Annotated in this window: 82 protein-coding genes, 1 tRNA gene and 1 pseudogene; 36 read left to right on the forward strand and 48 right to left on the reverse strand. The window is 45.2% G+C overall.

The window, feature by feature from the left end:
* Nucleotides 1-510: 510 nt before the first annotated feature.
* Nucleotides 511-1,926 carry a diguanylate cyclase gene (locus QUB37_RS14050; RefSeq protein WP_333162893.1) on the reverse strand — a complete coding sequence of 472 codons (1,416 nt, stop codon included), beginning with the start codon at nucleotides 1,924-1,926 and terminating at the stop codon, nucleotides 511-513.
* Between the two features lie 232 nt (nucleotides 1,927-2,158).
* On the opposite strand from QUB37_RS14050, the gene QUB37_RS14055 reads away from it, so the two are divergent.
* Together QUB37_RS14055 and QUB37_RS14060 are read left to right on the forward strand one after the other, a co-directional pair.
* Nucleotides 2,159-2,314, forward strand: a complete 156-nt coding sequence (locus tag QUB37_RS14055; protein WP_333162895.1) for a hypothetical protein — start codon at nucleotides 2,159-2,161, stop codon at nucleotides 2,312-2,314.
* A gap of 34 nt (nucleotides 2,315-2,348) precedes the next feature.
* Nucleotides 2,349-5,375, forward strand: a complete 3,027-nt coding sequence (locus QUB37_RS14060; protein ID WP_333162897.1) for a PAS domain S-box protein — start codon at nucleotides 2,349-2,351, stop codon at nucleotides 5,373-5,375.
* Nucleotides 5,376-5,421: 46 nt separating this feature from the next.
* Here QUB37_RS14060 and QUB37_RS14065 read toward each other — a convergent pair whose 3' ends face one another.
* The 6 genes from QUB37_RS14065 to cobA all read right to left on the reverse strand — a co-directional run bounded on the left by QUB37_RS14065 (nucleotide 5,422) and on the right by cobA (nucleotide 9,974).
* On the reverse strand, nucleotides 5,422-5,655 hold the full coding sequence (locus QUB37_RS14065) for a hypothetical protein (RefSeq protein WP_333162898.1): 234 nt from the start codon (nucleotides 5,653-5,655) through the stop codon (nucleotides 5,422-5,424).
* 63 nt (nucleotides 5,656-5,718) lie between these two features.
* Nucleotides 5,719-6,297: a Uma2 family endonuclease gene (locus QUB37_RS14070; protein WP_333162900.1), complete on the reverse strand. Its 579-nt coding sequence runs from the start codon at nucleotides 6,295-6,297 to the stop codon at nucleotides 5,719-5,721.
* A gap of 90 nt (nucleotides 6,298-6,387) precedes the next feature.
* Nucleotides 6,388-7,578, reverse strand: coding sequence for a tetratricopeptide repeat-containing serine protease family protein (locus tag QUB37_RS14075; RefSeq protein ID WP_333162901.1), 1,191 nt, complete (start codon nucleotides 7,576-7,578; stop codon nucleotides 6,388-6,390).
* A gap of 227 nt (nucleotides 7,579-7,805) precedes the next feature.
* Entirely contained in the window at nucleotides 7,806-8,168 is a 363-nt protein-coding gene (locus QUB37_RS14080; protein WP_333162903.1) for a type II toxin-antitoxin system death-on-curing family toxin, read from the reverse strand.
* Nucleotides 8,169-8,184: 16 nt separating this feature from the next.
* Entirely contained in the window at nucleotides 8,185-8,376 is a 192-nt protein-coding gene (locus tag QUB37_RS14085; protein WP_015177921.1) for a hypothetical protein, read from the reverse strand.
* A gap of 32 nt (nucleotides 8,377-8,408) precedes the next feature.
* The gene (cobA, locus tag QUB37_RS14090; RefSeq protein ID WP_333162905.1) at nucleotides 8,409-9,974 is read right to left on the reverse strand and encodes a uroporphyrinogen-III C-methyltransferase; all 1,566 of its coding nucleotides are present in this window, start codon (nucleotides 9,972-9,974) and stop codon (nucleotides 8,409-8,411) included.
* Nucleotides 9,975-10,115: 141 nt separating this feature from the next.
* Between cobA and QUB37_RS14095 the strand changes: the two genes are divergently transcribed.
* Nucleotides 10,116-13,331 (forward strand): glycosyltransferase, encoded by a 3,216-nt coding sequence (locus QUB37_RS14095; protein ID WP_333162907.1) that lies wholly within the window; start codon nucleotides 10,116-10,118, stop codon nucleotides 13,329-13,331.
* Between the two features lie 82 nt (nucleotides 13,332-13,413).
* Here the strand turns inward: QUB37_RS14095 and QUB37_RS14100 are convergent, their stop codons facing one another.
* The 3 genes from QUB37_RS14100 to QUB37_RS14110 form a co-directional block, all read right to left on the reverse strand.
* A complete protein-coding gene (locus QUB37_RS14100; RefSeq protein WP_333162909.1) occupies nucleotides 13,414-23,445 on the reverse strand; it encodes a tetratricopeptide repeat protein in 10,032 nt (3,343 codons plus the stop codon).
* 92 nt (nucleotides 23,446-23,537) lie between these two features.
* The gene (locus tag QUB37_RS14105) at nucleotides 23,538-24,596 is read right to left on the reverse strand and encodes a homogentisate phytyltransferase (protein WP_333162911.1); all 1,059 of its coding nucleotides are present in this window, start codon (nucleotides 24,594-24,596) and stop codon (nucleotides 23,538-23,540) included.
* A gap of 36 nt (nucleotides 24,597-24,632) precedes the next feature.
* Nucleotides 24,633-25,586, reverse strand: a complete 954-nt coding sequence (locus QUB37_RS14110) for a methyltransferase domain-containing protein (RefSeq protein WP_333162913.1) — start codon at nucleotides 25,584-25,586, stop codon at nucleotides 24,633-24,635.
* 228 nt (nucleotides 25,587-25,814) lie between these two features.
* Between QUB37_RS14110 and QUB37_RS14115 the strand changes: the two genes are divergently transcribed.
* Both QUB37_RS14115 and QUB37_RS14120 read left to right on the forward strand, forming a co-directional pair.
* The gene (locus tag QUB37_RS14115) at nucleotides 25,815-27,149 is read left to right on the forward strand and encodes a TrkH family potassium uptake protein (protein WP_333162915.1); all 1,335 of its coding nucleotides are present in this window, start codon (nucleotides 25,815-25,817) and stop codon (nucleotides 27,147-27,149) included.
* Nucleotides 27,150-27,288: 139 nt separating this feature from the next.
* Nucleotides 27,289-27,984, forward strand: coding sequence for a TrkA family potassium uptake protein (locus QUB37_RS14120; protein ID WP_333162917.1), 696 nt, complete (start codon nucleotides 27,289-27,291; stop codon nucleotides 27,982-27,984).
* A 340-nt stretch (nucleotides 27,985-28,324) separates the two neighbouring features.
* Here the strand turns inward: QUB37_RS14120 and QUB37_RS14125 are convergent, their stop codons facing one another.
* Nucleotides 28,325-28,558 carry a hypothetical protein gene (locus tag QUB37_RS14125; protein WP_333162919.1) on the reverse strand — a complete coding sequence of 78 codons (234 nt, stop codon included), beginning with the start codon at nucleotides 28,556-28,558 and terminating at the stop codon, nucleotides 28,325-28,327.
* Nucleotides 28,559-28,868: 310 nt separating this feature from the next.
* Between QUB37_RS14125 and QUB37_RS14130 the strand changes: the two genes are divergently transcribed.
* Entirely contained in the window at nucleotides 28,869-29,468 is a 600-nt protein-coding gene (locus QUB37_RS14130; protein WP_333162920.1) for a sulfite oxidase-like oxidoreductase, read from the forward strand.
* A 625-nt stretch (nucleotides 29,469-30,093) separates the two neighbouring features.
* Entirely contained in the window at nucleotides 30,094-30,786 is a 693-nt protein-coding gene (locus QUB37_RS14135) for a PEP-CTERM sorting domain-containing protein (RefSeq protein ID WP_333162922.1), read from the forward strand.
* Nucleotides 30,787-31,253: 467 nt separating this feature from the next.
* Here the strand turns inward: QUB37_RS14135 and QUB37_RS14140 are convergent, their stop codons facing one another.
* Both QUB37_RS14140 and QUB37_RS14145 read right to left on the reverse strand, forming a co-directional pair.
* Nucleotides 31,254-31,475: a hypothetical protein gene (locus tag QUB37_RS14140; protein WP_333162924.1), complete on the reverse strand. Its 222-nt coding sequence runs from the start codon at nucleotides 31,473-31,475 to the stop codon at nucleotides 31,254-31,256.
* Nucleotides 31,476-31,502: 27 nt separating this feature from the next.
* Nucleotides 31,503-31,754, reverse strand: coding sequence for a mechanosensitive ion channel domain-containing protein (locus tag QUB37_RS14145; protein ID WP_333162926.1), 252 nt, complete (start codon nucleotides 31,752-31,754; stop codon nucleotides 31,503-31,505).
* A 397-nt stretch (nucleotides 31,755-32,151) separates the two neighbouring features.
* On the opposite strand from QUB37_RS14145, the gene ahcY reads away from it, so the two are divergent.
* The 3 genes from ahcY (at nucleotide 32,152) to QUB37_RS14160 (ending at nucleotide 35,804) form a co-directional block, all read left to right on the forward strand.
* Complete coding sequence (gene ahcY, locus QUB37_RS14150; RefSeq protein WP_333035008.1) at nucleotides 32,152-33,429, forward strand: adenosylhomocysteinase; 1,278 nt, start codon at nucleotides 32,152-32,154, stop codon at nucleotides 33,427-33,429.
* Between the two features lie 181 nt (nucleotides 33,430-33,610).
* Nucleotides 33,611-34,213 (forward strand): DedA family protein, encoded by a 603-nt coding sequence (locus QUB37_RS14155; RefSeq protein ID WP_333162929.1) that lies wholly within the window; start codon nucleotides 33,611-33,613, stop codon nucleotides 34,211-34,213.
* Nucleotides 34,214-34,379: 166 nt separating this feature from the next.
* On the forward strand, nucleotides 34,380-35,804 hold the full coding sequence (locus tag QUB37_RS14160) for an NADP-dependent isocitrate dehydrogenase (protein WP_333162931.1): 1,425 nt from the start codon (nucleotides 34,380-34,382) through the stop codon (nucleotides 35,802-35,804).
* Between the two features lie 103 nt (nucleotides 35,805-35,907).
* Here QUB37_RS14160 and QUB37_RS14165 read toward each other — a convergent pair whose 3' ends face one another.
* Nucleotides 35,908-36,516, reverse strand: coding sequence for a glutathione S-transferase N-terminal domain-containing protein (locus tag QUB37_RS14165; RefSeq protein WP_333162932.1), 609 nt, complete (start codon nucleotides 36,514-36,516; stop codon nucleotides 35,908-35,910).
* A 137-nt stretch (nucleotides 36,517-36,653) separates the two neighbouring features.
* Between QUB37_RS14165 and QUB37_RS14170 the strand changes: the two genes are divergently transcribed.
* Together QUB37_RS14170 and QUB37_RS14175 are read left to right on the forward strand one after the other, a co-directional pair.
* Nucleotides 36,654-37,046 (forward strand): DUF2358 domain-containing protein, encoded by a 393-nt coding sequence (locus QUB37_RS14170; protein WP_333162934.1) that lies wholly within the window; start codon nucleotides 36,654-36,656, stop codon nucleotides 37,044-37,046.
* Between the two features lie 300 nt (nucleotides 37,047-37,346).
* Nucleotides 37,347-38,519: a TRC40/GET3/ArsA family transport-energizing ATPase gene (locus QUB37_RS14175; RefSeq protein ID WP_172188640.1), complete on the forward strand. Its 1,173-nt coding sequence runs from the start codon at nucleotides 37,347-37,349 to the stop codon at nucleotides 38,517-38,519.
* Nucleotides 38,520-38,858: 339 nt separating this feature from the next.
* Here QUB37_RS14175 and QUB37_RS14180 read toward each other — a convergent pair whose 3' ends face one another.
* The 5 genes from QUB37_RS14180 to QUB37_RS14200 all read right to left on the reverse strand — a co-directional run bounded on the left by QUB37_RS14180 (nucleotide 38,859) and on the right by QUB37_RS14200 (nucleotide 40,673).
* Entirely contained in the window at nucleotides 38,859-39,152 is a 294-nt protein-coding gene (locus tag QUB37_RS14180; protein ID WP_333123183.1) for a hypothetical protein, read from the reverse strand.
* Nucleotides 39,142-39,438 carry a BrnT family toxin gene (locus tag QUB37_RS14185; protein WP_333162936.1) on the reverse strand — a complete coding sequence of 99 codons (297 nt, stop codon included), beginning with the start codon at nucleotides 39,436-39,438 and terminating at the stop codon, nucleotides 39,142-39,144. Before QUB37_RS14185 ends, QUB37_RS14180 begins: the two co-directional genes overlap by 11 nt.
* Nucleotides 39,439-39,542: 104 nt before the next feature.
* Nucleotides 39,543-40,127, reverse strand: coding sequence for an SMI1/KNR4 family protein (locus QUB37_RS14190; RefSeq protein ID WP_333162938.1), 585 nt, complete (start codon nucleotides 40,125-40,127; stop codon nucleotides 39,543-39,545).
* Between the two features lie 154 nt (nucleotides 40,128-40,281).
* Nucleotides 40,282-40,506, reverse strand: a complete 225-nt coding sequence (locus QUB37_RS14195) for a hypothetical protein (RefSeq protein WP_333162940.1) — start codon at nucleotides 40,504-40,506, stop codon at nucleotides 40,282-40,284.
* Nucleotides 40,503-40,673 carry a hypothetical protein gene (locus tag QUB37_RS14200; RefSeq protein WP_333162942.1) on the reverse strand — a complete coding sequence of 57 codons (171 nt, stop codon included), beginning with the start codon at nucleotides 40,671-40,673 and terminating at the stop codon, nucleotides 40,503-40,505. Before QUB37_RS14200 ends, QUB37_RS14195 begins: the two co-directional genes overlap by 4 nt.
* A 150-nt stretch (nucleotides 40,674-40,823) precedes the next feature.
* On the opposite strand from QUB37_RS14200, the pseudogene QUB37_RS14205 reads away from it, so the two are divergent.
* A pseudogene (locus QUB37_RS14205) lies at nucleotides 40,824-41,117 on the forward strand (ArsA family ATPase); the annotation flags it as partial.
* A gap of 670 nt (nucleotides 41,118-41,787) precedes the next feature.
* Here the strand turns inward: QUB37_RS14205 and QUB37_RS14210 are convergent.
* The 4 genes from QUB37_RS14210 to QUB37_RS14225 form a co-directional block, all read right to left on the reverse strand.
* Nucleotides 41,788-44,151: a transglutaminaseTgpA domain-containing protein gene (locus QUB37_RS14210; protein WP_333162944.1), complete on the reverse strand. Its 2,364-nt coding sequence runs from the start codon at nucleotides 44,149-44,151 to the stop codon at nucleotides 41,788-41,790.
* A gap of 418 nt (nucleotides 44,152-44,569) precedes the next feature.
* On the reverse strand, nucleotides 44,570-45,640 hold the full coding sequence (locus QUB37_RS14215; RefSeq protein ID WP_333162946.1) for a hypothetical protein: 1,071 nt from the start codon (nucleotides 45,638-45,640) through the stop codon (nucleotides 44,570-44,572).
* Nucleotides 45,633-46,814 carry a heterocyst differentiation protein HetZ gene (hetZ, locus tag QUB37_RS14220; protein WP_333162949.1) on the reverse strand — a complete coding sequence of 394 codons (1,182 nt, stop codon included), beginning with the start codon at nucleotides 46,812-46,814 and terminating at the stop codon, nucleotides 45,633-45,635. Before hetZ ends, QUB37_RS14215 begins: the two co-directional genes overlap by 8 nt.
* A 626-nt stretch (nucleotides 46,815-47,440) precedes the next feature.
* Complete coding sequence (locus tag QUB37_RS14225; RefSeq protein ID WP_333162951.1) at nucleotides 47,441-47,767, reverse strand: hypothetical protein; 327 nt, start codon at nucleotides 47,765-47,767, stop codon at nucleotides 47,441-47,443.
* On the opposite strand from QUB37_RS14225, the gene QUB37_RS14230 reads away from it, so the two are divergent.
* On the forward strand, nucleotides 47,767-48,306 hold the full coding sequence (locus QUB37_RS14230; RefSeq protein ID WP_333162953.1) for a Dps family protein: 540 nt from the start codon (nucleotides 47,767-47,769) through the stop codon (nucleotides 48,304-48,306). The genes QUB37_RS14225 and QUB37_RS14230 overlap by 1 nt on opposite strands.
* 214 nt (nucleotides 48,307-48,520) lie before the next feature.
* On the opposite strand, the gene QUB37_RS14235 is transcribed toward QUB37_RS14230, so the two are convergent.
* The gene (locus tag QUB37_RS14235; RefSeq protein ID WP_333162955.1) at nucleotides 48,521-49,621 is read right to left on the reverse strand and encodes a glycosyltransferase family 2 protein; all 1,101 of its coding nucleotides are present in this window, start codon (nucleotides 49,619-49,621) and stop codon (nucleotides 48,521-48,523) included.
* 618 nt (nucleotides 49,622-50,239) lie between these two features.
* Here QUB37_RS14235 and QUB37_RS14240 point away from each other — a divergent pair.
* From QUB37_RS14240 to QUB37_RS14265, 6 genes are all read left to right on the forward strand, one after another.
* Complete coding sequence (locus tag QUB37_RS14240) at nucleotides 50,240-51,271, forward strand: glycosyltransferase family 2 protein (RefSeq protein ID WP_333162957.1); 1,032 nt, start codon at nucleotides 50,240-50,242, stop codon at nucleotides 51,269-51,271.
* Nucleotides 51,272-51,399: 128 nt separating this feature from the next.
* Entirely contained in the window at nucleotides 51,400-52,851 is a 1,452-nt protein-coding gene (locus QUB37_RS14245) for an NAD(P)/FAD-dependent oxidoreductase (RefSeq protein ID WP_333162959.1), read from the forward strand.
* Between the two features lie 21 nt (nucleotides 52,852-52,872).
* Nucleotides 52,873-53,544 (forward strand): nicotinamide riboside transporter PnuC, encoded by a 672-nt coding sequence (gene pnuC, locus QUB37_RS14250; RefSeq protein ID WP_333162961.1) that lies wholly within the window; start codon nucleotides 52,873-52,875, stop codon nucleotides 53,542-53,544.
* Entirely contained in the window at nucleotides 53,541-54,527 is a 987-nt protein-coding gene (locus tag QUB37_RS14255; RefSeq protein ID WP_333162963.1) for an AAA family ATPase, read from the forward strand. Before pnuC ends, QUB37_RS14255 begins: the two co-directional genes overlap by 4 nt.
* A gap of 351 nt (nucleotides 54,528-54,878) precedes the next feature.
* Entirely contained in the window at nucleotides 54,879-56,240 is a 1,362-nt protein-coding gene (locus QUB37_RS14260) for a branched-chain amino acid ABC transporter substrate-binding protein (RefSeq protein WP_333162965.1), read from the forward strand.
* Nucleotides 56,241-56,376: 136 nt separating this feature from the next.
* The gene (locus QUB37_RS14265; RefSeq protein WP_333162967.1) at nucleotides 56,377-57,543 is read left to right on the forward strand and encodes a branched-chain amino acid ABC transporter permease; all 1,167 of its coding nucleotides are present in this window, start codon (nucleotides 56,377-56,379) and stop codon (nucleotides 57,541-57,543) included.
* A 172-nt stretch (nucleotides 57,544-57,715) separates the two neighbouring features.
* On the opposite strand, the gene QUB37_RS14270 is transcribed toward QUB37_RS14265, so the two are convergent.
* Nucleotides 57,716-58,288: a Uma2 family endonuclease gene (locus QUB37_RS14270; RefSeq protein ID WP_333162969.1), complete on the reverse strand. Its 573-nt coding sequence runs from the start codon at nucleotides 58,286-58,288 to the stop codon at nucleotides 57,716-57,718.
* Between the two features lie 122 nt (nucleotides 58,289-58,410).
* On the opposite strand from QUB37_RS14270, the gene QUB37_RS14275 reads away from it, so the two are divergent.
* From QUB37_RS14275 to QUB37_RS14295, 5 genes are all read left to right on the forward strand, one after another.
* Nucleotides 58,411-59,976 carry an ABC transporter permease subunit gene (locus tag QUB37_RS14275; protein WP_333162971.1) on the forward strand — a complete coding sequence of 522 codons (1,566 nt, stop codon included), beginning with the start codon at nucleotides 58,411-58,413 and terminating at the stop codon, nucleotides 59,974-59,976.
* A gap of 98 nt (nucleotides 59,977-60,074) precedes the next feature.
* Nucleotides 60,075-60,956 (forward strand): class I SAM-dependent methyltransferase, encoded by an 882-nt coding sequence (locus QUB37_RS14280; protein WP_333162973.1) that lies wholly within the window; start codon nucleotides 60,075-60,077, stop codon nucleotides 60,954-60,956.
* Nucleotides 60,957-61,306: 350 nt separating this feature from the next.
* Nucleotides 61,307-62,074 (forward strand): hypothetical protein, encoded by a 768-nt coding sequence (locus QUB37_RS14285; RefSeq protein ID WP_333162976.1) that lies wholly within the window; start codon nucleotides 61,307-61,309, stop codon nucleotides 62,072-62,074.
* Nucleotides 62,075-62,085: 11 nt separating this feature from the next.
* Complete coding sequence (locus tag QUB37_RS14290) at nucleotides 62,086-62,646, forward strand: hypothetical protein (RefSeq protein ID WP_333162978.1); 561 nt, start codon at nucleotides 62,086-62,088, stop codon at nucleotides 62,644-62,646.
* Between the two features lie 96 nt (nucleotides 62,647-62,742).
* On the forward strand, nucleotides 62,743-63,522 hold the full coding sequence (locus QUB37_RS14295) for an ABC transporter ATP-binding protein (RefSeq protein WP_333162980.1): 780 nt from the start codon (nucleotides 62,743-62,745) through the stop codon (nucleotides 63,520-63,522).
* 239 nt (nucleotides 63,523-63,761) lie between these two features.
* Here QUB37_RS14295 and QUB37_RS14300 read toward each other — a convergent pair whose 3' ends face one another.
* The gene (locus QUB37_RS14300) at nucleotides 63,762-64,604 is read right to left on the reverse strand and encodes a PEP-CTERM sorting domain-containing protein (RefSeq protein ID WP_333162982.1); all 843 of its coding nucleotides are present in this window, start codon (nucleotides 64,602-64,604) and stop codon (nucleotides 63,762-63,764) included.
* A 315-nt stretch (nucleotides 64,605-64,919) separates the two neighbouring features.
* On the opposite strand from QUB37_RS14300, the gene QUB37_RS14305 reads away from it, so the two are divergent.
* Nucleotides 64,920-65,627: an ABC transporter ATP-binding protein gene (locus tag QUB37_RS14305; RefSeq protein WP_333162984.1), complete on the forward strand. Its 708-nt coding sequence runs from the start codon at nucleotides 64,920-64,922 to the stop codon at nucleotides 65,625-65,627.
* A 114-nt stretch (nucleotides 65,628-65,741) separates the two neighbouring features.
* Here the strand turns inward: QUB37_RS14305 and QUB37_RS14310 are convergent, their stop codons facing one another.
* From QUB37_RS14310 to QUB37_RS14330, 5 genes are all read right to left on the reverse strand, one after another.
* Nucleotides 65,742-71,237 (reverse strand): response regulator, encoded by a 5,496-nt coding sequence (locus QUB37_RS14310; protein ID WP_333162986.1) that lies wholly within the window; start codon nucleotides 71,235-71,237, stop codon nucleotides 65,742-65,744.
* Between the two features lie 549 nt (nucleotides 71,238-71,786).
* Nucleotides 71,787-72,890: a hypothetical protein gene (locus QUB37_RS14315; RefSeq protein WP_333162988.1), complete on the reverse strand. Its 1,104-nt coding sequence runs from the start codon at nucleotides 72,888-72,890 to the stop codon at nucleotides 71,787-71,789.
* Between the two features lie 93 nt (nucleotides 72,891-72,983).
* Complete coding sequence (locus QUB37_RS14320) at nucleotides 72,984-73,226, reverse strand: hypothetical protein (RefSeq protein ID WP_333162990.1); 243 nt, start codon at nucleotides 73,224-73,226, stop codon at nucleotides 72,984-72,986.
* Between the two features lie 38 nt (nucleotides 73,227-73,264).
* Nucleotides 73,265-74,491: an acyltransferase family protein gene (locus tag QUB37_RS14325; protein ID WP_333162991.1), complete on the reverse strand. Its 1,227-nt coding sequence runs from the start codon at nucleotides 74,489-74,491 to the stop codon at nucleotides 73,265-73,267.
* 339 nt (nucleotides 74,492-74,830) lie between these two features.
* Nucleotides 74,831-74,989 (reverse strand): hypothetical protein, encoded by a 159-nt coding sequence (locus tag QUB37_RS14330; protein ID WP_333162993.1) that lies wholly within the window; start codon nucleotides 74,987-74,989, stop codon nucleotides 74,831-74,833.
* Nucleotides 74,990-75,358: 369 nt separating this feature from the next.
* On the opposite strand from QUB37_RS14330, the gene QUB37_RS14335 reads away from it, so the two are divergent.
* Nucleotides 75,359-75,589 carry a hypothetical protein gene (locus QUB37_RS14335; RefSeq protein WP_445300028.1) on the forward strand — a complete coding sequence of 77 codons (231 nt, stop codon included), beginning with the start codon at nucleotides 75,359-75,361 and terminating at the stop codon, nucleotides 75,587-75,589.
* 71 nt (nucleotides 75,590-75,660) lie between these two features.
* Here QUB37_RS14335 and QUB37_RS14340 read toward each other — a convergent pair whose 3' ends face one another.
* The gene (locus tag QUB37_RS14340; protein ID WP_333162995.1) at nucleotides 75,661-76,533 is read right to left on the reverse strand and encodes an alpha/beta hydrolase; all 873 of its coding nucleotides are present in this window, start codon (nucleotides 76,531-76,533) and stop codon (nucleotides 75,661-75,663) included.
* A 14-nt stretch (nucleotides 76,534-76,547) separates the two neighbouring features.
* On the reverse strand, nucleotides 76,548-76,772 hold the full coding sequence (locus QUB37_RS14345) for a hypothetical protein (protein ID WP_333162997.1): 225 nt from the start codon (nucleotides 76,770-76,772) through the stop codon (nucleotides 76,548-76,550).
* A gap of 139 nt (nucleotides 76,773-76,911) precedes the next feature.
* Between QUB37_RS14345 and QUB37_RS14350 the strand changes: the two genes are divergently transcribed.
* A complete protein-coding gene (locus QUB37_RS14350) occupies nucleotides 76,912-77,406 on the forward strand; it encodes a GAF domain-containing protein (RefSeq protein WP_333162999.1) in 495 nt (164 codons plus the stop codon).
* Between the two features lie 92 nt (nucleotides 77,407-77,498).
* On the opposite strand, the gene QUB37_RS14355 is transcribed toward QUB37_RS14350, so the two are convergent.
* From QUB37_RS14355 to QUB37_RS14365, 3 genes are read right to left on the reverse strand one after another with little or no spacing between them, the layout of a single operon-like run.
* The gene (locus QUB37_RS14355) at nucleotides 77,499-77,630 is read right to left on the reverse strand and encodes a hypothetical protein (protein ID WP_333163001.1); all 132 of its coding nucleotides are present in this window, start codon (nucleotides 77,628-77,630) and stop codon (nucleotides 77,499-77,501) included.
* A complete protein-coding gene (locus tag QUB37_RS14360) occupies nucleotides 77,611-77,931 on the reverse strand; it encodes a XisI protein (RefSeq protein ID WP_333163003.1) in 321 nt (106 codons plus the stop codon). Before QUB37_RS14360 ends, QUB37_RS14355 begins: the two co-directional genes overlap by 20 nt.
* A complete protein-coding gene (locus tag QUB37_RS14365; protein ID WP_333163005.1) occupies nucleotides 77,919-78,335 on the reverse strand; it encodes a XisH family protein in 417 nt (138 codons plus the stop codon). The genes QUB37_RS14360 and QUB37_RS14365 overlap by 13 nt, the downstream gene beginning before the upstream one ends.
* On the opposite strand from QUB37_RS14365, the gene QUB37_RS14370 reads away from it, so the two are divergent.
* Entirely contained in the window at nucleotides 78,329-78,496 is a 168-nt protein-coding gene (locus QUB37_RS14370; protein ID WP_333163007.1) for a hypothetical protein, read from the forward strand. The genes QUB37_RS14365 and QUB37_RS14370 overlap by 7 nt on opposite strands.
* Before the next feature lie 953 nt (nucleotides 78,497-79,449).
* Here the strand turns inward: QUB37_RS14370 and uvrA are convergent.
* From uvrA to QUB37_RS14390, 4 genes are all read right to left on the reverse strand, one after another.
* A complete protein-coding gene (uvrA, locus tag QUB37_RS14375) occupies nucleotides 79,450-82,410 on the reverse strand; it encodes an excinuclease ABC subunit UvrA (protein WP_333163008.1) in 2,961 nt (986 codons plus the stop codon).
* 73 nt (nucleotides 82,411-82,483) lie between these two features.
* Nucleotides 82,484-82,927, reverse strand: coding sequence for a retroviral-like aspartic protease family protein (locus QUB37_RS14380; protein WP_333163010.1), 444 nt, complete (start codon nucleotides 82,925-82,927; stop codon nucleotides 82,484-82,486).
* A 121-nt stretch (nucleotides 82,928-83,048) separates the two neighbouring features.
* A complete protein-coding gene (locus tag QUB37_RS14385; RefSeq protein ID WP_333163012.1) occupies nucleotides 83,049-83,675 on the reverse strand; it encodes a 7-carboxy-7-deazaguanine synthase QueE in 627 nt (208 codons plus the stop codon).
* A gap of 223 nt (nucleotides 83,676-83,898) precedes the next feature.
* A complete protein-coding gene (locus QUB37_RS14390) occupies nucleotides 83,899-84,597 on the reverse strand; it encodes a class I SAM-dependent methyltransferase (protein WP_333163014.1) in 699 nt (232 codons plus the stop codon).
* A 957-nt stretch (nucleotides 84,598-85,554) separates the two neighbouring features.
* On the opposite strand from QUB37_RS14390, the gene QUB37_RS14395 reads away from it, so the two are divergent.
* On the forward strand, nucleotides 85,555-86,325 hold the full coding sequence (locus QUB37_RS14395; RefSeq protein ID WP_333163016.1) for a hypothetical protein: 771 nt from the start codon (nucleotides 85,555-85,557) through the stop codon (nucleotides 86,323-86,325).
* Between the two features lie 325 nt (nucleotides 86,326-86,650).
* Complete coding sequence (locus QUB37_RS14400) at nucleotides 86,651-87,097, forward strand: hypothetical protein (protein WP_333163018.1); 447 nt, start codon at nucleotides 86,651-86,653, stop codon at nucleotides 87,095-87,097.
* A 225-nt stretch (nucleotides 87,098-87,322) separates the two neighbouring features.
* Here the strand turns inward: QUB37_RS14400 and QUB37_RS14405 are convergent, their stop codons facing one another.
* Entirely contained in the window at nucleotides 87,323-87,877 is a 555-nt protein-coding gene (locus tag QUB37_RS14405) for a cyclic nucleotide-binding domain-containing protein (protein ID WP_333163021.1), read from the reverse strand.
* A gap of 330 nt (nucleotides 87,878-88,207) precedes the next feature.
* Nucleotides 88,208-89,191 carry a DUF1517 domain-containing protein gene (locus QUB37_RS14410; RefSeq protein ID WP_333163023.1) on the reverse strand — a complete coding sequence of 328 codons (984 nt, stop codon included), beginning with the start codon at nucleotides 89,189-89,191 and terminating at the stop codon, nucleotides 88,208-88,210.
* Between the two features lie 440 nt (nucleotides 89,192-89,631).
* On the opposite strand from QUB37_RS14410, the gene hemB reads away from it, so the two are divergent.
* Nucleotides 89,632-90,615, forward strand: coding sequence for a porphobilinogen synthase (hemB, locus tag QUB37_RS14415; protein ID WP_333163025.1), 984 nt, complete (start codon nucleotides 89,632-89,634; stop codon nucleotides 90,613-90,615).
* Between the two features lie 510 nt (nucleotides 90,616-91,125).
* Nucleotides 91,126-91,614, forward strand: coding sequence for a GNAT family N-acetyltransferase (locus tag QUB37_RS14420; RefSeq protein ID WP_333163027.1), 489 nt, complete (start codon nucleotides 91,126-91,128; stop codon nucleotides 91,612-91,614).
* Nucleotides 91,615-91,888: 274 nt separating this feature from the next.
* Here the strand turns inward: QUB37_RS14420 and QUB37_RS14425 are convergent, their stop codons facing one another.
* The 6 genes from QUB37_RS14425 to QUB37_RS14450 all read right to left on the reverse strand — a co-directional run bounded on the left by QUB37_RS14425 (nucleotide 91,889) and on the right by QUB37_RS14450 (nucleotide 96,465).
* On the reverse strand, nucleotides 91,889-92,827 hold the full coding sequence (locus QUB37_RS14425) for a sensor histidine kinase (protein ID WP_333163029.1): 939 nt from the start codon (nucleotides 92,825-92,827) through the stop codon (nucleotides 91,889-91,891).
* 25 nt (nucleotides 92,828-92,852) lie between these two features.
* The gene (locus QUB37_RS14430) at nucleotides 92,853-93,446 is read right to left on the reverse strand and encodes an L-threonylcarbamoyladenylate synthase (protein ID WP_333163031.1); all 594 of its coding nucleotides are present in this window, start codon (nucleotides 93,444-93,446) and stop codon (nucleotides 92,853-92,855) included.
* Nucleotides 93,447-93,499: 53 nt separating this feature from the next.
* A complete protein-coding gene (gene prmC, locus QUB37_RS14435; RefSeq protein WP_333163033.1) occupies nucleotides 93,500-94,387 on the reverse strand; it encodes a peptide chain release factor N(5)-glutamine methyltransferase in 888 nt (295 codons plus the stop codon).
* 140 nt (nucleotides 94,388-94,527) lie between these two features.
* Nucleotides 94,528-95,361, reverse strand: a complete 834-nt coding sequence (locus tag QUB37_RS14440; protein ID WP_333163035.1) for a Tic22 family protein — start codon at nucleotides 95,359-95,361, stop codon at nucleotides 94,528-94,530.
* 152 nt (nucleotides 95,362-95,513) lie between these two features.
* A tRNA-Pro gene (locus tag QUB37_RS14445) sits at nucleotides 95,514-95,587 on the reverse strand.
* 326 nt (nucleotides 95,588-95,913) lie between these two features.
* Nucleotides 95,914-96,465 carry a GNAT family N-acetyltransferase gene (locus tag QUB37_RS14450; protein ID WP_172187348.1) on the reverse strand — a complete coding sequence of 184 codons (552 nt, stop codon included), beginning with the start codon at nucleotides 96,463-96,465 and terminating at the stop codon, nucleotides 95,914-95,916.
* 246 nt (nucleotides 96,466-96,711) lie between these two features.
* On the opposite strand from QUB37_RS14450, the gene QUB37_RS14455 reads away from it, so the two are divergent.
* The 3 genes from QUB37_RS14455 to QUB37_RS14465 all read left to right on the forward strand — a co-directional run bounded on the left by QUB37_RS14455 (nucleotide 96,712) and on the right by QUB37_RS14465 (nucleotide 98,392).
* Nucleotides 96,712-96,888, forward strand: coding sequence for a hypothetical protein (locus tag QUB37_RS14455; protein WP_333163038.1), 177 nt, complete (start codon nucleotides 96,712-96,714; stop codon nucleotides 96,886-96,888).
* An 84-nt stretch (nucleotides 96,889-96,972) separates the two neighbouring features.
* Complete coding sequence (locus tag QUB37_RS14460) at nucleotides 96,973-97,698, forward strand: hypothetical protein (protein WP_006631881.1); 726 nt, start codon at nucleotides 96,973-96,975, stop codon at nucleotides 97,696-97,698.
* Nucleotides 97,699-98,239: 541 nt separating this feature from the next.
* Nucleotides 98,240-98,392 (forward strand): hypothetical protein, encoded by a 153-nt coding sequence (locus QUB37_RS14465; protein ID WP_333163040.1) that lies wholly within the window; start codon nucleotides 98,240-98,242, stop codon nucleotides 98,390-98,392.
* The last annotated feature ends 112 nt before the right edge of the window (nucleotides 98,393-98,504 follow it).

A 98,504-nucleotide genomic window follows, 5' to 3' on the forward strand; every position in this document is an offset into this window, starting at 1 on the left:
GAGCGAAAATTCCGCCAAACAAGCCGCATTCCTGGTTGTCATTACTGCATCCATCAGCTCGAATGTTGCATCTTTCGCCAGCACTAATAACTCGTATGCTGCTTGACGAAAGTCTTTTAATCGTTCACTGTTCATTAAGGGAGTGGATATGTTTTCTTTTCACCCTTATTCTCTCCCAGCGCGGTGGCTCTAGTTCTTCTGAAGCCACCTTTCTCATCTTTATTTAGTCTAAACTACAGTTATGATAATTTAATCCAAAAGTTTCGATTACCCAAAAACAATCGCTCTTGGTTATCAAGCCATAACGCTCTGCGGTGAGAATAAACTCAGTGGAAGCCACGCTTTCTCGGTTTTCGTTTAGCATTTTTAACAATATTTCATAATACTCTAATGAGGGGTTAGAGGTAATAGATCCACTCTTTTGGGAGTAGAGACAAAAACGATTGGTTTTTAACGTACGGCGGATGTTGGAAATCAACTGCCTCTCACCACGTTGTCTAATTATATTAGTTAGCCATCATCTAGAGGATAAACATGAACACAGTTGCGACCTTTGCCTTTGGCAGCATAACAAGCTACATCAGCGGTCCTCATAACCTCCATCAAATCTTGGCTGTCTTGGTTAATGGCAACAACTCCAATACTGACCCCGATGATAAAGGTTTTGCTATCCCAAATAAACCGAAACTGATGCACTAAATCTTTGAGGTTTTCCGCAATCTGAGCTGCTTTAGAGAGGGGACATTTAGTAAGCAAAAGACCAAATTCATCACCTCCCAAGCGAGCCAGTATGTCATTAGCCCGGACTCCCTTTTGTACAAGTGTAGTGATTTGGCGCAGTAGCTCATCGCCAGCACAATGACCGGCGGTATCGTTAACGACTTTGAACTTATCTAAATCTAAATAACAGAGAGCGTGCTGCTGATTGCTATCTTGAACAGAGGCGATCGCCTCCATTAGTCGCTGCTCAAATCCTCGACGGTTGATTAAACCTGTCAGAGCATCGTGACTGGCTTCCCAAGAGAGTTGACGAGCAAGATTGCGCGATTCGGTAACATCATGAAAGACGATAACGGCCCCGATAATTTGACCTTGGCGGTCTCGAATCGGTGCTGCTGAGTCCTCAATGGCATACTCAGTCCCATCGCGGGCAATGAGAATAGTATGGTTAGCTAAGCCCACAATGCGCTTCTCCAACATAGCCTTGCCGATCGGATTCTCTACTGGCTTTCGCGTTACTTCATTGACAATTTCAAAGACTGTAGACAGGGGGAGTCCCTTAGCCTCATGAGCCTTCCAGCCTGTCAGTTGCTCAGCGATAGGATTGAAAAATCGCACATTACCTTGAGCATTGGTAGTAATAACTGCATCACCAATCGATTGGAGAGTCACTTGAGCTAGTTCTTTTTCGGCAAAGAGGGAGGCTTCTAGACGTTGGCGTTCTTCCATTTCTCTCAAGAGACGTAAATTCTGCTCTTGGAGGCTTTGTTGCAACCGTCGGATGGTTAAGTGAGTTTCGACACGAGCTAATACTTCTTCGGCTTGAAACGGCTTAGCAATATAATCTACCCCACCAACAGCAAGCCCCTCAACCTTATTGAAAGTTTCATTGAGAGCACTCAAAAAAATTATCGGAATGCCTGTGGTTTGCTCGTCAGATTTTAATTGTTTACAAACTTCATAGCCATCAATATCAGGCAATTTAATGTCAAGTAAGATTAGTTCCGTCGATGGCGATTTGGCGGCTCGGAGCGCCATTGCGCCTGTTGTGACACTGCGAACTTTATAACCATGTCTCTTCAAAGTACGGCTGAGAAGATGCAGGTTATCAGGGAGATCGTCAACAATTAAAATATTGCCTCGGTAGTTGGTAGCTGGATCGCTAACTCTATTGCTAGTTGTATCGACAATCCTACTGATTTCCATAGTTTCTTGCCAGAGGACTATAAACCTATGAATAAGAGTATAGTTGAATTATTAGGTTATCCACTCACTTGACGCACAAAGAAGTCCTGCGATCGCAGAGTTCTCGGACTGGCACACTGGCACAGCCCCTACAAAATCTGACTTGTTGAGGTAGGGATAATCCGCCCGTGGTTGCCCTTCTTCGTTTTGGGTAACATTAGGAGAACATTTTTTCAACCCAAGCAGCCGATTTATGAACAAGCACATTTCTGAAAGGGCAAGTCTACTCGTCATTGCGATCGGATGTCTCGTGCTGCTAGGTTGGCAATTTGACATCTCCCTACTCAAAAGTGGTTTTCCCGGTAAGACTTCGACCCTGAAGCGGGCAATGGCAGAACTCAATCGCTAAGCACTTCAGCACTCATGAATAATGCAGGTTATGTATGATTACACATTTTTTTGAGACAGGAGGATTCATTCCTCATGGTCACTGCTATCTCTGGCAAACAAACTTAGTAGGATTACATATTTTATCCGATGGTTTAATCGCTTTAGCTTACTACTCCATCCCAATCATGCTAATCTACTTTGTGCGACAGCGCCAAGATACTCCATTTCAGAAAGTATTTTTTCTGTTTGGCGCCTTCATAATTGCCTGTGGTACAACTCATATTATGGAAATTTGGACGCTTTGGTTTCCTACTTATTGGCTTTCTGGAGGAATTAAAGCTATTACTGCTCTGATTTCTATATATACTGCATCTGAGCTAGTCTTGTTAATTCCATCAGCTTTAGCTTTACCTAGTTCAGCTCAACTTATGGCGGCAAATCAAGCCTTAGAGAAGGAGATCAAGGATCGCAAGCGGGCTGAAAACGAACGCAAACAAATTGAGGTGGCTTTACGAAACAGTGAAGAGCAGTTTCGCAATGCGTTTGAAAATGCGTCTATTGGAATGGCGATCGTTTCACTTGATGGGCACTGGCTTAAAGTCAATCCTGCCTTATGTCAGATTCTTGGCTACTCCTCAGAAGAGTTGTTAGCGTTAACTTTCCAAGACATTACCCATCCTGATGATTTAGACGGGGATCTTAGTTATGTGCATCAACTATTAGCAGGAACAATTTCAACTTACCAAATAGAAAAACGTTATTTCCATAAACAAGGACATATAATTTGGATTCTTCTTGATGGCTCGGTAGTACAAGATGAACAGGAAAACCCACTGCATTTTATTGGTCAAATCCAAGACATTACCGCTCGAAAAGAAGCTCAAAAGACGCTAGAGCTTCAGAGTGTTATTATGAATAACATGGCAGGTGGAGTGTGTTTAATTAAAGCCTCAGATCTCAGAATCGTCTACACCAATCCCAAATTTGACGCTATGTTTGGCTACACAGATGGCGAACTCGCAGGTCAATCGGTTGTTGTCTTGAATTATATCGATACACAGGTTACACCAGACGCAAGCGTTGTAGATCTTGTCACTCAACTTGAGCAGAAAGGAGAAGCCCAATATGAAATCTACAATAAGAAAAAAGATGGAAGACTTTTTTGGTGCAGGGTTCATACATCTAGGTTTGAGCATCCTGAATATGGAACCGTATATGTTGCCGTTCAGGAGGATGTGACAGAACTGAAACAAGCTGAGCAAGCTTTGCAGGCTACCACAAATCGCCTCAACTTTCTCCTGAACTACAGCCCCGTCGTTATTTTTAGCTGTCAACCTGATGGCAATTATGGAGCAACGTTCATCAGCGAAAATGTCAAAGATGTATTGGGCTATGAAAGCATTGCTTTTTTAGAAGATTCTGAATTTTGGGTGCATAACTTACACCCAGATGATCTAGAACGAGTAGTTAATGGCTTAGCCAATCTATTCGTCAATGATTTTTATTTCCATGAATACCGTCTTCGTCGCTCTGATGGGGTTTATCGCTGGATACTCGGTCAACTCAGACTAATTCGAGATCGGGCAGGTAGACCAGTGGAAATGTTGGGATATTTAATTGACATTAGCGATCGCAAACAAGCCGAGTTGGAACTTGAGCAAGCTAAAGAAGCAGCAGAAACAGCAAACAAAGCCAAAAGTATGTTTCTATCCAATATGAGCCACGAACTCCGTACTCCTCTCAATGCTATTTTGGGATTTACGCAATTGATGAGTTACGATCCTGTTCTGACTCCCGAACTCCAACAAGATCTGGCGATCGTCAATCGTAGCGGCACACATTTATTGGAATTGATTAACGACATTTTAGATTTATCCAAAATTGAGAGCGGACAGATGACACTCTATCTTTCTGACTTTGACCTAAAAAATTTGCTGATGTCTCTTGAAGAAATGTTGCAAATTAAAGCCCAATCGAAAGGATTGAAACTAATTGTTGAGCGAGACACCAATCTTCCCCAATTTGTGCATATCGATGAGAAAAAACTGTATCAAGTATTAGTCAATCTGCTCGGTAATGCGATTAAGTTTACTAATCAAGGAAGCGTCACCTTACGAGTAAGATCAGAACAGAGCGACCAAACGTCCTGTCGCCTATGTTTTGAAATTGAGGATACTGGAGTGGGAATTGCTCCAACAGAAGTTGAGAGCTTATTTAAGGCGTTCGTGCAAGCTGAAGCTGGGAATAAATTGAATCAAGGTACTGGTCTAGGTCTAGCTATCAGCCAAAGATTTGTCCAACTCATGGGTAGTCAGATTCAGGTTCAAAGCACATTGAATCAGGGCAGCATTTTTTACTTTGAAGTTGGGGTAAAGTTACCTCAAGCAGTCTGCCTTGCCTCAGAATTGCTTAAACAAAGAGTGATTGGTATAGCTCCAGGACAACCAACTTACCGCATCCTTGTGGTTGAAGATGTAGAGGAAAATCGTCGCTTATTGGTCAAACTCCTTACCTCAGTCGGTTTTGAGGTGCGCGAAGCAACACAGGGAGTTGAAGCACTATCCCTGTGGGAAAGTTGGTTCCCCCACTTGATTTGGATGGATCTACGAATGCCGATCATGGATGGCTACACAGCTACTAAACGCATTAGAGAACACCATCAGGGACAAGAAACTGTCATTATTGCTTTAACTGCCAGTGCTTTTGAAGAAGAGCGAGAGAAAGCTCTTATGGCTGGTTGTGACGACTTTATGAGCAAGCCATTTCAGGAAAGGCTCGTCTTTGACAAACTCGCTCAACACTTGGGAGTAGAGTACATCTGTACAGTTGTAGGAAAAGATTGTCAAAAACTATTTGTTGATTCTTTATCTCCAGAAGATCTAGCCGTGATGTCCTCTCAGTGGTTAGAACAAATGTATCAAGCTGCCTACTATGTTGATCCTGAAGTTATGAACGAGCTAATCAAACAAATTCCCGCATCTCAATCAACCCTTTCCAGTGCGCTAATTGATTGTGTCAATAACTTTAAGTATGACCAAATTGTGGAGTTAATTCGACCTCTGCTACCGAATCAAGTTTAGTTATCGAGTTTAAGGACAAATTTGATTCTATTACCATCAGCCACAACTAATCTTTTAACACTAAAGTGTCGATGCTGTCTTTGATGATAACGCCTTCATCTTCTTCGGAAATTTCGAGGAATTTTTTGGGTTTAATGTAGAAATGATGCAGATAAAACTCGCCCGCAAATAACAGCGGAGAGACGATCGATAAACTGATAATTTTTTCCAGCATGGGCGGAGAGTATCGCAAGTTGAAGTAACCCGCTTTAATCTGAATCCAACTCGCTCGGAGTTGCATTCCTCACTACGAACTGGTAACGTTTATTTTACCGAAGATAATATAATTGATAATTGAATTCTGCTAATTCCAAATTTTTTGCAAATTGAGAACAAATCCCGGCAAAACATTTTCCCCAGAAAGAGTGAGAGGAGATTGTAAAACTTCCACATCTTGACCGGGGCGATAAATTTCAACTTCGCGTTTTTTGCGGTTAATCAGCCAACCCAAACGGCAGCCATTTTCTATATATTCTTGCATTTTTTCCTGAGTCTTTTTTAGGCTGTCGCTGGGCGAGACTAATTCAATGACAAAATCGGGACAAAGCGGGATAAATTTTTCTCTTTGTTCGGGCGTCAAAGCTGACCAGCGGGATTTTTCTACCCAAGAAGCATCGGGAGAGCGATCGGCTTTATTGGGAAGGGTAAATCCTGTGGAGGAATCAAACACTTCGCCGAGTTCGGTTTGTTCGTTCCACACATCCAATTGTGTAGTCAATTTGACATTGCGTTTCCCTGTTTCTCCTCCGGTTGGCGGCATGACAATTAATTCTCCGTTGGCGTTGCGTTCGAGTTTCAAGTCTGGGTTTTCTTCGCACAGTTGATAAAACTGTTCTGAAGTTAGTTTGATAAGGGAGTTGAGGTTTAAGGTGATAGCAGTCATGGTTATTTACCTGCTGTTTTTATGAACTACATAATTAAGAATTAAAAATGGGATTACTCATTTTTAATTCTTAATTATTAACTTCTAATTCTACTGCAATTGCTTGATTCTGTTGAGTGCGTCTTGATAGGCGCTGGTTCTTCCGCCTTGCTTGTAAAGTTCTGCTGCTTTTTGAAAGTCAGCAATTGCTTTCGGTTGGTTTTCGTTTTCAAGGTAAGCTAAAGCTCGGTTGTAGTAGGCGTCGGCAAAACCGGGATTGGCTTCGATCGCCCGCGTGTATGCTTGAATAGCAGTGGAACCGCGTGTGGGTCCGAGTTGGGGCAAGCCGGCGGTGATGAAAGTGCGGGCATTACCGATATTAAAATACAATTCAGGGGTATATTTGGGCTTGAAAGCGAGTGCTCTGTTGAAATCGGCGATCGCCTCCCAAGCATCTCCTTGATCTAACAGCGAAAGCCCTCGAAAATAATAAGCTTGGGCATCTTGCGGATTGGCGGTGGATACCGGGCCGATCGTTGCGGGAGTATTGTCTACTTTCAACTCGGATTTGTTTATTCCCGCCGCCACCAGCTTCGCGATAAATGTATTGATGGGAACTGCTGCGTTAAATCCGGTTTTAATCGGGGCGACTTCGCCGGAACTGGTTTGGGCGAAACCGAATTCGCCTTGTCCGTGTAAACCGATGACTCGGGCTTCGGAGTCAAAAACTGGGCCGCCACTCATGCCACTCCAAGTTACGGCTTGATACCGCAAAGTGTAACCTTCCGGGCGGTTGCGTGGGCGGCTGGTAACGAGTCCGGGAGAGAGTTCTGGTTCTCGTTCGGCGCCGAAAAGTCCGCCCGTAGCGGGATAGCCGTAAACGAAGATTTGAGTGCCGATGACGGCTTGATCGGAATCGGCGATCGTCGCGACTGGATATTCTTCGGGGCTTTCAAATTTGACTACGGCTAAATCCGGGTCAGTTTCGGCGGTTTGCAAGCGGGTGACTGCAGTTGCTTGATAGTTTTTGCCTTTAGAGGTGCGAACGGTGTATTTCACGTCTGCTTTTTCTACGACGTGGTTGACTGTTAAAACTGTGTAAGTTTTACCTGTTTTGGCAATTATTACGCCTGAACCGTCTCCGAGAGAACTGTTAATTTGTACTGTCAGCGGCCCGGCAATGCTGGCGACTTCTTGGGGCGTTTTGGCGATCGCGGGCTGACTGATGACTATGGTTAAGGCTGCGGTTGTTCCTGCTAGCAAGGTGGTTAGGGTGTCGTAACGAGAAAAGTTTATATTCATGGCTGTTGGTAATTTGTAGCTGGGTAGCGGGATTGGACGGAGAAAGGGCGATCGGCGGTTTGTGCTTTTTTCTGTTTAGTTTTATTACTGATTTGACGCAAAAAATCTCGGCTTTGTTCTTTAGTGATAATTTTACTCGCTTTTTTGTTCCGCGATTCGCTATTTCAATGTCGCGTGAGTACGCTGCACATTACTTAATCTCAATGAAGGCTGCCCAACTTATCTTATCAAAACTCAATAATACATGACTCAAACTCGGTGCTTAATTCTTCCTTAGTTATGGTTCCCCGTGCGACTCGCATGACTAAATCATATACTCCATCGTCCGTTAAATTCAGAGCGCAACCATTCAAACGCAAAAAGGTATCTTTCACTGCAAAAGCCGTTCGTTTATTGCCGTCAATAAACGGATGATTAATCGCTATGTGATAGAGATAGGCGGCAGCTTGTTCGCTAATTGTGGAATGCAAAAATTGACAGCAAAAAGTTGCTTGCGGTTGAGCCAAAGCCGACTCTAACAAGCCTTCGTCTCTGACGCCGGGAGTGCCGCCAAATATCTCTATCTGTCTGGCGTGGATACTTAAAACCATACTTTTGCTGACAAAATTAGGAGTTGGCAAGGCGACGGTAAACCTCCTTTCTTTCGCGTTCTGAATCTAGATATGCCTGCCATGCTTTGGCTTCTAGTTTTTGTTGTTCTTCTTCAGTCTTTAAGGAACGAACAAATTCAAGCACTTTCAGCAGCAAGGGTTCTGGTACTTGGTCGAGTTCTTGAAGAAGTTGGTCTTTTGCGGTCATGTTTCTTTCCTCCTAATGATCGTACAACTATTTTACAACCTCGCTTGTGCCCATTCAACGATCGCCTCAGTCAGCCCATCCAAGGTATATTCCTTAGCTTCCACATCTAACTTACCCAATAAATTTTGGCAGCTTTTGGAAGTTTCCGGGCCGATGGATGCAATGCAAACGTTTTCCAACCAATCCTTAGACAAGGACAATTTTGGGCTTTGTTGTATGAGACTGCAAAAGTTATGCACGGTTTTTGAACTGGCAAAAGTTATGATATTTACCGCTTGATTTTGGAGTGCGGATAGGGCGATCGGCTCGATAGTTTCGGGACAGCAAGATTGGTAAGCTGGCACTTCTATTACTTGCGATCCTTTGGCGGTAAATTCTTTTACTAAAACTTCTCTGCCGCCGCTTTCTACTCTCGGAAATAGGATTTTGCAGTTTTGCAAGTTATCGGGGAAGTTTTCGACTAGGGAATCGGCGATAAAGTTGGGGGGAATAAAGTCTGGTTGTAGAGAGTGCGATCGCAAACTTTCTGCTGTTTTTTTCCCGACAACTGCTATTTTAATACCAAACAAGCTGCGCGCGTCTTTGCCTTTTGCTTGTAATCGTTGAAAAAAGCAGTCTACAGCGTTGTGGGAAGTGAGAATTAACCAGTGAAAGCTTGACAATTGTGCGATCGCACTGTCTAATGGTTCCCAAGTGGACGGCGGTCGAATTACCAAGGCGGGCATTTCGATAACGCGGGCTCCTTGTTGCTGGAGTCGATCGCTAAATTCAGCAGACTGAGAAACCGATCGCGTGACTAAAATGGTTTTTCCTGCTAGCGGCAATTGGCTGTTATTAATGGTGACAGGTGTATCGATCATATTTGTGCTTTCTGGCTGGATTAAATATTCGCGCAATCTAACTACTTCCCCAATTACGGTCACGCAAGGCGATAGAGATTGACCTGCTGTTTGCTGTACAATGTTGGAGAGAGTGCCGAGCCAAATTTGCTGTTCGGGGCGGCCACAATCTCGGATAATGGCGATCGGAGTTTCGGGCGATCGTCCGTGCTTTTGCAATTGCCAGATGATCTCGCTTAAATTGCGCCCTCCCATCAATATTACCAAAGTTTCTATCTGCACTAATGCTTCCCATTCTAGAGCATCCGGTTCATGGGCGCTCATCACTGCGAAACAGCGGCTCATCACCGGATCTGTGAGGGGAATTCCTGCTAGTAAAGGTGCGGCTAATGCGGAGGATATTCCGGGTATTACTTCAAACTCGCAGCCCGCTGTGATTAATGCTTGAATTTCGGAACTAGAACGACCAAAAATAAACGGATCGCCGCTTTTTAGCCGCACCACTTGTTGGCCTAACTTGCAATGTTCTACCAGCAAACGGTTAATTTCTTGCTGCTGGGTGGAAGGTTTGCCGCCACGTTTGCCGACTTCTATTTTCCGACAAGTTGCTGGGATTAATTCGAGTTGTGGGATGTCGATTAGAGCGTCATAGATTAAGACTTCGGCTTCGGATAGCAGTTTGTGCGATCGCACTGTCATCAAGTGACAATCTCCGGGCCCCGCACCGACTAGATAAACTTTCCCTTTTTGGTGTTTCACAATTCCTCCTCGATAGTATAGTTTTATGAATATTGCTAGCCTATAGTAAGACGGGCCGAGGCGCACCCTACACTATAGTAAGACCCGCCGAGGCGCACCCTACGGTATACTCAGCAGTTTATTGTATAAGAAAAGCTATTTATGCAGATTATCATCATCACAGCCGCCGATGCAAATTACTTTGAATTGGTGCGAGGCACTATTTTATCGGTGCGGGAAAAACCCGAGGGCGAAAATGTGGCGATCGGCTTTTTCGATCTCGGCTGCACTCCCGAACAATTGCAGTGGTTAAAAACACAAGTTAATATCATTCAAAAGCCCGATTGGGACTTTGACTTTCCTGGCAGAAATGAATCTCCCGAACATTTAAAAGGGCTATTAGTTAGACCTTGTTTGCGAAAATACTTTCCCAATTTTGATATATACCTCTGGATTGATGCGGATGCTTGGGTTCAAGACTGGAGAGCAATTAATTTGTTGGTTGAAGGAGCATCGCGCCGGGGACTGGCAATTGTTCCCGAAGTTCACAGGGCGAGCTTGCAGCAGTACGGACAACTTCCTCAATTTTGGCAGTGGGTTTATCAACAATATGAAGCTAACTTTGGTGAAGAAATTGCTCGAAAATTCTACAGCTATCCGATATTAAATGCCGGAGTTTTCGCACTCAGAAAAAATGCTTTGCACTGGGAAATATGGGCGGAAAAACTCAATCAAGGATTGCAAAAGTCCGGCTGTGTCATGACAGATCAATTTGCCCTCAACCTCGCTGTTTACAGTGGCGAATTGTTCAATCTCACTGAAATGCTCCCAGCTTGGTGCAATTGGATATTTAACGGTTTTCCGGTTTGGGACAAGCAGCGAGGCTGTTTTGTGGAGCCGTACTTGCCGCAGGAGGCGATCGGCATTTTGCATTTAGCTGGCCGCCAGCAGTTTGACCGAGTACAATTGATGGCAACTGACGGCGATATACTGGAAATCAGCGTCCGTTACCAACCTAAAAAACACGAAGCAGTACAAATATTTCAAGAACCAAAAATGACTTATCAACAACCTGAAATTAGCAAAAATAATTTATTGCATCCAGGGGATTATGTCTCGCCAGGATTCCAAATAATTATACCTGACTCCTATTTCCCCAATATGATTGTTGCCGACCCAAATACGAGTAACTGGCCTTATTTGCGCCGGGAAGTTCCGCATAATTGGTATGCAGACAAGCGCTATCCATTCATCGGGTTTTTGAATCGCGACGAAGCACACATCCTTTACAATACAGCTCTGCAATTCAAAGGTAAAAAAGCCTTAGAAATAGGCTGCTGGCTAGGGTGGTCGGCCTGTCACTTAGCCCTCGCAGGAGTTGAGTTAGATGTCGTAGATCCGCTGTTAGAAAGAGAGGACATCAGACAAAGCGTAATCGATTCAATTCAAGGTGCTCTAAATGCGTCTGGCGTTCAAACCTCAGTCGAGCTAATACCCGGCTATAGCCCCCAAAGAGTAGAAGAATTTTCCGCTCAATTCAACCGCAAATGGTCGTTAATTTTTATTGACGGAGAACACGGAGGTGATGGGCCGTTAAATGATGCCATTGCGTGTGAAAAATTGGCGGAGGAAGATGCAATAATTTTATTTCACGATTTAACCGCTCCAGATGTTGGTAAAGGTTTAGATTATTTGAAGCAAAGGGGATGGCAAACAGTAGTATATCAAACAATGCAAATTATGGGGGCTGCTTGGCGGGGCAATGTCGAGCCAGTAAAACATCAACCCGACCCCAATATTTCCTGGCAGTTGCCAGCACATTTGCACGGTTACAATATTAGCAGTTTAGAGACAATTAATTCTCAAACAGCGAGCCAAACCAATCAAAACCAACAGTCATCTTATACAAGAGATTTTTACCAATTAATCGGAGAAGGAACTCGCACTTCTGCTAGAGAAATTATTCCCCTGCTGTTAGACTTGCTGCAACCGATTTTACCTAAAAGTGTAGTGGATGTGGGCTGCGGTACGGGAAGTTGGTTAGCTGTGTTTCACAAGTTGGGAATTGCTGATTGTTTGGGAATAGATGGCGATTATGTCGATCGCACTATTTTACAAATTCCTTTAAATCAGTTCCAATCCGCCGATTTAAAGCAACCGCTACAAATAAACCGAAAGTTTGACTTAGCAATTTCTCTGGAAGTTGCCGAACATTTGCCGGCTACCTGTGCCGAAAACTTTGTTAATTCTCTCACTCAACTAGCACCGGTGATTCTGTTTTCTGCTGCGATACCATTTCAAGGAGGCGTCGAACACGTTAACGAACAGTGGCCACAATATTGGGTTTATTACTTTCAGAAAAACGGTTATGCAGTTATTGACTGCTTGAGAAAAAAAATATGGAACAATAACAAAGTAGAGCCTTGGTACGCTCAGAATATCTTGATTTTTGTTAAACAAGAATACTTGTCTGGATATCCGAGGTTAGTAAATGAATATCAAAATACCGATCTGAATCAATTAGCGATCGTCCATCCCAAAATTTATTTTTACAGCTTACAATCTGCTAGAAATTCGGCACAGAATTTACAATCAGAAAGTGTCAAACAAGTTACAGCATCGCCACAATTGGCAGATCGACCTTTGGTATCTGTGATTATTCCCTGCTACAATCAATCTCATTTTTTGGTGGAAGCAGTAACTAGCGTGATTAACCAAACTTACAAAAATTGGGAAATTATCATTGTCAACGACGGCAGCTTAGATAGTACCAGCACAGTTGCCAAAAATTTAATATTAGCAAATTCCCAATATCAAATTACTCTTGTAGAACAAACAAATCAAGGGCTTTCAAGTGCTAGAAATGCGGGCATAGCAACCGCAAACGGTGAATACATCATGCCTTTAGATGCCGATGATATCCTAGCTGAAAACGGCTTGACTGACCTTTTAGAAATATGTTTAAAATCAAATGTACCTTGCGTAGCCTTTGGTTCTTATCAAATGTTTGGCACGGAAAATCGTATAGTACCAAGTTACGAGTTGTATTCGCCCGAAAATATCAAGAAATCTAACATGATTCACCCGTCTTCACTTTATCACAAATCTATTTTGGATTTGGTCAGCGGGTACAAAGTTGGGATGAAGGAAGGTTACGAAGATTGGGAGTTTTGGGTGAACTGCCACAAGCACAATATTCCCTTTTTGGGAACGAGAGAAGTCGTTGTCAATTATCGGCGTTCCCAGGGTTCTATGTTGGCAAAAGCTCAGCAATATCATCAAAAGTTGGTAGCACAAATTGTTTGTTACAACCGGGAACTTTACGATATGGAAAGTGTGAATAGTGCTGAAAAGCTATTGGGACAAATCGCAAGTTAATCTGGATTCTTTATTCTGTAGTCCGCAAAAACAAACTTTGTTTGTGTAGTAGCCACTTATGTTCGTCGGAAAAAGAGGATTATTAAAGCGAATTTGATATGACATCCAAAAAACGCTTAACCTGTTTTTCCCAAGTCCAATCCAGCATAAAGTTAGCCGCAGCTAAACCGATCCGTTTTGCTTCTTCGCGATTAGTATAAACTTGTTCCAAAGCCTCAACAACTTCTGCCACATCAGACTCTCCCCAACCTTCTACACCAGAAAAAGGAGCAGTCTGTTTAACTCGTCCTTGACTCCATAAAGGATAGCAAATGTGGCTGTAAATTAAGTCTAAATGACCAGTATTTGCTGATAAAATAGTCGGAATTCCGCAGGCCATACTTTCCATTGCGACTAAATTAGTGCCGCCTTCACAGCGGTTAGTGAAAACAGCACAGTCGGCTTCTCGCAAAATTTGTCCGGTGAGGTGATTGGGAATTAAGCCGATGTCGATAAAAGAGTCAACCGGCAAACCGTTAGCCACTAACCATTGCGAAATTCCTAAACTTCCGTCTCGGTTGATATTGGGAAGTCCGGCAACATTTCCGGTTTGTTCGATTCCTAACATATACTGAGGCCAAAAATTGTGCCATGTTGTTAGTAACAAAGCCTCTGGATGTTTGGCGCGAAATCGTTTGAAAGCGGCAATTACAATATCTTGACCTTTGCGATATTCCAATTTGCCGCCGGAGAAAATGACGAAGCGATCGCCAAATAGATTAGATTTGGGTGCAGGATGGAAAATTGTTGGGTCAATTCCTTGATGTACCATCGCCACATTAGTCAAGCCGCAGCTTCTCAAAACATCCGCATTCCAGTTGGAACCGGCGACAATCACGCTATATTTTTTGGCTGTTTCTAGTGCTTCTGCTGTGATTCGTGTGTCTTCAAAAAATATGACTCCTATTTGACAAGCGCTGGTAATTTGATTGTCAACTCCAGAGGATGCTAAATTATTCCCCAAAGCGTAAAGTACGGGAAAATTACAACTGATTTGTTTGTCGGAATTGGCTGCTACTAATTCCTGAAAAGTTTTGTGCTTTTCAATTACAGGTAACAACAGCGATTTATGCAGCGGATTCATTGATTCTGAGGTGATTGATGGCGGTGCTAAAAGTGCAGCTTCCCAGGCTGGATTTTGCCGCAGTTGTAGTGTTAAATTCATGGCGTAAATTCCCCAGCCGCTGGTGATGCTGATCGGCCAACTGATGCCCATTCCGGTAATTTGTGGGGGAGTTTCTGGGGGTTGGATTTGAGGCGGAGTTTCTGGGGGTTGGATTTGAGGCGGAGCCTCTGAATATGCGTTACCAGGCAGAGCCTGGTAACGAGAGAGAGGAGGGGAAATTAGCTGTTCTAAGGCTGCTTTTATACGATCGCAAACTCCATCCCAATCACCGGCTTTTTGCTGCCTAAACAACCGCACAGTGGGATACCAAGGGCTATCTTCGCGTTCCAGCATCCAGCGCCAATCGGGCACGAAAGACAGCAAAATCCAGACGGGTTTGCCCAAAGCACCGGCCAAGTGCCCGACAGAAGTATCTACGCAAATTACTAAATCGAGTTGCGAAATAATTGCTGCTGTGTCGGCAAAATCGACGCAATGTTCGCTCAAATCTTCAATTTGGTGTTGCTTTAATAAAGTGCGTGAAGCGCAGCTATCTTGTAGGGAATCGCCCGCTGACAAATCTTTCTGAAGACTGTAAAAACTCACTCCCGGAACATCTACAAATTTCAAAAAATCGCTCAATTTACACGATCGCCGATGATTGTTGCGGTGCAGCGGGCCGCCCGCCCACACAATACCTACTTTTAGTTTATTGTTCGCCTCTAGGAAAAATTTAAAATCCTGTGGCGGAGCTAAATAAGGAATATTCGCCGGTATATTTTCCAAAGTCGTTCCCAGAATTCGCGGCAAACTTAGCAGCGGGGCTTGCACTTGAAAATCTATCAAGTCGCTAGGCTTGACTCCTACTCGATCTACTCCTGCAATTCCTTCAAATAAACGCTTCAGCAAGACATGACAAGCAACAATAACTTTGCCACCTTTTTGCTTAACTAAAGGCGCGTAGCGGATAAACTGTATCGTATCACCAAAACCTTGTTCAGGGTGCAATAAAATTGTTTTTCCCTGCAAATCAGAGCCGTCCCAAAGTGGTTTCTCAAAAGAGCGCGGATCCAATTGTTGAGTTTGCCAGCGCGATTCGTACTCCGCAAAACCACGCTCAAAATTTCCATTTAAGAGCAAAGCTAAGGCTAGTCTCAAGCGCCAATTTGGGGAGTTGGGACGTAGTTGAATTGCTTTATTGTAGAAGTCGATCGCCTCTGCGACTTGTCCCTGTTCTTCGAGGGCAGAACCCAAGTATAAGTTTGTTTCACTCAGGTTGGGATTGGTTTCTAGCGCTTGTTTGTAATGCGAAATTGCCTCGGTTATTTGCCCGTTTTCCTGTTTGAGATAACCTAAACAACTGTGGGCTTCTGCGTGGCTGGGTGAGGCAGCCATTACTTGTTCATAACGAGCGGCAGCTTCTGCTTTTTTACCTTGTTTTTCTAAGGCATTTGCTATGTGAAATTGTACCTGTGCGGGCGATAAGGCAAATCGAGGCAGAGCCTCTATATCTGCGTTATCAGGCACAGCCTGGGAACGAGTAGAGATTAGGTGTTTTAAGGCTGTTTTTACGCGATCGCAAACTCCCACCCAATCGCCCGGTATTTGCTGCCGAAACAGTCGCGCAGTCGGATACCAAGGGCTATCTTCGCGTTCCAACATCCACCGCCAATCCGGCATAAAACATAGCAAAATCCATACCGGTTTACCCAAAGCACCGGCTAAGTGCGCGATAGCAGTATCCACGCAAATTACTAAATCTAGTTGCGATATCACCGCCGCAGTATCGGCAAAATCGTTCAAATTGTCGCTCAAATCTATCACGGGAATTTGAGTTAACAAAGTACGATCGCCCGCTGACATTTCTTTCTGAAGACTGTAAAAAGTTACACCGGGAATATCTAACAATTGCAGGAAATAGCTTAAATCGCTCGATCGCTGAAAATCCTTCAAATGTTCCACACTTCCCGCCCACGCAATCCCAACTTTGAAATTGCGATTCCCTACGGGATAGCTGTGCTTCACGGAATTTAGAGAAAATTGCCAATTCGGCGGCGCAGCTAAATAAGGAACATTTGCCGGTATATTTTCTAAATTTGTTCCGAGAATATACGGCAAACTCATCAGCGGTGCTTGCACTTGGAAATCCGGCAATTCATCCATCCGAACCGCCACTTGTTCGATGCCAGGAATCTGCTTAAATAAACGCTTCAGTTCTTGATAGCAAGAAAGGATTACTCTGCCGCCTTTTTGCTGGACAATTGCCACGTATCGCACAAATTGAATCGCATCGCCCAAACCTTGTTCGGATCGGAGCAAAATAGTTTGCCCGTTCAAATCTGAACCGTCCCAAACTGGTTGGTCAAAATTCAACCGTGGTAATTTTTTCGCCTGTTCTGTTTGCCAGCGCCACTCGTATTCTGCTAAACCGCGCGGCAAGTCCCCAGTCAATAACAAAACTAAGCTTAAATTGAAGTGAGCCTTAACACAATTTGCATCAATTTCGAGAGCTTTCTTGTAACAAAAAACTGCTCGATTTACGTCTCCTAATTGTTCAACAGCACTCCCTAAATTAGTAATAGCTTCTAGATAATTCGGATTCAAAGATATTGCTCGTTCCAAACTAGAAATTGCCTGTTCTATTTTGCCCGCAGCCAAGCATAATGTTCCCAGGTGATAGTACCCTTGAGGATTGTTCGGTTCTACTCCAATTGCACGCTCGTAAAGGCGTTCAGCCTCGGCTAGCTGAGATTGTGTTTGCATTGCCGCACCCAAATTTACCAGCGCTGGCACGTAATTGGCATTGACAGAAAGTGCTTGATGAAAACACGCGATCGCACTCGGCAACTCGCCCTGCTGCTGGAGGATCGCGCCGAGATTGTTGAGAGCTTTGACGTAAACCGGATTCAGGGCGATCGCCTTTTGAAAGCAAGATACAGCATCGGGTATATTGCCTTGATCTTGCAGCAAAATACCCAAGTTATTGTGAGATTGAGCGCAGTTAGGGTCGATTTCGATCGCGCGCTGATAATAGGTGGCAGCTTCGGCTAAATTGCCTGTTTGGTGCAGCGTCACTGCCAAATTAGTGGTGGCTTCTATCGAATTAGACTGCAAAACCAAAGCATTTTTAAAATAAGCGATCGCCTCGGCAAATCTTCCTTGCGACTTGAGAATATTTGCCTGATTGAACTGTTTTTGATATAATTGAATATTGGTCTGAGTTTCTATTGGCGGTAGAGCTTCTTGATGCTGACAAATTCTTTCTCTCAACGCCAAAGCAGCCCGATCTAAAACTCCTTCCCAATCCCCCGCTGTTGACTGACGAAACAGCCGCGCCGTCGGATACCAAGGACTATCTTCGCGTTGCAACATCCACCGCCAATCCGGCACAAAACACAGCAAAATCCACACTGGTTTGCCCAAAGCACCAGCCAAGTGTGCCACACAAGTATCTACAGAAATCACTAAATCCAGAGCCGAGATTGCTGCGGCAGTATCCGCCAAGTCGTGCAAATAAGAGCTTAAATCTGTTACGGCTATTTGCTCTAACAAAGCGCGATCGTCTGCTGTCATTTCCTGTTGCAAACTGTAAAAATCTGCTCCGGGAATATCTAACAGTTTGGTTAACAAATTTAGCGGTAACGATCGCATATTATTTTGGGAATTTTTAGGATTTCCTGACCACACAATTCCCACTTTCAAGTTAGTAGTTGGGTTGAGAGTAAATTCCCAACCGGGCGGCGGAGCTAAATAAGGAACTTTGGCGGGTATAGTTTCTAAAGTTGTTCCCAGAAGGTGTGGCAAACTCATTAGCTGCGCGTGAACTTGAAAATCCGGCGCATCCTCTGGATTAACTATTAACCCATCGATTCCCGAAACTTGTGCAAACAAGCGCTGCAAGTGCGGCAAACACCAAACAATTACCCTACCGCCTTTTTGCTTGACTAAATCTGCGTAGCGGATAAACTGAATTGCATCGCCTAAACCTTGTTCCGGGCAAAGCAAAATAGTTTTTTCCTGCAAATCTTTGCCATCCCAAAGCGGCTGAATAAAGTTGTGGGATCGGAACTGTTTTTCTTTAACTAGGAGTCGCCATTCGTACTCGCAAAAACCGCGCTGAAAGTCTCCCGCCAGGAGCAAAGCTAAACCTAAATTTAGGTGAGATTCAGGATGGCCGACATTGAATTTAACTGCTTGGCTGTAGCAGGTGACAGCATCTGCAAATTGACCACGATCGTGCAAAGCACTTCCCAAACTGGTGAGGGGATTGATATAACCGGGTTTGAGTTCGATCGCCCGACGGTAACAATCGATCGCCTCTGCCATTTTTCCCGCTTCCTCAAAAGCTTTGCCGAGATTGTTCAAAGCTTGTGGAAAGTCGGGTTTCAGGCTCAAAGCTTGCTGATAGCAGGCGATCGCATCTTCAATTTTGCCCTGTTTGTGCAGGACAATTCCCAGATTGCAGTGAGCCTGTGCACTGGCTGGCAATTTCTGAATCGCCTGCTGGCAAAAAGCTAGAGCCTCATCTAACTTATCTTGGTTTGACAGCCAACTCCCCAAAGCGAGATCAGTTTCTGCCAAAGCCGGTTGCAGCGCCAGAGCTCGCTCGTAGTATGCGATCGCACGGTCAATTTGGCCCTGTCGGATCGAGGCGTAAGCTAAATGCTGCAGGGCGTCCACATAATTTGGCTCGATCGCGATCGCCCGTTCGTAATTCGCGATCGCCCGTTCGTAATTCGCGCCCGCTTCCTCCCCTTGTTGCTCCAAAGCAATTCCCAAATTCAAATAAGCCACCGCGCAATTAGGATTGACTTGAATCGCTTGCTCATAGCAGCTTATAGCCTCCGCCACATCCCCTTGCTCTTCCCGCAACAGGCCCAAATTAATCAGCGCTTCCGCGCAATTCGGGTTCAAAGACAGCGCCCGCTCGTATTCTGCGATCGCCTCTCCAGTCTCCCCTGCTTCCGCGAGTGCGCTGCCCAAATTGCTCGCAGTTTCCGCCAAATTCCCGTCGATTGCTAAGGCTTGTCGGTAGTGCGCGATCGCCTCTGTTAGCTGGCCGCTGTGCTGTTTGACAACGCCTAAATTGCTGTGCGCCGCTGCGTAATTAGGATTGATCGCGATCGCCCGCTCATAACATTTGATCGCACCGCCAAAATCGGCTTGCTGCTGCAAATCCACGCCCAACCGAAATTCTGCATCCGCCGAATCCGATGGCACAAATGCAGCCGCAACCGCGCCTAGAGCTTCCGCCACCCGATGGAAAACGTCCTCCCAGTCGCCCCGCTGATGCTGGCGAAACAGCCTTGCGCTTGGATACCAAGGACTATCTTCGCGCTCCAACAGCCATCGCCAATCCGGCGAAAACGCCAGCAAAATCCACACTGGTTTGCCCAAAGCGCCCGCCAAATGGGCGACAGCGGTATCGACACTAATGACTAAATCCAGTTTGGCGATCGCAGCCGCAGTATCGGCCAAATCGCCAAAATGCGGGCTCAAATCTACGATCGACGTTTGATTCAACAGCGCGCGATCGGCCTCGGAAACCTCTTTCTGCAAGCTGTAAAAACTTACCCCCGAAACCTCCAAAAGCGGCAGAAACTGACTCAAACTGCACGAACGCTGCTTGTTTTTGCGGTGTTTTGGATTCCCCGCCCAGACAATGCCAACTTTCAAAGTGCGATCGGGCAACAGTCCAAATTCAGCACCTGCTGGCGGAGATAAATAAGCAGTATTTGCCGGTATTGTTTCCAGCTTTGTACCGAGAATATACGGCAAACTCAACATCGGCACTTGCACGTCAAATTCCGGCAACGGCTCGCCTTTAACTATTAGCAAATCAATGCCGTCAACCGTGGCAAACAAACGGTGCAATTGCGGGTAACAGCCAACAATGACCCTACCGCCTTTATTTTTGACGATCGCAGCATAGCGAATAAACTGAAGCGAATCGCCTAAACCTTGTTCGGCGTGCAGCAAAATAGTCTTTCCCTGCAAATCCGAACCATCCCATAGCGGCCGGTATTCTCTCGCCGAAACACTATTATCCGGCCCCGTCAAAAAACAGGAATGACCAGTATGAAATTCTTTAATTTGCCAGCGCCACTCGTATTCAGCGAGACCATTTTCCAAATCTCCCACCAACAGCAAAGCCAAGGATAAATTCAGGTGAGCGCTAGCGTGATTTGGACTTAAATGAATCGCTCGTCTGTAGCAGGATATCGCATCTTCTACCGCGCCTTTTTCCAGAAACGTCCTGCCTAAATTGTTGATAGCTTCCACAAAATCCGGCAGCAATTCTAGAGCTTTGTGATAATACTCCAGCGCATCTTCTAAATTGCCCTGTTCTTGCAAAACAGTTGCCAGATTGTTATAAGCTTCCCAGCTATGCGGATTAATTTCCAGCGCTCGCCGGTACAACTCGATCGCCCTGAAAAGTTCGCCTTTTTCTTGCTGCGCCACAGCTAAATTAATCAGTGCGGGTACGAAATTAGGTTCAGCGACAAGAGCTTGCTCATAATGTGCGATCGCCTCTTCCACTTTACCTTGTTCCTCAAAAATTTTTGCCAAGTTGTAAGCTGTTTGAGGAATATTTGGATCGATGGCTAAAGCTTCTCGGTAATGCGACATAGCTGCGTCCAATTCGCCCTTTTCTTGCTTGAGAAAACCAAAATTAATCCGCGCTTGGACGCAACTTGGATCAAGAGATATTATCTGTTCGTAAAGGGCGATCGCCTCTTCCCTATCTCCTGTTTCCATTAAATGCTCTGCTTGCCGCAATAAATCCTCTAAAACAACCAAATTCTCCCCGCCGTTTCCGATCGCAACAGATGTCTCAATTCCCTGCGATTGCTTATCTGCGGAGCCTTCTGCTAACTCTTTGCTCGCAATAAAAAATATTTTTTTACTCTCTTGAACTACGCTTGTATCTGCCTTTTTGAGGGTCACAGAATCGATGAAAGCCGTATGATTAGCATTCATTGCGAGTGAAACGAAGTCAAGCGAATCTTTGGCATAATCCTCGGAATAACTAACAGTATTGGCGCTCGCAAAAGAACTCAAAGCCGCCTGTACATCCTCAAACAATTCTTGCCAACTTTCCGGCTGACTTTGGCGGAAAAGCCTCGCAGTTGGATACCAAGGATTATCTTCACGATCCAGCAGCCAACGCCAGTCAGGAGCAAAAGAAAGCAGCACCCAAACCGGTTTTCCTAAAGCACCGGCTAAGTGCGCCACAGCCGTATCGACAGTAATGACTAAATCCAGTTGAGATATAGCCGAAGCGGTATCAGCAAAGTCGTTCAAATGCGGAGTTAAATCCGGCACTAAGTGTTGATGCAACAAAGTGCGATCGCTCTCGGACAAGTTTTTTTGTAAACTATAAAAAGCAATTCCCGGAACATCCAAAAATAGAATAAAATCGCTCAAACTGCAAGAACGCTGATTGTCTTTCCGACGCTTCGGACTCCCCGCCCAAACAATCCCTACCTTCAATTTGGCATCAGAAGAAAGCGCAAATTTGCACTCAGCAGGCGGAGCTAAATAAGGAACATTTGCCGGTATTGTTTCCAGAGTTGTCCCCACAATTCGCGGCAAACTCATCAGAGGTGCGTGAACGTCAAATTCTGGCAAACCTTCCAAACTAACTGATAAATATTCAATATCAGCAACTGTCGCAAACAACCGCATCAGTTCTGGATAGCAAGCCACCATAACTTTAGCGCCTCTGCTGCGAAGAATCGGCGCGTAGCGAATAAACTGAATAGAATCGCCAAAGCCTTGCTCGACGTGGAGTAAAATAGTTTTACCCTGCAAATCCGAACCATCCCAAACTGGCTGTTTAAATTGCCTCGGTTGTAGTTGCGGAGTGCGCCACCGCCACTCATATTCAACAAAACCGCGCTGATAATCTCCGAACAATAGCAAAGTCAAACCTAATTCCAGGTGTGCGATGGCGTTGTCGGGCTGCAATTCCAAGGCTCGACTGTGACAAGAAAAAGCCTCTTGAAACTCTCCTAAATCGACCAAAGCGTGTCCGAGATTGTTAATAGCCTCCACGAAATCTGGCTTTAAGTTTAATGCTTGTCGGTAGTGGGATATTGCTGCTTTTGCATTGCCTTGTTCGTGGTAAAATGCTCCTACATTGTTGTGAGCTTCGGGATTGTTGGGGTCGAGTTTTACCGCTTGCTGGTAGCAGTTGAAAGCTTCGGCTAATTTACCTTGCTGCTGGAAAACTGTTCCCAATTCCATCAGGGAATATGTCAAATTTGGATTAATTTTTAAAGCGTGTAGGTAACAGGCAATTGCCTCGCTTAATTGATTTTTTTGTTTAAATAAATGTCCTAAGTTGTGCGCTGTTTCGTGCAGGTTGGGGTCAATTCGCAGCGCTGTTTGGTAATATAAAATTGCTGAGTCTATGTCAGCGAGTTGCTGTTTGATCCAGCCCAAATTATTGTAGGCGAGTGCGGAATTTGGCTGGATTTTGATGACTTGTTCGTAACTGGCGATCGCCCTTTGATACTCGCGTACATCCAGCAAAACATTAGCCTTATTTAAATGTGCTTCTACAAAATCGCGGTTTTGGGCGATCGCCTTTTCGTAAAAGTCGATCGCCTCTGCAATCTTTCCCTGTTGTCTCGTCGCTATTCCCAACAAACACAGCACGTTTGCTGATTCCGGCTGCACTTCTATTATTTGCCGATACAAATTCTCAGCTTCTAACAAACGTCCCGCTTGGTGATGTTCCCAAGCTAATTTCAAAGAGTCTTCGGCACCCAGTTTGCAGGCAGATTTCCGCGATTTTTTTTGAGAAGCCATAGTTGTCTTGGTTGTTTGGGAGTTCGCTAACTTGTAATTGCCAATTTGTTCTAATTTGTTAACTCTTCCTTCCTTCTTCCTTCTTCCCCCTTCCTTCTTCCTCCTTCTCCCTTCCTTCTTCCTTCCTCCTTCCTTCTTCCTTCGGACTGACATCCGTTACATCCCGTACATTGCTCGTTGCCGAACTGCCTTCTTCCTTACATCCGTTACATCCGTTACAAAATCCGTTGCCGAACTTCTTCCTTCTACCCCAACAAACAAGCTGCGGGAAAAATCAGATATTCTAAGAAAAACAACTTCCAGATAAATTGATAAAATGCAGCAATTTCTATTTGATCGTCCAAATCAACTTTGACGCTCCAAAACCACATCAAACCCAAAGCCGCCAAATGAGAAACTGCCAGAAACACTAAATTAACATTAGGCAATACGATCGCTCCCGCCAAAGTCGCGCCCAAATAACAAACTGTCAACACCCAGCGAGATAAATTAAAGACGGCCGCCTTGCCCAGCTCAATCGTAAACGTAGTAATATTATATTGCTTGTCCCCTTCCATGTCCGGGATATCTTTAAAAATGGCGATCGCAAACGTAAACACCACAACAAAAACCGTCAGCACCCAAACTTCGGCAGGAATCCCAAAAGACACACTCTCCAAATTCCAGCCAGAAAGAATGCTTTTCGCCCTTCCCAAACCCAACACCCAATTAAAGTGCAAAAATAACCCTAAATTTACGATCGCGCCCCGCACCGTAAAAATGCACAGCGCCGCCCAAAAAGGAAACCGTTTCAGCCGAATTGGGGGCAGAGAATAAGCAGTCCCCATCGCCAAACTAACGCCAACAGTAGCAAGCAAAAACGGGCCTTGTAAAACAGCAGTTAAAATTGCTATAATGCCCGTGGCAATTACAATTAATTCCCCGGTTTTCCGAGAAAACACTCCCGAGGCGATCGGCAAATACGGCTTATTAATTTTATCAATTTCAACATCTTCTAACTGGTTTAATCCCACAATATAAATATTGCCACAAATGCAAGCCAACCAGGCAAAAGCTAGGGGCCCAAATATAGGATTCACAAACAGCCGCGCACTTTGGGCGATCGCGTACAACGCCAATACACTCAAGCTAGTACCCACAATTGTGTGCGGCCGGGAAAACTCCCAAAATCCCCTCACCCAGCTTTGCGGAGCCGAGGCATTTTTATCACTCCAAGACTTGCCAATCGAATCGTTGCCCATAAATCTCACACCCGCACCAAACAAATAATATTCTCTAGGGTGTGCAAGGCACACCTTACTCATCAACTCAAGACTCAAAACTTCTCTGATATATGCCTGTTATTTTACAGCACAAATCAGCCCAAAACGAATCAACCCGCTCTGATATCCACGGCTCATCAATCCGAGAGCAAGTGCTGCTTGAATAGTAGTCCAACCGCTCGTTAGCAAACCCCAAATCGCGCTCGGAGTCAAAGCAGAATCAATCACCACATCCCAAAAAGGAGCAACAGCTTTTGACCAATCAGCGCTGCGAATACTTGTCAAAGGCAAAGTGCGAACAATTTCCTCGTATTCCGGCAAAGAAATCACATAAGGCAAAGCATAAACTCGGTAAATTTCTGCCAACTCCTTTCTCTCTTCATCAGTTAATTCTCCTGCCGTTTCTCCCACCGGGCGGTGACACCAAGTAGCCAAAATCAAAGTTCCTCCCGGCTTGAGTACGCGGCAGCATTCCTGCAAAAACTTAATTTTGTCGGGCATATGTTCGCCACTTTCGAGCGACCAAACCAAGTCGAATGACTCGTCAGGAAAAGGCATATTCAAAGCATCGGCCACCAAAAAATTCACATTGCTTTCTTGCCCAGCAATTTTAGCGCGTTCGGTTGCTCTGTTGGCCTGTACCGGACTCAGAGTAATTCCGGTAGCTGTAACGCTACCGCCCGTTTTGTTGAGTTCGGGCGATCGGCTAAAATCACGATCGACCCCGCCATCCAACTTTAAATTATTTTGAGCGATCAAACTAAACTTTTCGGTCAAATACAGCGTGCTGCCGCCGATCCCGCAACCGACATCGAGAATGCGGTAAGATTCACACAGTGCCTTGTCTGAGGGTACTCCAGCCCAGCCCAGCAGTTCTTCTATCAAATCTATCTGAGCCTGTCGGCGCTCTTTTTTCAAATTGCCATCTGGGCCGTAGTAACCGTGGTGCATATGTTCGCCCCACACCTGCTCCCACAAACCGCTAGAAGCGTCGTAAAGTTGCTGAATTTGCTGGTAAAGTGTTGATGTCATCGCCGGATCGCAAGTTATTAAAGGAATTCTACCGTTATTTTCCCGATGTTGTCATAGAATTTGGCGATTGAGTTCGATCGACCGCAGGCACTCGCCAGACAGAGATATCCTTATTTGAAGCCCGAGGATCTATTTGTGGGTTCCCTCTAAAACCTCAAATCTAAAATCTAAAATCGATTTGTGGTTCCGTCTCAAATCTAAAATCTAAAATCTAAAATCTAAAATCGAATGACTGTCTCGCGAACCATTTGCTTGGGCTTTCTCGCCGTCATCACCGTAGGTGCTCTATTACTGATGATGCCCTTTTCCACAATAGATGGAACTTGGAGCGATCCAATAACAGCACTGTTTACCTCTACTTCCGCTGTCTGCGTCACGGGCTTGTCGGTGGTAGATATCGGAAAATATTACTCTTTTTGGGGGCAACTGTGCCTACTTTTACTTGTGGAAATAGGAGCCTTGGGCTACATGACAGCCACGACTATCTTGCTGCTGTTATTGGGCCGCCGCTTTGGCTTGAAAGAAAAAATTGCCCTGCAACAATCTCTCGACAAATCCGGGCTAGCCGGCGTAGTGCAACTCGTGCAGTCAATTCTAGCAACAACCGTTGTGTTTCAATTAACGGGAGTGTTTTTGCTGATGTCGGTTTTTGTCCCCCAATACGGATTTAAAGACGGTCTGTGGTCGGCTATCTTTCACAGCATTAATGCCTTTAACAACGCCGGTTTTAGCCTCTACTCAGATAATTTGATCCGCTACATCAATTCGCCTGTGCTTAACTTCACAATCGGGGGTTTAATCATATTTGGGGGAATCGGCTATCAAGTAATTATGGAAATGTACCTGTGGCTGCGCGATCGCTTGAACAAAAGTCTTATCTGCACAGTTTATTCCCTGAACTTCAAAGTCGTTACCAGTACAACTGCTGTGCTTTTGATTTTAGGAACGCTAGCCTTTCTGTTGCTGGAATACGACAACCCAGGAACTTTCGGATCTCTCAATTTTCCTCAAAAGGTGATGGCCGCTTGGTTTCAATCTGTTACTCCCCGCACGGCGGGATTCAATACAATTGACATTGGCAAAATGAGCGAAGCCGGGCTATTTCTGACGATCGCGCTGATGTTTGTCGGCGCCAGTCCTGGCAGCACCGGCGGCGGAATCAAAACCACAACTTTTAGGATATTGTTTTGCTGTACCGCAGCAGTTCTCGAAGGCCAGGAAGATGTGGAGTGCTATCAGCGTCAAATCCCGCCAGCAATGATTCTGAAAACCATTAGCGTAGTCTTCGGTTCCCTGTTGGTCGCGTTCACATCTGCAATTTTAATTGAGATGACCAATCCCGAACTAAAATTTATCGAAGTGCTATTTGAAGCAGTTTCAGCTTTTGCCACGGTCGGTCTTTCCACAGGGATTACAGCCAAGATTTCAGTGATGGGTAAGCTGGTTTTGATTGCTACAATGTATATAGGTCGTGTTGGCGTGCTGATGCTGATGAGTGCCGCTGTCGGCGACCCCAAACCCAGACCTTTTAAGTATGCTGAGGAAAGTTTGTTAGTCGGATAAAAAATCCTGCCTCGTTGCTGATAATCTAAACAATGGGTGACAACCCAAATCAACTTTTACTACTTACCCAAAAATCAAAAGGAGGCGGCGCTGTCTCTGCTAAAATTTAAACAGCAAGACCCTCAGCGCTGGATATTCAGTGAACCTGTCATCTTTAAATTTTTTTCGCACTTTGCGCGCCGACAACAAGCAGTTTGCAGTTATTGGTTTGGGACGCTTCGGCAAAGCTGTGTGTTCTACTCTGCACGGTTTGGGTTACGAAGTCCTAGGAATTGACACCGATGAAAAAAAAGTAACTCAAGCTTTGAACGATCGTATTGCTGCTCACGTTTTGCAGTTAGATTCTACTGAGCCTAGTGCTCTTCAGGAAGCAGGTATATTTGAATTTGAAACAGTGATTGTTGCAATCGGCAATTATCTAGGAGAAAGCATTACCACCACCTTAAATCTTAAGGAAGGCGGGGTAACTCACGTAATAGCCAAAGCTTCTTCGGAAACTCACTTAAAACTGTTGAAAAAAGTCGGCGCAGATCATGTAGTTTTTCCCGAACGAGAAATGGGCTGCTCTTTAGCCCGCCTTCTTACAAAACCCAGCATTTTAGAACGCTTTGACCTCGACCCAGCTCACAGCATCGTTGAGTTGCTCGTTCCTGAAAAGTTTGATGGCAAAACCATCTCGGAATTGGAACTCCGGCGCAGGTATGGTTTGAATTTGCTAGCAGTCGGTCGTGCCGACAAGTTCGAGATCAATCCGCAGCCAAGCGAACGCTTGAGAAAAGGCGAGGTGATGGTAGTAATTGGTTCTAATAAAGATATTAATCGCTTGCCAATTTAACAGCTCGCCATTTTACGCACCTACAGCAAAAGTCCTGGACCCCTAAACCCAATTTCTTGGGTTCCGAGTGTCGAAGTCCTCAGCAAGTGGTGCGGGATGTGTCAAAATTTCAGGCCCTAACAAACCCGGTTGATCTTAGATCAACCGGGTTTTTCTGTCTATCTTTATGTTCTAATTTTTAACCGAAATATCTAAATTGAATTTCACCAATTTTAGGGTTGCTTCCGCCTTTGCGACCCCCTCTGAGAGCTTAGCCAGACAAATCGCGAAAAATTTCAACAAACTAGCAGCACTCGATCATCGCGCTCCCGCAAATCATAGGAGCGCTAGCACTCAAAATTCAGCCGACTTTCAAGATTTTTTCCACATAAGCTTTGCCGAAAATCAGCACCGCCAATACTAGAGCGAGTTCAACAGGCCAAGGACACACCGCCACTAACCAAATTAACGAACACATTCCAATAATTGCAGCTATGGGAGCCGGAATTCCGTCTAGCGTTCTGTTGTCAGTCCCGGCAGTCACCCACCAAGCAATCAAGCATACCGTCAACGGAATCAAGCAACTTGTGATCATGATTTTTACCCCATCAATTTTTTTACATATGGCATCTGAGCATATTGTAACAATACATCAAAGATTCGGAAATGTCCCCTTAATTACGATATAATTTAAGGCTAGGTAATTCATACGCTGGGGTGATAAATTTTTAAAATTTTTAGCTTCGCCTCTCTCCAAAGGCAGAATTAGGCGAGCATTAAGCATGATTTGGGGATTGGTATTTCGGCAGAAGTGCTTTTGTTTTCTACCTTGAGATGAATTGCAATGCGCTCATCTCTGCAAGTTATACTCAGGATTGCAGTCAGTTACTGTAGAGCGTTAATCAATGCTGGGCAAATTTTTTCGCAAGCCAGAATTAGAAAACAGCGATCGCGTCCCCCCGGGTCAATACCTCGCCAACGGCTTTCCTGTCCTGACCTACGGCGATACACCCTCCGTCAGCATAGAGAGTTGGGAATTTAAAGTCTGGGGATTGGCAGAACCAAAAACCTTCACTTGGTCGGACTTCCAGGCCATGCCCCAAAGTAACTTTACTGCGGATTTTCACTGCGTCACTCGGTGGTCAAAACTCGACGTGCAGTGGACGGGAGTCAAAGTCACAGATTTTATGAACTACATAGAAGTCGATCCGAAAGCTTTGCACGTCCTGGAACACTGCTACGGCGGCTACACCACTAACATTGCGATCGCCGACTTCCTCCGAGAAGAAAACTTTTTGGCCCACACCGTCTTTGGCGAACCTCTATCCGCAGACCACGGCGGCCCGATGCGGCTGGTAGTTCCCCACTTGTACGCTTGGAAAAGCGCTAAATGGATTAACGGCCTGGAGTTTACAGAAACCGAAGAACTCGGTTTTTGGGAACGCAACGGCTACCACAAGCGGGGCGAACCTTGGGCAGAGGAACGCTACAGCGGTTTGTTTTGATGCGGGCGATGGGAACCAAGGACTTACCCAGAGCTTCTCTATACAATCTTTGTTGAGAGGCAATCCGGTCTTTTACCGCTTCAATCTGCGGAAATTGCATCTCCTCGATCGCATCTTTGGGATATCTCACGCCACGGGATCTATTTAATTCAACCAAAATACGTAGACCCAACGATCGCATTTTGTACGTAATTTACCCGATAGATAAACTACTTTAACTCCCCTACACAAGCCCCAAAAAACAAATATTGCCAGTTTCTGGCTAATAGAAAACTTCTGGAACTATCAGTACCCACGAATATTACCGTATTTATACTTAAGTGTTCGCTATTGAGTATTGAGACTTGAGAATATAATAAAAAATTAGCCTAAGCCCGATCCAAATCACTTTGACGGGCCCGCGCTCCATGCCCGCGAATGCAAGGTTTCAAGCCACAATATTTATAATTATTTAGTGGGTATTATGAGGGAGCGATCGCCCGCAGATAGATGCGATCGATAGCATTTGTGAAGGTTATGTAAAGGCTTGATAAAGAATATGTCAAAATTCACCTAAAGTGAACCAAATACAAACAAAGTATCGCATAATGAAAATATTAAGACCATCGCACAAAAGGAACAGGTTATGAATACCAAACTCTTATCCGCCCTCACAGCTACCGCCGCCGCCACAGCTCTGTTTGGCGCCGGAGCTCCAGCTCAAGCCTTCTCCTTTGGTACCAACGGCATAACATTCAGCCAAGATACAAGCGTCAAGTTTAACTTCAAAGAATCTCACGGTGGGTATACCTCCTCTTTGGGCATCTACACCGTGAAGGACTCGGCTGCCACTCTAGTTAACACCCTGTTTTCGGAAACTAAATCCTCAGACAACCAGTGGGAAAACGAATGGAAAGGAACTCTGGGCAATACAGTCCTGGGTTCTGGCTCGGCAGTATTCACATTCCTGGCCAATCAAATTTATACTTTGGGACTCAACAGCGGCGGCAACGGCAGTGTCTACTCGACCTCAGCCTTGAACAGTGACAGCCAGCAAGCGGTGTTTGGCGGGCAAGGGGAACTGTGGAGCGCGCTCGACACCAAAACTACGAAAACTTTCGGAGCTGCCGGAAGTTACACAGACGGAATAGGTTCTCTGTTTAACGGAGGCACACTAATCTCCTTCGACGATCGCGGTGGCGGAAACGACAAAGACTTCCAAGACTTCACAGTGAGCGCAGAAGCAGTTCCCGAACCAATGACAATGACTGGTTTGGCTCTCGGTTTGGGTGGTTTGGTTGCAGCACGCCGTCGCCGCGCTAGCAAGACGACTTCATGATTTTTTTCAACCGGAACAATCTCATCAATGACGTTTGACAAAATAAAATTCAATTAGGAGGCGCGCTAATGAGAAATCGGCTCGCCTTTTGCTTGATTTGAAAAGTCAGAAGGGAGAAGTCATATCAATTCTGGTTGCACTCCTCATGATTGTTGACTGTTGACTGTTGACTGTTGACTGTTGACTGTTGACTGTTGACTGTTGACTGTTGACTGTTGACTGTAGAAGGAGGGGTCGCCAAACTGAATGATGGTTGAGTGTTGGATGTTGACTCGATTTTACGCCCCACGATGAAGCGCGGATTTGATATCAGAGGGAAGTTCGGCCACGCAGCAGCGTACGGGATGTAACGGAGTTAACGCATGGGTGTGGAGGGAAGAAGTCAAGCGTGAAGAAGTCAAGCGTGAAGCAAGAAGATTTTTCCAACTCTCCCACTCTGCCACTCTCTCCCTATCCCAACTCAAAATTCAAAACTCACGGTAAATGGTTCGATCGTACAAAGTCACCAGTACCGGTTGAGTAATTTTAATGTCCCCCCGGATGCACGCTACTTTAATCGCCAGCACAGCCCTGGTGTTTGTCCGTCGCACCTGTGCTTGTTCGCGCAGCGTCCAATAGCGGACAATAAGATGCAAAGAACCATCCTTAAAGCCTGAAGTATCAACATCATAGGCTAAATTTAAAGGCAAGTTAGTTCGCCGGCATTTAAATGCGGATTAGCTTGCCCGCACTGAATTGGTAAATACGATCGCCTTCGGCATGATAACTCGTTCTCCCCGATCAATAATAATTTGAGTTGAACGCCACAAAATCTTTTCAACAGTACCTTCAAAGCCTTCTACAATTATCCGATCGCCCAATTGAAACGATTCGTGCAACAGCAAAAAAAATTCCTCTAAAAAGTATTTGAAGATGTCTTGGAACGCGAAACAAATCCCTACTGAACCAAGTCCTAACCAACTGATCATATCTGCAGGCCGCCAAGCTGGGAACGCAATTACGCAGGCGCTTAAACTGCCAGCAGCCCAAGTGAGAGTGTCAATCGATTTTAGATTTTAGATTTTCGATTTTAGATTGAAGCCTTGACCCCACGGATCAATTCGGGGGCTTGTATCCTGGATGCTTTCGGTCAAATAATTGAAGAATGCCACGCTAACACAAAAGATTGAGATTGATCGCCAGACAGGAATGTTTGACTCTGGCTGTGCAGGTGACTCCATCGACTCGTTCGCTAATCATTAAAACACAATCAAAATTTAAGATTAGCAGCGCCGACCCCGATCGGGTAAAATCACAGCACTTGCCCGCCGATGGGTTAATCTGCTAAAACTAACAAAGTTTGATGATTTCTGAGAAATAACATACATGGTTGCTACATCCGTCAAGATTAAACACGAAGTCAAAGACTTGTCCCTCGCCCCCTTGGGAAAGCAACGCATCGAGTGGGCCGGCCGGGAAATGCCCGTTTTGCGGCAAATTCAAGAACGCTTCGCTAAAGAAAAGCCTTTTGCTGGCATTCGCTTGGCTGCTTGCTGCCACGTAACCACAGAAACCGCTCATTTGGCAATCGCCATCAAACTCGGCGGTGGCGACGCCGTACTGATCGCCAGCAACCCCTTGAGCACTCAAGATGACGTAGCGGCTTGCTTAGTTCAAGACTACGGCATTTCCGTCTTCGCCCTCAAAGGAGAAGATGCGGCTACCTACGAACGTCACGTCTACACAGCCCTAGACCACCGCCCCAATATTATCATCGACGACGGCAGCGACGTGGTAGCGGCACTAATCCAGCACCGCCCGAACCAAATTTCCGACTTAATCGGAACTACCGAAGAAACTACCACAGGCATCGTGCGCCTGCGGGCCATGTTGAAAGACGGCGTGCTGACTTTCCCCGCAATGAACGTCAACGACGCCGACACCAAGCACTTCTTTGACAACCGCTACGGTACCGGTCAATCTACCCTAGACGGCATTATCCGCGCTACTAATATTTTGTTAGCCGGTAAAAATATTGTGGTTGCAGGTTACGGTTGGTGCGGCAAAGGCACGGCACTGCGCGCCCGTGGTATGGGTGCTAACGTAATTGTCACCGAAATTGATCCGATTCGGGCGATCGAAGCAGTGATGGACGGTTTCCGCGTCATGCCGATGGACGAAGCAGCAACAGTCGGAGATATATTCATTACTGTTACGGGCAACAAACACGTCATTCGTGCCGAACATTTCGAGACAATGAAAGACGGCGCAATTGTTTGCAATTCCGGTCACTTCGACATTGAAATTGACCTCAAATCCCTCGGCGCAAAAAGCACCGACGTGAAAACAGTCCGGTCTTTCACTCAAGAATATCACCTCAATAATGGCAAGTCGATTATTGTGTTGGGCGAAGGTCGTTTGATTAACTTGGCAGCCGCCGAAGGACACCCCAGCGCCGTGATGGATATGAGCTTTGCTAACCAAGCTTTAGCCTGCGAATATCTAGTTACGAACAAAGGCAAACTAGAGCCTGGTATTCACTCAATTCCCGTGGAAGTTGACAAAGAAATTGCCCGTCTCAAATTGGAAGCAATGGGTATTCACATTGATACCTTGACTGCCGAACAAATTGAGTACACAAACTCTTGGACTTCGGGCACTTAATCATCGTTTATCGTTCCCCCGCTGTGCCGGGGAATCAATACAAGGAGGCTCTGCCTCCCTCATGGGGAGTCGAGGCAGAGCCTCTAGATATGTGTTGCCAGACAGAGCCTAGGAACGAGCGAGGACTAATGACTAATGACTAATGACTACTGACTTCTTCTTACCAAATTATTAAATCAAAATGGTTGAATGGATAACTAACACAATGCAGTCGATGGGCTATCTCGGAATTGGCCTGTTGATGTTTTTAGAAAATCTTTTCCCGCCCATACCCTCAGAATTGATTATGCCACTGGCAGGATTCACGGTATTCAAGGGCGGAATGGAGTTTTCACCGGCGATCGCAGCAGGAGTAATCGGTACAGTGGTGGGGGCGCTTCCCTGGTACTATGCCGGTAAATTATTGAGCGAAGAACGCTTGAGGAATTTAGCCGACAAATACGGCAAGTGGATCACAGTATCGGGCGCCGATATTGACAAAGCAAATAGATGGTTTAACAGACACGGCAACAAAGCCGTGTTTTTGTGTCGCCTCGTACCGGGAGTTCGCACCCTGATTTCCCTGCCCGCTGGCATCAATAATATGCCTTTAATTCCTTTTTTACTATACTCAACAGGTGGCACTCTTTTATGGGTAAGTTTCCTGACTTTTGCCGGATATAAACTAGGGGAAAATTATACACTTGTAGATGATTATCTGGGCCCGGTTTCCAAAATAGTTGTGGTGATTATAGTCATCTGGTGTATTTTGTGGATTGTGAAGAAGAATATGCAAAAAGAATAAAATTTTAGATAAATGCAGACATCCCCAAAAACATCTGCGTTTATCTGCTGTTATCTGGGGTTAAAAATCAATTTATCAAAAATTCATACAAATCTTTAGGATTGATTGAGGTTTAGGCAGACAATCGTGGCAAAATAGGGAACATTCCTATCCGCGCTGTTAAGATATGTACGAAAAAATTGTAGCCCCAACAACAGGTTCTAAAATTACTTTCAAAGACGGTTCGCCGATCGTCCCCAATGACCCAATTATTCCCTTCATTCGCGGCGACGGTACGGGCGTTGACTTGTGGCCTGCATCCCAGAAAGTCATGGATGCTGCGGTAGACAAGGCTTACGGTGGCGATCGAAAAATCAACTGGTTTAAAATCTATGTAGGCGACGAAGCCTGCGATGTCTACGGTACTTACCAATATCTGCCCCAGGATTCCTTAGACGCGATTAAAGAATACGGAGTCGCCATCAAAGGGCCACTGACAACCCCAATCGGGGGCGGAATTCGATCGCTAAACGTAGCTTTGCGACAAATCTTTGACCTTTACGCCTGCGTGCGGCCCTGCAAATATTATGCTGGAACACCATCGCTACACAAAACTCCTGAACTCCTAGATGTAATTATTTACCGGGAAAATACAGAAGATATTTACCTCGGAATTGAATGGGCTAAAGGCAGCGAAATCGGCAAAAAATTGATTGAATTCCTCAATACTGAGTTAATTCCTGCAACACCAGAACATGGCAAAAAACAAATTCGTCTCGATTCTGGAATCGGAATTAAACCCATTAGCAAAACAGGTTCTCAGCGTTTAGTACGGCGCGCCATTACCCACGCTTTACGGTTGCCGAAAGATAAGCAGCAAGTGACTTTGGTGCACAAAGGCAACATCATGAAATATACAGAAGGAGCTTTCCGAGATTGGGGTTATGAATTAGCAACCACCGAATTTCGCGCTCAGTGCGTAACGGAAAGAGAGTCTTGGATTCTGGGCAACAAAGAAAAAAATCCCGACATTAGCTTAGAAGATAATGCTCGCCAAATAGACCCAGGATACGAGGCTTTGACCCCAGAAAAACAAGCCAAAATTCGTCAAGAAGTAGCCGACGTTCTGTTTGCAATTTGGGACAGTCACGGCAGCGGCCAGTGGAAAGAAAAAATCATGGTCAACGACCGAATTGCTGACAGTATTTTTCAACAAATTCAAACCCGACCGGCCGAGTATTCGATTTTGGCGACAATGAATCTGAACGGGGATTATTTGTCCGATGCGGCCGCCGCCATTGTTGGCGGTTTGGGCATGGGCCCAGGCGCGAATATTGGTGATAAATGTGCAGTTTTTGAGGCAACTCACGGCACTGCACCGAAACACGCTGGTTTGGATAAAGTCAATCCCGGTTCCCTGATTTTGTCCGGGGTGATGATGTTAGAATACATGGGATGGCAGGAAGCAGCAGACCTGATTAAGAAGGGTTTGGGAGCGGCAATTTCTAACGGTGAAGTTACTTATGATTTGGCGAGGTTGATGGAGCCGCCGGTGCCTGAGTTGAAGTGTTCGGAGTTTGCTGAGGCGATTATTAAGCATTTCGCCGATTGAGTTTGAGGGCTTTTTTTGAACGGGCTAGAAGCCCGTTCCACAACCAGTAAACTTGCTTTGTGGGGTGTCCCGCCCACCCGAAAATACAATTTAGATGCGCGGTTTATAATGATGGAACAGCCATTCCGCGCTCAACGGCGGGACGCTTCTGCAAAGTTTCTACCCAACGTTTGAGGTGGGGGTGGTTGTCGAGGGTTAATCCTTGAAATTCGTAAATGGCAACCCAGGGATAGGTAGCAATGTCGGCGATCGAATAGTCGCCGCAGATGTATTCATATTTTGCTAATTGAGTGTCTAATACTCCGTAGAGACGCAAGGTTTCTTTTTCGTAGCGCCCAATCGCATAGGGAATTTGTTCGGGTGCAAAGCGTTTGAAGTGGTTTAGCTGACCAAACATCGGGCCGACGCTGGCCATTTGAAACATCAGCCACTCTATAACTTGAAAGTATTTTTGTTTGTCTGTGGGCAGAAATCTGCCGCTTTTTTCGGCAAGATACATCAGAATAGCGCCAGACTCGAAGACGGTGATGCCGTTATCTCGATCGACTATCGCCGGAATTTTGCTGTTGGGGTTGATTGCAATGAATTCTGGGCTAAATTGGTCGTTTTTTGTGATGTCGATGACGTGCACGTTGTAGGGTAAACCTATTTCTTCGAGCATGATCGAGACTTTGCGACCGTTGGGGGTGGTAAAAGTGTAGAGGTCAATCATAGTTGTGATGTTAAGTTGAAAGTTTGCAAGGCAGGAAATAACCCGATATACTATCACAATTTGGACGAAAATTGCAAATCTTTGATATATTGTGTTAAAATTCTATTCTAATAATAGAAGAATAACGATCGCTCGAAATGGACATTCTTGAAATTATCAAAGACGATTATCAAAGATTTCCCGATAATCAGACTTACAGCATCTATGCAAAAGATGTTTATTTTGAAGACCCAGTGAATCGATTTACAGGAGTCGATCGCTACCGCAAAATGATCGGGTTTATGGGGACTTTTTTTCAGGATGTAAATCTCGATTTGCACGGGATTTCGCAGTCTGGAGATACTATAGACACTCGCTGGACTCTGAGCTGGAGCGCACCGCTACCTTGGAAACCTAAAATGGCGATCGCCGGTAGGAGCGAACTCAAAATCAACAGCGACGGTTTAATTGTTTCTCACATCGATTACTGGGACTGTTCGCGGTTGGATGTACTCAAACAGCTTGTATTTCCTCGGAAAACTAATATTTGAGAATTTTTTTTAGGTTTTTTAACAATAAAAAATAGTGTTTCAAGAGCGAGCTCCCTTTTTTAACCGCAGATGTTAGCAGATCAACACAGATGAACGCTGATGGATTTTTATTTGTTGCAATTGATATCTGAGATAAGTAATTTGAACTAATCTTGACATGGCAGCAATTTCCTGGATCACGGGAAATGTGCTGGGTTCAGCGGCTGCTTGTCGCCAAAATTAATTCCCCCACTAAATTAATCTCTGTTACATAACGTTACAATAAAGAAGTAAAGAATTTTCAGGCGAGCTAAACAATCAATGCGCTTAATATTAATGACCGGAAAAGGCGGCGTCGGCAAAACCTCCGTAGCCGCTGCGACGGGGCTGCGGTGTGCCGAATTGGGATACAAAACCCTAGTGCTGAGCACAGATCCCGCTCACTCCTTAGCCGACAGCTTCGACATGGAACTCGGGCACGATTCGCGGCTGGTGAAACCGAATTTGTGGGGAGCCGAATTAGACGCTCTCAGGGAATTAGAAGGCAATTGGGGAGCCGTTAAGCGCTACATTACTCAAGTCTTGCGAGCGCAGGGACTCGAAGGGGTGCAAGCTGAAGAATTAGCCATCTTGCCAGGAATGGATGAAATCTTCGGTTTAGTACGAATGAAGCGGCATTACGACGAAGGCGAATTTGATGTTTTAATTATCGATTCTGCTCCGACGGGTACAGCATTGAGACTGCTAAGTTTGCCGGAAGTTGGCGGTTGGTACATGAGAAAATTTTACAAGCCACTGCAAGGCATATCAGCCGCCCTTCGACCTTTAGTTGAACCTATTTTTAGACCAATTGCGGGTTTTTCTTTACCAGACAAAGAGGTGATGGATGCACCTTACGAATTTTACGAACAAATCGAAGCTTTGGAAAAGGTTTTAACTGACAATACTGTGACTTCGGTAAGGTTAGTTACCAATCCCGAAAAAATGGTAATTAAAGAGTCTCTGCGCGCTCATGCCTATTTGAGTTTGTACAATGTAGCCACAGATTTAGTAGTAGCTAACCGGATTATTCCCGCAGAAGTAACTGACCCATTTTTCAAACGGTGGAAAGAAAGCCAGGAACAGTACCGTCAGGAAATTCACTCAGATTTCATGCCGCTGCCTGTTAAGGAAGTGCCACTTTATTCTGAAGAAATGTGCGGTTTGGCCGCTTTGGAACGGTTGAAAGAAACGCTTTACAAAGACGAAGACCCAAGTCAAGTTTATTACAAAGAAAATACGATTAAGATCGTGCAGGAAAACAATCAATATAGTCTTGAACTGTATTTGCCCGGAATTGCTAAGGATCAGATCCAGTTGAGCAAAACTGGAGATGAGTTGAATGTTCGGATTGGGAATCACCGCCGTAATTTGGTGTTGCCGCAAGCTTTAGCGGCGCTGCAACCTTCGGGGGCGAAGATGGAGGATGATTATTTGAAGATTAAGTTTGCTTAACAACACTTACGCACTATCAACCTAAAAAACCCGGTTTCTAGGAAAAATCGTGGATAATCCCTTGAGATATTCACGCAGAAACCGGATTTTTTGCCCGCGTGCAGGTATTGAGCTATTCAGCAGACTTACGCCATTCTTGTCCGAGGCGAACTGCTTTGTCAAAAGTAGGATGGTTGGGTCTGCGTTTATGAGACAGTGACTTTTGTAATGGTATCAATTCCGATTGTACCGGAATGATTTAACCGCAGAGGGCGCAGAGGGCGCAGAGTCTGCAGAAGAGAGAGATGAATAATTCCGATGTCAACGGATTTGATATGAGATGCTGCTGGCTAGAGACAATTAACAGGACTCAGCACGAAGGACTTCGTTTAATGCCTCATCAATCACTGCATCGCTGACACCTCGACGCTTCAAACTTGCTACTAAGGCTGTTACTGTCTCGCTCTCAAATCGTTCTAAATCAACGCGCAAACCTTGACCGATATAAGCACGAATTAATGGCTGATAACCCGAAAAACCCAACAATGGTGCAACTTTTTTTAAATCTTCCACAACATCTTCGGGCATACGAATCGTCACGCTAGTCATTGGACGGTTGCGGTTTAATCGCTGCTTTAATGCTTCAACCTTCATACTCTGCCCTCTCCTGACGAGTTGCTTTACGTGCTGAAATAATCCGAATGACATTTTCTTCACGCTCAATGTGAACCACATACAGTAGATTCCACCGACTATCTAGCCCAATCACAGCCTCACGCGCTTCCTCATTGCGGCTGGCATCAACGACAACTAGAAATGGGTCAAAGAAGGATTCAGCAGCTTGTTGAAAAGTAACCCCATCATGATTCGTGGGATTTATCCGCGCTTTTCCCTCGTCCCATACAAAGGTAATGCCATTGAGCACGAAGTATACATTCATGCTCCCTAGTATAGGTAAAATGTATTTACAATGTCAATACGTTATTCACAAAAAACGATCGTTTTCAAACTACTGCCACAGCCTGTGCTGCTTATTGGGGCCTTTCAATTATGTTTCTGCATCAATATTTCAAAGTCCACTAGATCCACTAACCCATAACCATCCTCAGAGAACCGATATTCTCCTCGTTCTAGTGCATCTGCAAAGGTCTCCAAATAAACTCGAAAATTAGGTGCAATAAGCCCTCTAGTAGGTTCCTGCCACTCAACAATAATGACTTGTCCAACATTTCCGCCTGCTGCTGGGGCTAAATCTACGCATTCGCAAGCACCATTGCTTTCGTTTGTGAATGGAATCCAATTCGGGTTCCACCAACCGTTCCAGATTCCTTCAAAAATGTCGTCACCATCGCACCTAAAATTATCGTCTGAACAATTCTGCCATTTTTCAGATATTTCGATCGCGCTTTGGATAGAGAGGAACTCCAAGTTGGGGAACAGGGAATAAGATTCTTCATCCTGACCGTTATGCACGCGGTAAGACAGCTTAAAATCTTCGGGAAACTCTACACCAAAGAATACTTCTGCTCGATGGAGCTCCTCATCATTAGCGCCTGGTCTGAGACTTTTTAGCACTTGAGGTGCATTGGCTGCCAGCCAATTATCAATTCTTTCCCAAATTATTTTCATGAGAAAACCTCCGAAGCTGGAAACTCAGTCTATGCGAGAGTTCAGAGGAAAGCGAGATAGCGGTTTTAATGCCTAAAATTAAAGCGGGGTGCTGACTCTCTTTCCCTGCTACTTTTTATCTACTCTAACGATCGCTCAGGTGATTATAGCAATTCTAACCACGCTCAACTGCTTCAATCTGAACCTTTTTTCCATCTTCTTTTCCCTCCTCTGCGTCCTCTGCGGTTTGTGCAATATTTCCTGGATTCAGCTCAGTTTTTTTCTGCTGGCGTTCCGACACTGCTTTTTCCAGCATTTTCAACCTTTCTGGGTCAGCATTCGATCGCCAAAACAACTTATGATCCTTAATTTTAATGCAATTTTCCTCCAAACACTTCATCCATTCCGATGTTTTTTAACTGCGCCACGATCGATAATATCTAACTTTTCTTCTTGGCGGGTGAGTTTCGCAAACTTGTCATAATGGGGATAACTAGCAGTAACAAAAGCTTCTTTTCTTACTAAACTTGGTGGATTATACACATCAGAATAGTCTTGATAGCTCACAGAAAAGCCGCGCAAATCTATGTGCCTATAATTGTGAAGGGCTGGATGCGGGTTAGTGTCAAAATCGGGATAAAATAAATAGAAGATTTGAGGTTAGCGAGCCTGAAATTTGATGATTGTAGCGCCGTCAATCCTGCCAATTGTGCGGGCGGTTTGGCAGCTTTGGAACGCTTGAAAGAAACACTTTACAAAAACGAAGACCCTAGTCAAGTTTATTACAAAGAAAATACGATTAACATCGTACAGGAAAACAACCAATATAGTCTTGAACTGTATTTGCCCGGAATTGCTAAGGATCAGATCCAGTTGAGCAAAACGGGAGATGAGTTGAACGTTCGGATTGGCAATCACCGCCGTAATTTGGTGTTGCCGCAAGCTTTAGCGGCGCTGCAACCTTCGGGGGCGAAGATGGAGGATGATTATTTGAAGATTAAGTTTGCTTAACAACACTTACGCACTATCAACCTAAAAAACTCGGTTTCTAGGAAAAATCGTGGATTCTCCCTTGAGATATTCACGCAGAAACCGGATTTTTTCGCCGCGTGCAGGTACAGGGTAAACGCATCTAAATTAATTTGAATAAAAAGTAAAAAAGTGGATTTGTGCATTACTAAATAACTAAAAAAACCTTCTTAAAATTCTTAATTTTAACCCCAATTAAGCAGATTAAATCAAAAATTTAAGAATTTCTAAATTTTTTAAAGCCGGATAAATTTCACAAGAGATGGGTGTTATGTCGATTCCGGTTGCACCGCTCGTGAGGGTTGACTGTTGACTGTGAGTCAGAAAAATGAAAATTGCACGAATTATTTGTTGCCAGCTTGATTCGACTTTACGCCCGACGATGAAGCGCGGATTTGAGATCATTCCAGCGCAGCCGGATTTGATATTACAGGGGTCTTGCCAAAACTCGTCTACAGCATATTGTGACTGCTACAGCTATGAATATTTCAAGAATGTGGGCGTTTTGCCGTAACATTCCGATTGGCTTGACCCGTGTCTCTAGTTTTTCTGCTCTTTTTCCCTCTGGCTCATCAGAGTTTTTTTGTATGATTATGGGATGTTTAGTTTTACCCTTTTTACTTCGCCAGCAGTCTCTTTCCATCGCCGATTTTTATCTTAACTTTTTGAGTTTCTTCAAGTGCGATCGCCTCAAATTTTCCACCAACTGCCGCAACTGGTTCAAATTACCCGATTCCCCGCCATACTTCCAGCGCACGTAAGCTTGCGAAACTTCATCAATCACCTCAGCTTCATCAGTTGCATGATTCCCGCGCATTGCCTCAGCATACTCCAAAGGCGTTTGAGCGCGAGGTTTCACAAAACCCCTACTCGCCAAATCCTTCAGCATTTCCTGATAAACCCCCTCCACCGGCGGCAACTTCGCCAGCCAGCGGCGGTGGCGCCACTTGCGCCACACTTGCCAAATTAACCAGCCAATAAAGCCAAAGCCGATCGCAGCAATCAAACCAGTAAATAACCCCACCCAACCCTTAGCAAACTGTCCCAGAAACCAGCCCACAATCAAACTTATCCAGCCAATTAGAAAACCTATAACTGAATCCAGCCCGCTTCTGAGAGGAGTCGGTAGCCACCCCGCGATCCACTTCCAAAACGATTCCAGCGCACTAAAAGTCTGGTTGTCTTCCACCGAAGCCGGAATCAGCGGATAACCGGGAATCGGATTGAAAGCAAACCAGCCATTATTGGGAAAATATACCTCCGTCATCAAAAAAGCGTCGGTATTTTTCACAACATAGTAACCAGTAAACGGGTTGAATTCTCCCGTATCGAAACCGCCCACCAGCCGCGCCGGAATCCCGATCGACCTCAGCATAATTGTCAGTACCGTCGAAAAGTGGTCTGGATATCCACCTGTAACTTTTTTGCCGTCCTGGGTGTTTTTGTAGCCAAACAGAAAAGCCTGGACTAAATCTTCACCTTCTTCTAAGTAAGGCAAAGCTTTTTCTATTTTGTAATTCGGATTTTGCTTTAAATATTGAGCCAAATACAAAGCTTTTTCGTAAGGAGAATCGATCGCTCTATCAGACTTAGCTACTCTCGTCCTTGCTAGCAATATTTCCTCAGTTTTTGCCCGCACCTTTGCGACAATTTCCGGCGGCACATCCAAATAGAAATTGCGAATATTTTTCGGGTAATTAGTACCACTTTTACCCAACAAAGCTCGATCGCGAAAAGGCACATTAGAAATCACCGTATAAGTCACACCCTCTCCCAATTCTGCAGGCGCTCGCAAACCCCCCTCCGCATCAAGGGCCACATCAGGGCTCGGAAAATAAAGCTCCTTCGGCTTGTTTAAAGCCGGAATCAAATTCGGCAAGGGAGCAAGAATAGTATAACTTTGAATCACCTCTTGAGTGCGAGGCGCATTGGGAAACGGATTCAGATAAAATTGATAGGACCACCTAGGTCTAGTCAGCTTTTGAGCTTGTTCGTTGCGAGAAATTTCCCAACCCTGACCGGTGTATTTGTCGAAGCCTAATACTCGCCAAAAACCCGCAGCCTGCGAGCGCACCCGCATTACCACTTCAGGTTTCATTTCCCCCCGCAAATTTTGATTAATGCGCTGGTTGAAACCGTAATAAAAAGTAGAGTCCACCTCTCCTGGTCCTTTGTCTGGGTTTCTCCCCCTTCCTCCGCCAGTCCCTTTTTCATTTCCCCCTCTGACATACCCTGGATTCAGAATGCTGCGCGAGTCAAACTCCCCCTGATATTCAATAGGAGCACTCACCGGAAAAGTCCGTAACTGATAGCCAGGGAGGCGTGGCAAAAACGCAAAAATAGTCAGCCCCAACCCGACAGTTATCAGCAGCAGCCAAGCAAAATTCTTTGGGGATAAAGTAGCAGCAAATAGCGACAGGCTTTCATTTTTCCCTTTACCTTGTGCTTTTTCGCCAATGGCTTCTGGCTTCAAAAATCCCAAGCGCGATCGATAATCCAACACCAAAGTCGGAAGCGCTAAAGCCAAAAACACCAACAACAGCGGCCCAAAAGTCAAGGTTTGGCTGAGAGTCGCTGCTACCCCTAACAAAATTAGCCCGATTACCATCGAATAGCCCAAATCCTTGCGGCGGGGCAAATCGAAACTGTGTAGCACTTGAAGTTGGATTAACAGTTGCGCCAAAACTAACCGCGTATCGTTCAATTCTCCCACCAAGCGGCTAAAAAAAGCGAACAGCGCCACCAGCATTCCAATAGCTATGCAGAACTTAGCAGCTACATTGCGATCGCGGCGGCGGTACCAACTCCAAGTTGCTCCCACAATACTAACAGGCACAGCCCACAGGTTCTGGGCTTCTTCAGCAGCAACGTCAGTAGCTACAATTCCCACAATTACCAACAACTGAACTAGGATTCGCAGCAGTAAAGAATCCTCAATCACCGGCGGAGGCATGGCCTCAATCTGCTCCCACAGCTTACCCAAAACAGGTATATTTCGCAGGTTATCAGTTGTCATGTGCACCCATCCAACTATTTTAGATTTTAGATTTTAGATTTTAGATTAAATCCACAGATAAATCTGGATTTTACCTAATCTCTAAATCTTATTTCCCTGTCAAACGATTTTAGATTTTAGATTAAATCCACAGATAAATCTGGGTTTTAACTAATCTCTCAATCTTATTTCCCTGTCAAACAATTCTAGATTTTAGATTTTAGATTGAATCCACAGATTAATCTGGATTTCAACTAATATCTCAATCTTATTTTTCTGTCATTAGATTTTAGATTGACTCCACAGATGAATCTGGGGGCTTGAACTAAGATCTAAACTTTTTCACTTTCCACGACAGCAGTCGAGGAATTGCATCTGTTTTTGTGTGAGGTCAAACCAGAGAGTAAAAACCTAAATTATTTACTCTAATTAGACCTTTCTAGTTGCTATCTTGTCCTGTCCAAATTGGACGAATAGCAAACATCAAAGGTCTAGTCTCGAAGTTTTGGAATCGAACTTCTAGGGCATAAGTCTTGTTCGGTTGTGGGTCAAACAACTCCACACTTAAATGCCCGGAATTTGGACGATGTGCAGTTGCTTCGGCATCTCCTCCCTTGAGTTCCAAACTTCCTGCCCCCGGAAATTGGCACTCAACTCTTAAACAAGGCATGGGCTGTTCTCTGTTGCGGTTCGACAGGTATTGAGCCTCCAGAGTCAGCGAACCCAAACCAGTCAGCCACTCCCGGAAAACCGGTGGCTGATTCACAGGACAATCCAAAGTTAGAGACTCAATGATTTCCTTGGCTGCCAACAACGACAGCACCATTTGTTGATCGGTACTCGCGGCTTCGTAATTCGGGAAATCTTCTAAATCTAGAAGTCCCCGCAAAGAACCTCTGAGCACTAAACCAGCTAATTCGTTGAGTTCCTGAGACTGGCCCGGAAATAAGCTATCTACAGCGCGAACTAACTTCGAGCCTTGCCGCAGCGACGACATTACCAGTTCCTGACAAGGTTCTAGCAGTTGAGCAAAAACCCCTTGGGCGATCGGAATTGGCAGGCGGCCCCACCTGATATTTTGCAGTTGGGGAGTCCAGATGTGTAGGGGGGGAACCCATTGCGGGGCTACATCGTCTGGGTAATCGTGGTCGTAGCTTTTGAATTCTGTTTCCCAGGGGAACAGCGGCGGGTTGGATTCAATTTCGGCTCTAAGCCTTTCTTTTAACAAGGTCTGAAAACGGTCTTGCACGGTCGGTATTTCTCCAATTGTCTGCGGTTGTGCGGGTGCATTGCTGTGCGCCCCCACTTGATAGTCCAGCGGGTCTGGTTCGTCCCATTCCCAATATTCCACCCCGGAATTGTCTTCTGTGTCGCCCCACTCTTCTGAGCGAGGGGATGGATTGAGGTTTTCCTCATCTTCGTTAGAGGTATTCGCGATCGGCGCCTGCAATATCCAGTCTAAAAAATGGCGATCGAAAGCCTCTGCATCCCTGTTCGTTTCGTTATTCATCACTAGATGCCCCTTCTCCGGAATCTGAACGATTTCGCAATTCCCAGGCAAGTTCCAGCAATTTAAACCACCGTTTCTGTACCTGGGCTACCGTGCTGCCGAGGGTTTGCGCGATCGCTGACTCTGACAGACCTTGTTGCTTCAACTTTAGCAAACGCTGTCCCTCTGGGCCAATTTGCTCGCCAAAAGCCTGCCACTGAGAAGGCAACAAACCCAGATTTCGATCTAAGTCTGCTTCCAGCCACTGGTGAACGAGTTCCCAACGATGCGACATGGCGAACCTGAGCAAATGGTACTTGAAGCGCTGCTGCAAATAGTCTCTTTGGCGGGGAGTTATGCCCAGAAGCGACTCTATTTCATTAGTCGGCAAGTCTTGCAAGCGCAGCACGAAGTAATCGGCGCAGTCTTGTTGGTTGCGCTCTTTCAAGTAAGCCACTAATTCCTCAATCACGTTTTGCCGCAGAGATTCTGACTCGTCGCCTACGGGACGAATTGCCGCCGAACCCTGTCCGGCCATCGCTTCCCGCACGGAGTGCACCGAGGTGTCGTTCCAAGTTTGGTCGGAATCTGAAGCCCCTCCGTCGGCGGCTTGTTCCATATCTACGGAGGTTTCTTTGGGCTGCTGCTGGGAAAAGGTTTGGGCCCGTAAAATAATTAGTTGCTGGCTGCGGTTCCGAGGTAAAGGAATGCGCCGCTTGCCGAAACGCTCTACAAAGGCCATGTACTCTGCTAGTTCTAAGCGAGTGCGGGGACTGTAGGTGGGTGGTAGTTGGGTTTCGCGCCGGAATGCCTTTAAAGCTTCGAGATAAAACCCTTGCAAAAAATCTTTGATCAGTTCTACTCGCGCCTGATAGCTAGACTGCACCTGCGGAGGGGTGATGTAGCGATAGACGATCGCGCTGAGGGTACTGTGCAATTCTACTCGCCCGGGCCCGGAGCCTAAATTGTAATAGTGGAGGCATTGTTGCAAGCGGTGCTGAGCGAGGCTCTGGGCTGAACCTTCTATATCTCCGGAGGATTGAATCCGCTGGCTTTCTGTGCATATCCTGTTGACTTCTGCTGCGAGGCGCCCTGCTACATCTTGGCAGTTCTGCTCAGACGCGCGAGTGGACTTTTTAAGTTCGTCTAACAGCAGTTGAAATATGGTTTCCACGCTCTGGCAGATTTCCCGCATGATGGTTTACAGCTAACAATGAAAGTAGCACAGTTAGTCAAAGTATGGATAAATCTTTCCTAACGCTACTTTACCCCGTATTCCCCAGATAGGACAAACTGCAATGCCCTCGATCTCCTCCTTCGCGCAAACACAGAGGACTGCTTTTTAAATCTGTCCTGGACGCGTCATCCGTCAAGAACCAGGTTTAAACAGTTGCCATTGCAACGATGGTTCATCCGAGTGTGGGGTTTGACAATGCCTCCATGCGGGGCGAAAACGCGACACTGCCGTTGATAGCTTCGGCTTAGTGCTGTGGTGGTCACAGCAGCAATTGTTCCTGATGGTGAAGCGAGCAAACAGTTTCTCCCGGCGGTCTACCAGATGCGACAAAGGGTTTCACGGCTGTATTCGATCGGGGTCTTGCGCCACTTTTGCCATAAAGTTTAGACAGCGATCACCCGTCTGTTTCTTGGCAGCATCCTTCAACGTCGATTTAACGGTTTCATTCAATATCATTTGTAGCATCCCAATCACACAGATCAGAACCGCTCATGTCCGACAATCTGTTTCCTAGCCTTCTATGATAAATGGGGTTATATTTCATTGCAAATCTCTTATGCCGTCATTGAAAGCAGCCCACACAATTAAGTGTGTGTGATGTTCGTTAACTTCGGCATAAATTCCTTATAAATTCCTTGATTTTTACTGGCAATCAGAATGCAGCCTTTTTCTATAGCGGGATTGAGCGGGCGATCGCCTGCAGCCCAATCGGTGCGATCGCCAAACAAAGGCGCTGCGGAACAAGAAGTTTGATTGCATCTATCTAAGGGTATCAATATTGCAATTACTTTCACCTGAAAAGCAGATATTTTACTAAAGTGCGATCGTCTTCGATCGTCCTCTGGGTTGATGTAAGTGGCGGGCGAAATTTGTTCTAATAGTAAAGTTAGATTTGAAGGAACAATTTTCAATGCGTAAGTTAAACATAGGTCTATCTGACGAGCAGCGTGCAGGCGTTATCGAACTATTGAATCACGACCTGGCAGATGCTTATCTGCTGTTAATCAAAACCAAAAAGTATCACTGGGATGTAGTTGGCCCACAGTTTAGATCGCTCCACCAGTTGTGGGAAGAACACTATCAGGCGTTAACATTAAATATCGATGCTATGGCCGAACGGGTGAGAACTTTAGGTGGCTATCCAATTGGTACTGCTGAGGGTTTTCTGAAGTACGGCTCGATTCAAGAACATATCGGCGATTTGCCTTTGGCTACAGAAATGGTAGCGCGTTTAGTTGATGACCACGAACTGATTATTCGCAATCTCCGCAAACACGTTGAACAGTGCGGTGAAGAGTTTAAGGATGATGGAACCGCAGACTTTTTGACTGGTTTGATGGAACAGCACGAGCAAATGGCTTGGATGTTGCGCTCGTTTATTGAAGGGGAATCCCTTGCGCCAGACGGCCAGCACCCAAAAGCTCAAACTGCTACCGCTTCTCACGCTTAGAGAGATTAAGTAGACGGAAGAGGGAAGTTCGGCAACGGATTTTGTAACGGATGTCAGTCCGATGTCTGTCGGAAGAAAGAAGAATGGAAAATTTAGATTTTTTTATTTAACCCTCTTTCCTCATTCTTGATCGACCAACCAGGCAGAATTAAACCCCCTCTAGCTTCCTGAAAAACCCGGTTTCTTCAACAAACCGGGTTTTTCAATTTAGGGTTTATGTAGATTTTCGATTTCCTAAACTATTGAATCGCATTCTTTCGTATACCTGCGATGGCAACATTCTGTGAGCTTTCGTCCGCGCCTCAATCCTTGCCAGTGTCGTCCCTTCACTCGATTCAGATGCTGGTTTTAACTGTAACCCGGAGGCAGGTGGCGGTGTAACTATTATTTTTAATATACTTTCTATAAAGAGCAGATACAAATTGTGGCGCAAAAGTGCCATTGATAAATCTTCTTTGAAAGCTCGATACAGCCAAGATAATGTACTGCGGTGATTGCCGCTGCGGTTGCTTTTGACAGCTAAGTAAATGTAAAAATTGCTGCTAGACCAGCGATAAATGCTGCTGGGAATTTCGGGATGTTGCTGCCGGACATCGGCCATAATTAAAGAGTGAGATTTTGCCATTGCTGCATAGTTGCTAGACATACTGCTGGCAATCTGCCGATAGCCCACTAAGTATTCTGGTACGACTTTAAATTGATAATGTTCGGCTATCCGGAGGTGCAGTTCCCAGTCTTCGCAGCCTTGAGCATTTTCTAGTTTAAGTTGGCCGTTGTAACCGCCGACTTTTGCAAAACAAACGCGGCGGATTAGAGATGAGCTGGCATTGCCTATAAAATATTTATAAATTAATGCTGTGTAAACTTCTCCTTCGATGGTGGAGTTATAAAATCCACCTGTGAGCAAGTTTTTTTCATTTATATCAACTGACCAGGAATAGACAACTCCGACAGATGGTGCTGAGGAATTCAGGCATTTCACTTGTTTTTCTAGGTTTTGCGGATACCAAATATCGTCGGCATCGATGGGAGCAATATATTCGCCTTTTGATTTTTCAATTGCTAGGTTGCGGGCGACGGCGACGCCGGAATTTGGCTGGTGGAATAAGCTGACTCGGCTATATTTTTGAGCAAAAGATTGGACGATTTTGGCTGTTGTATCTGTAGAACCGTCATCAACTACTAAAACTTCTATGTTTTGATAAGTTTGAGATAAAACAGACTCTAAGGTTTTAGCAATAAAATTGTCAGCGTTGAAAGCTGGTATGATGACTGAAACTAATGGCTGATTTAAAGTGTTTTGGGAGGTGTTCATGTAATATAAAAAAGGGTTTCTGTAAAAGTTTTGGTTCAAAGGGAGCTAGCTAAGGGTATGTTAGCAAATTACGAAAGCTCGATCGTACAGCGTCAGAAATTTTAAGACGTATATTTGACGTATATTTAAAATATCTTGCCAAAAGTAATAAAATGTGCATTGACTCCGCAGTCGCGATCGAGACTGGGTGCAGGAGTCACTCGCGGATGAGGTCTGTAAAAAAAATTATACCGCGCAAGTGCTGACAGTTCGTGGGTATCCGTATAAACTATGTTTGATTTTATACGGTGTGCCTACTTATAAAATCAAAGTCTTGTGTATTGCAGCACAGCCCCACCAAAATGCTGCTGGGGCTTTTTCCCAACTTTACACAAACAATCCTATATTTAAAGATTTTGTAAAGCTGTTGTCTGCATCAGGTCAGTCTCAGCAAGATATGGCGTAGAATACAGGTATGAATTGGGGAAAATTCAATCGAGAATGCCAGCAAAAAATCTAGTTGAATACAAACAGCAATCGAGTTATAAATAAAAAAGTAGAGCTAATTTTACCCTTCGTAAAGTAGCAACAATAAAATCCCAGCAAATTTTAGCCCCTGCAACTTAAACAATTTAGGTAATGATTTCTACCGCCGACCCCACTGTATCCGTTATTATCCCAGTCCACAACGGGGGCTCTTACTTCCGCACCTGTTTGTCAAAACTGGCTCAAGCTGTGCCCAAACCGATAGAAATTATTGTAGTAGCAGATGGCGAAAGTGACGGTTCCTGGCGTCTGGCCAAGGAATTCGGCGCCAAAGTGATCAGGATTCCCGAATGCGGGGGGCCAGCGCGGGCAAGGAATTTGGGTGCCCAGGCTGCAAAGGGAGATATTCTGTTTTTTGTGGATGCTGATGTGGCTGTTTGTCCAGAAGCTGTGGGCTATGCGATATCGGTGTTCAAAAATAATCCCTACTTAGCTGCTTTCATTGGCTCTTACGACGATGATCCTGGAGATCCTGATTTTCTATCGCAGTACAGGAACTTGCTGCACCACTACGTGCACCAAACCGGTAACGAAGAAGCTTCGACTTTTTGGGGCGCTTGCGGAGTGATTCGCCGGGAAATTTTTTTGCAAATGGGTGGCTTTAATGAGAGTTACCGCCAAGCTTCGATCGAAGATATTGAGTTCGGCTACCGTTTGAAACAAGCAGGTTATAACATTCGGCTGTGCAAAACATTGCAGGTTAAGCATTTAAAGCAGTGGAAACCTATGGGGATGGTGAAAGCTGACTTTTTCTACCGAGCACTGCCTTGGACAGAACTGATTTGGCGCGATCGCAAATTGAATAACGACCTCAACTTGCAAGTTTCAAACCGCATCAGCGTGATTTTAACTTATGCAGTGCTGCTGGCAGTTTTGGGGACGTGCTGGTCGCTGAGCTTTCTGCTACTGGCTGGTTTGCTGGCAATACCGCTGGTAGCAATTAATGCACCACTTTACCGATTTTTTCACAGTAAACACGGTATCCTATTTGCCCTGAAAACTATTCCGTGGCACTGGCTTTTCTACTTTTACAGCGGACTGGCATTCGCGATCGGCACGGGTCGCTACTTATACCAAAAAAAGCCTGTGACTGGCAAAGTTAGCTTGCCGGTATCCGCTCAATAAATCAAGGTAAATTGTGCTTAAACATCAGGTCGATCGATCGTTTCTCAGGGTATTCACGGGTGCATCTATCACTTTGACAAGTTATAAATAACTGTATAGTTTCGATAAAAAAGCTGGAGGTAGGCTGAGTGAAACATTATCCTGTTGCGATCGTCGGTGCAGGCCCTGCGGGTTTGACGGCAGCTTACGAGCTCGTCAAGCAAGGCATTATCCCTGTTGTACTAGAAAAAGGTGATAAAGTTGGGGGGATAGCTCGCACAGAAACCTACAAAGGCTATCGTTTCGACATTGGCGGCCACCGCTTTTATACTAAAGTTGAAGCTGTGCAGCATTTGTGGCAAGAGGTGCTGGGAAATGAGTTTATTAAAGTGCCACGATTGTCGCGAATTTTTTATCGAGGGAAATTTTTTAACTATCCGATCAGTGCCTTCAATACTCTCTTTAATTTGGGCATAATTGAGAGTACGCTGATTATTTTGAGTTATCTGAAAGTGAGAATTTGGCCACTTACGGAAGAAAAAACTTTTGAACAGTGGGTGATCAATCGTTTTGGCGAACGCTTGTATAAAACATTTTTTAAGACTTACACTGAAAAAGTTTGGGGCATTCCTTGTTCGGAAATCCAAGCAGATTGGGCGGCGCAGCGGATTAAAGGATTGTCGCTTACTACTGCAATTATTAATGCTTTGTTTGGCAGCAACGACACTAAAACATTAATCAAAGAGTTTGATTATCCAGCTTTGGGCCCGGGGATGATGTGGGAAAAGTTTGCGGAAGCTGTGGAGAATAAAGACGGCAAAGTTTATCTCGATACTAAAGTGATTAGCTTTGAGCGTGAAGGTAATAAGATTAAAAGTATTACTGCGGAGCAAAACGGAGAATTAGTTCAATATTCTGCTGATAATTTCATTACGAGTATGCCGATATCGGCGCTGGTAGCAAGAATGAAACCGCAGCCCCCCGAAGAGGTATTGCACGCCGCGCGATCGCTCAAATATCGAGATTTTTTGATTGTAGCGCTGATTGTCGATCGCAAGGATTTGTTTCCTGACAACTGGATTTACATTCACTCTCCCGAAGCCAAAGTGGGACGGATTCAAAACTTTAAAAATTGGAGCGCCGCTTTAGTTCCTGATGTCAGCAAAAGTTGTTTAGGAATGGAATATTTCTGTAGCGTAGGCGACGAGATTTGGGAAATGTCGGACGCGGAACTTGTCGAACTAGCAACTCGCGAGTTGGTTGGTTTGGGGTTAGCAACAACTGCTGATGTGCAAGATGGAGTTGTGATACGGCAACTTAAAGCTTATCCAGTTTATGATGGGGAATATCGAGGACACTTGCAGGTACTTGAAGGTTTTTTGAAGGGATTTGAGAATTTGCAGACAATCGGGCGAAACGGTATGCACCGATACAACAACCAAGACCATTCCATGCTGACGGGAATCCTGGCTGTGAGAAATATTCTCGGCGAAAAGCACGATTTGTGGGATGTGAATACTGAGCGATCGTACTATGAAGATTTTAGTGTCGATCGCTCAAAAGAAAAGAAGGATTCGGATTTGATTTCGCAGTCAATATAGCCAGCCGCAATAGGGATTGCTATGAAAAAAGCGAACCTGCCAAACTTAATCGGCTTCGCAGCAAGCCTCTTCGTGCTCCTGCTTTCAGTGCAGCGGTTTGTCCCTATCCAACTCGACTTAATCGAAGCGATAGCCGCGATCGCATCTGCTTGGAGCGTTTGGCTACTTGCTAAAAACAATCCCCTAGGCTGGTGGATCGGCTTAATCGGAGTTATCGCCTACGCTGCGGTGTTTTATAAAGTTAAACTTTACGGCGAAGTTGCGATTCAAACCTTCTATTTAATCACGAGCTTGCAAGCAATTTATATTTGGCTGCGGGGCGGCGAAAACAGCACAGAAAAACCTGTATGTCGCATGAACCAACGGTGGATCATCCTCACCGCAGTCTTAGTTACAGTTGGCGTGTTTGGCTTGCGAACAGTATTAGTATCTTTGGGCGGAGCGGCACCATTTTGGGACGCCCTAACCACCATCTTAAGCGCGATCGCCCAGTTGTACCTGATGGAACGCTATCTCGAAAGCTGGTATTTGTGGATTCTTGCAGACACGATTTACGTTCCCTTGTATGCCTCGCGCGGGCTATATCTGACGAGTATTTTGTACGCGATATTTTGGTTGATGGCAATTTACGGACTGCAAAATTTTCAGAGGATTTACTCGGAACAAAAGTTAAAACAGCAGCAATCTTTATGATACTCGGTGTTACTGTAGGCAAATTTTACCCCTTCCACAAAGGACACGACTACTTAATTCGAGAAGCTAAAAAAAAGGTTGACCGTTTAATCGTTCTCGCCTGTTACAAAACAAATCAAGCAGTTGCAGGAAGCGTTAGAGCCGACTGGATTCGGTTTTTGCATCCCGACGCAGAAGTTATCGAAGTGTTCGACGATTTGCCGGAAGCCCCCGAACCTTGGGCTCAGAGGACTCTTGAGGTGCTTTCCGGGCGAAAACCCGATATCGCTTTTACTTCAGAAGATTACGGCGAACCTTGGGCAAAACTGATGGGATCTCAACACTGTGCAGTCGATCGCGAACGACTCAAATTCCCAATTTCTGGAACGGAATTGCGATCGAACCTAGTCGAACACTGGCAAATGCTGACTCCCCCAGCCAAAGCTTATTTTGCCAAACGAGTCTGCGTGCTGGGTGTAGAATCGAGCGGCACGACTACCCTAGCACGATCGCTCGCACAGCACTACCAAACTGTTTGGGTGCCCGAATACGGCAGGTGTTACTGGGAAGGCCGGCAATATTCGCCCGATCCTGAAATTTGGGACAGCTATGAATTTGTAGAAATTGCCAAGAAACAAGCTGTTATAGAAGACCATATGGCTACTCGCGCTAACAAAGTCGTTATCTGCGATACAGATTCTTTAGCTACTTTTATTTGGCACAAACGTTACGTTGGTTCAGAACATCCGACGATCGAGCAAATGGCAGACAGCCGCCGCTACGATTTATATATTTTGACTCAGCCGGATTTCGGGTTTGTTCAGGATGGAACGCGAGAAAGCGAACATTTACGAATGACTATGCACCAGCGGTTTGTTGAGGTTCTTCAGAAGAAAGGAAAGCGGTATATTACTGTCGGAGGAACCCACGAGTTGCGAATGTCGGAGGCAATTGGGGCGATCGATTCAGTGTTGGTGTTTGAAGCGTTAAAGGAGCTAGAGTAATGATTAATTATGAAGATTTTAGTCTTTAATCTCGCAATCAAGCTGATTTGACGCTGGAGCGTTGAGAAAGGGAAAGGAAATCTGTATTTTCCTTTCCCTTTTAGTTTTTAACTGGTTGAACAGGTTTTAACTTGAGCCCCGGAAGCTCCTGGAAACCCATTGACCGAGGCTTTGCCTCGTTTCCTGACCTGGTACGCCTTCCCAGGAAGATCACGGGAACCAGAGAAGAAGCTTGTTGCAGCGGTGTATCTTTAAGAGTTCACGTAAAACTTGAAAATCTGTGCTAACTCTTGACTTACAGACTTAGAGAGTGGAAATATGCTAAAACGCAACCAAAAAACGAACCAACCTATGAACTTTTCCAAGAAGTCAGGGGGCAAAAGTGCCACATCCCCAAAAACCCACCCAACACAGAATCTCGCCGTCGGAGGATTGCGGAAATTACTTTTTGCCGCCGGAATAGCCTCTCTGTGCGCTAGCTGTCAAAATCCTCAAGCACCCACCGCCACAACTCCCGGAGGCAGCCCCGGAACCAGTCCCGCAGCCACTCCCGTCGCAGTCAGCAGCCCCGGAGACCCAAATACTGTCAAAATTGTCTCCATGCTGCCGATGACAGGCAGCGCCTTGGGTCAATCTCAAACAATGGTCAACGGCATCCAACAAGCCCTCGCCGAAACCAACTCCAAAGCTTGCGACGGCAAAATCCAAATCCAATACGAAGTTTTCGATGACGCCACCGCCGCCGCCGGCAAATGGGACCCGGCCCAAGTAACGTCGAACTCCAACAAAGCCGTCGCTGACGGTTCGGTAGTTGCCGTCATTGGTCACTATAACTCCGGTGCCGCCAAACTTTCCATTCCGGTGCTCAACCAAGCTAACATCGTCATGATCAGTCCGGCCAACACTTATCCGGGACTGACTAAACCAGGAAAAGGCGAAGCCAAAGAACCCAACGTTTATTATCCCGCTGGCACTCGCAATTTCACCCGCGTTGTCCCCGCTGACGACCTTCAAGGGGCTGTAGCTGCCAACTGGGCGAAATCTTTAGGCGTGCAAAAAGTCTACATTCTTGACGACCAAGAACTCTACGGCAAAGGCATCGCTGATGTTTTTGAAGCAACTTCTAAAAAGTTGGGAATTCAAGTCCTCGGAAGAGAGGGAATTGATATTAAAGCTAGCGACTACAAGGCGTTAATGAATAAGATCAAAGCTTTAAATCCCGACATAATTTACTTTGGAGGCACTACTCAAAGCAATGCCGGACAAATAATTAAAGACATGAGAAATGTCGGAATGACGCCTGATGCAGTTAAATTCATGGGGCCCGACGGCATTAAAGAGCAAGCTTTAATTGACGCGGCGGGCAAAGATGCTGAAGGAATTTACGCTACTTTTGGCGGCTTGCCTCCTCAAGAATTGACTGGTGCGGGCGCGAAGTGGTACGAAAGTTACAAGGCAAAATATAATGCTGAACCGGAAGCTTATGCAGCTTATGCCTATGAAGCTGCTAAAGTTGCGATCGGCGCAATTAATAAAGTTTGCAAAAATGACCGCGCTGCTATCCGCGAAGCTGTCTTGGCAACTAAAGATTTTAACGGGGTACTCGGCACTTGGAGTTTTGACACCAACGGCGACACGAGCTTGACTACAATGTCAGGAAATGTTGTTAAAGGTGGCAAGTGGGAGTTCGTGAATGCGCTCAAGACCGAATAATTAATCAGAAGGAAGAGGGAAGTTCGGCAACGGATTTTATAACTGATGTAACGGATGTAACGGATATCGGGAAGAAGGAAGAAGGCAGAAGGGATAATAAAAAATTATGCCTTTTTCCTTCTCCCTCCAATGTCCCATGCCCGATTCTCGATTCCCAATTCGCAATTCCCAATTCGCAATTCCCAATTCGCAATTCCCAATTCGCAATTCCCAATTACTCAAAAACATGAAGAACTGGAAAAGTATTCTCTTATATCTAGGTGTAGTTTATATAGTTTTGCTATTAGGCCCGATCGCAGGATTTGATTTGCCAAAAATCGTTGGAGAAATAGTCAGCAATCCTGAAGTTTTGATTCAACAATTATTAGTTGGTCTTGTCAACGGCGCGCTGATTGCAATTATTGCTTTGGGTTACACTATGGTTTATGGCATTATTGAGTTAATCAATTTTGCTCACGGCGATTTATATATGTTGGGGGCTTTTGCTTCCCTAACCGTGTTCGGGGCTTTTGGGATGCAAGATGGCGCACCTTTGGCTATTGCTATACCGGTGATGTTAGTTGCTTTAATTGTATGTTCGGTGTTTTGTGCTGGACTCAATATTGTTGTGGAAAAGTATGCTTATCGGCCTTTGCGAAATGCTCCTCGTTTAGCTCCTTTAATTTCTGCAATTGGAGTTTCTTTTATTTTCCAAAATATGGGCCTGTTTTGGGGAGGATTGAAAGCTTTTATTCCGGTGATGGGTTCTAATTCTGCGGCTCCGAAAAGCTTTCCCGATTTGTTACCGCGAGTTGATATTTTCAAAGCTTTGGGAATTCAAACGAGTATTGTATTTACTACGAAAGATTTAATTGTGTTGGTGGTGGCGGTGGTATTGATGGTTTTGCTTCATGTGTTTGTGCAATACACTCGTCTGGGAAAGGCGATGCGGGCAACGGCTCAAAGCCGCGATGCTGCTAAAATTATGGGAATTAATGTGGATCAGATTATTGCTCTGACTTTTTTGATTGGGGGAGCTTTGGCGGGTTCGGCTGGGATTCTGGTTGGTTTGTACAACAATACTATTGTGTTTACGATGGGGTTTACGGCAGGTTTGAGGGCTTTTACGGCGGCGGTTTTGGGGGGGATTGGGAATATTGTCGGGGCGATGTTAGGGGGGGTTTTGATTGGGTTGCTGTCGTCTTTGAGCGATCAGTATTTGTCGAGCCGCTGGACTAATGCTTGGGTGTTTGGCGTTTTGGTGGTGATTTTGGCTTTTCGGCCAGGGGGTTTGTTGGGCGAGAATGTTCAGGAGAAGGTTTGAAATTGCAGTATGTTTGAGATTGGGTTGTAGTGAGGACTTTAGTTATAATAAAAATTTGAGGACTTTAGTCCTCACTACAAACATTTTATAAATTTGTGTGAGCTTCTTTGATGAAGAGAGAGAAGTTGGGTATCAGAGAACCCGATCGCGTTTTACGTTTTAGTTTTACGTTTTAAATATTCCCTGGTTTTAGCCAGCCAAAAACTTCGCCTAAAGTCAACTGCATTTCCGGCATAAATTTGGGCATCGGAAGTATATCTGTTGGTTCTTGCAATGAAATCGGCTGCTGCCTTGCGGGATAGGCTAAAATGTTTTTTTCATCGGGATCGAGCAACCAACCCATCTCACAACCGGCATTCAAACAGTGCAAAATATTGTTTGTGACTTTGGTTTGGCTTTGGGCTGGGGACAAAATTTCTATTGTCCAGTCTGGGTGAGCATTAAACGTATTGGCAATTTCGCCGTCAGCGTCTAGGGGAATGCGATTCCAAACAAAAATCGCGACATCGGGAACAATAGAACGTCCGCCAAAGGTGCAGCGAAGTTCTGGTAGGGCTAGGGCAATTTGCGGTTTCTCTGCGATGTCGTTGGTGACTGTTACGAGTCTGCCTTGTAGTTTGCTTTGTTTTCCTTGTGGCATAGGTTTTTGGACGATCGCACCTTTGATGTATTCGCTAGCGGGTTTGGTTTCTGGGAGTTGCAAAAACTCGTCGAGGGTGATAGTTTTTTGAGGTGCTTGTACCATATAGCGATCGCCCGTTTGGAGTGTGTTGGGGTAACAGTTCCAGTATATAGCAGTTGACAGTTGACAGTTGACAGTTGACAGTTGACAGTGACTAATAACTAATGACTAATAACTAATGACTAATGACTAATAAAATAATCCAAGCAATTAAATCGAGCGGTATTTTAGGGGCTATCGGCTCTTTGACTGTTCTGTTATTCGGTGGTTGGAGCGGCACTGTGATCGGCTGGCTGATGGGTACGGCGGCGGGCTTTATGAGTTGTCGGGCTCAGAAGGTTTACAGCCCGAAAATGGGTGCGACTATCGGCAGTTTAGCGGGATTGGGATTGGGAGTTTGGCTGTTAGTTGCGAGTGTGGTAGAAGGGATTTTGATTAGACCTTTGTCTGGTCAACCTGCTGTTGCTTTGCCGACGACGCTGCTGTACGGGATTTGCAGTTTGACGATCGCAATTTTGACAGCTACGTTAATGGGTGCTTTGCAGGGTTTGCAGGGGGAACGCCAGCGGCTGGCAACTCTGGTGACATTAGCTTTTATTCTAATTCTGTTTCCCTTTATCGACATTCAGGCTCAGACTGGCTGGATTGCTACTGTAGTACAGATTCAAATCTTTATTATGTTGGCGCTGGGTTTGAATATTACTGTGGGTTTTGCGGGTTTGTTGGATTTGGGATATGCGGCGTTTTTTGCGATCGGCGCTTACACAACGGCTTTGCTATCTTCTGGGCAGTTAAATATTGCTTGGAATTTTTGGGTGGTATTGCCGATCGCCGCTGGTGTAGCTGCGATCGCGGGCGTAATCCTGGGTATTCCGACACTGCGGCTCAAGGGCGATTATTTGGCGATTGTTACCCTCGGTTTTGGCGAAATTATCCCGGTTGTCTTTAGGAATTTAACCGCGATTCGGATCGACGAACCAGTCTCGAAGATTGTTGCGGCTGTTTTGGGTAAACCCGAGTTGGTGCTGTGTCTGGTTGGGTGCGATCGACCTTTTAACCTCACCAACGGCGAAGCGGGAATAAACCCGATCGGGCGTCCATCTCTCCCCATCGTCGGTACTTTCAGCACCGGCAACTACTTTCCCTGGTACTACCTAATTTTACTGCTAGTTGTCTTTGCTTACTTCATGATTTCGCGGCTGCGAGATTCCCGCTTGGGCAGGGCATGGAATGCCATGCGCGAAGATGAGTTAGCGGCGAGTGCGATGGGGATTAACCTAGTCAAAACCAAACTTTCGGCTTTTGCGATGGGAGCGACGTTTTCGGGATTTGCAGGCGCATTTTACGCCGCCTATATCAGCGCAATTTTTCCCAGCGTTTTCGATTTCTCGGTGTCGGTAATCATCCTGTGTATGGTGATTTTAGGCGGTTTGGGGAACATGACCGGGGTGATTTTGGGCGCTATCATTATCATGTCTGCCGATCGACTTTATCTGCCACAATTAGCGCAAGTCCTCAAGGGTTTTCTGAATACTTTTGTACTCCCCAGAATTGCAATTCCCCAGTTGCGAGACTTTCTGGCCACCAGTTTAGACCCGATTCAAATGCGCTTATTCCTATTCGGCCTAACTCTTGTTGTCATGATGCTCGTGCGGCCGGAGGGGCTCATTCCTGATAAGATACACCAAGCTGAACTGCATTCGGATGGTGAAGCGAGCAATGAGTCTTTAGCAGATGCTAGAAGTCAATAAGTAGGTAAGGGCAAAAACCATAGTATTTTGTAGGCGGGTTTAGCTAAGAATCTAGGATGCAAGGGAGTTTAGGGGTGTAAAAACCCCGGCCCCATCTAATGTTTATTTCTAACCAACTACTTAGTAAGGGTGAAAGATTAGCCATGAAAAATGTAACTGGTACTGCTTTTATAGTTGCGGAATTTAGAGCAGAAGAGAATGAAGAGGCAATTCCTCTCTATACTGATCATGTAGTAAAAATCTGGCTGAATGAGGAAACAAAAAAAATAGCTAGCCACATAGCTCAAAGCTCTCCCGCCGCTAAAGAAATGGTTAAGTTGCGGACTAAATATTTTGATGATGTTTTGTCCAATCAAATTTTAGGAGGTTGCAAGCAAGTAGTTATTTTAGGTTCAGGCTTGGATACTCGCGCTGCTAGAATTAATGGCGAAAAAGTCACTTATTTTGAAATAGACGACCGCGCGACTCTTCAATTAAAAGAAGAAACTCTCAAAGCTAACAAAGTTACTGCGAATGTCCGCTACCTTCCCGGCGATTATGTAAAAGACGGTTTAATCCCCTTGCTGAAACAGAGTGAATTTGATTTCGCTCGACCGACATATTTTTTGTGGGAAGGCAACACTACTTTGGTTGACAAAAAAGATGTCATACTTGTGTTAGAACAAATTCGTGACAATGTTCATAATTTCCGATTGTCCTTTGATTATATGTCGGAAAAGGTGATTTTGAGAACGACGGGCTACCAAGATATCAATGATTACATAGATAAATACGAAAGTATGTATGCACCGTGGATTACTGGGTTTGAAAAGATTGCAACTTTGGCTGACGAACTCAATCTCAAAGTTATTGAAAACTTTTCGACTGCTGATTTACACGCACAATATCGCCCTGGCCGTTCGCTAGAATCTAATCTTTTTAAGTTCTATTTTGTCTGTACGTTAGAGAATACAGTAGGGTGCGTCAGTCAAGAGATTTGACTCAACTCACACAATTTGCTGCTGACACACCGCAGAGTACAGACGATCGCACTTTGTCTGTACGCTAGAAAATGCAGTAAGTAGTCGGACAAAAGTAAATAGCACGCTCATTAACTTTTGTTGCATAAGGGCACCGAGGCGATCGCCTCGGTGCGTGTCAAATTAAGGAAGTCGGGGATCGGTTCCTTGTTTGGCGTGTATCAATGCTGTACCCTAATGCCTCCAAAAGAATTTGCCAATGTCTCAGGTAGGCTAAACTAGCAATTAACCAGCTTGACCGTGACGGCAGCAGGATTAGCCATCCTCTGTATCGTCTGGCCAAGGCGGAATCCCTCCAATTATTCAAAGCTATGACTTTAGCGACAAAACAAATCATTGAAAAAAGCAATTACACCGAAGAAATTAAGGGAGTTGGAGAACAATTTGCAGCGATACAACAATCCTTAGAAAAAGCATTCCAATCTCAAGATGCTCTGGCACCAGAGGAGGCGCTTAGAGAGCTGCTGTCAATCTACGACCTTTATCTCCATATTGAATCAGAAAGCAATCCTTCTGAGAGACATAAAAGCTTAGAAGAACTTGAACGTAGCCTCGAAGCATTTAAGACAAAGTACAAAGACTTTGCCCCGAAGGAAGCTGTTGATGGCATAGAAAATGTACAACTTTGGGCTAAAATATCTAGAACAATGATGTCTGCCCAACTTTATATGCTTGCTGCATCTCTTGAAGACAACGAAGTAAAGCAACTAGGATTGTTTTACACAGGACTCATCAATTTATTAGATATTGCAGAAAATTATCTAAGCTTCTTTACCAAAAGAGGTCGCGAATTAGCCAAAGATCTAGCTCAGACACTAATCAGCTATAAAACATTTGAAGATTATGCCAAGAAAAGACCAGCAGATAAAATCACCACCCAAGCTATAGGCATAAGAAATGCAGCCAAAGCAATATTGTGGGAAATTGATAGGCACGATCGCAAAAAATTCTCATATAAAGCACTCTATGAAGAAGCTAAAAATGCCATAGAAACAGATGATAAACAAGAACTCCTTAAAACTTTGCAGTCCTGGCGTGAAGAGGACATTAGTGAGCTGGAAAAGCTATCGGACAACTAGCAACCTAATTCATGAGTACGTTAATTTTTTTAGATACGGGTGTCGTCGGAAAACTCATACATCCCGATGTTGAGCAAAGCAAAACTAGGTTGGCTCAAAACGCTAAAAGCGAAGTTAAGGAATCGATTCTAGAAGCAAGTGAATGTGAGGACTGGTTAACGACGCTAATAAATGAAAGAACTCCTGTAGCTATATCCGAAATCGCCAACTATGAAGCAAGGCGCGAGCATCTCAGACGGATCAGCGATCGCCAATCAGGATCAGAAGAGAAACAAAAAGCTATTAAAGCTATTCAAAGGCTAGATGCGCTAATCACAAAAAAAGGGGTTGCATCTTTTCCAGTTACTGGCGAAGAGGGCAACGTAATGCAAGAAGCGGCTGAGCTATGGGCTTTTGCACGCAATAATTCTTATACAGCCCACGATGCAGACTTAATCATAGCCGCTCAAGCCGTCATTATTAAGAGAATAGGAATAGAGGTAATCATTGCAACAACTGATACCGAAGACTTTAACCGATTGCTACAACAGCACCACATTGAAGCTAGACGCTGGAGAGATATTAAACCTTAGCTGAACTGTCTCTCATTTAATTTTCCACTGTTTTTGTCCTAAAACTCAAAGGGCAACTCTTTAACAACTTAACTAATATCAGGAAACACAACCAAAATGTCATTATTAGAAGCACAGCAACTTACAATGCGATTCGGTGGTTTGACGGCAGTCAACCAGGTTAGTTTAACATTGGAAAAAGGCTCGATCGCCAGTTTGATCGGCCCCAACGGTGCGGGCAAAACTACTTTTTTTAATATGCTTACGGGTATTTACAAACCGAGTGGGGGGCAGTTGGTACTTGAAAATAAAAATATTACCGGCTTACCGCCCGATCGCCTGACCACTTTCGGCATTGCTAGAACTTTTCAAAATATCCGCTTGTTTAACAACATGACTGTCCTGGATAATGTTTTAGTAGGTAGACACTGCCGATTGAAAACAGGTTTGTTGGGTGCAATCCTCCGCCCTCCCGCTGCGATGATTGAGGAGCGGGAATCTAAAATAAAAGCGCTCACTATGCTTGATTTTGTCGGTTTAGGTGCTGCTAAAGCGTCGGAGTTGGCAAAAAACCTTTCCTACGGCGACCAGCGAAGATTGGAAATTGCGAGGGCTTTGGCTTCCGATCCTAAAGTGCTGCTTTTGGACGAACCTACGGCGGGGATGAACCCGAACGAAACGGCTGATTTAACTCGCTTTATTTATCGGATTCGCGATGAGCTGAATTTGAGTATTTTGCTGATTGAACATGATATGAAGGTGGTGATGGGAATTAGCGATCGCGTGAGTGTTATGGAGTACGGTACTAAAATTGCTGAGGGAACTCCGGCCGAAGTTCGCTCAGATCCCCGCGTAATTGAGGCATATTTAGGAAAAGAAGAAGATGGACATGGTTAATGGGTATTGTGTGCCGACAGATAAGTGAGGTGGGCATTGTGTATCCTCGGAAGAAGCGATATAATGTTCTGCCAATTAACCGCAATAAAATTAGGGGCGGGTTTCACCAAAAATCTGTCTTTCAAACCGATAATATTTATCAACCCGCCCAGGGCGACAGCATTTTATAACGAGCAATTCAATGGAAACCATAAGATGTGCGCCTTGCACATCCTAGGGATTTACATTTGGGGTTTTTCCTAAACTTTTGATTTGACTTCCGACATTGTTTTCTTGTGTTTTCTCTGCCTGACAAACAATCCTAAAAATATTGCAGTACCTAATACTGTGCTCGGTTCGGGAACTGCTTCTGCTTCTGCTTCTGTCTCTGCGATATTGTTCTTAACTTCTACTAACCTTAAGTTAGTGGCGCTGTTGAATGTCCGCGAATATACCCCAGAAGTATACAGCAGGCTAGCTGCTGCACTTTCTTGAGCCAGAAAATTAAAGTTAATTTGTGTGGGTCTAAAGCTGTTGCTAACGAAGGCATCTGCATAAAAGCCACTAGAAGAGTCTAAACCGATGGCAAATTGAAAAGAGTCTAACAAAATGTTAGTAACAGTGTTAATCACGCCGAAAGATATACTCCCATTCGCCCTGGCGCGTTCGGATTGGGGGTTATTAACTGATGTTAAAAGAGCTAATAATGTCTGAAAAGTGAAGGAAAAAGTTTCTTCAGCATCAATGAAGAAGTCGCCGATCACTGCTGCTTGACTTTGGGCGAAACCGGAATAGTTATTCCCGCTGCCTATGACTGCACTTTGCGAGAGATTTGCTGCCAGCAATTCGTGGCAGTTAGATATAAAAAATGCCTCAGCTTTCACTTTGCTAATGACTGCACCGTTGTTAGCTATTGTCTCAGCGTTAGTGTTAGTAGATGTACCTGTGTCAGTGGGTGCGTGACTGAAGTTGTCAATCGTTACTGCTGCTGCTGAACCTGCTATTGTGGCAGCACTGCTGGGCGCTATACCTACACTCAAGCTGGTTACTAAAGGAGTTGCTAATAAAAATGCGATCGCTCCGGTACTGTGATGTAATTTCATGGTAAATTTCCTTAAATTTGAAAAATTTTAAGTGCTGTTCTTGGTAATGTAGCGGTTGGTTTCGCTTACGTATTAATACTACCTATTTACTTAGAGATTTTTGTAAAGCTACTGTCAAGAAAGCTTGTGTTTAAGTAAAAATTATGTAAAGTTGGTCGCCACAGCTACTAAAAATACATTGTATGGGCGCTAAGGCTGGTGTTGACCTAAGTAAAATTACTGGTTACTCTAAAAAAAGTTAATTTTAAATAAATGCAATAAAAATTTATAATTAGTCTGGATAATATAATAAAGCACAAAGCATAAAGAGTAATCATGTTGGAAATTAAAGACATTCACACTTACTACGGAAATATCCACGCTCTCAAAGGAGTATCGCTAACAGTCTCGCAGGGAGAAGTTGTGACATTAATCGGCAGCAACGGGGCGGGGAAAACGACCACTCTCCGCACGATTCAAGGACTGCTGCGCCCGCGCCAAGGCACTGTATTATTTGAGGGAAAGCCTTTAGAAGCACTATCTACAGAGGCGATCGTCCGTTTGGGGATTTCTCAAAGTCCCGAAGGGCGGTTGATTTTTCCGCGCATGACGGTGCAAGAAAACCTAGAAATGGGCGCTTATCTCCGCAACGATACTCTCGGTATCAAGTCCGATATGGAAAAAGCATTAAATTTATTTCCTCGTTTGCGAGAAAGAATTAGTCAAAAAGGGGGAACTCTCAGCGGTGGCGAACAGCAAATGTTGGCGATCGGCCGGGCTTTGATGTCGCGCCCCCGCTTGTTATTATTGGACGAGCCGAGTATGGGATTGGCACCGATGTTAGTCAGTCAAATTTTTGCGATCGTCCGTGATATTAATGCTGAAGGAACAACTATTTTACTGGTGGAACAAAACGCCCGCATGGCTTTAAGTGTAGCCCATCGCGGCTATGTCATCCAAACTGGTCAGGTTGTAGTCGCTGGTACTGCTAGCGATTTGCAGTCAAATGAAACTGTTCGCAAAGCATATTTAGGTGAAAGTTAAATATGGAAATTGGGCATTGGGAATTGGGCATTGGGAATTGGGCATTGGGCATTGGTAATTGGTTATTGAAACTGACAAATAACCAATAACAACCAACAAATAAAAAATAACAAATTACCCTATTTGCGATCGCAACTTCCCCGTTTCCAATTCCGTCTCAAAAGCCGCTCGCACCTTTTCCCACTCCGCTTGGGCTTCCAACAGGCGATCGCGCGCCGTACTCACATCAAAAACCTGTTCTCCTCCAGACTCAACTGCCACGCGGCCCATATACTCCAACTCCTTGCAAACAGCAGAAAAAGACACGGCTCCTAAATTGGCGCTGCTCGACTTCAGCGTGTGAGAAGCCAGCTTCAAACTATCAGCATCGCCCAGAAAAATAGCCTCCTTAATAGTTTCTAAATGTTGCGGTGCGTCTTCCAAATATATCTTAATCAGTTCCCCCAAAAAATCTGGGTCTTCATCATCGTCTAGCTCGCGGAGATTTTGCAAAATATGAAAATCAATCGGCGAATCGGCTCCCGGTTGAACGCTCGAAGATGCCGCAGCATCACTGTCAATGTGATCAGAAATATCTTGATTGTTTTGCTCAGTAACCGCATCCAATTCATCCCGCTTCAGAGGTGAGCACTTGCTCAAGGCGATCGCCAACTCTTCCCGGCGCACCGGCTTAGTAATATAATCGTCCATACCTGCTTCCAGACACTTTTCGCGATCGCCCTGCATCGCATTAGCAGTCATCGCAATAATTCTCGGCTTCTTGTTAGCAGGCCATTCCTGACAAATGCGGCGCGTCGCTTCCAACCCATCCATGTTCGGCATCTGCACATCCATCAGCACAACATCGTAAGATTGCCGCTTCAAGGCCTCCAAAACCTCCAACCCATTAGCTGCAATATCAGCCCGATATCCTATCCTGTCGAGTAAATGCGTAGCGACTTTTTGATTCACCACATTGTCCTCAGCCAGCAAAATCCGAATCTGAGTAGAATTAGTTGCATCCTGTCCGGCAGAATTCGTCGCAACCTGCCTCAAAACAGCAGGCGTCCGCTGCACGCGGTGTTGTTCTTGAGAATTTTCAAAATACTTCAATCCCGAAGTCAAAGTCACCACATTTGAAACTTCTCCCCTGCCGCTTCTGCCAGTAACATATCCAAAAACTTGCAGCAACACATTATAAAACTGGGACTGTTTTAAAGGCTTAGTTAAAAAAGCCGAAAAATGTACTTCTGTAGTTTCAAGTTTTTTCCAAACTTCTGCCTTACTTAAATAAGTAAACAGCACCAAAGGTAGTGCTATTTTGCGAGGATTTTTAACTTTGATGCCATTCGGATTTAGACCCTCGTCGCCGGACAAATTGCTCAGCTCAAATTTCCGAATCTCCACAGCCAAAGCCACACCGTCCATATCTGGTAGATTCATCGCTAAAATAGCTAAATCGAGCGGCGAGTTTCCTTTAATGATTTCCAACGCCTCAGCACCCGAAGTTACAGCCACGGGTATCATTCCCCAAGACTCTGCCTGCCGGATCAAAACTTGCCGATTAATGGCATGATGCTCAACAATTAACAAGCGCTTACCAGCGGCAAATTCGGGCCTTTTTTCCTCAGCCCGGATGTCATTCGCTTCCGCAGTCACCGTGAAATAAAAAATCGAACCCGAACCCGATATCGACGGCGGAGTAAATTCTGCAGGCGACATTCCAGCGATACTTTGTCCGATCCCAGAAACTCCCGGTTGAGACTTAAAACTTCCCGGAGTAACCTGGCTGACAACCCACATTGTACCGCCCATCATATCGCTCAAACGCTGGCTGATAGCCAGTCCCAAACCCGTCCCGCCGTAATGTCGCGTTGTCGAAGCATCCACCTGCGAAAAAGCTTTAAACAGGCGATCCATCCGGTCTGGCGGAATGCCAATTCCCGTATCTTGGACAGCAAATTGAATCTCGTATTGTTTGCTACGTGCCAACTCTCCCTGATTAATTGCTAGCGGTTGTGGCGCTAGAATATTAATTTTATCTGGTGAACTATTAGCAGCTACCTGTTCAATTTGCCTAGCCGTACAGCACACCACAATTTCTCCAGATTCTGTAAACTTAACTGCATTGCCCAGCAGATTTACCAAAATTTGGCGCAGTCTCGTGACATCTCCTAAAATGTTTTTCGGAACAGAATCATCAATAAAGTAAGCCAGCTCTAAACCTTTTTCTGAGGCTCTCGGAGCCAGTAATTCCAGAGATTCTTCTATACAGTTTTGCAGCTCGAAGGGGCTGCGTTCCAAATCCAATTTTCCTGATTCAATCTTGGAAAAGTCGAGAATATCGTTAATAATAGTCAGCAAAGCATCGCCGCTGGTACGAATTGTCTCCACAAAATCCCGCTGTTCTGGAGTTAGTTCCATATCCAACAGCAAGCCCGTCATCCCGATTACCGCATTCATCGGAGTGCGAATTTCGTGACTCATAGTCGCTAAAAATTCGCTCTTAGCTCTATTAGCAACTTCCGCCGCTTGTCGTGCTTGATCCAAAGCTTCATTTTGCTCTGCTAACTGTCGCTGTCGCTGAACTTCGGTTTCTAAAAGTTGTGCTTGAGCTAAGGTAATGCCGACTTGAGCAGCAACATCTTCTAATAGTTCAATTTCGTCGGGATTCCACTGCCGAGTTGCATCGCACTGGTGCAAAGTAATAATTCCATTCGGTTCTCCTTGATAGGAAGTGCGAACAGCCAACATAGATTTTAATCCGATGCGGCGGCACATCGGCCCCGAAGATTCCAGCAAAGGATCGGCAAACACATCGGGAGATGCTAGGGCTATATCTTCAGCGAGGAGTTTTTCTGTGTAGGGGTTATAAGTGACAGAAAGTTCTAAATCTAAAGCCGATTCGTGACCGGGTTCTAAGTATTCCGCAACGCAAGGAAGGTGGGGATAAGGTTCAGAAAGATAGGTGTGAATTGTACAGCGATTGACACCAAATACGCGGCCGATTTGGGTGGCGGTAGTTTGAAAAATTTCTTGAGTGTCTAAGGTCGATCGCACTTTTTGAGTAATTTGTTTGAGTAGTAAAACGCGCTGGTACTGACGTTGCAAAGTTCGCTCTCGCTCTTCGCGGGCAATTTCTGCGCCGATGTAATTGCCCATCAACTTTAAAATTTCAAAATTTAGCGGTTTAAAAGGAGATTTAGTGGTGCGAGAAGTAAAGCTCAAAGTACCAAAAATTCGCCCTTGCACCATTACCCTCGTGCCCACAAAAGCCTCCAACTTGCGGACGCTGTAAGCGGGGTGGTTGCGCCACTGAGTAGTGCCGGCTGATTCGACAGAAATAGGTTCGCTCGATCGCAAAACCTCTCGCTCAAAGGTTCTGCTCAAAGCAAAACCGTCTCCTTTAGCAAATCCAAAGGGAAAATCTTCCGGTACATAAGCCGCAATCACTTCGTAGCGATCGCCCAAAACCCTCCCCAACAGCCCGATATCCATCCCAAACTGACTACAGCCCATTGCCAGCAACCGCATCGTTCGATCGTCAAAAGAGCCTTCCGAACTCACCATTACCTCGTAGAGCGATCGAATTGCCCGCTCACTTTCCCGCAGTTCCTCAACTCCTTCGAGGCGGTTGCAGACATCGTGCAAAGTCCCGAAAATTCCCGCTATTTCGCCTTGCGAATTCCGCCGGACTTGGGCAAATAGTTCTACGGAAACAAAGCCGGAATTACTGTGAATTCCCAAGGAATTTTTGCCCGAAACCGACTTAGACTTAAATCGCAGTTCTCGCCGTTCAAATTCCGACTTCCCCGACAGCAAAGACTCCAATAAATTTGCACATTGCTCGCGCTCATCTGGATGCACCCACTCTAAAAAATTAGTTTGCAAACTTTCGGAAACCGGAAAATTCGTAATTTCCGTCCAAGCGCGGTTGAGGAATTTCCAAACCCCCGCCGCATCAATGTGGAAAATTACTGTTGCTTTCAGAGAGTCAAATAGATGGAATTGTTCTCGATCATGCTCGCGGTTTTTGACTTCAAACTGCTTGTTTAGAGTAATATCTGTATGAGTTCCTACTACCCGCAGCGGTTTGCCAGTAGCGCTGCGTAAAACTTGACCTCGGTTCAGCACCCAGACAGTGCTGCCGTCTTTACAGTACATCCGATATTCGGCTGCAAAATCCGGTGTCTTTTGGGCGAAGTGTTCTTCTAAAGCTGCCTTTACCGAGTCAATATCATCTCGGTGGATGCGACTCCACCATTCCGATCGGCGATTCGAGATTTCCCCTTCTTGGTAGCCCAGCATTTCTTGCCACCGCGCCGAATAAAAAAACTCATCTGTTTCGAGATTCCAGTCCCAAATCCCCTGATTGTTGACTGCTGGGGGGAGATTTGGCCGCTCTACGAAAGTGTGGTGAGAAATTTCAGCTATCTCGTGGCTATTTGCTGCTGTCCGCTGTATTTCTGCTGAGAGTTTTTTGTATTGAGCGTTGCTAGATTCTAGCTGGCGCTGCAAAGCAATTAAGCCAGAATGCAGAGATTTTGAATCCAGCGCTTGTAAAAGGATAGTTTTAGGATTGATAATCCCGATCGGGTGATTTGTTTCGTTGATGACTAATAAAGGCAACTGGCAGTAGTGTTTTTGCAGCAGCGCGACGGCTGCTTCGAGGCTAGAGTGCGATCGCACCAGCGGCGGCGAACTGCTGCAAATTGCTCCCGCTTTAATTTTGTTAGAGTCTCTTCCCAGGGCCTGCAACTGCACAATATCCCGCGAACTTACCACTCCAACCAGTTTGTGAATGTTGGGATTTGTAAATTTGGAATTGTGAGCAGCACCAGTCGAGTGTTGATCGGGGGTTTCAGTGATTAATACATAACTAACATTGTGTCTAAACATCAGTTGCGCCAAATAGCGAACCGAAGAATTAGAAGGAGCGTGAATTATTCGTGAGGCTGATATCTGCGGGATTTGATAAAGTTTAATTAAACTTGCGGGTAGCTCTACTTTCTGATTCAGAATTGGCAGCGGCGGAGGGAACGCGAAAGCCGCAGGTGGCGAAGCGCTGCTAATTGCTTTTGGTGTCGATTCCCCAATTCCCTGCAACATTTGCACCAAGCTTTGAGAGCTAATTAAACCAACAAGTTCTTCAGTGTCGCTGACGACGGGCAAATGGCTGATCTGATTTTTATCCAGCAGATTTGCTAAGGCAAAAAAGTCGGGAATTTCCGATTCTCGGGCTACAGTTACGGTTCTGATCATGATTTGCTCGATCGCAAATCCCCTCAAAGCAGCGCCGATCGAATTTAGCTGTACGATATCTCGCGTTGTAAAAATCCCCAGCACTGTCTGGCCGCCCGCATAGGGAGCTTTTGAGCCGTTGAGACGCAGCCCGTTGCCTCCTGCGTGTAGCGCACGCGGTACACCGTTGTAGAAACCCGACTGTTCCCGCGATTCTGGGGAAGTCCCGTTCATGGGATTTCCGAGTTGAGAATTCCCGCGTGGTTCTACCACGAGGACGTAACTGGCTCCTGTGCTACTCATCAGCTCGATCGCCTTTTCTACGGGCGTCTCAGGGGTGACGGTGAGGGGATTGCGGTTGATGACCTGACTGAGGGAGGGAATAAACATCAGGGGGCATAAAAGTGATATTTGTTGGAAAAACCCGATCGCAAGCAGCAGATTGATTGAGAGGCTTTGCCCGCGAGATTTCCCAGCGCGCTCAAAGTTTCTGTACGATTAAACTCACCCCTACTTCCAGCATCTTGGCATTTAAAATTAATTCCGTGCCATATCCTGATAATTGACGGCTTCTGACTTTCAGAACCAATGCTATCTGCCAGATAGCCCAGATAAAAGCGGGCGGGTAATTCCTCGCCTAGCCTAACTGCTGCGGGTTTACGAGCAAGAATTTCTGCGATTGTCTAGACTGCACCCTACTTTCTCGCCCTCAACGGAACTCTCGCTCGCATTCTGTTTGAGGGAAGATACCTGCACGCTACCAATTTACCAGCGACAGGAGGGGAATCACAACAGGACGACTTAGGTATGGCAACTGTGCAATTAGGGGTTCGAGGGTTCAAGGGTTCCAGGGTTCCAAGGCCAAGCAGGCAGAAAATAAATAATTCTGAGCATAACTAATTCTATCTTATCCCAATTATGACCCAGAGGATTTGAGCTTCAATTCTGGCGATCGAACTTAATGAGAATAGCGCTGTTCCCCGGCACCGCAAAACTCGCATTGCCGCCCTTGGGCCTTAAACTACCAACAACCTCATCCATTGTTTTAGAACTGAACTCCCGCACCGTGCCATTACCAGTTTTTATCAGCTCCGAAATATCTGCATTAACAGTGTAAGATGTCGCTCGGTCATTGACAACCAGCAAGTAAACATTCTTGCTAGCATCAAGACTTGCAACTGCCATTAAATCGGAACTGTTAGTGATAGGAAAAAAGGTAGCTTTCCCGCCCTGCAAATCCCTAATTCCCATCCGCAAAGCATAGTAGCCCGCGCGCCGTTTTCCCCCGTCCCCTAGCAAACCTTCCGCCCCTGCGGGCTTGCCCCAGTCGTACAAACAGAATATGTGACTGCCGTCAATATAATTATCCCCCGGTTGGGAGCCTCGAATCAAATTCTTAATCAAATTTAAAGCTAAAGATAAATCGCCGTAGCTAATGTTGTAAGTTCCCCATTCTCCTACCCAAAGCTGCGAGTTAGCGCGGACAGTACCGTTCATCCAGCCGCGCACTTTGCGGGTGTAGTTAGAAATATCTGCATCGTAGTTGTGGACATTGACTGTATCGAAATAATTCGGTATTTTCTGCAAAGCACTAGCCGGCCAATTGCTGCCACCTACGGTTTTCGGGCCGTGGATGCGGTAAGTGCGATCGGGCAAATAAGTTTGGTAAACAAAGTCGATCGCATCTTTTGCTACCTTAACCAATTCAAAATAGTCAGCTCTAGTCCCGCCCCAACCCTGATCGCGATTATCCGGTTCGTTGTGAATTTCCCAATCATCAACGCGGTAATCATTGCGAACATTCAGCCAATAAACCGTAGCAAAAACCTGTTCCCACCACTCGTGCCAATCTTCTCCTGTGCGCGGCGGATTCAGTTGCAGCGCCCAACTCGGATTCCAGCCATTATCTACATTGCGAATACTCACCACCGGGCGAATATTTGCTTGTTTGAGACTATTAAAAATACTCCTGGCATTGCTTTGCCAAACCGTACCTGGTTGTCCAGACCACCAATAATCGCTACCCTGGGGCTGATTAGTCATAATCTGATCGCAATGCGCCCAATTAATTATATTGGGATTTGCCTAAATTTGGGATATTTCTGGCCAGCCATATTTACCATCATCTTCGGGTTCTCACCGGGACATCCCGCCGTAAATGCGGTAGGTATTAATTCCCAAATCTTGCAAATCTTTGATGTCGAAATTGGTATTGCCCTCGACTGCACCGATGTAGCGAGTGCTGACACCTGCAGCATTGCCGGAAGATTTAATTGTTTCGATGTTTTGAACAAAAGTTGCCCTTGGGCTGTACAACTCAAGGCTGAGGGCGATTAAAAGGTCGATCGTAAAATTCAGAATTATAGTTTTTGATAACACTCGCTTAATAACTAATGACTACTAACTACTAATTTATATTATTTCCTCTCAGAGGTAAACACAGCCATTGCTAATCTAACTCGACTTGCGATCGAGTTTGTTAGCTGTTGTAATAAAAAAGCATTAACTATACAAATTTCGATAATTAATATATAAAGTAAAATAGCACGACTAGCAGTCAAAAGTGAAGCTTCACCTCTGACAACCACAGTAAAAAATTTTGGTATAACAATTAACCCTATAAACTGCGTTAAATAGAGTTCATAGGATATCTGAGAAATCCATGTTAAAAATCTCGTTGTTAAGTCAGATAAATTTATTAAGTTTCTAGAAAAATTAAATACAATTACAAATATGCCAAATCCAATGAAAGCATCATAAAAAGAGATTCCAAGAGGTAATTTTATACCTAAAATTATTATTTCATTTAAAAATTTGAAGGAACCCATAATACCCAATGTTTCAAAAATTATTGCTAGGGCTATTGTGGTTGGCTTAGTTAGGTAATTAATTAATAAAGTAGGATTACTTGCATACACCTTTGCCATTGCCATTCCTAAACAAAACTCAAATAACCTTGAAATTGCTAAATATCCAGGATAAGCGAGATTGCCTAATATTGGCCTAAATAGGTTAAATCCTAACACTAAAACTAAAAATGTATATGTTACTTTAATAAAAAAAGAAGTCCAAACAAACTGTAAAAGAGAAAATTTTTGTAAAAATTTAAATATCAAAAAGAAGCACAAATAAAATTGAATTAGTGGAAGCATAAACCAAGAAAATGGTATTGCTTTATCTAGGAAAATCAAGCTTTTCCACCATGCAAACCATCCAAAATTGCCATAAAATAAATCCGCTCTTAACCGAGGAATCATCAAACATACAGCTACAAGTATCCAGTAGGTAGGGTAGAGCCGGATAATTTTTTTCCTCATAAAATTAATCCAGCTTTCATCAGGTTTTAAAATTCTTGAATAAGCCAGTCCAAAACCACTGAGAATGAAAAAAATATGAACTCCCTGATATCCAAGCAAGAAAAATATATTCACTAAATCAAAAACTATATTGCCTACACTATTAAAGGGTAGGGGAAAAAACTTAGCAATCGTCGAGGCTGGGCCTACTACTTTTGCATACTCGAAAAAGTTGCTGTATCCAAAAAATGGAGGCAAGAAATTGAAGTACCAAAAATGAACCCCCACTACCCAGCAGGCAGCAAAACCTCTCATCATATCTAATTCTTGAAATCGATTATACTTCATCAATAAAAATCTCCGTTTAATTCAAACTTATAGCAACAGTCAGGACAGTTAGGATGGTAAGCCTAGGATTTACTCGATCGCTCTTAGGATGCTGCAGCAAAAATTCTACTCTATGTTATAAGCGCCAGCCCTGTCAAGGTGGTAAAGAAGACCCTCAAACCCTTGAAATATCGAAGGCTGCGATCGTTAAATCTGATCCTTTTAACAGGTGATTAAGCATAAACTAGGTTTATTGCCGATCGCCAGCCGGTAGGATGAGGTAAAGCCGATCGATCGCACCAATACGCTATGAGGGCAGTGTGCACTCACGAGCTAGAAGATTTCCAGCGTTTGAGGGAATTATAGACCCGGCTTGGCAGTCACCCCAGACCGGGCGGGGCGGGTCATCAGCGTCAAGCCGATCGCATTTGCCACATAACTGCAGCGTGAACCATCCCTAAATTGCTCGCTGCGGTTATGCGGCGATGTTTTTTGAGGACGGATTATATCTAGTGTCACAGAATTCTAGGGGACGATCGCCTTTTGTTCGCTGGTAACAATAAAACATGGACGCCCAAGTTGCAGATAAAGCTAGTTTGGGCTTTATCTGGGCTGAAAGTTTGTTTAAATTATTTTAAAAAAAAATATTTTTTTTATTAATTAATTAATTAATTAGACGCTCCTCATTTAATAAAAACAATAAACCCTCAGCAATTGCCGAGGGTTTATTTCCAGAATCATACAAATTTTCCAACAAAAAATATCGTAGATTATATTTGAGACTAACCCAAATTATCTTTACGGAAATTCTCTACTTGTTTAGAACCACAAAACAGGCGCCTCACAAACGCAATAATTAGACCGAAATTCCCCCACTGGCGCAGCGTTGTGGTGAACGGGCGAGCAGAACGCCTCACGGAACAGCCAGACATCGATCGCGCGATGCAATTGGTCAAAGAACACAACCCCACACTTTCGCCCGCCATCAATCGCACCTGGATTGACTCGCTGGGACTTGCGGAGGTAATTGCAATTTACCGCATTCAGCCCTGGGAAATGAGCGGGCGCACGACGGAGGGAATCAGCAGTCGGCGAATGTCTCTGCTCGCATGGGAATAATAATTTTCTCAGTGGATCGCGATCGTCCTACTCGCAGACTCAGTAGCATTCCGATCAAACTGAATATGATATTAAATGAACTTACTTGCCAAAAAATCTCTCATGTACCGATTCACTAAGTGCGGCTGTTCCTGCTGCACCCAGTGGCTGCAATTAGGAATGTAATGAATCTGAAAATCGCGGACGTAATCTGCTGTTCCATAAGTTAACTCTTTGCCGAGGGCGGCATCATTTTCTCCCCAAATCATCAGCGTCGGAACTTGCAGCACGCTCCAATTCTGGCGATCGAGAAATCCGCGAGCAATATTGCGGTAATAATTGATAGTAGCAGTCAGAGCACCCCGTTTGGCAGCCGCATCTTTGTAAGCTTCGATATCTGAGGGGGTAAAAGTGTTTTTGTCAACTGCCATACCTTCCAAAGCAGCCGAAATTGCCTGATAGTCGCCCAACTGAATTAAGAACTCCGGCAAAACTGGCAACTGAAACAAAAAGATGTACCAACTTCTCAGCAATTGTTGGGGAGTGCGTAACCCTTCAGCAAACTTGGCAGGATGCGGTAGATTCATCACAATTAATTTATCCACCATTTGGGGATAAGCATAAGCAAAATTCCAGGCGATCGCGCCTCCCCAGTCGTGACCAACTAAGACGCAACTTTCGTATCCCAAACCCTGAATAATGCCCTTGACATCTTGCACAAATTCGGCCATCACGTAAGCAGATTGATCGTGAGGTTTGTCGCTGTCGTTGTAACCCCTGAGATCAACAGCGACGACTTTATAATCTGATGCAAATTCCGGGATTTGATGCCGCCAAGAATACCAAAATTCAGGAAATCCGTGCAGCATCAGCATCAGCGGCCCAGAACCTTGAGTGACATAGTGCAGTTTGATGCCGTTCGTAGCGATAAATTCGTGTTTCCAAGCAGCTTCTAGCACAGACATATTTGATGCTTCCTCTAGCTTTCGAGATATCGTAGCAGTTCCTCTGTTTGACAGGAACCAACTTTAGGCATATCTAGCAATTCTCCCAGCACTTGTAAACTCTTCCTTTTCTCTTCCTTTGTGGAACAGGCGCCCCGCCCGTGGTTCTTCGCGAAAGGGGTGCGTAAAAAAAAGCCGATCGCCCGTTTCCCGAAAATATTGCTATCTCTGTCAAAATAATAGTATAATGTTGCTCGCATCCCGACAACTGTTAAGCCAAAAATTACTCATTTTTGATCGCGCGAAAATCCCGATCCCCAATAATTTGAGGTGTTGTGAGGGTGCAAGTTAAATAATTCAGATCGGGCAAGTGTACTAGGAATTAAAGGAGTTAATATCATGTCTGGCGATCGGCTGCAAAACATTGTTAACCGCTTGACAGATCGTCTAAAGCGCGATGTATTAGTTGAAAAATCCCTCTACGACATCCGAGAAGTTTTGCAGAGCGATCGCGCCGTACTGTACTATTTTTACAGACAGTGGCAAGGTCGAGTGACTTACGAGATGTTGAGTGCGATCGATCTCTCAATCTTGGGTTCAACAGGGCCAGACGAGTGTTTTAACGACGAATACGCTGCTTTGTACGAAGCGGGCAGAGTTAAAGCAATTGCAGATATTGAAGTAGAACCAATTAACCCATGTCACCGAGATTTTCTGCGTAGCCTGAAAGTTCGCGCCAATTTAGTCGTGCCAATTTTAACGAACAAAGGACTGTGGGGGCTGTTAATTGCTCATCAGTGCAACGGGCCTCGCACTTGGTCGCGATCGGACATTGAATTCATGCAGAGAGAAGCCCAAAATATGGCAATGTCTCCCACAATTCAAGATAGTTAATATCGCATCTACTATTAGTACATAATATACCAGGATTTCACCCTCGAATAATGTAACCGATCGCCCCCTTGGAGTAGTATGAATCTCAGTGTTCAACCGTTTTCGAGTTCGGGTGCATTCTCTCGGCGATCGAAAATGACCAACCAACCGGAATCTTGTCCCCATCTAGCCAAATATCTATCTAACTGTTCCCAACCTTTGTCTCTAGGAATAGTTGGTGGCAAGGAGTTTTCGGATGCTGGGGGAACGAAACCCAAGAATGATATCTTGAGGAGACACGCCACGTTGAATCAGTTCTCGATCGATGTAGATTTCGGTACTGTTGTGTTGAATCCAGATTTGATTTTCGATGATATCAAGCTGTATGGCACACCCATAGATGCGATATTCGTCGCGCCATTCGTTGTGCATGACGAGGTATCGATCGCGGGCGAAATCGAAGATTAACTGAGCATTTGCGTCATTTTTAGAAAAGTCTTCGAGAAAGTCACAAACAATTTTGCGGTATTCGTTTAGTCTATCCATTGGTCGATCGCCTCACGAGTTGGATTGTAAATAATTAGTCGGATTTCATAACGTTCGATGACAGTTTTAGCGGGTTCAAATCTGAGAAACATTTGGTAGGTATCCGTGGGCACTGCCAGATACAGTATACGTTCTGGTTCGCTAGAGACTTCGATGGCAATGCGATAGTTGAGGAATTGACCGAGGGCGGTGTGGAATTCAGAAATGGTGGAGCCACCTGCGAAACTTTTGACTTCTACAGCTATTTTACGTCCTTCTTTTTCAGCGGCGATCCCTTCTTCGGCTGCAAGAGCGATGTAGACATCAGCAACACCATAGCTTAACTGGTAGGGATCGTGGGTAATCTTCCAGCCATCTTTTTGTAGGGCGATTTTGACCGTGTTGTGGAAGAGATCCTTTGCCATTTTTAGATTTTACCCAAGGATTTACATCGGAACTTAAGGGTGCGCCGACTTCCACCGAAACCATGACGGCGGTGTATTTTCCGCTGTCGGTGAGTTGTTTGGCTACAGCTAGCATGGCGGTGGTTTTACCGACTTGTCGGGGTGCATGGATGACGAAATAGTTGCGTTGAGCGATTAACCGTTCTAAGCCCGGTAAGCGCAGTGTTGGGGGTAGCACGTAATGAATGTCTGCTTGGCATAGACCTGCGGTATTAAACCAGCGTGGCATAGGTTAATTGGGGTTAAAAGGGTTGCTCTCAGTTTACTGTGCTGTACCCGAATAGAAAGGATAAAAGTTACTCGGAGCGCCGTGAATTGATAAAGCCTTTGTCAAGAACCCTGAGCTTCAAAATACGTGCTAACGATCGCTGTCATAAAACTTCAATCCAGCATCTTAAATACTCTTAAACGACGATATTATTAGTATTAATAATTTGAAAGCACTGAAATGTTAGACCCAGCCCCCAAACTGTAAAGATTAAAAGCTAGAGGCACTGTACAACTCCCAGGAAAAACTCTGCCCCTCATGCAAATTTCAAAGCCTTTTCTAATCCCAGGACATTATCGATGTTTCATCCTTAATCATCTTGGCATCACACTTTGGGCAAGGATGTTTACTAGGCCAGCGATAGAGCCGCGATCCCTGACATTGAGGACAAATATTGAGTTCCTTATCATAGTTAGGATCGCCAGTCCGGCCATCTTTGCCATCGCGCCCAATCAGAACGTCAACTACTGCTTCACAATCTTCACAGGTCATTGTTCTAACAACAGCGATCATTCCAACGCCCCGACCATCAGAAACCCATTTTGCTATGTACCCACAACCAGGACATACAAAGTTAAATTTTGCACCCATTGTTTTCCTTGATGAAGCTTGGCTAATTTGTACCAGTATACCTCTGTCCCAGAGCCGATCGGATTACAGAGCAGAATTCTCTGACGACTAAGCAGACTAACTTGTAATAGTATTTTAATTGTAGGGTGCGTCAGGTGAGTTTCTTAAACGATTATTTAAGGTTTAAATATCTGAGGCACCTTACTAATTATGAGAATTGCGTAATTCCTGTTAGTATTAACTAACGGCTACAGCCTCCCCCAAAGGATGCTGCTGCAAAACAGCTTGCAAATACTTCCCAGTATAAGACCTCTGATTTGCCGCCACATCCTCCGGCGTCCCCGCCACAATAATTTCGCCGCCCTTATCTCCCCCTTCAGGCCCTAAATCGATCGCCCAATCGCAGCACCGAATCACATCTAAATTGTGTTCGATTACCAAAATTGAATTACCCTTATCCACCAATCTTTGCAGCACATTTAACAAATGGTGAACATCATAAAACGACAAACCAGTCGTCGGTTCATCGATTAAATAAAGCGTCTTCCCAGTAGCACGGCGCGACAGTTCCGTTGCCAATTTTACCCGCTGTGCTTCGCCCCCAGAAAGAGTCGGCGCCGGCTGTCCCAACTGAATATAACCCAAACCAACATCAACCAAAGTTTGCAGTCTGACGCCAGCCCTGGGAATATTTTTAAACATCTCCAAAGCTTCCTCCACGGTCATGTTCAAAACATCAGAAATTGACTTGCCTTTGTACTTAACTTGCAGCGTTTCTCGGTTGTACCGTGCACCCTTGCAAACCTCACACTGCACGTAAACATCCGGCAGAAAATTCATCGAAATCACGTTCACGCCTTGGCCACCGCAAGCTTCGCACCTTCCCCCTTTCACGTTAAAAGAAAACTGCCCCGCTTTGTAACCTCTTGTCTTCGCTTCAATGCTTTCGGCAAACAAATCGCGAATCACATCAAAGACTCCCGTGTAAGTAGCGGGATTAGAGCGCGGAGTGCGACCGATGGGAGATTGGTCAATTACAATTACCTTATCAACCACATCCTCTAGAGAGCGTTCCCCTTTAGTTTTGAGGGCGTCCATATCGGGTGGTAAAGGGACTTTTTTGGTGATATAGTGTTGCAGCGACGGGTACAGCAATTCATTGATTAAAGTGGATTTTCCAGAACCGGAAACCCCAGTCACGCAGACGAGCTTTCCGAGGGGAATTTCCACATCGATATTTTTTAAATTGTTGCGCGTCGCATTTATGATTGAGAGAGCTTTGCCGTTGCCTTTTCTTCTTTCATTAGGGGTTTCAATTACTCGCTTTCCCGACAAATAAGCCCCGGTCAAAGATTCCTCGGCCGCCAGCAAATTTTCTAAACTTCCTTGCGAGATAATTTTGCCGCCGTGCACGCCAGCACCGGGCCCGATATCGACAATGTGGTCGGCCGCTCGCATGGTTTCTTCATCGTGTTCTACGACAATCAAAGTATTGCCTAAATCGCGCAATTTTGTTAAGGTTTGCAGCAGGCGAAAGTTGTCTCTTTGATGCAGTCCGATGCTGGGTTCGTCCAAAACATAGAGCACACCAGTCAAACCCGAACCGATTTGAGTCGCTAGCCGAATTCGCTGGGCTTCTCCACCAGAAAGCGTCATTGCTGCGCGGTCTAAAGTTAGGTAATCTAACCCGACATCGAGCAAAAATTGCAGCCTTGCTTTGATTTCTCTCAGGGCTAAATCGGATATTTGGAATTGCCTATCGCTCAATCCCAAATTATTTACTCGTTCGCGGCATTCGCGAATCGAAATACTGGTTAAATCCACAATTCCGTACTGTCCCAACCGCACCGAAAGCGCTTCGGGTTTCAAGCGTTTGCCGTGACAAACCTCGCAAGAGCGATCGACCCGATACTGTTCCAACTTCTGCTTGATCAAATCAGAACCAGTATCGTCGTACTGGCGCTGCAACATGGAAATCACGCCATTAAAATCTCTCCTAAAATCAGTGCTGCCGTCGCGCTTTTTATTTTCTGCGCTGCGCTTGGACTCATTCCCGTACAAAATCACGCGCTGGTGTTCGGGCTTTAATCGATACCAAGGAGTGTCGATATCAAACCCGCAAGTATCAGCAATACTGCAAAGCAAAGAGAGATAATAGGAATTGTCTTTGTCTGACCAAGGCGCGATCGCACAATAAAGAGGTGCTTTCTCGTCGGGAACTACCAACTCCGGCGCAAAAGTCCGCAAACTCCCCAAACCGTGGCAGTTCTGGCACGCGCCGTAGGGCGAATTAAAAGAAAATAACCTGGGTGAAAGTTCCTCCATTACCGCGCCGTGTTCGGGACAAGCAAAGTTTTCGGAAAATACGATCGGCCCCTGTGGTTCGGAATTTTCATCATTCGGTAACTCTTCAATTATCGCAATTCCCTCTGAATGGCGCAAACAAGTTGCCAGAGAATCAACTAAACGTTCTTCTAAACCTGGTTTTTTAATTAACCGATCGACAACTATTTCGATATTGTGCATTAGATTTTTATCTAATTCGATATTTTCCGAAAGTTCTAAAATTTCTCCGTTAACTTTGACGCGAATAAATCCTTCCGCAGCTAAACTCGACAATAATTTGCGGTGAGTGCCTTTTTTTCCGCGTACAACTGGTGCCAGAAGGTGAAAGCGAGTGCCGTCGGGAAGCGCCATGACTCGATCGCACATTTCATCAATTGTCTGCGGCGCAATGCAGCGATCGCAAATCGGACAGTGCGGTTCGCCGGCTCTGCCGTAGAGTAATCTGAGATAATCGTAAATTTCTGTAACAGTGCCAACAGTCGATCGCGGGTTGTGAGAAGTTGACTTTTGGTCGATCGAAATAGCCGGACTCAAGCCTTCGATCGCGTCCACATCGGGTTTGTCCAACTGTCCCAAAAACTGGCGCGCGTAAGCGCTGAGAGACTCGACGTAGCGGCGCTGTCCCTCGGCAAAAATTGTATCGAAAGCGAGGGAAGACTTGCCAGAACCGGACACACCAGTAAAAACGATCAGGCGATCGCGCGGCAGTTCCAGATCGATATTTTTCAGGTTGTGCTGTCTCGCACCGCGAACCCGAATCGTATTTTGGTTGTTAGAGTGAGAATTCGTCACATTATGCCCGTTGCGGGATGCACTTGGCTGGCTGTTTGAGGTTTCGGCGCGTTGGGACATGAGAGTAGTGCAAAACAGTGCTTAACCATCTTAGCGCTGCAGATCGAATTGCTGGCATCCAAACTCAAGAATATCAAAGAATTATCAAATAAGTTTCCGTCGGCCCGTCGGGCAAAACCTTCAAACTTTGATGCTTCAAATCTATTTCAATCCCCAGCGCTTCCATCGGAATCACACCTAAAAGTGACGTTTTCCCCTCTGGCAATTCCAAACACTCAAAAGTCCCTTCGCGGCCGCACAGAGAAATCTTGGCATCTTGAAAAATCCTCGCCTCACTAATGCCCGTCGCTGTTTCTACAACCACTTGCTTGAGAATTTTCAAACCCAGTCTGGCAATGACATCTTTAGGCAAACACAAAGTTGTCGTGCCCGTATCCACCAAAACATTTTTTAGAGTAACAGACCTGACTTGCTCGATTGGAATCAGATTATCTTCGGCTTTCCATTCATCCAGCGGATTCGTAATTACTACGGTTGTGATAACTTTTCCCATTGGGGTCTCCGTAGTTGTTTCCATTAGGTTAAAATTATCATAAATTGCTGGTTTAATTATCGGACATATTTCCACAGTTTGTAGGGAGATGCACTCCCCATTCTGCACCGCCCACCTAACGAATATATCTAGCTAAATCATCAAATTATTGCACGCCAATAAACTTGTGAGTTTGCAAAGATAGCCTGTAACTAGGATTTTGTTTCAGCAATTCCAAAATAATGGGAATGGCGGATTTTTTCGAGTTCCATTCTGGTTGCAGAAAAACCGGAATATTCACACTATTTTCCAAATGTTTGTGATAAAACTCAACTTCTTCGCCACTGCTAATCACTAACTTAATTTCATTTGCTCTAGTCCACAAAAGCTCTTGCACCGGATATTTAGGATTGACGTGTTCCTTCGGAGAAAGAGTAATCCAAGCCTGCGGGGAAACATCCTGCCAGCAAGCACCCGAAGTTTCAATACTCACCTGCTTGTCAGATTCTAACAAAGCTTCAACTAACTCAGGCAAATCGCGGTGAATGAAAGGTTCGCCGCCAGTAATGACTACCCTCGGAGACTGCAATTGAGCGAGCAATTGTGCGATCGACTGCTGCACAGACGGCAAACCTTTGCCCCCATTCTCGTAGCCTGTGTCGCACCAAGGACACCGCACAGGGCAACCAGCCAATCTGATAAAATCAACTAAAGTCCCCGTCCAGTAACCTTCGCCTTGAACAGTACACTGAAAAGTTTCGTGAATTGGTAATTTTAGTTGTAAATTAGACACCCGAAGTTACGCCTCAAATCAATTAATTACGTTGTTTAGATATAATATTCTTAAATTGTTATTTCTTCGCGGTTTGCAGCAATTAAAAACAATCCTGGACGCATAAACGGGGTTTATAAAAAAAAATTATCTGTTTTATCCCAGAAGCTTGAGTCAGAAATCGGGTTTCTTCATAGCTTTTGTATGAGTCCTTAGAAATTCACCACAAACCGCAAATAACTCTTTAATTATCCTGTTCCGGTTCCATCATGGTAGCCCAACGGCGTTTCAGGGCTAAAGTCAGTCCGTCAGCAATGGGGACAACACTGAGAGTAACTCTGGGATCGTTACGCAATTTGTCGTTAAAAGTACGAATGGCGGTGGTGCTTTCGTCTTGTACTTGAGGATCAGCAACTCGTCCCGACCACAGAACATTGTCAATTACAATTAAACCGCCATTGCGTACAAGTTGCAGCGATCGCTCAAAATAAGCCTCATAATTTTCTTTATCGGCGTCGATGAAGGCAAAATCAAAGGTTCCAGCTTGTCCCTCGGCTATTAGTTTGTCGAGAGTATTTATTGCTGGGCCCAACTGCAAAGAAATCTTATTAGCCACCCCTGCAGCTTCCCAATAGCGTCGTGCGATCGCAGTATATTCCTCGCTGACATCGCAGGCAATAATCTGACCGTTTGAAGGCAGCGCCAAAGCTACGCACAGCGAGCTATAACCAGTAAAAACGCCAATTTCTAAGGTTTTGGTGGCTCCCATAAGCTGCACCATGAGCTCCATAAACTGACCTTGTTCGGGAGCAATCTGCATCTGGGCCATAGGATGCTTAGCAGTTTCTTCCCGTAGTGAAGCGAGAATATCGGGTTCGCGCAGAGAAATAGATAACAGATAATCGTAAAGTTGATTTTCTAAGCCAAGAGTTGAGTTCGCCATCGGTTTGTCCTTGCTGCTGACTTTTGATTTTAGATTGTAGATGCGCTATTAATGGAAATCGGAGACTGTAGAGTTAATTTTGGCACCTATTTTGCTGTGGCTGATGACAGGTTGCAGTAGCAGTGTCTCGGTTACACAGAGGCAACTTGCAAAACGCGCGATCTACTTCCAAATCAGTTTATCTCAGCTACAGGTGATTTAGCAGCTCTGGAAAAGAAAAATGGAAGAGGGGAGCGTTTTGAGATTCCTGCTTTTCTAGCACCGTGTAACGCCGTTAGTGATACGAGTTCAAAAGATTAATGCAACGGTAGACAAGCTGCAAACCCATACATAATAAGCTATTGCCCATCTCACATCTCAAATAAATCTCAAATGGTATGAGTTGGGGAGAAAGTGACTTCATTCCGATCGCGAAGTAGACAAACTGCGAAAAACATAAGTATGTCATTACCAGTGGAATGAAGCAATCCCAGAGGTTGTGATTCGTTTACATTTTGTTACATTTTTCAAGTTTTTTCGTGTCGCTCTACTTAATCCCGAATGACTAATTATTGAGGACTTACGCACTCCCAAAAAACAAACCGTTTCCTTTAAGCCTTATTGATGGGTTAAAGGAAACGGTTTGTTTTCCTGAAACAAACCAGGAGTCGGGAAATCCGAGTGTCTCAGAGTATTACTATTCACTAACAAACTGAGTTTAATAGGACGATTACTTAACTGTCACAGCTTATTCCTCCACACCTAAACAAGCTACCCACAATCAAAATAACATTCCACCATTCAGGTAGAGCAAGTATTTGTGGGCAAAAGCCCGGCTTATAGCAACCTTTGAGCCGCACTATTACTCATAACTAAGGAACCGGGATTAATAGGACGATTACTTAACTGTCACAGCTTATTCCTCCATACCGAAACAAGCTACCCAAAATCAAAACAACATTCCACCAAGGCATCGCTATGTATTACACTTTCGCAGGTTTTGGTGCCGTCACAGGCATATTTTTGCTGCTAGTTTTTGCCATTCTCCAATGGCTGCACGTCTCTGCAGGCAGTTTTATTGATTGGGTAATTGCCATTGCTATTTTTGAATGGCTGTTGCTGATAGTTACAGTTCCCTGGAATATCCATTTTGAAGCTAAAGAAGTTTTAGCGCAAGCAGCAGAATCGACTAAAAAAAACATTGCTGTCGATCAGGAACAAGTCAAATACGTTACTGTATTAGTTAGCCGATCGCTCTTTGCGGCGATCGCACTTCACCTGTTTAGCGCGATCGCACTTTACGGCCTAGCCGCCGCCGGAATTAGTGCTATTGGCTATCTCAGTTCCGGTGCCGCACTGCTGTTAACTGTACTGCGTCCAGCTATCCGAGGTTATCAGTATTTAGCCCAGAGGCTAACAACTATCCGCAGCCAATTTTTGTACCCCCGTGAAGATATTGTCGAACTCCGCAGCCGCTTTGCAAAGTTAGAATCTACAGTTAGAGATTTGACCGATCAATTAAGTTCAGACAATCCGAATTCGTGGGTGGCTGTCCAAAATCGGGAACGGGAAGCTATCAGAAGAGAATTAACTACGGTATCCGCATCTCTACAATCTTTGCAAGCGACAAATCAGGCAGAACATACTAAACTGAGAAGAGATGCAGAAAGTGCGATCGCCCAACTCACCGATGACGGACAATTTCTCAACCACGTCCGCGAAATCATCCGCTTCTTTAAAGAATCGTAAAGTCAGTTGATAGTTGACTGTTGACTGTTGTCTGTTGACAGTTGACAGTTGACAGTTGACAGTTATCATTAGTTACCAATGCCCGATGCCCGATGCCCAATTCCCAATTCCCAATCTTTAGATAGATGCCAAATAGTCGCATATAGTTAATTTTTAAATAAAAACAGAATTTTCTCACTCTTCAGGAAGACTAAATAAAGGTATTTTCCCTCACAGCAATTTTTCGCAAACTATAACCAAAGATAGTTTGTGAATGAGCTAGCTTTGGCTTAATATTTAAACATAAGCCAAAGACCTTTTTGAAAAGATAACTCAGGAATAAATCATGACTAATCGCCAACCAATACCCCCCAAAAAAGAAGTTAGCAAATCAACACCGGCCGACGAACAAATCGAAGCCGATATGGAAGCCCCCCACTACGATAGGGGCATTACTCCTGCGGAGACAGCAGCGCGGCAAGAACGCGAAGGCGCTAACTTCATGCACACCACCAACGAAGGGAAGCAGAAAAGTGCAAAAACTGATGACCAAACTGATGACGAAAGCATTCACACCACAGATGGTTATACAGTAGACAAAGAAGGTCTAGTTAACAACTACGCGATCGAACCGGAAATGTACGTCAACGAACCGGGCGATTTGAGAGCAAAAGAAGAAGCCGAAGCCGCAGAACGCGCTCGAATTCTCGCAGAAATCAAAGATAAAAAAGGCGAGGAAGGAAAACTGACAATGGATGAAGACACCCGCGGCAAAGGGCCGGGCATTATCTAGATTGTGTGGTTGGTAGTTGCGTTTCAGCGCGCGAAATTGCAACTGCAAGCCCAAGGGGCGGGTTTTTATAGTTCCGGCAGTTATTGCTAGATATTTCCGGTAAAACCCGCCCCTATTTTGTTTTCCACATCTGTTTTTTGAGTTGAGAGGTTACATATTACATCTCTCAATTACCGTGTCAATCGGCAAGTTTTCAGACCCAGCTCAAAAACGCCTTAAAATTCCTCAAGCTTTAACATTTTCCCTCAGCCAATTAAACTTAGCCTCAGCTAGCGCCAAATTTTCCAGGACGTTAGGATTGATATCCTCTCGTTCAAACTCTGGTCGATCTAATTCTATATTGCGACCATATTCTATATGTCTGATCGTACCGCGCATCCTGTCTGCCAGACACAGTGAAATTCCATAATAAAACCGGGAAGCAAAGCCCATATCGTTTTGAAGTTTGATTACTAACTGCCGCCTAGGAATTGCCAGCAAGTGAGTTTCTTCGATCGCCTTTACCGTTGCCAAAGGAGGGCGGGCGTCAATGAAAGAGACTTCTCCCACCAGTTCTCCGCTGGCTATTTTAGCGAGTTCTCTAGTCCGCTCAGCCTCGATTAAAACACTCAAACTCCCATTCAAAACAATGTAGAGCGCATCTATCTGTCTCCCTTCATGGATCAAAATCCCGCCCGGATCTAGAACTTCTTTTTTACCTTTATGGACGATCCAGTTGATATCGTCATTATTTAACTGGCTCAAAATAAAAAGTGCTTTTTTTCTGCTGCTGTCGGCCATAAGTTTTAGCTCTCGATCGCTTCTTCTTTATATAAAATTTAGATGGCGCGCGATCGCAACTTCTTCCGAAGCAGTCCTCGCTCAATACAGTTTTTTTTACCCTGCCTAACTTCTTCGCACAACCCATATCGGGCAGGCTTTGCCAATAGCAGATGAATCACGCTGAATCATGATCTCTCAATACTAGCATTTGTTAAACAATCTTTTTTAACTCGATCGACCTCAAAAAACTCGTGTGAAATTGGCGTCTCAAAAGCAATTGGGTTGACCCGCCCCGCTTGGCTGCGGGATGGGGCGCGGCAGACAATGCTCCGCGCCCAGTCTTGCTCACTAAATCGAGCGCAAATCAGGATAGCCCGCCAACATATCGTCAGCAGTCAGAGTGTCCCCGTTAGCTTGAGGAGTCCACAGCACCTCAACCGCCAGCAACTGCTCGCTCGATACTCCCCCAATCTGACGCAAAGCTTGGCGCAAATCTTCAGAGTTTTTCACTGCTGGCAATTGCAATTTGCCTTGAGTACCGACAATCACCGTCACCACAATAAATTCCCCAGGATCTGAATTCAAATCAGAAGCAACCAGCGCCCCATTTTCTTGCAAACCTGGCAGGATATTGCTGCTCCCTGCTTGCCGGAGCTGATTGTTATAATTCGAGAGCGTTTCTTCAGTAAATTTACTGCGTTCTGCCAAAGAAAGTTGATTAAACTTAGCTTCGGCTGCCTCCAAGCGAGTTTGCACAGATTCAGCGCCCGCGTAAACCCAGTATTCAGGATGTCGCAGCAGCGCCAGAGTAGATTCTTGCAGCACTTGAGCACGACCTGCCGCTGTATCGGTATCCGCTTTTTGCGCTAAGGAGTCGAGTTCGGCTTGCAAACCGCGGGCCTCTGCTAGCAAACCAACTTGTAAGCGGGCGACAGATACGGTGGTAGTGGCGGCGCTGTTGCCGAGTTCGTCAGTTCCGCCCCCGGCGCGGCGGAAGCTTTGGACGAGGAAATTAGCGATCGAAATAAAAATCAAAATCGAGAACAGGCCACCAAACCCGCCCCCAAAGCCAAAAAACGGCAGCAAGAACGGGAAACCAAAGCCACCTCCGAAGCCGCCGCCCGGATAGTAGCCTCCTCCCGACGGTGCGTAAGTGCGACTAGGAGACGAGTAACTGCGCGCCGGAGCTCTAAAAGATCCGCCCCCGATGCGTCCTCCGCTGCGGGCAGCCAGAGCTCCATCAGCGTTACCGAGGGCTAGCGTCAGTACCAGACCGATCGCAAATAGTGATTTCAAAAGCGGTTTCATCTTTGAAATTAGTTGCTTGTACATAAGACCGTTACTATTCGATACATTTATAATTTACAGTCTATCCTCGCTTCTGGGCAGCCTGGTTATAGGTATGAAGCCAGCGAGATATCCGTACCAACCGATCCAACCACACTTAGGCCTGAGTCTGCAAACGAAAAAACCTAGAAAGGACTTGCATTCCTTACTACTTAATTCTTGCACCATTCTCAAGAGCCGGCTTTCCGGCCTGTTCCACAAAGACTGAATTTCCTGTGAGGAGTAAGGCTTCGGCTCTTCTAGCCGGCCCATAAAATGGTTATTGAGAATGGTGCAAGATCTCAGTTACTACAAACAATCGACATCCTGGCTTTTACAGAACTTTACTTAAGTACAGGGCGATCGGCCAACAATAAGCTCTAGACTTTTAAAGAAACGCCGCAAGTCCTCAAAAACAGGGCTTTATCTACCGTAAAAAAAACATTATGTTTCCAACTCACCGCCCCCGCCGCCTCCGCAACCATCCCCAACTCCGCCGGATGGTACGCGAAAATATCTTGACAACCAGCGATTTAATTTACCCCCTATTTGCCGTACCGGGGGAATCTTTTGCTAAAGAAGTCACATCAATGCCGGGAGTTTACCAGCTATCGGTAGACAAAATAGTAGAAGAAGCAAAAGAAGTCTACGACCTCGGCATTCCCGCTATTATTTTATTCGGCATTCCCGCAGATAAAGACACAGATGCTACAGGTGCTTGGCACGACTGCGGCATCGTCCAAAAAGCGACGGAAGCAGTTAAAAAAGCCGTACCAGATTTAATCGTCATGGTCGATACTTGTCTGTGCGAATATACCCCTCACGGTCACTGCGGCTATTTGGAAGTCGGAGATTTAAGCGGCCGAGTCTTGAACGATCCCACACTAGAATTGCTGAAGAAAACCGCCGTTGCTCAAGCTAAAGCCGGTGCAGATATTATCGCCCCTTCGGGAATGATGGACGGTTTTGTCGGAGCAATTCGCGAAGGATTGGACTCCGCTGGATTTGAAGATATTCCCATCATGTCTTACGCGGCAAAATACGCCTCAGCTTATTATGGCCCATTCCGGGATGCGGCAGATTCTGCTCCGCAATTTGGCGATCGACGCACCTATCAAATGGACCCCGGCAACGGCCGCGAAGCTCTGAAAGAAATTGCTCTCGACATTGCCGAAGGCGCAGATATGCTCATGGTTAAACCCGCTTTAGCTTACATGGACATCATCTGGCGCGTGAAGGAAGCAACTAATTTGCCAGTTGCTGCTTACAACGTTTCTGGAGAATATGCGATGGTGAAAGCCGCCGCCCTCAACGGTTGGATAGATGAAGAAAGAGTAGTAATGGAAACTTTGACAGGATTCAAGCGTGCTGGTACTGATTTGATTTTGACTTATCACGCCAAAGATGCCGCCCGCTGGCTGCAAAACTGATTCACTTGATTTGAGATTAGAGATTAAAGAATTGACTCCACAGCACAATCTTCGGGTGTTTTCGTGGAGTCAATACCTCTCTGGATAGGTGATTTTTGAGCAATTAGGCAACACACAAGCTATCGCTTACGCTTACCGATAAACGACGCCTCGAAACCGGGTTTTTACAGTTTCGGTGGGCTGTAACGAAATAGACGTGAGAAAAAACCCGGTTTCTCTGTAGACAAACTCCCAACCCCTAAAAAATCTGTCATTCCCCATCTCAAATCTCAAATCTAAAATCTCAAATGGTATGAGTTATAAGTTGGGAATTTTGAGTCAAAGACTTTTTTACAAAATTTACCCCAAAAAGTATTAATGATCACCGAAATTAGTTAGAAAATATGTATAACTAAAAATAGTTTTGTAAATAGGGAATTAAATCCTTGATAGTTCCCACGCAAAATTAACTATACCCGCTAAGACAGTAAAAGTAACACAGTTTAGATACAACTTGAAGGCAGATTGAGCATGACATCAACGACTAGGGATTCCAGTCACATTCAATTTTGTATAGGTCGCGATCGCGCAGACATCGTACAGATCCAAGAACTATTTAAAGCCGCCGCCTTTTGGGCGAGGGAACGCAAGATAGAAGATTGGGAAATTGCGATCGCCAACAGCGAACCAGTTGTTACAGTTTGGGACGGCTCACGGGCGATCGGCTTTGCCAGAGCCACCTCAGATGGCATCTATCGAGCTACCATCTGGGATGTCGCCATTCACCCGGATTACCAAGGTGCAGGACTCGGGCGCAAATTAGTGCAAACCGTCTTGAGTCACCCTCGAATGTGCCGAGTAGAGCGAGTTTACCTGATGACAACTTACAAACAAAGCTTCTACGAGCGCATCGGTTTTCAGCCAAACGCTAGCACCACAATGGTACTTGAAAATCAGCTTCTCGAAGAGAATCTCGAATTAGAAATTAGCAATGGCGAATTGCTAACTGCTAATTGTTAAATAATCACAAGATTGGCATCAAAGTCTATAATATGTAGGGTGCGTCAGGGCGCACCTTACTACTTATAAATTACCCACAATCAGGACACAGCAGTGCCGTTTCCCTACAATTACCGGCAATCAGGACATACGAGTGCCGTTTCCCTACAATTAATCGAGCGATAGTTATATTAAATCCGTTAGGATCGCAACGATATAAATGGAGGACACGGCAGTGCCCTGTCCCTACAATGTTCTCTCCCTTCTTCCTTCTTCCTTCTTCCTTCTTCCTTCATCACAAAGTTGCCAAAGGAATAGAACACTGAGTCCGGTTAAAATTGCACTCTTCGGACTCAGAAGGCACAGCCAGAACCTCCAACTTTCCGCTCATCAAACTTAAAAGAGTCTGATTCATCAATAACCTCATTCCAGAAGACACCTGAGAATTATCGCTATTCTTCTTGGTAACATCACACTCCAAATCGTGCTTCAGCAAATCCCAAGACTCGCTCCAAGCACTCACGGAACGCTGATCGTCCACCCAAATGTGAACGTATCCAGATTCCGGCGAAGCATGGGCAGAAACAGAAATACTCCCCTCTTCCATCTGAGCAACAGCAGTATCTACCAAATTGACTAAAACTTGCCTAAACCTCGGCAAATCTGCCAATACATAAATCCCCGGATCTGGTGGCAATATCTCCAAACGAATGCCGCGATTAGCAGCTTGCAAGTAAGTTAAATCATCAACCTCGTCAAAAACCTTAGCTAACTGAATCGGCTCAATATCCATCGTCTCAGTGCCGTGTTCAGTTTTAGCAACAGAGATAATTTCATCTATTAATTTCACCAGCTTGAGTGCCGCGACGTGAGCTTGCTCGACAAACTCTCGTTCCTCAGCCGGATCGTCGCACAAATCCGAGAGAATTAATTGCAGCGTACCAATCATAGTGCTCAGGGGCGATCGCAACTCGTGAGAAGTTCGAGCCAAAAAACCAGCCTTAAATTGGCTCATCTCCGATGCCATCTGATAAGCCAATTGAGTTTGCTTAAGTTGCTCGGAAAGGGCATCAAACTTCTCTAAGTGAATTTCTTGAGGAGGAGGGGGCACTTGGGGCGCTGGTTCGGGCTGTTGCGAGCTTTTTTGCCGCAGGCGCCAAATCAAACTGCTTCCCAAACCCAGCCCCAGTCCCATACCTAAATATATAAAGTCGCTCCAGCCGATCGGCGCCATATTGCTTTGCCTTGGAGTTTAGCTTTTAGCATTCTAACTCGATCGTGCCTTGTCGCAATATTTCCCACTCGCTGCCCGTCCATTTAGCCACAGTCGAAGGCAAACTCGAAGCTGTTGTCGCTGTTGCTAATTCAGAAGGAACTAATGTCAAGACTTCGGGAAACTGAGCCTCAATTTCTGCCACCGATTCCAGAGGCGGCTGGCCGGATAAATTAGCACTGGTAGTAGCCAAAGAGCCTGTCTGCTCTAGAATTTTGAGCGCAAGGGGAAGGTTAGGCACTCGTACTCCGATTGTAGTCCGATCGATGGGATTGAGAGCCGCCGGAACTTTTGGCGAAGCCGGCAGCACTAAAGTTAACGCCCCCGGCCAATAGGATTCGGCTACTTGCTGCCACAATTTTAACTCTGCTGGACTTCCCTGCACGTAAGGCCACAAAGCCCTCGCCGATGCCGCCATCAAAATCAGCGGTTTGTCTTGACTGCGGCGTTTAGCTGCAAAAATCAACTCCGAGCGATCGGGACGCGCAGCCAAAGCGGGTACAGTATCTGTAGGAAAACTGACGATATGATTGCCAGAAATTGCCCCTTGAATCAAGGAGTCGATCGAAACTTGTGTCATGCCATTTTAGATTTTAGATTTTAGATTTTTGAAGTACGACATATTCTTGAAACCTAACGTCGATACGCTAAGGCAAACCGATCGATTCCTGCTAAATCGGAAAATATCTGAACTTCACCGTAACTCCCGTGACTTTGCAGCATATCAGCTACCGCCTCAGCTTGTCCCGCCATCATCTCCACCAACCAAACTCCCCCGGATTCTAAATAATCAGGAGCCGTTTCTACCAAATGCCGGATGCAATCTAACCCGTCAAAACCACCGTCTAAGGCCAGATGAGGTTCGTGCTTCAAAACTTCCGGTTCCAGAGTCAGCACCGTGCTGCTGGGAATGTAAGGGGGGTTAGACACCATGCCGCTGACTTGACCTTTGAGAAATGCTAACGGTTCCCACCACAAACCTTGATAAAAATTAACTCGCGATTCAAAGCCCAAATTCTCAGCATTCAGTCGAGCAACTGCCAAAGCTTCCGAACTGCAATCTACTGCATAAACCCTAGCATTTGTCAACGCAGAAGCCAAGCCGATCGCGATCGCCCCGCTGCCCGTTCCCAAATCTACCCAATTCGATTGGGGATTAACTGAATAGCTTTTCACAGCTTCTACAGTTAAATCGATCAGCAATTCCGTTTCAGGACGGGGAATTAGCACCGCCGGCGTTACTTTGAGCGAAAAATGCCGCCAATGTGCAACTCCCGTTAAATACTGCACCGGCACCCGTTCCTGTAAGCGCCGCTGCAACAATTGAGCAAGTTCAGATAAAGACAACTTTAATTCAATTTTTGGCAAATCTTTAAACGACTCCAAACGCAGAGCCAACCTATCCAAACCAGCCAGCTCTTGCAGCAGCCAGTCGATTTCTGCTAGGGGAATGTCATGGGTGATCGCCTCTGTTTTAGCTTGATTCACCCACTGCCAAAGCTCTAAACCAGAAACAAACATAATACTTTTTTGGAAGGGGTAATTGTTAATTGCTAACTGGTAATTAGTAATTAGTAAATAGTAGGTTGAGTCGAGAAACCCAACCTACTATTTCATGAGTAATAACTGATGACTGATGACTAATGACTGCTGACTAACTATTAGCGAGCCGGCCGAGCTGGAGCCGGAGCTGGAGCCGGCCGAGCTGGAGCCGGAGAAACCTGTGGATTTTGGCCCGCACCGGCAGGTTGGAGCGATCGCACAAATTCCAGCGACTCCCGCGACGGAATCAAAATCATTTGGGTCAAAAACGGGTCGTTCTCAGTACGCAAAGCTTCTAAAACGCTCTCCAAGTTCACCACCTCAATCTTAATTGTGGCAGTCACGTTCGGCTGCTGCTGCTTAAAACGATCGACCATGCCCTGTAAATCCTCCTTGTTAAAAAACAAGGGAATCACCTCTTGCTGGCCTCGCTGAATCGTCAAATAACCATTTTCTGCGCCGCCTCTGGCCAAAAACAGAGGTACACCGTTGAACTCATTAACTTGTTGACCAGTCTGCTGAAGTACAGTTTTAGCCGACTGCACCTGCTGCGGAGCCGGAACGAAAGCAAATTGTACTTCCTCCGGCTTGCCTTTATTTGCTTGAGTGATCTGATAAATTTCCCCCAGCGACACCGGCATCACGCGCACCGTGGCCGCCAACTGAGGATTTCTGGTTTTCAGTTGATCGACAAAAGCTTGAGCATCTTTCTGGCTGATGAAAATTCCCGCCACGGAAGCATTACCAGTTTGACCCTGACCCTGCTTGGGAACAGAAGCGACGAGGGGCGCACCCTGAGCGTCTGTAATCGTAAATACCGGCACTGATCGCAATTTTTCCAAAATTTGCGGCTCCGGCAGTGCCAGTGCAGACATCTTGCCAATTGGGGAGGGGCACAGCAGAGTGCTGCCGACAATTCCCAATATTGCGCCCAAACGAACTAATGATTTCATGTTTTTTCCATCAGGAGCGATCCTGAAACACATTAACGCAAAGACTGGCGAGTTAACACGATCGGCAAAAACTGCCTCAATTTGTTTTCATTTTGACAAAATGTAAACATCAGAGACAGTTATGCTTCAATCTATTATTTAACATTGTGCGATCGGGATGACAGGATTTGAACCTGCGACATCCTGCTCCCAAAGCAGGCGCGCTACCAAGCTGCGCTACATCCCGGTGGTATAGTTAGCTAACCTCTAACCATTAACACACAAAACCGCTTGCTTGTCAAGCTTTATTAAATATTTAGCTCTCCATGCAGCGAAGGCGAAGTTTTTTTCAGGTTGTGCGGTTTGATCCCACCCAAAAACCGATACCAGCCCCTAACTCCTATCGTGCTCTGCTCAAATCCACTGACAATACTTGCACAGCTTCATAACGGCCCTGATGCCGGGATACATCCAAGCGTAACTGAGGGCAGCGCACAGGTGCAGTCGGTGTTGGCAGCGTCAATATTGTATTGTATTTCCTCAACAAATCAACGCCGACTGGCACCTCGCTCGCTAATCTGGATACCAAAACATACCTTTAATCCCCTCTGGATCGGACATAAAGCCCAAATTGCGGTAAAAATCCACCACTTGAGGGTCAGCAAATAAGGTAATGTTGCTGATATCTTCACTGCGGAGTTTTTTTATGATGTATTTCATCAGCGCCTTGCCCATGCCTTTGCCCTGGTAGTCGGGATGAACTACTACATCCCAAAGCGTGGCATTAAAAGCATGGTCTGAAGTCGCTCTGGCGAAACCCACCAGCCGTCGCTGGCTGCCCCGCATCTCCCACATAGAGACGACTAGGAAGCTGTGCTGAATAGCTTTTTTGACTTTACGCAGGGGACGGCGGGACCAACCCACTGCATTACAAAGTTCTTCGAGTTCGTAGAGGTCAATGTCCCGATCGCAACTGAAAAAGATGCGAGCGTTGCCGCTGGCGGGTTTGCGAAACGTTGGGGAAAGCGGATCGCCTAACCCAACAGCCACATCTTCCTCAAAATCCGCTGTTTGGGGTACAGAGGCAGACTCAGAACTACTAAATAAGTTTTTCCAAAAACCCATGCAGGCGCGGTTAAGGTAGTAGAAGTTGGACGACGAGAAAGAGAACCAGACAGATAAACCCACTCCGATCGGCGTAGGATCAATTGCCGGTAGCCTCTTGAGGAACAGTTTACGGTACACTCATCTTACGCCGAAAACAGGGATTTGTCGTCCAACATTGAGTCTGCGCTTTTTTGATTCTGTCAAGTCTGGTAGAACTGTTCTGCTAGCCAGTGCCCGGACAACCCGCTTTTAAGGTAAAATTTGTTGCCGAACCAGGACAGAGACATTTTGGGAAATGCTTCTTTTGAGTGCCGCCGATCGCGCCGGAACTTATACCCTTGGTGGAAAATACCACTGGAATGGCGCAACGGTGACATTCTCGTGATAAGTTCTCAGACAGATTTGACTTTTGCTTTTAGTGAGGAGACGGGCACAATTTAAGTCGAATCGTCGAATCGAAAATCCCATTGCCATAAGGCATGGAAGAGTCAATACCAGTATATCTCCCGCACCTTCTCCTCAATTATGGCTTCGGGTTTAAAACCATCTACACTAGAACTTCTCAAGCGCTTTAACCGAGCGTTTCCGCAGTTTTATGAGCAATTTGTCAGCAGCGAAATCCAGTTGCAAAACCTCAAATTAGCTTACCAGCTTTACAAAACTCGGCAAGCAGTCATCGAAATCCGAGCCGAAGGTAACAAAAGTGCCCTGCATTTTGCTTACCGGAACCAGTCTTTTCTATTGAGCGATATTTTTGGAGTGCTCGCGGCCTACGGGCTGACGATTCACAGTCTGAGTCTGTACGGTCAAATTTACCCGCCGATGCTGGTATTTATCAAATTGGTCGTATCTCGCGGTGGCAAGGTACTGGCAGATAAAACAGCAGAAAACGTCTGTAGAGCCGTTCGAGAGGCCTTAGCAGGGCATTTTGAGGTTGAAGAGATGTTGGCGGTGGAATTTAATTTAGACGCGGGTTTAGAAGATGTGGCAACTGAATTCTACGTCGATCCGGTTTTCCACTTGCCAGCTTTGCTGATTGAAGCAGATAATCAACCTGGACTTTTTTACAAAGTTATGTATGCCATCTGGCAAGAGGATTTGTTGGTAGTAAATGCTAATTTGCTGGTTTGGCGGGGGCGAACTCGCCTGATTCTCTACTTGTTGGGGCCCAATGAAAGTTTAATTCCCGAGTATCTGGGGCAGAAAATCGCTGAGGGGGTGCGACAAAGATTGCTAGGCGAGCGATTTTAGGGCAAGCTGCCGATGCTCCCTAAATAACTAGATTTCTATAAGTAGACATTAGTTTGCAGAAGTTTTCCAGTGAGATAGGATAAAAAGCTCGGCAACATTGTTCCTACAAACGAGTGTAGATAGCGGTTCTCATAAACATGGGACACGGCGAAACGATGTTTTAAATATTTTTAAGTTTTACAGCGCCTACTTACTTAAATAAGCTCGCGGGACTACAGGCCAAAGTCACAAATATCCGCAAAAATGCGCTCCATAAAATTACGTATCACCTCGCCCAAAACTAGGGATAGGTAACGCTAGCTAGAGAATTAAGAGATTAAATAATTGTTGAATGCTAACAATTTAGTTGGCTCAAGAGTTGAATGTAGGAGGTACGAATTTAATTTGTAAATGTCCTACAAAGAAATATCTAATTTGACACGGGAATACCGAGGGTTAACAACTTTAAAATAGGCTAAGTTTGGAAAATTTATTGCGGCAAAAATGCCTGAGAAATCGCGTTGATTTATGTCGCAAGTGCGCTCATACAGCAGACAGAAATTTGAATACTGCAAAAAACATAGAACGCTGGTTTCAAGGAATATTTATTCCAGGCCGATCGCATAAAATGGCAAGCTATGCCAAGATTGCCCGTGCAGTGGACAAAAGTAGCGTCAGCTTAAGATCGCGCTTTGCAGCAGGAAGTAAGCGGTAAATCGATAAAGTTGAGTCTTTTTGACTTACTTATAGCCATTTGTGACAAGTTAAGAAAAAGTGCAAATTGTCAAGGGGGTAGACCAAAAAAGGTAAAATAGGATGAAACCTTT

Origin of the sequence: Microcoleus sp. AT3-A2 (assembly GCF_036705685.1) — a bacterium.
Classification (GTDB): domain Bacteria; phylum Cyanobacteriota; class Cyanobacteriia; order Cyanobacteriales; family Microcoleaceae; genus Microcoleus.

Bases quoted from the DNA above. Each gene is read 5' to 3' on its own strand.
- QUB37_RS14050 (WP_333162893.1), bottom strand. From the start codon at position 1,926: ATGGAAATCAGTAGGATTGTCGATACAACTAGCAATAGAGTTAGCGAT.
- QUB37_RS14055 (WP_333162895.1), top strand. From the start codon at position 2,159: ATGAACAAGCACATTTCTGAAAGGGCAAGTCTACTCGTCATTGCGATC.
- QUB37_RS14060 (WP_333162897.1), top strand. From the start codon at position 2,349: ATGATTACACATTTTTTTGAGACAGGAGGATTCATTCCTCATGGTCAC.
- QUB37_RS14065 (WP_333162898.1), bottom strand. From the start codon at position 5,655: ATGCAACTCCGAGCGAGTTGGATTCAGATTAAAGCGGGTTACTTCAAC.
- QUB37_RS14070 (WP_333162900.1), bottom strand. From the start codon at position 6,297: ATGACTGCTATCACCTTAAACCTCAACTCCCTTATCAAACTAACTTCA.
- QUB37_RS14075 (WP_333162901.1), bottom strand. From the start codon at position 7,578: ATGAATATAAACTTTTCTCGTTACGACACCCTAACCACCTTGCTAGCA.
- QUB37_RS14080 (WP_333162903.1), bottom strand. From the start codon at position 8,168: ATGGTTTTAAGTATCCACGCCAGACAGATAGAGATATTTGGCGGCACT.
- QUB37_RS14085 (WP_015177921.1), bottom strand. From the start codon at position 8,376: ATGACCGCAAAAGACCAACTTCTTCAAGAACTCGACCAAGTACCAGAA.
- QUB37_RS14095 (WP_333162907.1), top strand. From the start codon at position 10,116: ATGCAGATTATCATCATCACAGCCGCCGATGCAAATTACTTTGAATTG.
- QUB37_RS14100 (WP_333162909.1), bottom strand. From the start codon at position 23,445: ATGTCAGTCCGAAGGAAGAAGGAAGGAGGAAGGAAGAAGGAAGGGAGA.
- QUB37_RS14105 (WP_333162911.1), bottom strand. From the start codon at position 24,596: ATGAGTAAGGTGTGCCTTGCACACCCTAGAGAATATTATTTGTTTGGT.
- QUB37_RS14110 (WP_333162913.1), bottom strand. From the start codon at position 25,586: ATGACATCAACACTTTACCAGCAAATTCAGCAACTTTACGACGCTTCT.
- QUB37_RS14115 (WP_333162915.1), top strand. From the start codon at position 25,815: ATGACTGTCTCGCGAACCATTTGCTTGGGCTTTCTCGCCGTCATCACC.
- QUB37_RS14125 (WP_333162919.1), bottom strand. From the start codon at position 28,558: ATGATCACAAGTTGCTTGATTCCGTTGACGGTATGCTTGATTGCTTGG.
- QUB37_RS14130 (WP_333162920.1), top strand. From the start codon at position 28,869: ATGCTGGGCAAATTTTTTCGCAAGCCAGAATTAGAAAACAGCGATCGC.
- QUB37_RS14135 (WP_333162922.1), top strand. From the start codon at position 30,094: ATGAATACCAAACTCTTATCCGCCCTCACAGCTACCGCCGCCGCCACA.
- QUB37_RS14145 (WP_333162926.1), bottom strand. From the start codon at position 31,754: ATGATCAGTTGGTTAGGACTTGGTTCAGTAGGGATTTGTTTCGCGTTC.
- ahcY (WP_333035008.1), top strand. From the start codon at position 32,152: ATGGTTGCTACATCCGTCAAGATTAAACACGAAGTCAAAGACTTGTCC.
- QUB37_RS14155 (WP_333162929.1), top strand. From the start codon at position 33,611: ATGGTTGAATGGATAACTAACACAATGCAGTCGATGGGCTATCTCGGA.
- QUB37_RS14160 (WP_333162931.1), top strand. From the start codon at position 34,380: ATGTACGAAAAAATTGTAGCCCCAACAACAGGTTCTAAAATTACTTTC.
- QUB37_RS14165 (WP_333162932.1), bottom strand. From the start codon at position 36,516: ATGATTGACCTCTACACTTTTACCACCCCCAACGGTCGCAAAGTCTCG.
- QUB37_RS14170 (WP_333162934.1), top strand. From the start codon at position 36,654: ATGGACATTCTTGAAATTATCAAAGACGATTATCAAAGATTTCCCGAT.
- QUB37_RS14175 (WP_172188640.1), top strand. From the start codon at position 37,347: ATGCGCTTAATATTAATGACCGGAAAAGGCGGCGTCGGCAAAACCTCC.
- QUB37_RS14180 (WP_333123183.1), bottom strand. From the start codon at position 39,152: ATGAAGGTTGAAGCATTAAAGCAGCGATTAAACCGCAACCGTCCAATG.
- QUB37_RS14185 (WP_333162936.1), bottom strand. From the start codon at position 39,438: ATGAATGTATACTTCGTGCTCAATGGCATTACCTTTGTATGGGACGAG.
- QUB37_RS14190 (WP_333162938.1), bottom strand. From the start codon at position 40,127: ATGAAAATAATTTGGGAAAGAATTGATAATTGGCTGGCAGCCAATGCA.
- QUB37_RS14195 (WP_333162940.1), bottom strand. From the start codon at position 40,506: ATGAAGTGTTTGGAGGAAAATTGCATTAAAATTAAGGATCATAAGTTG.
- QUB37_RS14210 (WP_333162944.1), bottom strand. From the start codon at position 44,151: ATGACAACTGATAACCTGCGAAATATACCTGTTTTGGGTAAGCTGTGG.
- QUB37_RS14215 (WP_333162946.1), bottom strand. From the start codon at position 45,640: ATGAATAACGAAACGAACAGGGATGCAGAGGCTTTCGATCGCCATTTT.
- hetZ (WP_333162949.1), bottom strand. From the start codon at position 46,814: ATGCGGGAAATCTGCCAGAGCGTGGAAACCATATTTCAACTGCTGTTA.
- QUB37_RS14230 (WP_333162953.1), top strand. From the start codon at position 47,767: ATGCGTAAGTTAAACATAGGTCTATCTGACGAGCAGCGTGCAGGCGTT.
- QUB37_RS14235 (WP_333162955.1), bottom strand. From the start codon at position 49,621: ATGAACACCTCCCAAAACACTTTAAATCAGCCATTAGTTTCAGTCATC.
- QUB37_RS14240 (WP_333162957.1), top strand. From the start codon at position 50,240: ATGATTTCTACCGCCGACCCCACTGTATCCGTTATTATCCCAGTCCAC.
- pnuC (WP_333162961.1), top strand. From the start codon at position 52,873: ATGAAAAAAGCGAACCTGCCAAACTTAATCGGCTTCGCAGCAAGCCTC.
- QUB37_RS14255 (WP_333162963.1), top strand. From the start codon at position 53,541: ATGATACTCGGTGTTACTGTAGGCAAATTTTACCCCTTCCACAAAGGA.
- QUB37_RS14260 (WP_333162965.1), top strand. From the start codon at position 54,879: ATGAACTTTTCCAAGAAGTCAGGGGGCAAAAGTGCCACATCCCCAAAA.
- QUB37_RS14265 (WP_333162967.1), top strand. From the start codon at position 56,377: ATGCCCGATTCTCGATTCCCAATTCGCAATTCCCAATTCGCAATTCCC.
- QUB37_RS14270 (WP_333162969.1), bottom strand. From the start codon at position 58,288: ATGGTACAAGCACCTCAAAAAACTATCACCCTCGACGAGTTTTTGCAA.
- QUB37_RS14275 (WP_333162971.1), top strand. From the start codon at position 58,411: ATGACTAATAAAATAATCCAAGCAATTAAATCGAGCGGTATTTTAGGG.
- QUB37_RS14280 (WP_333162973.1), top strand. From the start codon at position 60,075: ATGTTTATTTCTAACCAACTACTTAGTAAGGGTGAAAGATTAGCCATG.
- QUB37_RS14285 (WP_333162976.1), top strand. From the start codon at position 61,307: ATGACTTTAGCGACAAAACAAATCATTGAAAAAAGCAATTACACCGAA.
- QUB37_RS14290 (WP_333162978.1), top strand. From the start codon at position 62,086: ATGAGTACGTTAATTTTTTTAGATACGGGTGTCGTCGGAAAACTCATA.
- QUB37_RS14295 (WP_333162980.1), top strand. From the start codon at position 62,743: ATGTCATTATTAGAAGCACAGCAACTTACAATGCGATTCGGTGGTTTG.
- QUB37_RS14300 (WP_333162982.1), bottom strand. From the start codon at position 64,604: ATGAAATTACATCACAGTACCGGAGCGATCGCATTTTTATTAGCAACT.
- QUB37_RS14305 (WP_333162984.1), top strand. From the start codon at position 64,920: ATGTTGGAAATTAAAGACATTCACACTTACTACGGAAATATCCACGCT.
- QUB37_RS14310 (WP_333162986.1), bottom strand. From the start codon at position 71,237: ATGTTTATTCCCTCCCTCAGTCAGGTCATCAACCGCAATCCCCTCACC.
- QUB37_RS14315 (WP_333162988.1), bottom strand. From the start codon at position 72,890: ATGACTAATCAGCCCCAGGGTAGCGATTATTGGTGGTCTGGACAACCA.
- QUB37_RS14325 (WP_333162991.1), bottom strand. From the start codon at position 74,491: ATGAAGTATAATCGATTTCAAGAATTAGATATGATGAGAGGTTTTGCT.
- QUB37_RS14340 (WP_333162995.1), bottom strand. From the start codon at position 76,533: ATGTCTGTGCTAGAAGCTGCTTGGAAACACGAATTTATCGCTACGAAC.
- QUB37_RS14345 (WP_333162997.1), bottom strand. From the start codon at position 76,772: ATGCGAGCAACATTATACTATTATTTTGACAGAGATAGCAATATTTTC.
- QUB37_RS14350 (WP_333162999.1), top strand. From the start codon at position 76,912: ATGTCTGGCGATCGGCTGCAAAACATTGTTAACCGCTTGACAGATCGT.
- QUB37_RS14360 (WP_333163003.1), bottom strand. From the start codon at position 77,931: ATGGATAGACTAAACGAATACCGCAAAATTGTTTGTGACTTTCTCGAA.
- QUB37_RS14365 (WP_333163005.1), bottom strand. From the start codon at position 78,335: ATGGCAAAGGATCTCTTCCACAACACGGTCAAAATCGCCCTACAAAAA.
- uvrA (WP_333163008.1), bottom strand. From the start codon at position 82,410: ATGTCCCAACGCGCCGAAACCTCAAACAGCCAGCCAAGTGCATCCCGC.
- QUB37_RS14380 (WP_333163010.1), bottom strand. From the start codon at position 82,927: ATGGAAACAACTACGGAGACCCCAATGGGAAAAGTTATCACAACCGTA.
- QUB37_RS14390 (WP_333163014.1), bottom strand. From the start codon at position 84,597: ATGGCGAACTCAACTCTTGGCTTAGAAAATCAACTTTACGATTATCTG.
- QUB37_RS14395 (WP_333163016.1), top strand. From the start codon at position 85,555: ATGTATTACACTTTCGCAGGTTTTGGTGCCGTCACAGGCATATTTTTG.
- QUB37_RS14400 (WP_333163018.1), top strand. From the start codon at position 86,651: ATGACTAATCGCCAACCAATACCCCCCAAAAAAGAAGTTAGCAAATCA.
- QUB37_RS14405 (WP_333163021.1), bottom strand. From the start codon at position 87,877: ATGGCCGACAGCAGCAGAAAAAAAGCACTTTTTATTTTGAGCCAGTTA.
- QUB37_RS14410 (WP_333163023.1), bottom strand. From the start codon at position 89,191: ATGTACAAGCAACTAATTTCAAAGATGAAACCGCTTTTGAAATCACTA.
- hemB (WP_333163025.1), top strand. From the start codon at position 89,632: ATGTTTCCAACTCACCGCCCCCGCCGCCTCCGCAACCATCCCCAACTC.
- QUB37_RS14420 (WP_333163027.1), top strand. From the start codon at position 91,126: ATGACATCAACGACTAGGGATTCCAGTCACATTCAATTTTGTATAGGT.
- QUB37_RS14425 (WP_333163029.1), bottom strand. From the start codon at position 92,827: ATGGCGCCGATCGGCTGGAGCGACTTTATATATTTAGGTATGGGACTG.
- QUB37_RS14430 (WP_333163031.1), bottom strand. From the start codon at position 93,446: ATGACACAAGTTTCGATCGACTCCTTGATTCAAGGGGCAATTTCTGGC.
- prmC (WP_333163033.1), bottom strand. From the start codon at position 94,387: ATGTTTGTTTCTGGTTTAGAGCTTTGGCAGTGGGTGAATCAAGCTAAA.
- QUB37_RS14440 (WP_333163035.1), bottom strand. From the start codon at position 95,361: ATGAAATCATTAGTTCGTTTGGGCGCAATATTGGGAATTGTCGGCAGC.
- QUB37_RS14450 (WP_172187348.1), bottom strand. From the start codon at position 96,465: ATGGGTTTTTGGAAAAACTTATTTAGTAGTTCTGAGTCTGCCTCTGTA.
- QUB37_RS14460 (WP_006631881.1), top strand. From the start codon at position 96,973: ATGGCTTCGGGTTTAAAACCATCTACACTAGAACTTCTCAAGCGCTTT.